The sequence below is a fragment of the Ancylobacter oerskovii genome (genome assembly GCF_018390555.1).
GTDB lineage: Bacteria > Pseudomonadota > Alphaproteobacteria > Rhizobiales > Xanthobacteraceae > Ancylobacter > Ancylobacter oerskovii.
This window is the reverse complement of the sequence record NZ_JAHBGB010000027.1, coordinates 56384-170302: the sequence shown is the minus strand read 5'-3', so window position 1 is coordinate 170302 and position 113919 is coordinate 56384. Positions and strand designations below refer to the sequence as shown.

The following is a 113919-nucleotide window of genomic DNA, read 5'->3' as shown; positions in this document are numbered from 1 at the left end:
GGCGCCGATCGGCGATCCGGCGCTGGTGGAGAACACGGTCGCCTCGGCGATCGGCATGACCTTGGGGGCGGGGGCGATCCAGCTCGCCGAGCGGCTGCCCTTCGAGCGGGGGCTCGTCATCCTCGACAATTGCGAGCAGGTGGTGGTCGCCGTCGCCGTCCTCGCGGAGAGGATGCTCGGCATCAACCCGGAGCTGCGCCTGCTCGTCACCAGCCGCGAGCCGCTGCGGGCCCAGGGCGAGCATGTGTTCCGGCTGCCGGGGCTGGAGGTGCCGCCGCGCGAGGCCGACGGCACCGGCTTCGACGCGCTGGCCTTCCCGGCGGTGCGGCTCTTCGTGGAACGCGCCGCCGCCACGCTGGGAAGCTACGAGCCGACGCCGGAGGAGGTGGCGATCATCGTCGGTATCTGCCGCCGCCTCGACGGCCTGCCGCTGGCGATCGAGCTGGCGGCCGGACGGGTGGACGCCTTCAGCGTCAAGGGACTGGCGCAGCGGCTCGACGACGTGTTCCGCCTCCTGGTCGCCGGCCGGCGCACCGCGCTGCCGCGCCACCAGACATTGCAGGCGACGCTGAACTGGAGCTACGACCATCTGGCCCCGGGCGAGCAGACCACGCTCTGCCGCCTCGCGGTCTTCGCCGGGCATTTCTCGCTGGATGCCGCCAGCAAGGTCGCCGCCATCGAGGAGCCGAGCTGGGAGATCATCGAGAATCTCACCAGCCTGGTGTCGAAATCGCTGATCGCCGCCGATTTCTCGCAGGTGGTGCCGCGCTATCGCCTGCTGGAAGTCACCCGCGCCTATGCGCTGGAGAAGCTTCGGCAGGGTGGCGGCTTCGATCGACTGAGCCGTCGCCATGCCCTCTACATGAAGGAGCTCGTCGCCGCCGCCGAGCAGGAATGGCCACGGGCGCGCCCCGTCGAGTGGCTCACGACCTATGCCGGCCAGCTCGACAATGTGCGTGCCGCCCTCGACTGGAGCTTCGGGCCGAAGGGCGACCGCGAGATCGGCGCGGCGATCACCATTTCCTCGGCGGTGCTGTGGTTCCAGCTGTCGCTGGTGAACGAATGCCGGGCGCATTTCGAACGGGCGGCGATCGGCCTGCGCGAGGGGCTGCCGCTCGATGCCGCCCGCGAAGTCACGCTGCTGACGGCGCTCGGCACGGCGCTGATCTACACCATCGGGCCCGGCCCCGAGGCCGAGGAATCGCTGCGGGCGGCCTGCCGGATCGCGCGCGGGACCGGCAGCGTCGAGCTGCAGCTGCGGGCGAGCTGGGCGCTGTGGCTGGTCGAATTCTGTTCCGGCCGCTACGGCGCCTCGCTCGATATCGCCGCTGATTTCGCCGCGCTCGCCCGTACCGCCGGCGACGGGGTGCGGGCGGCCGATCTCGTCATCGCCCATCGGCTGGCGGGCATCTCCTTCCTGTTCCTCGGTCGCGCCGAGGAGGCGCGGACGGCCCTGGAGGCGGCGATCGAGGGCGGCGGCGCCGCCAATGCCATCGTCCGCATGCAATATGATCAGGAGCTGAACGGGCGCGCCTTCCATTCGGCGAACCTCTACCTCCTCGGGCTGCAGGATCAGGCCTCGGCGCTCGCCACCCGCAACACCGTCGATGCCCGCGTGCATGGCCACGCCACGACGCTGGCGCTCAACCTCGTGGATTCCGGCTGCCCCGTCGCCTTCTATTGCGGCGAGACCGATGCCCTGGCCGAGCGGCTGGAACTGCTGGCCGACGTGTCCGGCCGGCACCCCTTCGGGCCGTGGCGGGCCTGGTGCCGCTGCTATCGCGGCTCGCTGCATCTGCTGCGCGGCGCGTTTTCGCAGGCCGCCGAGGATTTCGCCGCCGGCATCGAGGCGCTGGACCGCACCGGCTGGCCGGTGCGCCGGGCGATGTTCCTCGGCCATCACGCGCAGGCGCTGGGCGGGCTCGGGCTGACGGGCGACGCGCTCGCCAGGGTCGAGGGTGCCATCGCCTTCGGCCGCGCGAGCGGCGAGGGATGGATCCTGCCGGAGCTGCTGCGCATCCGTGCCGGCCTCGTCGCGCCGGAGCGGCCGGAAGCGGCGATGGAAAGTCTCGACGAGGCGTGGCGCCTCGCGCAGCGGACGGGCCTGCGCTCCTGGGCGCTGCGCGTCGCGACGGCGGCGGCGGGGCTGCAGCCGCGGGAGCCCCGCTTTGCGGCGCGGCTGGAGGAAGCCGTCGCGGCGTTCGGGGAAGGGCACGCCAAGCCGGATTATCGCGCCGCGCGCCACGCGCTGGAACGGCTCGGCCCGCCTCGCCGGGCTTAATCCGGCGGATCGGAAGCGCCCGGCGCCTGCCGGTCGTGAGGGTCGCACCACCCATGACCGCGAGAGGCGGCGCAGCGCATGGGCGAGTAAAGATCATCCCCCCGGCAAGCATCTCCGCCGCGTCGCGACCTTCATCGGTATGGACTGGAGCCTGCCGGCTGAAGAGGAGGGATTCGCCATGAGCGATCATCTGGAGGTACTGACGTAAGATATTGGCGGTATCGGTATTTATTCGGCAAGGTTCCGGCGCTAGCGTGCCGCTGGTGACGAAGAATTGCGATGGGGTGCCGTTAGCGCGGGAATATTCACGCGAGGTGTTATGCTGGGTCGCTTGTTGCGCGGGAGCGCTTTGGGGGTGGTCGTCCTGCATCTGGGCGGGTGCGCGGAATATCTCATGATCGAGGCGCAGCGCGGGAGCGACGCCTTGATCGGCATGAGCAAGACCGAAGTCCGCATGTGTGCGGGGTTCCCGACCAAGACCGTCACCGCCGACGGCTCGGAAATCTGGAGCTACGAGGGCGGTTTCGCGGGAGGGAGCGGCTCGGTGAGCTTGCCGGAGATAAACGGCATTTCCGGTCCCCAGATGTCGCGCAACGGCGCCGCCTATTGCCACGCGCAGCTGCGCTTCGAACAGGATCATGTGGTCGAGGTGGCCTTTGCCGGCGGCACCGACATCCTCGGCGCGCGCGACGCCGCCTGCGGGCCGATCGTCAAGGGATGCATCGACTACCGCTCCGCCGCCCGCCAGCGCCCGGACGGGTGAGGCCGTCCGCCCCGCCGTTACGCCTGCACCGGCAGGGGCATCCGGGGCGACGGGGTGGTCCCGGGCCCGTCCGAGGGCTGCCCGGTGCGAAGGGCGTCGACCAGCCGGTCGCGCATCGGCCCGACATGCGGATTTCCGCCGATGATGGCGTCATAGACCTCGGGGCTGTCGCCGCGCACCATGCTGAGCGCGCGCATCAGCAGGTCGAAGCTGGGCGTGCGTATCGTCGGCACCGCCCCGAAGCTCTCGAAGGCGCGGGCGAGCATATGGGTCAGCCCCTGCGACATCGCCGCCTGCCGGTCGTGCTCCTCCGGGGAGGTCACGATGATCTCCAGCCCGAGCTTCCGGCGCAGGAAGGCGGCGACCCGCCGCCATTGCCGGCCGCGCAGGGGGCAGAGCACGATGCGGTGGCCGGCCACGTCGTCCCCGGCGCTTTGCGGGCCGAACATCGGATGCGTGGCGAGGAGGTCGACACCGGGCGGAAGCAGGGCCTGCATGAGGCGCGCGGGCTCCTGCTTCACCGAGCAGACGTCGATGACGATCTGGCCCGGCCGCAGATGGCCGGACAGTTCGGCCAGGCACGTCCCCAGTGCCGATAGCGGCACCGCGAGGATGAGGATGTCGCAGCGCGCGGCTTCCTCCAGGCTGGCGGTGGGAAGGCCCATCTGCCGCGCCGCCGACCGCGCCGGGCCGGACGGATCGTGCACCACCAGGGGCAGGTAGGGCGCGAGGGCTTTCGCCACGAGCCGCGCGAAGGCGCCGAAACCGAAGAGCCCGATGGCGGGAGGAAGGGGGACAGACATGATCCTGATCCGGGAAAGGCCAGGGTCGTCACGCCGATGTCCGAGGTGCAGCCGCTGGCAGGAAGACACAGCGGGTACAAGGGAGCCGTCCGCTGTCTAGGGCAGCGGGTAATACCAGGTCGCGAAGGGGGCGGTGGTGCGGCTCATGGGGCGTTCTCTAGTCCGCTGCGCCGTTCCCGTCAATGTCGCGCGCCGGCACCGGATGCGCGCGCGGGGCGCGGTCAGACGGGGCAGCCGGCGGCCGGGCATCAGCCGGTGGCGGGAAAGCCCACGCGCTCGAACCGCTGGGCGTCGAGGTCCTGGTGGCAGATGCAGTGATATTGGCGCGCAATGTCCTCAACGAGGCGGGCGCGGGCGACGCGCGAGCCGCCAATGGTGCGCTCGATCCACGCATCCGGCACGCTCAGCACCATTCCCGCTTCCAGACGGCACAGGATCTTCTTGAGTTCTTCGCCGTTCATGCGGGCCTCCATCGTCTCGCGCAGCCAGATGCTGGGTCATGCTATAAGGCCCAGCGGGCCGCCGGTTCAAGCGGTGGATCGCCGCGCCCTCCCGGCGGGGGCCGGGGCGCGTGGCGATCAAAAGCGCCGTTCGTCCCGGCGGAAACCGGCGCGGCGACAAAGTCCACCACGCCGGTTTCCCCGGGCGGCGCGATCAGCCGCCGACATGCCGCTCCCGGTAGGCGGGCAGGACCCGCAGGGCGAATTCGACCAGTTCTCCCTCGTCCCGCGCGCCGCGGCCGGTCGCCTCGATGAGCGCGAGCGCCAGCCGGGCGCGGATGTCCGCGCGATCCGCGCTGTCCTCCGGCATCGCCGCGGTTTGCTGGGCCCTGTGCAGGCATATGTCGAGCATGCGGGCGATGGCGGGGTCGAGGAGGCCGGTAAGGCGAGGCGGCATGTCCAAACCTGTGTCGTGTCTCATGGCGTCGTGTCCAAGGGCGTCGTGTCCAAGGGCATCGTGTCTCAGGGCTGGGCGAAGCTAGGGCAATGCCGAGCGAGGCGAGGGCCGGCTCGCACGGTGGGTTGCCAATACGCATCGCCGGAATGTTCATGTTATGTTCTCATATCGACGAAGGCAAGTCGCGCCGGCGGCCGAGCGATGAAAGTGCGCGCGAGGGTTCGATCTCTGCCTTGTCTGAAATGAATAATGAATGCAGAATTCATTTGCGGTGTCGGACGCCGCTCATCCGTTCGCCGCCGCAACGGCCGCGAACGCCATGGAGGCAGGCTGGCAGGCACCCGGCACCCAATGCATAAGCAGCCAAGCCGGGGCGGTCGGCATGTCCTCCTTATCGGAGGAAACGCCGTGACCAGGATTTTCGTCGCAGGGACTTCCGTGCTTGCCGCCCTCGCGGCATCGCAGACGCCGCTGGCCGCCAAGGACTACATTCTGGCGACCGGGCGGTGGGACAACACCGCCATCGTGATCGACGTCGACAAGGCGATCGATCCCGCCAATGACGGCACGCCCAATGCGGTGATCAACCGGCTGCGCGTCACCCCGGACATCGACGGCAAGGGCACCGGCAAGCTCGATACGGTGGCGAGCGGGCAGCCGATCATCATCGCGATCTCGCCGGACCAGAAGCGCGCCTATGTGGTCAATCACTCCGGGAAGTCGAAGCCGGAGGATGCGGCGGCCTTCCAGCACGGGCATCCGGGTTCGGTCACGGTGGTCGATCTGGTGAAGGCGCTGGACCCGGCCAACAACGGCACGCTCGGGGCCGTCGAGGCCTTCATCGATTCCGAAGGCGCCGGCGCCACCGGCTTCGCCGTCACGCCCGATCAGAAATACGGCATCCTCGCCCATGCCGAAGGGCCCGGAAACGAGGATGGCGGCCGCCATATCAACATCGTCGATCTCGCGACCAACAAGGTGATCCACAAGGTCGAGCAGGCCTATGGCAAGCCCGGCCATGATTGCCCGCCGGCGGCGATCCCCCACCGGGCGCCCGATCCGGCCTTCGGCTGCTTTCCCGATACCAACGGCGTGACGGTGAGCCCGATCGGCGGCGGCACGGTCTTCACCGCGAATGGCGGCACCGACGACGTGTCGGTGATCAGCCTGCCCAAGGCGCTGAAGGGCGACGCCGATGCCGAGGTGGCGCGCATCCCGGTGCAGGCCGGAGGGTTCGGCATCACCACCAGCCCGGACGGCAAGCTGGTCGCCATCGCCTCCCGCGAAAGCGCGCGTGACGGCAAGGAGGCCAACACCATCTCCATCATCGACGTGGAGCAGGCGCTGCGCGAGCCCGGCAAGGGCGAGGCGGCGCGGATCCTGGTCGGCACCAGCAATCCCGAGGTGCAGACGCGGCCCTTCGTGGCCGCCTTCACGCCCGACGGGAAGCGCATCGTGGTGACGAATTTCCGCACCAACAACCTGTCGATCATCGATGTCGCCAAGGCGCTGTCCGGGCAGCCGGCGGAGCTGGCGCGCATCGCCCTCGAGACCCCCAATGGCGAGCCGTCGCGCCCGCGCGGCGTCGCCTTCGCCAAGGACGGCAAATATGCCGCCATCAGCGGCGCACCGAAGGGCAAGCCGGGAAGCAGCGTCGTCTGGCTGGTCGACCTCGACAGCTACAAGGTCGCGGGACGGGTGACGCAGATCGGCAACGAATCCTACATGCTCGGCGGCTTCTCCGGGAAATAGGCCGGCTGGCCATGACCCGCGGCGGGGCCTCGCCAGGGCCCCGCCGGCATCCCGCCGGGTGCGGCAGGTGAGGCGGCGGCTCCCATGCATGCGCGGCACCACCATCAGTAACGGTCCGGTTCGCCGCGGGCGCTTTCCCATGGCGGATTACCATAGGTCAACATTACGAATATTTCAGAAAGATATTCATATGTCATTCATGTGATCGGCGGCATTGTCTTCGCACAAGAGGCGCGCTGCGATTGCAGTATGAATGGAGTATCTGTCATGAAGCGTATGGTTATTCTTGCTTCGATATTGTCTATGCTTGGCGATTCTGCCTCGATGGCCCAGGGGGCGCCGCCGCTCTATCCGCATGGGCAGCAGAATGCGCAGAAGCCGCACCAGGCCCGGCCGCACGACAATCACCGTCCCCAGACGGCCAGGCCGGCGCCGCATCGCTCGCAATGGTCCAAGGGCAAGCGCCTGCCCCCGAACTATCGGCACGATGTCGTGCGGGACTACGGGCGCCACCGCCTCGCACCGCCGCCGCGCGGCTATAATTGGGTGCGCGTGAACAACGAGTACATGCTGATCGGCATGGCGAGCGGCATCATCTCGTCCATCGTCCGGGCGCAGTGAAGGACGGGGCCGGGGAGGGGAGCGACGCTTTCCTCCCGGGCCCGTGTCGCCCCGGGCGAACCGGGCCGGTTCGTCCCGCGGTCGGTGACCAGAGCGTTTTCGAGCGGAGTGGAATCCGGTTCGCGTGAAGAAAACGCGTTCAAGGCTCTAGGCTTGCGGATCGAGCAGGGCCTGCCGGTCGGGCCGGCGCTCCCGATAGGCCGGCAGGATCCTGAGCGCGAACGCCACCAGCACTTCCTCGTCCTTCTCGCCGAGGCGGGCGGCTTCGATCAGCGCGGAGGCCAGGCGGGTGCGGAGATCGGAGCCGGCGGTTTCCGTCTCCAGCGTGGCGGCGACGGCTTCCGCCCGCGCCAGGCATGTGTCGAGCAACTGGATGGTGTCGGGATCGAAGCGGATGAAATGCGACGGCATGTCCGGTACCTCTGGCGGCCATTCTCGGCCCGGACGCTGATGTAGGAGCGGCCCGCCGACGGACAAGCCCGATCCGGCTACCGTGGGGGGCCCACCGCCCCGCGCCGCCCGCCGCCCGGCGGCGATGCGGTCCCGATCCGCTTCACACGGCGCCTTCACATGGTCGAGAGGGACGAGGACCGGTCGTGCCGCGCCCGGTCTCGCGCTAGCTGCAGCGGCCGAGGCCGGCCGGCGCCCGCGTCCATTCCATCGTCTCGCCCAGCGCCTCCACGCCGACGAAGCCGATGACCGCCAGCCGGCCATTCCGGCGCATCTCGGCCGAGAGCTGGTAGCGGCTGCCGGTCTCGGGATCGTAGATCCATCCGCCCTCGAAGCGATTGCCCTTCGGCTTGAGATCGCCGAGCACGCGCAGGCCGCAGATCGGCCGGCTGCGCGCCGAGCTGTCGGGGTTGCGCGCGTCGCGCAGCGGCTGGCCGTCCATGGTCGGCGTCTTCAGCCAGACGATGCGCCCGCAGACCGCGCCGCCGCACGGGGCGATCTCCACCGCGCCTTGCCCGTCATCGGTCACCCACACGCCGTTGATGTCCTCCGGCGCGGCCTTGGCGCCGGCGACGGCGCCGAGCAGCGCGAGCGCCGCCAGAGTGGTGAGGATCACAGATCGGCGCATGATTTCACTCCCGTGGACGTTGCCGGCTTCTGGGCCGCCGGCTCGGCCTCCTGTTCTTCCTGGGGGCCGATCAGCCAGACGCCGGCGAGAATGAGGGCGATGCCGATGGCCGGCACCAGCCCCACCCCTTCGCCGAAGATCAGCCAGCTGGCCAGCGGCACCGTAACATAGCTGAGCGTCGTCAGCGGGAAGGCCCTGCCGAGCGAGCAGTATTTGAGGATCAGGATCCAGGACGCATAGGTGGCGAAATAGAGCAGCGCCGCCACCCAGCTCGCCGGCGATTGCGCCACCGCCTGCAGGAAGGCCGGGCTGATCGGCATGTCGCCGATGGCGCGGGACGTCGCCTCGAAGGCGATCTGCGTGCCGGTGTCGACCAGAAGGTAAATCCCGACCAGCACCGGGAAGCGGAGCGAGGCGGCGATCATCGCGCGTTCTCCCGCTTGCGGTGGGCGACGAGATCGGGGTCCCAGCGCGGAAAGCCCAGCCACGGCACGGCAAGGCGCACCAGCGCGTGCAGGACGGGGTTGAGATGCTTCACCATGATCGTCGAGGGCCGCAGGCCGCTGCCATAGCGCAGCTTCGAGGCGAAGGCGGTCTGCCCCGTCTGAAGGAAGCGCTTGCCGAGGCGCTGGCACAAACGCACATTCTCCGCCCAGCTCACCGCGTAGAGGTCATGATCGCGGGCGAGCGGATACGACATGCCGAGGAACTTGTCGATGACGCGGTCCGCCTCGACGAGCAGGAAGTTGAAGGCCGCCAGCCGGTCGCCGACCCGGTAGAAGGCGAACAGCACCTGGTCCGGCTGGGCGGCGGCGACGCGCTCGAAATATCCGTCCGGCAGGTCCTCGAAATCGCCGTAGCGGACATGGCTCTGCGCGCGGGTGGCGTCGTAGAGGGCGCGCACCTCCTCCTCAAGCCCCACGATGGACTGGCGCCATTCCACGCTGACGCGGTCGGCGCGCTTCAGCTTGCGGCGCAGGTCCTTGCGGGTGGCGGAGGACAGCCGCGCCAGCCAGTCGTCGACGGTGGAGGTGCCGGCGAGGTCCAGCACCGCATGCGGCAGGCTCTCCAGCGGCACATAGCCGGCGGCCTTCAGCGCGGGGCCGATGCGCTGCATGTCCTGCGGATCGATGTCCTTCACGGCGACGAGGCCGGCCTTCTGGCGCCGGGCCTCGGCCTCGACCCCGCCCAGCAGTTCGGCCAGCACGGCGTCGCGTTCCTCAGGGGGGAGGGAGGGCAGAAGCGCCACCGGGCAGTTCTCGGTGAAGGGGGAGCCGATCGCCAGCAGGCGCCATTCCAGCCCCCGCAGCAGGGCGCGGGCGCCGGAGCGGGCCAGCCGTCCGGCGCGCTCCGCCAGCGTGCCGCCGGGAGGCGCCTCGTCCTCCTCCTGGAAGGGGGTGTCGAGGCGATAGCCGACGGTGAACAGGGGAAAGCCGCCGAGAAAGCCGCGCCCGTCGGCGAGGCTGATGGCCGACAGGGAGAAGGCCGCCGGCGTGCCGGTCTCGCAGGTGACGAGATAGTCCCAGCCTTCGGCGTCGCCCGGGCGGCCGCGTTGCCAGTCCTCGCGGGCGATGCCGGAAATGCCGGCATGGAGCCGGGTCTGCCGGGCGGAGCCCTGGGCCTGCCTTGCCGAACGGTTCGTCCTTGCGGCGTCGCCGGAAGCCGCGGGGCGACCGGATGAGCGACCTTCGCCGGGCTGCGCCCCCGACGAGGGAAGCTCAAGAGCCATGACCGGCTCCCGCCGAGGCGAGCGCCGCCGATCCGAGGCCGGCGACCAGATCCGCCGGCTCCCGCACGCCCGGCGCCGCATCGGCTTCCGTCGCGGCATTGGCGGTGGCCGGCTTCGTCCAAGTGGCGGCCTCGGCCTGCTCGGTCTCGACGTCGCGGGCGATGCGGCCGACGAATTCCACCACCCGCTCGCCGACGAGGTGGCGCTGCCGGTCGACGGTGATGAGGTGGTAGCTGTCCTCCAGCACCATGGTGTCGACGACGCCGCCGAGGCGGCGCTGCAGGGTGATGGCGTTGTCGAGGCTCGCCACGTCGTCGTGGCGGGCATGCACCACCAGGGTGCGCTGGCGGATGAGCGGCAGCAGCGGCTTGATGGTGGTGGTCAGCCGCCAGAGCTCGCGCAGCGCGAGGGCCGGCGTGGCGAACAGGCCGGCCTCCGAGCTGTTGCCGCTGCGCATGGCGTAGGAGACCATGGCGCGCGCGCGCTCGTCCTTGAGGCCGTAGGGCTCGCGCTCCTCGAAGCGATAATAGCGCACCAGCGGCGTGTTCATCACCCAGCGCAGCAGGAAGCTGTATTTGGGGATCGACCAGCCGTCATAGGTGAGGGTCGGCGCCAGCATGACGATGCCGCGCACGCGCTGGGGCTGGCGCGCCGCGACCAGCGCCGCCAGCACCGCGCCCATCGACAGGCCGCCGACCAGGATGGTCGAACAGCGCTTCTCCAGCTCGTGAAGGGCGGCGAGGGCGCTGCCATACCAATCCTCGAACGAGGTGGCGGTGAGATCGTCCTCGGTGCCGCAATGGCCGGCGAGCTGGCAGCACATGGCGGTGTAGCCGGCGGCGGCGAGGCGGCGGGCGATGTCGCGCATCTCCACCGGCGTGCCGCCGAGCCCGTGGATGAGCAGCACGCCGACCGGACCGCGTTCGTAGAGGATGGAATGATCGGTCACGGCTTTGGCCACGGGACTTCCTCACAACTCGCTGGCAACGAGGACGATGCCGGCCATGATCAGCAGGGCGCCGGCCCAGTGGTTCCGGCCCAGCCGCTCGCCGAGCAGCAGGTGGCTGGCAGCCAGGACGCCGAGAATGTTCAGGCTGGCGAGCGGAAAGGCGATGGAGAGCGGCACCAGCGCCAGGATACGGATCCAGATGACGAATTCGGCCACATATATGCCGATTCCGGCCAGCAGCCAGGGCGTGGCGACCAGGGAGCGGACGAACGCTCCCCAGCGGCCCTTTTCCGGCGCCGGGATGTTGTCGGCGCCCAGCTTGAAGGCGATCTGGCCGAACACGTCGCAGGCGACGGACAGGGCGAACAGGACGACGAGTTCGACGGTCATTGCAGCACCGCCTCCATCGCCGAGAGGATGCGCAGATTGGTCGCCTCGTTGACGGCGATGCCGTCGTCCGGCGGCACGGGGCGCTGGTCGCGGTCCAGCCGGGCGAGCAGCGAGCGCACGGTGCCGAGCGAGCCCTCCGGCGAGTAGTCGCCGCAGACATCCATGCCGATCACCGGGCACCGGGCGGCGATCGTCTCGATCGCCTCCAGCACAGCGTCGAGCCGCAGCCGGCCCTGGTCCCAGTTGGTGACGGCTTCGTCGGCGGTCAGCGCGTCCTTGTCGAGGCTGATCCACACCGGCGCCTCGGGCAGCCGGCGGGCGATGTCGGCGATGCGCGCGCTCCAATCGGCGCCGGCCAGCCCGTGCCAGCGCAGCCCGTCGCGGGACAGGCCGCCGGTGCCGTGCGCGCCGGCATTCTCGAAGGAGGGGCCGGCATAGAAGGTGGCGCCGTCGAACCAGGGATGCAGCTCCAGCCGCCCGGAGCGCAGCGCCCCCACCGCGCCGCCCTTCAGCTGGGGGGACTGGATGTCGGCGCTGGTCGGCCCGAGGGTGACGACGCGCAGCACCTGCGGCAGCTCCAGCGCCCGCGCGACCCAGGAGCCGCAATTGAGGCTGGAGGGAAAGCGCACCCAGTCCGGGTGGTTGTCGAAATGCACGATGCTCACCGGCTGCCGCAGCCGCTTCACCAGCAGCAGCGCCAGATGGTGGAAGTCGCCCGAGCCGATGAAGTGGATGTCGCCCGGCGCCGGCGGGCCGAGGCGCGCATCGAGGGCGGCGAGCGCCTCCTCCGAGGCGAGCAGCCGCAGGCGCGGGGCGAGGTCGCGGGCGGCGACGACATCGCCGCCCGATTGCGCGCATACGGCGACCAGGCCGGGCTGGGCCGCGAGCGACCCGTCCGTATCGAGGAGGCGTATGCGCATGGGCGTCACCGGGGCGTTACCCGCTCGAACAGCTGGTCGAGCAGGGCGAGGGCGAGATCGATTTCCTCATAGGAAATCGTGAGCGCCGGCGCCACCGTGATCACGTTCTTATGGTAACCGCCGATGTCCAGCACCAGCCCGTAGCGCTCGCCGCCATGGACGAGGTCGCCCTTCAGCGCCTCGTCGACCATCAGGTCGACCAGCTTCTTGGAGGGGGTGTAGCTGTCGTGCGGCTCGCAGATCTCGATGCGCAGCGCGAGGCCGAGGCCGTCGACGTCGCCGACGATCCTGTGCTTCTCCTTGAGCGCCTTCAGCCCGTCGAGGAAATAGGCGCCCTTGGCCGGCACGGTGGTCTCGTAATCGTCCTCGCGCATCATGCGCATGGCTTCGAGCGCCACGGCGGTGCCGAGCGGGTTGGCGTTGAAGGTGGAGTGGGTCGAGCCGGCCGGGAACACCGTCGGGTTGATCAGCTCCTCGCGCGCCCAGATGCCGGACAGCGGGTTGAGGCCGTTGGTCAGCGCCTTGCCGAACACCAGCACGTCCGGCGTGACGCCGAAATGCTCGATCGACCACAATTTGCCGGTGCGGTAGAAGCCCATCTGGATCTCGTCGACGACGAGCAGGATGCCGTGCTTGTCGAGCACGCGCTTCAGTTCCGGGAAGAAGTTCGGCGGCGGGATGACGTAGCCGCCGGTGCCCTGGATCGGCTCGACATAGAAGGCGGCATATTCCGCCTGGCCGACCTTGGGGTCCCACACACCGTTATATTCGCTCTCGAACAGGCGCTCGAACTTCTTCACGCAAAGCTCGCCATATTCCTCCTTCGACATGCCGCGCGGGCCGCGGAAATGGTAGGGGAACTCGATGAACTGGGCGCGCTCGCCGAAATGGCCGTAGCGGCGGCGGTAGCGGTAGGACGAGGTGATTGCCGAAGCGCCGAGCGTACGGCCGTGATAGCCGCCCTCGAAGGCGAACATCAGGCTCTTCCCGTTGGAGGCGTTGCGCACGATCTTCAGCGAGTCTTCCACCGCCTGCGCGCCGCCGACATTGAAGTGCACGCGGCCCTTCCGGCCGAAGCGTTGCTGGGCGCCGATGCCGATCTCGGCGGCGAGCTCGATCTTCTCGCGGTGGAGATACTGGCTGGCGACCTGCGGCAGGCGGTCGATCTGGCGCTTCAGCGCCTCGTTCAGGCGCGGATTGGCATAGCCGAAGTTGACGGCCGAGTACCACATCTGCAGATCGAGGAACTGCTGGCCCTCGTCGTCATAGATGAAGGAACCCTCGCAGCGCTCGAAGATCTTCGGCACTTCCGTGTAGTGCACGGTATCGCCATAGGAACAGTATTCGGCTTCAAGCGCGTAGAGACGCTCGCGATCGCTCTCGCTCGACAGTGGATTGGAGGTCGGATTACGGTCAAGCATTGAGGTCCTCGAACGAAGTTTCGGCAGATGCCGGCAGAGTGGGGCTCATCTCCGAGATGAGTGCGGGCAGGAAGGCGAGCGCGTCGGCGAAGCTGGAAATTGCCAGATGCGGCAACGACTCTTCGGCGCAGTAGGCGGCAAGACTTCCTTTGGCGAATACGAAATCAGCACGCCGTGCAAGGCAAAAATCGGACCGTCCGTCGCCGATCAGCACCAGCGGCTGCTTGTCGGCGGTGGAGGCGCATTTGCAGGTACCGCTGCCGCAGCCTTCATTGCCGTTGCTGAAGCTTGCCGTCCAGCGGTTTCCCCCGATGGGGAGCATGCGGTTGCAGGTGACCGGCAGGTCGAGCCCGGCGGCCGCCAGCAGGGGAAGGATGGAGACGTCGAAGCCGTCGGAGACCACCGAGACCTCGGCGCCGAGCCGCCGGGCGGCGGCGACGAAGTGCGGCACGTCGGGGTCGAGCGAGATGGTGGAGAGCGCGCGGCGGACGTCCTCCTCGCTGGCATGGATCAGCGCCACCTGGGCGGCAAGACATTCGCGCGACGAAATCTCCCCCGCCTGCCAGCGCTCCTCGATATCGCGCCATTCCGGCTCGGCGAAGCTTTCCAGAAGGAAGTCGGTGGTGTCGATGGGGCAGATGGTTCCGTCGAAATCCAGTGCGAAGTGAAGACGGGAAATCACGTGCATGAGGTTACCGATGGTCATGAATACGTTCCGGCGAGTCTCATGCCCGCTTTGCGAACGACTTTCTTTCACATAGCTAGCAAAATTTCATTTCAATTTCGCCTGCTTCTAAGGACGGAGAAGTCAGGTGCCCGCCGGACTGTCACCAAACGGCCACGGTACCCGTGATACCGTTGCACGCGCTGCGTCAACTTGCGCGGGTATGCATTCGCCGCATGGCCGCCTTGCCCGGCGTGCCGGCATCCGGCGAACTCCCATGACGCACCCCATGGTCACGGATATTTGCACGGGCCGGCGCCCTTTCGTCTGGATTCCGGCCGGGCTTTGCTTCGCGGTTGCTTCGAAGCGCCGCCCGGCGGGCGCTCCCGGCGCGCGCTTGTCCCCGGTGCCGGCCGGGACCGGCGGCGAGGTCGCGGCCCCATCTGATCGAAGGTAGGTTGCACGGGCCTGCCTTTGATTCCGGGACCCGGTCGATGCGACTGCTGCTGGTGGAAGACGAGATCGAGCTTGCCGAGTCGCTGGCGGCGGCGTTGAAACCGGCCGGCTTCGTCGTCGATCACGTCGCGACCATCGCCGATGCCGAGGCGGCTCTCGGGGCCGGGCTCTACGACATCGCCGTCCTCGATCTCATGCTGCCGGACGGCGACGGGCTGGAACTGCTGAAGCGCTACCGGGCGAAGGGGCTCGCCATTCCCGTCCTCATCCTCAGCGCCCGCGACAATCCCGCCGACCGGGTGCGCGGATTGGAGGAGGGCGGCGACGACTATGTGGTCAAGCCGTTCCATCTCGGGGAAGTGGTGGCGCGGCTGCGCGCGCTGCTGCGCCGGCCGGGCCGGACGCACGGCATCCATCTCTCCGTCGGCAATGTCGATTTCAACACCACCGACCTCAGGGTCATGGTGGCGGACATCCCGCTCCCGCTTTCGCGCCGGGAGCTCGGCCTGCTGGAGCTGTTCATGCGCCGCAACGGCCGCGTGCTGACCAAGGAGGTGATCGAGCACGCCATCTATAGTTTCAACGACGACATCGACTCCAATGCCCTCGAAGTGCTCATCCATCGGTTACGCCGCAAGCTGGCCGGGGCGGGGGCCAATGTCGGCATCCACACCTTGCGCGGCATCGGCTATCTGATGGACGACGTGCGGTGAAGAGCCTGCGAGATTTCCGCGCCGGGACGGCTCCTCGCGCCCCCTTCGCCGCCGGCCTCGACCGCGTGCCGGGGAGGGCGGATCATGGGTTGCTTAATTTCCAGATAAAAAATTTTCAAATTCGTACTAATTTATTTCAAATTGTAAGATTGACGTAAGGTTGGCTCGCCAGACTGTCCTCGGGGCGGACGTTGAGACGCACTCAACAGGCACTTGGAGTATCAGGCCGAACCAGGACGCGATCCCCGTCGAGCTGTCTCCCTGAGCGGTGCGGTCGGGCTTTCCCCGATCCGGGCAGAGGCGCGACGCGAGCCGCGATCCCGGACCGCTGACCGGTCGACATCGCTCCGTCTTTTCCGCCGACGACCCATCCTCACTGCCAGATCGAAGGTTCTGCTTCCATGCAAAGAGCGATGACGCATGTCCGTATGGCCCGCGACGCCGCGTCCCGGCGGCGCCCGCGCATCCTGGTGACCGGCGGCGCCGGCTTCCTCGGTTCGCATCTGTGCGACCGGCTGATCGGGCGGGGCGCCCAGGTCGTTTGCCTCGACAATTTCTCGACGGGCAGGCGGCAAAACATCGAGCCTCTCATCGGGCATCCCCGTTTCTCGCTGCTGGTGCACGACGTGGTGGATCCCCTCCCGGCGTCGCTCGATGTCGACGAGATCTACAACCTCGCCTGTCCCGCCTCGCCGCCGGCCTATGCCGCCGCGCCGATCCGCACCACCCTTACCAGCGTGCTGGGCGCGCTCAATCTCCTCGCCCTGGCCACCGCGCGGAACGCCCGGATCCTGCAGGCCTCGACGTCCGAGGTCTATGGCGATCCCGAAGTCAGCCCGCAGCCGGAAAGCTATCGCGGGCATGTCGATCCGACCGGCCCGCGCGCCTGCTACGACGAGGGCAAGCGCTGCGCGGAAAGCCTCTTCTTCGATCATGCGCGCATGCTGGGGACGCGGATCAGGATCGCCCGGATCTTCAACACCTATGGCCCGCGCATGAGCATCGACGACGGGCGCGTCACCTCCAATTTGATCGTGCAGGCCCTCTCCGGCGCCGACATGACCGTGTATGGCGACGGCACGCAGACCCGCTCCTTCTGCTATGTCGACGAGACGGTGGAGGCGCTCATCCGCCTGATGGCGGCGCCCGGCGATGTCGAGGGGCCGGTCAATATCGGCAATCCCGACGAGCGCACCATCAACGACTTCGCCGCCATCGTGCGCCGCATGGCCGGCTCGCGGTCGCGGATCGTCTACCGCCCGCTGCCGGTGCACGACCCGCGCCGGCGCTGCCCCGACATTGCCGCCGCCGTGCGCCTGCTCGACTGGATACCGAATGTGGGCCTGGAAGCCGGGCTCGCGCGCACCATCGCCCATTTCAGGACTGAGCTCGGGCGCGTGCCGGCCGAGCGGGAGGCCGTGGCATGAGGGCGAGCGCGATCCCGGCCATCATGCCCGCCGCCGGTCCCGCGCGGGCGATGTCCGCGGCGGGCCGGCGCCCCGCCATGACGGGGAGGGCGCGATGACCGGCGACCCGCGCCTCCTCGCCGCCTCGGCGCAGGACAGCCCCGGCGCGTTCACCGATCGCCGCGTCTACGCTCTGCCGCGCGCCTTGCTCGCCCCGTTCCTCGCTCCCCGGCAGCGCCTCGAGTTCCTGCTCGCGGTCGGCGTCTGGGCGGCGGCCTTCCTGTTCTTCTGGACGTGGTGGCTGGATCCCGCGCATGTCGACGGCCTCGGGCGCTTCGCCTTTGCGAGCCTGCCCTTCGCCTGGCTCACCCTGATGCCGGTGTACTTCTTCTCCATCTTCATCGGCAGCCGCAAGCCGGCGGGCCTGACGCGGCTTCCCCCCGGCAGCCGGGTGGCGATGGTGGTGACGAAGGCCCCGTCCGAGCCGTTCGAGGTGGTGGCGCAAACCCTCGGGGCCATGCTGGCGCAGCCTTACCCGCACGATACCTGGCTGGCCGACGAGGACCCCTCCGACGAGACCCTCGCCTGGTGCGCGCGGCGAGGCGTGCGCGTCTCCACCCGCAGGGGCGTCGCGGCGTATCAGCGGCAGGAATGGCCCCGCCGCACGCGCTGCAAGGAAGGCAACCTCGCCTATTTCTACGACCATTACGGCTACGAGCTGTACGATTTCGTCGTGCAGATGGACGCCGACCATGTGCCGACGCGGGACTATCTGGAGCGCATGCTGGCGCCGTTCGGCGATCCGGCCGTCGGCTACGTTTCCGCGCCCAGCATCTGCGACCGTAATGCCGGCCACAGCTGGTCGGCGCGCGCCCGCCTCTATGCCGAGGCCTCGATGCACGGCCCGCTTCAGGCCGGCTACACCGGCGGATGGGCGCCGCTGTGCATCGGCTCCCACTATGGGGTGCGCACCGCGGCGCTGAAGGAGATCGGTGGCCTCGGCCCCGAGCTCGCCGAGGACCACTCGACCACGCTGATGATGAACGCGCAGGGCTGGCGCGGCGTCCATGCCATCGAGGCCTTCGCCCATGGCGACGGGCCGTGCACCTTCGCCGATCTGGCGACGCAGGAATTCCAGTGGTCGCGCAGCCTCGTCACCATCCTGCTGCGCTACTCGCCGCAGCTGCTGCCGCGGCTGCCGGGTCGGCTGCGCTTCCAGTTTCTGTTCTGCCAGTTCTGGTACCCGCTCTATTCCGGCATCTGGGCGCTGCTGTTCCTGATGCCGGCAGTGGCCCTCGCGACCGGCGAGCCTTTCGCCAACGTCACCTATATCGACTTCGTCGTGCACTACGCGCCGATGTCGGTGGTGCTGCTGCTCATGGTCTGGCGCTGGCGGGCCAATGGCTGGCTGCGCCCGGTCGATTCCCGCCTGATGAGCTGGGAGGAGATCCTGTTCGTGCTGGCGAAGTGGCCGTGGTCGCTGCTCGGCACGCTCTACGCCCTGCGCGACTGGATGACCGGCTCGTTCGTCGATTTCCGCGTGACCCCCAAGGGCAAGGGCGGCGTGGCCCCGGTGCCGCTGCGCGTGCTGGCGCCCTATGCGGCGATCTCGGCCCTGTCCGCCGCCGCGGCGCTCGTCTTCGGCGATGCCGGCTCGGCGAGCGGCTTCTATGTCTTCGCCATCGTCAATGCGCTGCTCTACGCCCTGCTGGTCGCGGTCATCCTGGTGCGCCATCGCCTCGAGAACCCGCCGCGCGACCGCGCCTGCCGGCGTGGCGCGGGGCTGGCGGGCCTCAATGCCGGCCTTGCCGTCGGGCTGTTCGCCCTGCCGCTGGCCGCCGCCGTGCAGCGCGGGCCGGAAGGGCTCGGCGCGCTCGCCTGGGGGGCGATGCCGCTGGCCTATACCGAGACGGTCTTCTCCGTCACCGGCGCCGGCATGGGGCGCGGCGTCTACAGGCTCGTCTTCGTTCCGCCCTGGATCGACCGGCAGGAACCGCCCGCAAAGCCGCCGCTCGAAAGGCTGTCGCCCGCAGGGCCGCCGGCCGGCGCGCCCCGCCCGGGGAGGCCGGAATGAGACGCACCATCACCGGAAGCCGCCGCCTCGTCGGCCGCGAACGATCCGGGGCCGGCCGGTCGCCGGATGCTGCCGGTCGGCGTGGCGTCCGGTCCGGTGACGGTCGCGCGGGGGAAGGGCGGGTGCCGCTCTGCGCCGGCGCGAAACAGGAGGAGGCAGGAAGATGATGACAGGATCCAGGACGACGTATCTTGCCAGGACGATGTATCTTGCCGCATTGGCCGGAGGGGCGGGGCTCGCGCTGACCGCCATCCTGGTCATTCCCGGCGTGACGCAGTCGACGCCCCGTCCCGCCTTGCCGGCCGGACAGGTCGCGTTCGGCGTCTACGATCCCGACGGCGTGTTCGCCGGGGATACGGGCGTGCGCATCGAGCATGTGTTCATGCCCTGGCGCCATTCCGATCTCGGCTCGCTGGCGAAGGCCGATCATTATGCCCGCCAATATGGCCGCGACCTGCTCGTCACCGTCGAGCCATGGTCGTGGGCGCCGGCGGCGAACCCCCCGGCCGACCGGCTGCTCGCCGACATACTCGCCGGTGCCGAGGACGGCACGGTCAAGGCGGTCTGCGTCGCCGTCGGAGGGCTCCAGAGCCCGGTGACGATCCGCTGGGCGCACGAGATGGATCTGCGGAACGGCCGGTTCCCCTGGGCGGCGTGGTCGCCGCAGGACTATGCGGCGGCCTATCGGCACGTCGTCACCGAGTGCCGCAAATATGCGCCGCAGGCCCGCTTCATGTGGTCGCCGCGAGGCGAGGCGGGGCTGGAGGCCTATTATCCGGGCGACGCCTATGTCGATACGATCGGGCTGACCGTGCTCGACCTTCAGCAATACGACATCGACCGCTACGGGCATGCGCGCAGCTTCGAGGAGGCGCTGCGGCCGGCCTATGAGCGCGTGGCGCCGTATGGCAGGCCGATCGTGGTGGCCGAACTCGGCTTTCGCGGCGACGAAGCCTTCACCGCGCAATGGGAGCGCGACATGCGCACCATCGGCGAGGCATTCCCCGGGCTCGCCGCCGTCATCTACTTCAACGAGGTGGAAACCTATGCCTGGCCCGCGCCCTATGGCCGCCCCGACTGGCGGCTGCAGCGCGGCCTCGTGAACTGACGCCGCCGCGCCGCGCGGCTCGTCGCGGCCGGCATCTTTCAGCATTCGGGAGGTTTGTCATGATGAAGTCCGTTCTCGCCGCGGCGGTGGCCGCGATGCTCGCCGCCGCGGCGCCGCCGGCGCAGGCGCAGGGCCCGGCGCCGCAGGCCGCCAGGAAGCCGGCCCCGGCCGGCCTGCCGGGCGTCGCGGCGATCGATGCGCTCTATTCCGGCAAGAGCTGGATCTGGTCGGACGGCGCGGCCTATTTCTCGCCCAACAGGAAGTTCGTCGCCTGGGCCGGCTCCGGCAACGAGGTGAGCTATGTGCAGGGCACCTGGTGGGTATCGCCCACCGGCTGGGTCTGCTTCCAGGGCCTGTGGCACGCCAACGGCCCGTCGGGACGCAACTCGACCTGCTTCTCCCATCGCCTGGGCCCGGACAAGGTGCTGTATCAGCGCCGGGAGCCGGGCGGCGACTGGTACGTGTTCAAGCACGCGCAGCCGGTCGCCGGTGACGAATATGCCAAGTTCAAGGACGGCGACGTCGCGAGCGCGGGCGTCGCCAGGGCGAAGCAGGAACTGAAGAGGCTGAGGGCGGCCAGCGCGCGAAACTGACCTCGCGGCCGCCGGTCGCCGCCGCGACGGCGCGGCCACGCCCTCCGCAGCGGCAAAGGCGCGCCGGCCGCGCGGCACGGCCCGTTTACTCTGTGCCCGATTATTCGGTCGGGAGAGCCCGCGCCCCGTCGCGGGTACGCCCGACGCCGGCGGCGATGGCGGCATAGTCGAGCGCCGAGCCGTCCCGCTCCATCGCCCGGCGCAGGAAGCGGATGGGGAAGCGGATCGCTTCGCGGTTGGCCTCGCTCATGCCGGGGGCTCGCGAGGAGATTCCCGCCTCGGCGCAGGCAAGCGCCCCGGCGATCTCCTCGCCGGTGAGCACGCCCTTCTGCTTCAGCGCCTCGCACAGGGCGGCGAGGGCGAGCAGCGTGCCTTCCATCTGCAGATTGGCGGTGTTCATGAGGCGATCTCCCGGTTGTCTGGAGCGCATTCCGCCGGCAGCCGGCCAGGGGGCGCGCCAACCGGAGTATAAGCTAGGGTGAGGCGTCGCGCAGAGCCAATCCTTCTTGCGGCCGGGTGGGCGTTCCCGCCCGGGAGCCGCGTGGAGGAAAGGCGGTCGCTCACTCTTCCAGCCGGGTACCCGCCAGCCCGCTCAGGGCGCCGTCCTCATCCGCGAGCGGCGCGTGCGCCCGGCGGCGTGCGGGAGGCACTTCGAGGGTGCGGTGGATGGTGTCGATCTCGCTGACCGGCTCGTGTTCCTCCGGCGCCATCAGGACATTGGGATCGATCGCCAGACGCGCGACCTCCTCGGCCTCCGCTGTCCCGCCTGCGGCGGGGGCGGTCTCCTCGTGCCCGCCCTGTTCGATGGCGACGAGCCGCTCGGCATCGGACCAGTGACGGTCCGCGCGGCCGTCGGGCCTTCCTTCCTCTTCCCACAGCCGGTAGGCCTGCTCCCGGATGCGGTCCTCGCGCTGGCTCATCGTCTCCTCCCTTCACGCTGGTCCCTGACAACGTCGAGGGGAGAGGGCGCGTTCCGTCCGGGCCGGCCGATCATGCCGGCCGGCCCGGGAGGCTCACGTCCTGCCGGCCGTGAAGGCGTCGAAGGCTTCGAGCGCCTGTCCGGCATAGACCGCGGCCGGCCCGCCACCCATCTCGATGGCGACGGCCAGCACCTCGACCAGTTCCTCGCGCTCGGCGCCGTGGCTGCGGGCATTGGCGACATGGAACAGGATGCAGTCCCCGCAGCCCTGGTGCACGGCGATGGCGACGGCGATCAGCTCCTTCACCTTCGCCGGCAGGGCGCCGGCTTTCGAGGCTTCGCCCATCAGCGTGCGGAAAGCGCCCATCGTCTGCGGGGCCGCCTTGGCGAGCGCGCCGAAGCGCAGGTTCATGTCCTTCAATTGCTGCGGCAGGTTCTCGCTGGATGCCATCGGCGCCTCCTCAGACGAAGACCATGCCGCCGTCCACCATCAGGGACTGGCCGGTCATGAAATCGGAATCTGCCGAGGCGAGGTAGCGCGCCACGCCGACGAGGTCGTCCGGCCGCGAGGCCCGCCCCAGCACCGCCCCGGCGGCGAAGGTGTCGAACGCCTCGTTCTGCTTCTGCGTCAGCCCACTGTCGCGGAAGCCCTTGTCGATGGTGTCCCACATCGGGGTCGCCACCACGCCGGGGCAGAAGCAATTGGCGGTGATGCCCTCCTTGCCGAAGGCGCGGGCGGCGGCCTGGGTCATCGCCACCACCCCGAATTTCGAGGCGCAGTAATGGGCGAGCGGCTCATAGCCCTGCTTGCCGGCGATGGAGGCGGTGTTGACGATCTTGCCGCCGCCGCCCTGGCTGCGGAAGGTCTTGATCGCCTCCTGCATGCCGATCAGCACGCCGAGCGCGTTGACATCGGTGATGAAGCGCCAGTCCTCCTCGGTGATGTCGAGGAAGGGCCTCGTCTGGGCGACGCCGGCATTGTTGAACAGTACGTCGAGCCGGCCGAAGGCCTCGACGGCGCGGTCGAGCATGGCGCGCACCTGCGCCCGCTCGCGTACGTCCACCGCCACGGCGATGGCCTTGCCGCCGGCGGCGGTGATCCGACTGGTCACCTGATCGGCCGCCGCTTGCGAGAGATCCGCGACGGTGATGCGGGCACCGTCGGCGGCCAGCGCCAGCGCGATGGCGGCACCGATGCCGCCGGCGGCGCCGGTGATGACGATGCTCTTGTCCTTGAGATCGGGCATGTTTCCTCCTTCGCCGTCCGCCCGTGCGGCGGCGTTCGTGTCGTTGGAGAGCCTGGTTCAGCCTCTGATATGAGCCAATGCCAACTCGTTGACCCGGTTGGCCTTTTCCATCTGCACCATGTGGCCGGCCTCGCCGATGACTTCCGCCTTGGCCCGCGCGCCGAGCGCGCCGGCATGGGCGGCGGGGATCACCTGGTCGCTTTCCCCCCAGACCACCAGCACCGGCACCTTCGCCGCCTTCAGCGCCTCGGCGAGCACCGCGCTCTGCCGCCCGCCGGGGAACAGCGCGCCGGAGAGCGCCCGCAAGGCCTCGTCGACGCCGTCGAGACGCTTGTACTTGAGCAGGTCGTCAACCAGCTGGCGGGTGACGGTGGCCGGGTCGTGGAACAGCTGCTCCAGCACCGGCTTGAGGTCGCGGCGGGACGTCGCCGCGACGAAGCCGTCGGTGTAGCCGCTGTTGATCTCCGCCCCGAGCCCGGCCGAGCCGATCAGCGTGAGGGAATTGACGCGGTCCGGGTGGTCGAGCGCGGTCTGCGCGGCGACGGCCCCGCCCATGGAATGGCCGACCAGATGCGCCGAGGCGATGCCGAGCGCATCCATGAAGCCGGTGACGGCGCCGGAGAGCCCGGCCAGCGAGGCCTCCTTCACCTGCTTGTCCGATTGGCCGTGCCCGGGCAGGTCGAGCGCGTAGACGGTGCCGGCCTCGGCCAGCGCATCGATATTGAATAGCCAGTTGTCGAGGTCGCCGCCGAAGCCGTGGATGAGGATGACGTTCGGCTCGCCGTCTCCCCGCTTGGCGTAGCGCAGCCGCCCCGCAGGGGTCTCGACGAACTCGTAGCGCGGGCCGGCTTCCGCCTCCTCGCCTTCTTCCGCCGCATGGGTGGCGTATTCGGCGACATAGGCGTCGATGTCGGCCTCCGGCACGTCGTCATCGGCGATGACGCCGATCAGCGCCTTCACCGGATAGATTGTGTCGGGCGCGCCGATCACCCGGCGCAGCGTGCCGGCCTCGTTGGCCTCGACGACGCCGGCGATCTTGTCGGTCTCCACCTCGACGATCTCGTCGCCGACGCCGACCCTGGTGCCGGCGGGCTTGAGCCAGCCGGTCACCTTGCCCTCCGACATCGACAGACCCCATTTGGGCATGACGATCGGCTTGATGCGTTCGTTCATCGGGTGCTCCTTCACGCCGCGAGCGCGCGGGCGGTGGTCTTGGTCACGGCGGCGGCGATGGCGTCGGCGGAGGGGATGTAGAGATCCTCCAGCACTGGCGAGAACGGCACCGGCGTGTGCGGCGCCGTGACCATCTGCGGCGCCGCCTTCAGCGCCCCGAAGGCGTTCTGCGCCACATGGGCGGCGACGTCGCCGGCGATGGAGCAGCGCGGATTGGCCTCGTCGACCACCACCAGCCGGCCGGTGTTCTCCACGCTCTCGATCACCGTGTCCCAGTCGATCGGCGAGAGCGTGCGCAGGTCGATCACCTCGGCCTGCACGCCGGTCTTGGCGAGCTTCTCGGCGGCGTCGAGCGCGCGGTGCACGGTGAGGCCGTAGCTGACGATGGTGACGTCCTTGCCCTCGCGCACGATGTTGGCCTCGCCGAAGGGGATGGCGTAGCTCTCCTCCGGCACGTCGGCCTCCGAGCCGTAGAGCGCCTTGTGCTCGCAGAAAATCACCGGGTCGTCGTCGCGGATCGACTGGATGAGCAGGCCCTTGGCGTCATAGGCGTTGGAAGGGCACACCACCTTCAGGCCCGGCACGTGGGTGAAGAGCGGGGTGAGCATCTGCGAGTGCTGGGCGGCGGCGCGGAAGCCGGCCCCCACCATGGCGCGGATCACCACCGGGGTCTTGGCCTTGCCGCCGAACATGTATTTGAACTTGGCGGCCTGGTTGAGGATCTGGTCGAAGCACACGCCCATGAAGTCGAGGAACATCAGCTCGGCCACCGGGCGCATGCCGCAGGCGGCGGCGCCGATGGCGGCGCCGATATAGGCGCTCTCCGACAGCGGGGTGTCCATCAGCCGGTTGCCGTGCTTGGCGTGCAGCCCCTTGGTGACGCCGAGCACGCCGCCCCAGGCGTCGAGCTCGCCCGGCGCGCCGGCGCCGCCGACGATATCCTCGCCGAGCACGATGACGGTGGGGTCACGGCGCATCTCGAGATCGAGCGCCTCGTTGATCGCCTGCTTGTAGCTGATCTTGCGGGCCATTCTGGTTTCCTCCGGTTCTGTTTTCTTGAGCTCAGTAGGCGACGTAGACGTCGGTCAGCAGCTCGCGCGGCGAGGGCAGGGGCGCGCCCTTGGCGCTCTCCACCGCGGCATCGATGAGCGCGGCCACCTCGCGGTCGACGAGGGAGATCTCCGCCTCGCTCACCGCGCCGGCGGAGGTGACGCGGTTGGCGAAGATCCTGAGACAGTCGCGGTTCTCGCGGTTGTAGTCGTTCTCGCCCTTGGCCTTGTAGGTCTGGGCGTCGCCCTCGAAATGGCCGAAGAAGCGGATGGTCTTGCACTCCAGCAGTGCCGGCCCTCCGCCCTCGCGGGCGCGGCGGATCACCTCGCCCGCCGCCTCGTGGACGGCGAAGAAGTCGGTGCCGTCGACGGTGACGCCGGGCAGGCCGAAGCCGGCGGCGCGGTCGACATAGGAATCCACCGCGGTGGCGTATTCGACCGAGGTCGATTCCGCGTAGCCGTTGTTCTCCACCACGAAGATCACCGGCAGGTTCCAGATGGCGGCGAGGTTCATGCTCTCCAGCACGGTGCCCTGGTTGGAGGCGCCGTCGCCGAAGAAGGTGATGCCCACCCCACCGTCGCCGCGGAACTTCGCCGCGAGGCCGGCGCCGCAGATCAGCGGCGCGCCGGCGCCGAGGATGCCGTTGGCGCCCATCATGCCCTTGGAAAGGTCGGCGATGTGCATGGAGCCGCCCTTGCCGCGGCAGGCGCCGGTCGACTTGCCGTAGATCTCCGCCATCATCTCGTGCACGTCGACGCCCTTGGCGATGCAATGGCCGTGGCCGCGATGGGTGGAGGCGATGCGGTCGATGTCGGTGAGGTGCATCATGATGCCGGCGGCGCAGGCTTCCTCGCCGGCATAAAGATGGACGAAGCCGGGAATGTCGCCCTTGGCGAACTCCACATGCAGCCGCTCCTCGAAATCGCGGATGGTGCGCATGGTGCGGTAGGCGGCGAGCAGTTCGTCCTTCGAGAGGGGGAAGGGATTGTTGGTCATCGGCGTAGGTTCCTCCTTGGTTTTCCGGGTTTCTTGTGGGCTGGCGTCTTCCCGGCGGGCGTTCAGGCGTCGACCAGGGGGCGGTCGACCAGCAAGTGCTCCCTGGCCGCGAAGCGCATCACCGCGGCGACGTCGACGGTGTGGAAGGCGCGGTCGACGAGGCGGATCTCGACCTGCTGGTGCGGGTCGAAGAACAGCTCGCGCTCGCCGTCGAGCGCGATGGCGCCGGCGGCCAGCGCGGGGGTGAGCACGGCGCCGGCCGGCAGGCGCCGCCAGCTCTCGATGCCGATCTCCTCGACGAGGCCGGGGGCGATGGGCGCGCGCACCCGCGTCGCGGCGGTGGGGGCGAGCGTCACCGCGAGCCCTCCGGCTTCCGTCCGGCTCACCGGCTCGATCAGGCCGGCAATGGCGGCCATGCCGATTACTTCCGGGTCGGCGAAGGTGACGTAGAGCTCGCGGAAGGTCTCGGTGCGCCACAGCGCCCGGGCGCCGACGAAGCGGTCGGTGACGATGGCGACGTCGACCAGCGCGATCTCCGGCGGGGCGCCGTCGAGGCTGACCTCGATCTTCTTGTTGTCGGCGAAGGCGATGCGGGCCGGCACCAGCCCCATCGCCGCCAGCCCGGTGGCGAGGCCGGTGATGGTCGGCTCGCGATGCTCGGGAAAGGCGTTGTTGGTGCCGGTGGAGATGCCGGCGACCGGCACGCTGCCGCAGCCGCCGACCACCGCGCGGTGGGTGCCGTCGCCGCCGAGCACGATGATCGCGGCGATGTCGCCGGCCGCCGCCATCAGCCGGGCGGCGCGGCGCGTATCCTCCACCGTGCCGGTGACGGGCATGGGAAGGAAGGACAGGCGAGGGAAGCGATCCTCACCGTGGGCCCGCGCGCGCTCGATGCCGCGCAGCACATGGCCGGCGATGCCGGCGCGCTCCGGCATCATCACCGCTTCCTCGACGCCGCAGGCCCGGAGCGCCGCGAGCGCGCGCAGCACGATGTTGGCGCGGTCGGCGATCTGCACGCTGTTGGCGCTGGCGACGACGCGACGTATGTCGCGCGCCGAAATCGGATTGGCGATAATGCCGACCTTCGGCGTCATCCGGCTTCCTTCCCTTGGCGCATTTTGTTTTGCCAAGGCTTCCGCAAGCCGCGGGCCAATTCGCGTTTTTCACATAACTAATTGATTTTAAAAGATATTGCTGATCGGTGGGTTCCCGTTCCACCTGAGGCGGCGGCGCCACAGCTGTTGCACGCGGCGCCACAGCTGTGGCGCCGGCCCCGCAATCCGGGGCCGGCCGCTTGTGCGCTGCCGCAAGGCATTTGCTTGCCGGGTCCACCGTTCGGGGCAACACTCGCCGAAAAGCATAAAATCCTGGAGGACGCCGATGAGACGGGAACAGGCCGCGCACATCGACGAGCTCGTGCGCGTGGCGAACGGTCAGGCCGAGCCGAGCGCGCTGGGGCGCGATGCGGTCATCCAGCAGTCCTGGCGCCGCTGCGTCAGCGAGCACAAGCTCGATCCCGAGGTGCTGCGCGATCCCTGCATCCTGACCCAGTCGCGGCTACGCGAGCATCAGGACGCGATGGAGGAGTTCACCCACACCGCGCGGTTCGGGGTGGAGACGCTGTACCGTCAGGTGGCCGGGCTCGGCTATGTGCTGCTGCTCACCGACGCCAAGGGTGTGACGGTGGATTTCATCGGCGACCCCACCTTCGACAACAACCTGATGCGCGCCGGCCTGTATCTCGGTGCGGACTGGCACGAGCAGCATGCCGGCACCTGCGCCGTCGGCACCTGCATCGCCACCGGAGATGCACTGATCGTCCACCAGACCGATCATTTCGACGCCACCCACATCCCGCTCACCTGCACCGCCGCGCCGGTGTTCGATCCCGCCGGCAATCTCGCCGCGGTGCTCGACATTTCGGCGCTGCGCTCGCCGGTGCCGAAGGAAAGCCAGTTCCTGGCGCTGCAATTCGTGCGCTCCATCGCCAACAAGATCGAGACCGCCAATCTGGTGAACCGCTTCCGGCGCGAATGGATCATCAAGCTGGCCGCCTCGCCGGAATTCGTCGATGTCGAGCCCAGCTACGTGCTGGCGGTGGACGGCTCGGAGCGCATCCTCGGCTTCAACAACCAGGCGCGCCAATTGATGCTGCGCGAAAGCGAGCGGCGCATCGGCCGGCCGGACCGGCGGATGCTGGTGGGGCGCCGGCTCTCCGAATTCTTCGACCTCTCCATCGACGACCTGCCGCGCTTCTCCCATTCGCGGCCGGCCAGCCAGCGCATGGTGCGGCTCGCGGCCTCCGGCACGCCGCTCTTCGCCCAGAGCCTCGCCCCGCCGAGCCGCCCGGGCACGCCGATGGCGGAGCCGGCGACGCCCGCCGTGCCGGAACCCTTGCAGGCGCTGTTCCGCGACGACCCGGCGATGCGGCAGGTCGCGACCCGCGCCGCCAAGCTGGTCAACACCCAGATGAGCCTGCTGATCTGCGGCGAGACCGGTTCCGGCAAGGAGCATCTCGCCAAGGCCATCCACGCCGCCAGCGCGCGGTCGGGGCGGGCCTTCGTGCCGGTGAACTGCGCGGCGCTGCCGGAGACCCTCATCGAGGGCGAGTTGTTCGGCTACGAGCCGGGCGCCTTCACCGGCGCGGCGGCGCGGGGCAAGAAGGGGTTGGTGATCGAGGCCGATGGCGGCACGCTGTTCCTCGACGAGATCGGCGACATGCCGCTCGCCCTGCAGACGCGGCTGCTGCGCGTGCTCGCCGAACGCGAGGTGACGCCGCTCGGCCGTTCCAAGCCGATGCCGGTCAATATCCGCGTCATCGCCGCCACTCATCGCGACCTCGTCGCCGAGGTGAAGGCCGGCCGTTTCCGCGAGGACCTGTATTTCCGCCTGTCCGGCGCGGTGCTTACCCTGCCGCCGCTGCGCGAGCGGCGCGACCTCGGCTGGCTGATCGAGCGGCTGCTGGCGGACCGGGTGGCGGCCGGCCGGACGCTACGCCTGTCGGAGGAGGCGCTGCAGGCGCTGCTCGGCTATGGCTGGCCGGGCAATATTCGCGAGCTGATCAACGCGCTCGACTATGCCTGCGCGGTGGCCGGCGAAGGACGCATCGAGCGCGGGGACCTGCCCGACAGGTTGTCGGCCGGCGTCGACGGGCCCGGCGCCATCCTGGCGCGTATCCCCTCGGCTCCGGTCGACGAGATGGAGCAAGCGGGACGGCGGACGGGGCGGGAGGAACTGGTCGGCGCCTTGCGGGCGCGGCGCTGGAACGTCTCCGCCGTGGCGCGCGATCTCGGCCTGGACCGCACCACGGTGCATCGTCGCATGCGCCGCTTCGGCATCCTGTCGCCTCGCCAGGAAGACACGGCGGAGCCGTGACGGCCGCTGCCGCCGCGCCTCAGGCCGGCGCGGCGCTGTCGGCGAGCCGGTTCAGCGTCCGGTGCAGGGTCGCGATGGCGGGGTTGGCATTCGCCGGCCGCCAGACCGCATGCAATTCGACGATGGAACCCACATCGAGGTCGAGGGGACGCAGCACCACCCCGTCGAAGCCGAGATTTCGGGCCGCGCGCGGCACCAGGGCGAGGCCGATGCCGGCCTTCACCAAGCCCAGGATCGAATGCACCTGGCTGATGTGCTGGGTGTAGTGCGGGGTGATCGCCGCCGAGGCGAACAGCGTCGCGACGAGATCGTAGAAATAGCGCGCCTCGTAGGGGGAGTACGTCACCAGCGCGTGGCGTTCCAGGTCGGCCAGCCGGACTTCCGGCGTCGTGGCGAGGGGATGCTCCTCGGGAGCCGCCAGCATGAGGGGCTCGCGCACCACGCAGAGCGATTGCAGCTCCCGCCGGTTGAATGTCGGGCGGACCAGCCCGACATCGATGCGGCCGGCCGCGAGCGACTCGAACTGGTCGGTGGAGACCATCTCCTTCAGGACGAGGTCGATGTCCGGTGCCTCGGCGCGGAAGGCCTTGATGAGGCGCGGCAGGAATTCGTAGCCGGACGCGGCGGTGAAACCGAGGGTGAGGGCGCCGGCCTCGCCGCTGGCGGTGCGCCGGGCGGCGAGCGCCGCTCCCTCGGCGAGGCGCAGCAGCCGGCGGGCTTCCGGCAGGAAATTGTGCCCCGCCCGCGTCAGCGCCACCGAGCGGCTGGTGCGATCGAGCAGGCGCACGTCGAGCGCATGTTCCAGCAGCTGGATCTGCCGGCTGAGCGGCGGCTGGGTGAGGTTGAGCCGCGCGGCGGCACGGCCGAAGTGCAGTTCCTCGGCGACGGCGACGAAGCAGCGGAGATGGCTGAGTTCGAACATCGATCCAAAAATGGCATCAATCAATGCCGAAAACAACTCATTGTAGCATCGAACATAACCTAGATTGTTCCATGGAAGCCTGCATCGGCCTCCCAATGATCCAAGAGGCGCATCGACGCCCCTTCGCCCTTTTTGGAGGACACGCCAATGAGCCTTCGCCTGCTGAAGGCGGCCGCTGCCGCCCTTGCCTTTACCGCGCTCGTCCCGGCCCTTGCCGGCGCCCAGCAATTCGAGCGTCCCGTCCGCATCGTGGTGCCCTTCGCGCCCGGCGGCACCTCGGACATCCTCGCCCGCCTGATCGCGCCGAAGCTCTCGGAAGCCGTCGGCCAGCCGGTGGTGGTCGAGAACAAGCCCGGCGCGGCCGGCAATATCGGCGCCGACAGCGTTGCCAAGGCGAAGCCGGACGGCCACACCTTGCTGCTGATGGATATCGGCTCGCTCGCCGTGGCGCCGAGCCTGTTTCCCGACCTCTCCTACAATGTCGAGAACGACCTCGCCCCGGTCGGCATGGTGATGTTCGGCCCCTATGTGCTGGCGGTGAACCCCTCGGTGCCGGCCAAGAACGTTCCTGAGCTGGTCGCCTATGCCAAGGCCAACCCCGGCAAGCTGGCCGTGGCCAATTCCGGCGTCGGCGCGCTCAACCACATCACCGCGGTCGCGCTCGCCCGCCATCTCGGCATCGACTGGAAGAACGTCCCCTATAAGGGGGGCGCCGCCGCCTCGCGCGCCGTGGTCTCCGGCGAGAGCAACGTCATCATCAACGGCGCCACCGCGACGCTGCCCTTCGTGACCAACAAGCAGCTCACCGGCATCGCAGTCACCGGCGACGAACGGCTCGCCGCGCTGCCGGATGTCGAGACCTTCAAGCAGGCCAAGCTGCCGCTCGACGACGCCGGCACCTGGCAGGGCCTGCTCACCACCGGCAAGACTCCGCCGGAAGTGGTCGCCAAGCTCAATGCCGAGCTCAACAAGATCCTCGCCATGCCGGAGATCCAGGCCAAGGTCGCCGAGCAGGGCGGCTCGGTGCGCCCCGGCACGCCGGAGGCGGTGAAAAGCTGGCTCGCCACCAATATCAAGAGCTGGGGCGACATCGTCCGCGCCGCCGACATCAAGACCAACTGATCGCGGAGCGGTATCGTGACCGGACGTCGGTTCGACTGGCCGGACCTGCTGTTCGGCGTCTTCCTCATCGCGGTGGCGGCGGGCACCTTCGCCGCCACCTGGCGGCTCGCCGGCGGCACCGCGGCCGATATGGGGCCGGGCTACATGCCGCGTGCCATCGCGCTGGTGCTGCTCGGCTTCGGCCTGTTCTTTGCCGGGCGGGGGCTGGTGCGTGCCCATGCCGGCATAGAGCGGGTGCAACTGCGCCCGATCCTCGGCATCGGAGTCTCGGTCGGGGTGTTCGCGCTGCTGATCGAGAGCGCCGGCCTGGCGGCGGCATCTTTTGCCGCCATCGTCATCGCGGCGGTTGCCAGCCGCGAGAGCCGCTTCTTCGAAGTCATCCTGTTCGGCCTGTTCGTCACCGCCGGCGCGGTCCTTCTCTTCGTGAAGGCGCTCGCTTTGCCGGTGGCGATCTGGCCCTGGTGAGCAGCGCAGGCACGCCATGGAACTGTTCGACAACCTGCTGCTCGGCCTCTCCACCGCCCTGCAGTGGAACAACCTGATCTATTGCCTGATCGGCGTCGTCATCGGCACCGCCATCGGCGTGCTGCCGGGCATCGGGCCGATCCCCACCGTGGCGCTGCTGCTGCCCTTCACCTTCGGGCTGGAACCGGCCTCGGCGCTGATCATGCTCGCCGGCATCTTCTACGGCGCGCAATATGGCGGCTCGACCACGGCGATCCTGGTCAACGTGCCGGGCGAGACGTCCTCGGTCGTCACCTGCCTCGACGGCCATGAGATGGCCAAGCAGGGCAGGGCCGGCCCGGCGCTCGCCATCGCCGCCATCTCCTCCTTCTTCGCCGGCACGGTGGCGACCATCGTCATCGCGGTGCTGAGCCTGCCGCTGGCGGCGCTCGCCCTGAAATTCACCGCGGTGGAATATTTCAGCCTCTTGGTGCTCGGCCTGTTCGCGGCGGTGATCCTGGCGCACGGTTCGGTGGCGAAGTCGCTGGCCATGGTGTTCCTCGGCCTCCTGATCGGCACGGTGGGCATCGATGTGAACTCGGGCATCGCCCGCATGACCTTCGGCGTGCCGGCGCTGGCGGATGGCCTCGACTTCGTGCCGGTGGCGATGGGCATGTTCGGCCTCGCCGAGATCATCGCCAATCTCGAGCGCCCGGAAGTGCGGCAGGTGGTGAGCCAGAAGCTGCGCGACCTCATTCCCTCGCGCGCCGACCTCAAGGCGGCGTTCCCCGCCATGTTGCGCGGCACCTTTATCGGCTCGGCGCTCGGCGTGCTGCCGGGCGGCGGCGCGGCGCTGCCGCCCTTCACCGCCTATGCGCTGGAAAAAAAGGTGGCGAAGGATCCCTCGCGCTTCGGCAAGGGCGCCATCGAGGGCGTCGCCGGCCCGGAGGCTGCCAACAATGCCGGCGCGCAGACCTCGTTCATCCCGCTGCTGACGCTGGGCATTCCCGCCAATGCGTTGATGGCGCTGATGATCGGTGCCCTGATGATGCAGGGCATCCAGCCCGGCCCGCAGGTGATGACCGAGCAGCCGCAGCTGGTCTGGGGCGTCATCGCCTCGATGTGGACCGGTAACCTGATGCTGCTGATCATCAACCTGCCGCTGGTCGGGCTGTGGGTGTCGATGCTGAAGATCCCCTACCGGCTGCTGTTCCCCGCCATCGTTCTGTTCTGCTGCATCGGCACCTACGGCATCTCCAACAGCGCCTTCAATGTCTGGTTGATGCTGGGCTGCGCGGTGGTCGGCTACTTCTTCATCAAGGTCGGCGTCGAGCCGGCGCCGCTGCTGCTCGGTCTCGTGCTCGGCCCGCAGTTGGAGGAGAATTTTCGCCGCGCCATGCAGCTCTCCGATGGCGATCCGTCGGTGTTCCTCACCCGGCCGATCAGCGCCGTGCTGCTCGGCGTGGTCGCGGTGATGCTGCTCGCCATGCTTTCCCCGGCGGTGCTGAAGACCCGCAAGCAGGCGCTCGCCGAATAGCGGGCGCGCCGACCTCATCCCCTTCTGCGACTACCCGAAAGGACGTCCCGTGGACCTGCCCGTCAATACCTTCAAGCGCGCCATCCTGGCCGGCCAGCAGCAGATCGGCTTCTGGAACTCCATGGCGAGCCCCACCGCCACCGAGATCCTTGCCGGCTCCGGCTTCGACTGGCTGCTGCTCGACGCCGAGCACGCGCCCAACGACGTGCCGGGCATCATGGCGCAGCTGCAGGCGATGGCGGGCGAGACCACGCATCCGGTCGTGCGCATCCCGGTGAACGATCCCATCGTCATGAAGCGCTATCTCGACATCGGCACCCTCAGCTTCCTCGTGCCGATGGTCGAGACCGTGGAGCAGGCGCAGGCGGTGGTGGCGGCCACCCGCTTCGCGCCGGACGGGGTGCGCGGCTTTGCCGGCGCCTCGCGAGCGACCCGCTTCGGCCGGGTGAAGAACTATCACCACCGCGCGCATGAGGAACTGTGCCTCATGGTGCAGATCGAGACGCAGCAGAGCCTTGACAATCTGGAGGCCATCGCCGCGGTGCCGGGCATTGACGGCCTGTTCATCGGGCCGGGCGACCTGTCGGCCGATCTCGGCTATCTCGGCGATCAGGGCAACCCGGTCATCGTCGAGCTGATCGAGAAGACCATCCGCCGCATCGTCGCCGCCGGCAAGCCGGCCGGCATCCTCACCGGGGACGAGGGGCTGGCGCGCCGCTACATGGCGGCCGGCTGCACCTTCACGGCAGTGGGCATCGACACTGGCCTGCTCGCGCGCTCGACCGAGGCGATTGCCAAGAAATTCAAGGCGTAACCGTCGCTGGTTTCAGAACGATGTGAGGATTTGACGATGGCTAAGGTAGGATTTGTCGGTCTGGGTATCATGGGCGCGCCGATGGCGGGGCACCTGATCGATGCCGGCCACACGCTGTATCTCTACGACATCAAGCCGGTGCCGGCCGAGCTCACCGGCAAGGGCGGCGTCGCCTGCGCCAACGCCACCGAGGTGGCCAGGCAGGCCGACATCGTCATCACCATGGTGCCCGATACCCCGCATGTCGGCGCGGCGCTGTTCGGCGAGGGCGGCATCGCCGCCGGCCTGACCCCGGGCAAGATCGTCGTCGACATGTCCTCCATCGCCCCGGTGGAGACCAAGGAATACGCCAAGAAGATCAACGCTCTCGGCTGCGACTATCTCGACGCCCCGGTGTCGGGCGGCGAGGTCGGCGCCAAGGCGGCCTCGCTCACCATCATGGTCGGCGGCCCGGAGAAGGCCTTCGAGACGGTGAAGCCGCTGTTCGAGAAGATGGGCAAGAACATCACTTTGGTCGGCGGCAATGGCGACGGCCAGACCACCAAGGTGGCGAACCAGATCATCGTGGCCTTGAACATCCTCGCGGTGTCGGAAGCGCTGCTGTTCGCCTCCAAGGCCGGCGCCGATCCGGCCAAGGTGCGCCAGGCGCTGATGGGCGGCTTCGCCAATTCGCGCATTCTGGAAGTGCATGGCGAGCGGATCGTCAAGCGGACCTTCGCGCCCGGCTTCCGCATCGAGCTGCACCAGAAGGACCTGAACCTGGCTCTGACCGGGGCGCGCCAGCTCGAAATGTCGCTGCCGGCGACGGCGGTGGCGCAGCAGCTGTTCAGCGCGGTGGCGGCGCAGGGCGGCGCGGCGCTGGATCACTCGGCGCTGGTCAAGGCGCTCGAGCTGCTCGCCGGCCACACCGTCGCCCCCGACGCGTGAGGCGCGTCGCCGGCAACGGGCCAACCCGCTGCCGGCGATCTCATCGCGGGTCTACAGACCCAGCCGCTTGGCGTGCCAGGCGATATGGTCGTCCATGAAGGTCGAGATGAAGTAGTAGGAGTGGTCGTAGCCCTCGCGCAGGTTCAGCACCAGCGGGATGCCGGCCGCCTTGCAGGCATCCTCCAGCAGTTCCGGCCGCAGGCCGGTCTTGAGGAACGGGTCGGCCGCCCCCTGGTCGACCAGCAGTTCGGGGAAGCGCTTGCCGTCCTCGATCAGCGCCACCGCGTCATAGCTGCGCCAGGCCAGCTCGTCCCTGCCGAGATATTTCTCCAGCGCCGGCCGCGACCAGTCCGCCGTCGAAGGCTGCACGATCGGCGCGAAGGCCGAGCAGCTCTTGAAGCGGTCCGGGTGCTTGAGCGCGATGGTGAGCGCGCCATGCCCGCCCATGGAATGGCCGAAAATGCCCTGCCGGGCCATGTCGGCGGGGAATTCCGCCGCGATCAGCGCGGTGAGTTCCTCGACGATGTAGGAATACATCCTGTAGTTGGCGGCATAGGGCTCCTGCGTCGCGTCGACATAGAAGCCGGCGCCGGAGCCGAACTGCCAGTTGTCCGGCTCGTCCGGCACAGCCTCGCCGCGCGGGCTGGTATCGGGCGCGACGATGATGACGCCGTGCCGGGCGGCGGCGGCGCGGTACTCGCCCTTCTCCATGACATTGGCATGGGTGCAGGTGAGGCCGGACAGATACCACAGCACCGGCACAGGTCCGCTCGACGCCTGCGGCGGCACGAACACCGCGAAGGTCATCGGCGTGCCGGTGACCTTGGAGTCATGCCGGTAGACGCCCTGCACGCCGCCATGCGACTTCGCCTTGGAGACGGTCTCCATCGCCCCGGCCATCAGTAGATCACCACCGAGCGGATCGACTTGCCTTCGTGCATCAGGTCGAAGGCGGTGTTGATCTCGTCGAGCGGCATGGTGTGGGTGATCAGGTCGTCGATGTTGATCTTGCCCTCCATGTACCAGTCGACGATCTTCGGCACGTCGGTGCGCCCGCGCGCGCCGCCGAAGGCCGAGCCGCGCCAGTTGCGGCCGGTGACCAGCTGGAACGGGCGGGTGGAGATTTCCGCTCCGGCCGGCGCCACGCCGATGACGATCGAGGTGCCCCAGCCGCGATGGCAGGCTTCCAGCGCCTGGCGCATCACGTTGACGTTGCCAGTGCAGTCGAAGGTGAAGTCGGCGCCGCCGTCGGTGAGGTCCTGGATCGCCTGCACCACCTTGTCGTTGCCGACATCCTTGGGGTTGATGAAGTCGGTCATGCCGAACTTCCTGGCCATTTCGACCTTGGCCGGGTTGATGTCGACGCCGATGATCTTGTCGGCGCCGACCATGCGGGCGCCCTGGATCACGTTGAGGCCGATGCCCCCCAAGCCGAACACCACGACATTGGCGCCCGGCCACACCTTGCCGGTGTAAACCACCGCGCCGATGCCGGTGGTGACGCCGCAGCCGATGTAGCAGATCTTGTCGAAGGGGGCGTCCTCGCGCACCTTGGCGAGCGCGATCTCCGGCAGCACGGTGAAGTTCGAGAAGGTCGAGCAGCCCATATAGTGGAAGATTTCGCCGCCCTGGCCGCCCGTCCGCTCGCAGGAGAAGCGGGTGGTGCGGTCGGGCATCAGGCCCTGGCCCTGGGTGGCGCGGATCGAGGTGCACAGGTTGGAGCGCTGCGACAGGCAGGTTTTGCACTGCCGGCATTCCGGCGTGTAGAGCGGGATCACATGGTCGCCGACCTTCAGCGAGGTGACGCCGGCGCCGACCTCGCGCACGATGCCCGCTCCCTCATGGCCAAGGATGGCGGGGAATTTTCCTTCGGAATCAAGGCCATCCAACGTATAGGCGTCGGTGTGGCACACGCCGGTCGCCATGATCTCCACCAGCACTTCGCCGGGCTTCGGCCCACCGATCTCGATGGTCTCGATGGTCAGCGGCTTCTTGGCTTCCCAGGCGACGGCGGCGCGCGATTTCATAAGCAGATGGCTTTCTTTTTGATGTCCCGAAGGCCTCCTTGATAGGTGATGTCGCCGCCATCATCCACCCCTCGCATGGGGGCCGTCGCATGGCCGAGCTGCGCCATCTGATCGCGGGGTGGCCTATCCGCCGGTGCCGGACGGGGGCTTCCCGGTCAGCTCCTTTCCGCGATGAAAAACGGCCAGGACACCGGTAGAACAAGGCGGCCCGGGGCCGTTTCCAGGGGAGGTTGCCCGATCGAGGTCCAGCCATCGGCGAAGGGTTCGCCCGGTTCGAGGATGGCGGTCGCGGGTAGAGCCGGAGGACGGGGAAGACGGGTCGGCACGGCGACACGCAGCGTGTGACCGCCGGATCGCCGCTCGAAGCCGAACCAGCGCCACGGCGATTTCCCGAAATGCAGCGGCCGATAATCGCCGTGGAGCAGGGCGCGGTTGCGGGCGCGCAGCATGAGCAATCGGTGGATGAGGCCGAAATGCTCGATATCGGCGGGGGCGGCAGTCTCCTTGCCGTCGAGGACGTTCAGGCGCGCGGACCAGTCCACCGGCCGGCGATTATCGGGATCGACCAGCGAGAGGTCGCGAAACTCGGTGCCCTGGTACAGGTCCGGCGTGCCCGGCAGGGTGTGCTGGAGTATCAGCTGGGCAAGGCCGACGACCCGGGTAGCCGGTTCCAGATCGGCAACAAGCCCTTCGAGATGCTCGCGAAATTCCGTGGCTTCCGGCGCCGCGATCAAGCGGGAGGCGAAGGCCTGGCTGACGGCTTCATAGTGTTCGTCGGGGCGCTCCCAGCTGGTGTGGCGCCGGGCTTCGCGCAGGGCCTTGGAGAGATAGGCCTGCATTCTTTCCGTCGTTATCGGCCAGCAGGAGACAAGGGTTTGCAGGATGAAATGGCGGTCCAGCGCGTCGGGAGGGGCCTCTCCACCCGGAGAGGCGCATAGCGGTTGCGTGCGGTGGAGGAAATCGAGCCAGCGATCCGGCGCGAGGCCCAAGGCGGCGAGCCGGGCGCGGGTCCAGGGCCCGCGCTTGGTGTCATGGGTGGCGAGGGGGATGAGGTCGCGGGCTTGTGCCGTTGCGCGTTTCTCATAAATTTCATGGAGTTCACGACGTTTTCTCGATGGATGCTCCAGGCTGCCGCCGACCTCGTTGACCCCTATCAGGACAGGGGTCCGGTACAGCTCGGTGTCTTCGAAGCCCTTCGCCATGGCAGGGCCGCTAAGTTGCTGGAAACGCAAGCGGAAAAGGCGATCGCTTTCCAATTGCGGTGTCTTCAGCCTCTCGAGGAGCAGCCGGCCGGCGGCGGCGGTCAGCGGGTCCTCGGCCCTGTCCATGCGGGCGCCGATACCATCCCAGACGGCTTCGTCGGTGGTGTCGTGAGTATCGGCGGTCGCGTAAGAACGATAGACAGGGCAATGGGTTAGGAGTGCAATGGTTGCCTGCCGGATCGCCGCTTCGGTGAGGTCTCCCGCTTTCACATCGGCATCCAGCCCGTCGCGGGCGAGGCTGGCGAGCTGGTCGACTTCCGCGGCGAGGCTGGTCTCCAATACGTGCCGCTTGGCGGCGGCGAGGCGGTGAGCCGGGGTGCCGACGAGCAGGTGCCGGGAACGGAGATCGTTTTCGAGTTCAGAATATGACTGAGGATCTATAAATAATCCATTGATATCGTTAAGTCTCTCATACCCAGTCGTGCCGTCGACAGGCCAGGGGCGCAGCGTTTCCCCGGGCTCGAGGATCTTCTCCAGGAATATCGGGATACCGAGGCCGACGGCTTCCCGGAGCCGCTGGCAGTAGCCGGCCGGGTCGAGGAGCCCGTCTATATGATCGATCCGCAGGCCATGGACGAGGCCGCGGCGGATGAGGTCGAGCGGCAGGCGGTGGACGAGCGCGAACACCTCCGGGTCCTCGACGCGCACGCCGGCGAGATCGGAAATATTGAAGAAACGCCGATAGTTAAGCTCATGCGCGGCGGTGCGCCACCAGGCGAGGTGCCAATGCTGGGCTTCCAGCAGGGACGGCAGATCGGCCTCGGCGAGCGCTGTCGCCAGCGCTGCGCGTTCGGAGGTATCGAGGGACCGTAGGACGCCGCGCAGCCGGTCCGGTGAGGTGTACGATGCGTGCAATTTGGCCGATGCGGCCGATCGGGCGGGAGCGCCCGACGCCATGTCGGGGCCGCTAGCCTGCCGACCGATGGTGCTGAGCAGTACCGCGACGCTTTCCGGCCGCAGCGGGAAGACATGCTCGGCATAGGTGACGACGATGCGTCCGGTATCATGATCCGCACGAAGGGCGATGGCACCGGCGGCAAGGAGATCACGCAGCGGCTCGCCGAGTACCGGCAGCAGCAGCCGGCCGGCGGCCCAGTTCACGTCGAACAGCCGGGCCGCCGGCGCCTGCGGGCCGTGTTCCAGCATCTCCATCCAGAACGGGTTGTGGCTGGAGGCGGCCATGTGATTGGGCACGATGTCGAGCAGGATGCCCATGCCCTGCGCGGCGAGGGCACGGGCGAGCCGCTCGAAGCCCTCTTCGCCGCCGAGCTCGGGATTGATGCGGGTCGGATCGGCGACGTCGTAGCCGTGGGTGGAGCCGGGGACCGCCAGCGTGATGGGCGAAGCATAGAGATGGCTGATGCCGAGGCGGGCGAGATAGGGCACCAGCGCCTCGGCATCCGCGAAGGTGAAGCCGCGATGGAATTGCAGCCGGTAGGTGGCGCGGAGCTCCGGTGTCGCGGCGGGGGACGGATTCATGCGCTCCCTCCCGCCGGCAGATGCCACAAGGCGGCGGCGAAGGGCGACAGGGATAGGCGGCCATCGGCGATGACGACCTCGCCGACGCTCGCCGCCGGGGCGTCGAGGGCGGGAGCGAGCGTCGCCGCCGCCTCCCCGGAGGGATTCAGCGCCATGACGAGGGTTCCCGCTTCGTAGCACCAGCTGGTGACGAGGACGGAGCCGTCGCGCACGCTGCTGGCGCGGAGGAAGCGGCCGGCGGCGAGCGGCCAGACGATCCCGGCCCGTTGCCCGGCGAGGGTGCGGAAGGCGGCCAGCGCCGCCCGGGCCTCGGGGGCGGCGTAAAGCTCTTCCGTCAGCCGGGCGGAGCGGAAGGTGGCCTCGTCCAGCGGATCGGGGAAGGAGCCTTCATCGTGGTGGCGGAAGAAATCGGCGAACTCGGCGCGCCGGCCCTTGCGTACCGCCTCGGCAAGCGCGCCCTCGAAGTCGCAGAAGAACGGGAAGGGCGTCGGCAGCAGCGCCTCCTCGCCCTGGAACAGCAAGGGGATCTGCGGCGAAAGCATCAGCACGAAACGCAGCAGGGCGAGCCGCTCCGGCGTCACGGTGCCGGCGAGGCGATCGCCGAGCGGGCGGTTGCCGATGTGGTCGTGGTTCTGCGCGAAGCTGACGAAAGCATCCGGCGGCAGGCCGGCGCTGGGGGTGCCGCGCGGGTGGCCGCCGGCATCGGGATAGGGCTCGCCCTGGAAGACGAAGCCTTCCGCCAAGGCGCGGGCCGCCGCCGCCGCGGCATCGTCCGCATAGGGTGCGTAATAGCCGCCGCTCTCGCCGGTCGCCAGCACATGGAAGGCATGGTGCCAGTCGTCATTCCATTGGGCGGTGTAGAGCTTCTGGTCGCGGAGCAGCCATTCGGCGATGTTGTCGTGGTTTTCCAGCACCAGCCAGGCATCCGGGCGCACCGCCCGGCAGGCATGGGCGATCTCGGCGAGGAAGGTTTCGGCGCCCTTGGTCGCCAGCGCGTGCACGGCATCGAAGCGCAGGCCGTCAAAGCCGAAATCGCCGAGCCAATAGGCGGCGTTCTCGGTGAAGAAGCCGCGCACCGTCTCGTTTTCGAGATCGATGGCCGGGCCCCACGGGGTGGGCACGTCCTCGCGGAAGAAGGATGTCGCATAGGCCGGCAGGTAGTTCCCGCTCGGGCCGAAATGATTGTAGACGACGTCCAACAGGACGCCGAGGCCGCGCGCATGGGCGGCATCGACGAGGGCGCGCAGCTCGTCCGCCGTGCCATAGGCGCGGTCGGGCGCGTAGAGCAGCACGCCGTCATAGCCCCAGTTGCGCTGGCCCTGGAAATCGGCGACCGGCATCAGCTCGATCGCGGTGAAGCCGGCGCCGGCATAGTGATCGAGCCGGTCGATGAGGGCGGCGAAGGTACCCTCCGGGGTGGCGGTGCCGACATGGACTTCCGCGATGATCGCCTCGTGCCAGGGGCGGATGGCGTTGCCGAGGCGAGGCGGCGGGTCGGCGATGAGCACGCTCCAGCCGTCCGGGTCGTGCTCCTGCATCCGCGAGGCGGGATCCGGCACCGCAAGGCCGTCGGCGCGGAAGCGGTAGCGCCGGCCGGGAGCGAGGCCGGCGACCTCGACGGCGAAGAAGCCCTCCGCGTCGCGGGTCATCGGCAGCGGGATCATGCCCTCGACCAGCAGCTCGACCCGGCGGGCATCGGGGGCGTAGAGGCGGAAGGCGGCGTCGCGCCCGTCGAGGCGCGGGCCGAAGCGGCGGGCGGGGCGGGCCGGTGCGCCGTTCATGCCCGCCATTCCCACACGACGAGGGTGCGCGCGGGCAGGGCGAAGGAGGCCCCGCCACCCACCTTGGCGCCTTCGAGATCGTCGCCGGTGGCGAGGATCGCCTCCCAGCTGCCGGACGCCACCTGAGGGGCGACGACCTCGACATCGACATGCGAGGCGTTGAGCATGATCAGCAGCGAGGCTTCGTCCGGCAGCGCCGGGGCGAGGCGCACGGTGAGGCATTTCGAATTGGGGTCGGCCCAGTTCTCCTCGCTCATGCGCTCGCCGGAGGTGTTGAACCAGGCGACGTCCGGCTGGCCCATCTCGTTGCGCGCGCCGGTGAGGAATTCCGGGCGCGACAGCGAGGAATGCCGCTTCCTCAGCTCGGCGAGGCGGGCGACGAATTCCGGCAGCTCGGCGTCCTCGTCCGACCAGTCGACCCAGCCGATCTCGTTGTCCTGGCAATAGGCGTTGTTGTTGCCGGCCTGCGAATTGGAGCGCTCGTCGCCGGCGAGCAGCATCGGCACGCCCTGCGAGAGGAACAGCGTGGCGATGAGGTTGCGCTTCTGCCGGCGGCGCAGCGCGTTGATGCCCTCATCCTCGGTCTCGCCCTCGGCGCCGCAGTTCCAGCTCTTGTTGTCGTCGTGGCCGTCGCGATTGTCCTCGCCATTCGCCTCGTTGTGCTTGTCGTTGTAGGTGACGAGATCGTGCAGGGTGAAGCCGTCATGGGCGGTGAGGAAGTTCACGCTCGACCATGGCCGGCGGCGGCCTTCCGAGAAGATGTCCTGCGAGGCGGCGAAGCGGGTGGCGAAGCTCGGCAGCAGGCCCTCCGAGCCGCACCAGAACTCGCGGACCTTGTCGCGGTAGTCGCCGTTCCATTCCGAGAAGCCGGGCGGGAACGCACCGAGCTGGTAGCCGCCGGGGCCGATGTCCCACGGCTCGGCGATCAGTTTCAGCCCGCCGAGCGTCGGGTCCTGGAGGATGGCGTGGAAGAAGGCGTGGCCGGGATCGAAGCCGGTGGGGCGGCGCCCCAGCGTGGTGGCGAGATCGAAGCGGAAGCCGTCCATGCCGTAGACCGAGGCCCACATGCGCAGGGAATCCAGCACCATCTGCAGCACGCGCGGATGATCGGTGTTCACCGCGTTGCCGCAGCCGGTCATGTCGTCATAGTAGCGGGGATTGCCGGGCAGCAGCCGGTAGTAGGAGGCGTTGTCGATGCCCTTGAAGGACAGCGTCGGGCCGAGATGGTTGCCCTCGCAGGTGTGGTTGTAGACCACGTCGAGGATGATCTCGATGCCGGCCTGGTGCAGGTGGTCCACCGCCTCGCCGATGGCGTCGAGCCCGTCCTCGCCGAGATAGCGCGGCTCGGGGGCGAAGAAGGCGAGGGTGTTGTAGCCCCAGTAATTGCTGAGGTTGCGGTCGACGAGGTGGCGGTCCTGCGCGAAGGCGTGGACGGGCAGCAGCTCCAGCGCGGTGACGCCGAGCTTCACCAGATGGTCGATGAATTCCGGCTGGCCGAGCGCGGTGAAGGTGCCGCGGATCGCCTCCGGCACCAGCGGGTGGCGCATGGTGAGGCCGCGCACATGGCCCTCATAGATCACCGTCTTCGCCCAGGAGATGCGCGGATGCTGGGTGGCGGCGAGCGGCGTGCCCGCGACGACGCGGGCCTTCGGCATGAAGGCGGCGCTGTCGCGCGCGTCCATGATCAGGTCGGCGTCGTCGCCGGCGCCGATGGTGTAGCCGTAGAGGGCGTCGTCCCATTTTATGCCGCCGACCAGCATGCGGGCATAGGGATCGAGCAGCAGCTTGTTGGGGTTGAAGCGGTGGCCGGCCTCGGGCGCCCAGGGGCCATGCACGCGCCAGCCATAGACCTGGCCGCGCCCGACGCCGGGCAGGTAGCAATGCCAGACGCCGTTGGTGCATTCGTGCAGGTCGATGCGCTCCTGCTCGGTCTCGCCGAAGCGGTCGAACAGGCAGAGGGTGACGCCGGTGGCATTGTCGGAGAACAGGGCGAAGTTGGTCCCCTGGCCGTCGACCGTCACACCGAGGGGGAAGGCCGAGCCGGGAAGGATTTTCCGCATGAAGGGGATCACCGTCGCTGGGAAGGATGCGGGGACAACGGCGGTGCCCCCTTGCCTGTTCCGGCCGCGGGCGCGGATTTTCGGGCGGGAATCCGCCGCGCGCTCAGCCGGCGGGCGGCGGGCGCACGGCGAGGGCGATGAGACGCTCCAGCGCCTCGTGATCGCCGAGGGCGGCGGCCTTCTCGCGCGGGGTGAGCAGGCCGAGCGCGGCGACGAGATCGGGGGCGTCGTGCAGCTTGGCGCGGGCGACCAGGCGCTCGGGTGCGTAGTCGCCCGGCGCGCGCTGGCCGTCATCGGGCAGCATGGCGCGGTGGGCGGCCAGCAGGGCGGGATCGGCGGCGAGCCGGGAGGTCGCCTCGCCGGGCGGGCCGGCCGCGCCGGTTTCGCGGGCCAGCGCCTTGGCGCGGGCGAGGACGGCGGGCGGGGCGATCTCCTCCGGGGTCTTCAGCACGCCGGCGAGCAGCGGGCGGGCGGCGCCGGTCCACAGCACCAGCGGCACCGCGAGGACGAGGCCGAGCACCACCGGGCTCATCCAGAAGAACAGCGGCAGCGAGATGGCGATCGCCGCGCCGGCGAGCAGAAGGCCGAACAGCGTGTGCGGCAGGAAGTGCACGAAGGTCTGCCGCGCGCTCACGCTGCCGTCGTCGCGGCGCTGCGGCTGCCAGCCGCCGTCCCGCCCGGCGAGGATGGAAGCGACCGCCGCCGATTGCGCCAGCATGGTGACGGGGGCGATGAGGCCGGCGATCAGCGTCTCCGCCAGCAGGCTGAGAAAGGCGCGGACGCCGCCGCCGAAGCCGCGCCGCAGCGGGCCCTGGAACAGCATCAGCGCATAGGCGATGAGCTTCGGCACCAGCAGCACCCCCATGGTGCCGACGAACACCCAGGCGGCGCGGACCGGGTCCTGCGCCGGCCAGTTGGGGAACAGCGAGAACTCGGCGGGGAAATAGTCCGGCGGCACGAAGCGGGCCTGCAAGGCGGTGAGCAGGCCGGCGAGCAGCATGATCAGCCAGAGCGGCGCGGTGGCATAGGAGCCGATGCCGACCAGCATGTGCAGCCGGCTGAGCGGATTGAGGCCGCGCGTCGGCAGCACGGCGGCGTGCTGGAGGTTGCCCTGGCACCAGCGGCGGTCGCGTACCGCCAGATCGGTGAGCGAGGGCGGGCCTTCCTCATAGGAGCCTTCCAGCCACGGCACCATGTTCACGCCCCAGCCGCCGCGGCGGATCAGCGCCGCCTCGACGAAATCATGGCTGAGGATGTGGCCGCCGAACGGCTTGCGGCCGGTCAGATGCGGCAGGCCGGCGCAACCGGCGAAGGCGCGGGTGCGGATGATGGCGTTGTGGCCCCAGTAATTGCTGTCCGGCCCGTGCCAGCCGGCGAGGCCATAGGCGATGAGCGGCCCATAGAGCCGGCCGGCGAATTGCTGCATGCGGGCGAACAGGGTGCGCCCGCCGACGATGACCGGCAATGTCTGGATGAGCCCGGAACGTGGGCTCGCCTCCATGGCGCCGGCGAGACGGACGATGCAGGCGCCGGTCATCACGCTGTCGGCGTCGAGCACCAGCATGTGGTCATAGGCGCCGCCGAAGCGCGTCACCCACTCGGCGATGTTGCCGGCCTTGCGGTCGATGTTGCGCGGGCGGCGGCGATAGAACAGGCGCGCTTCGCCGCCGGTGCGTGCGCGCAGCGCGAGGAAGGCGGCTTCCTCGGCGATCCAGACGTCGGCGTCGGTGGTATCGCTGAGGATGAAGAAGTCGAAGGCGTCGAGGGCGCCGGTCGCTTCCAGCGATTCATAGGTCGCCTGCAGGCCGGCGAAGATGCGCGAGGGGTCCTCGTTATAGGTCGGCATGAGGATGGCGGTGCGCGTCGACAGCGCCGGCAGCGGCGCCGAGGCATCGATGCCGAGGCCGTCATCGGGGCGGGCGAGCATGGTCAGCGCGCCGCTCAGCGCGTTGGTGAAGGAGAAGCCGATCCAGGCGAACAGCACCACGAACAGGCCGAGCACCAGGCTTTCCAGCAGCGTCAGCCCGCCGACCTCCAGCACCCGGTACATTTCGCGGGCGGCGAAGACGGTGAGCACCGCCGCGCCGCCGATGACGAACAGCCGGCGGACGAACAGCGACGCCCGGCGCGGCAGCTGCTCGGCGGGCGGCGCCCGGCGCAGCGACTGCACGGGCATGGCGAGCGGCGCCTCCGGCGGCAAGGCGGGGGCGGGAGGAGGCCGCATGCCGGGCTCCTGCCGGAGCGGCGTCACGCCGTCCATCGATAGATCCAGCTCTCGGCGAGGCGCTCATCGCCGCGCAGGAATTCCGCGCGGAGCTCCACCGCCTCGTTGCCGCCCGGCGCCAGGGCGAAGGAGATGCGCCAGCCCTCGATCTCGGGATTCTTCTGCACCACGATGTCGCCGATCTCGCCCTTGTCGGCGGTGACGCGGGCGGACAGGCCTTCCGGCGGCAGGTCCTTCAGCTTGCCGCCGACCACGTCGAGCACGAACAGCCGGCGCTCGGCGGTGCCGCCGACGCGGGTGGCGCCGAAGCGGCCGAGCTCGGGCCGGTCCGGCCCGTCCCAGCCCCAATGGAGGCGATAGGTGGAGGTGTATTCGCGTCCCTTGCGCAGCGGCTCGCGCGGACGCCAGAAGGCGACGATGTTGTCGTGTACCTCCTCCGGCGTCGGGATCTCGACCAGCACCACCGCGCCGTCGCCCCAATCGCCGATCGGCTCCACCCAGACGCTGGGGCGGCGCTCATAGCGCGCCTCGAGGTCCTGATAGTCGAAGAAGGAGCGCAGGCGCTGCATCAGCCCGAAGCCGCGCAGATCCGAGACGGCGAAGGAGGAGATCTCCAACCGCCGGGGATTGCTGAGCGGGCGCCACAGCCGCTCGCCATTGCCGGTGGCGATGGACAGCCCGTTGGCGTCGCCGACCATCGGCCGGAAATCGTCGATGCCGTCGCGGTCGTTGGGGCCGAACATGAACATGCTGGTGAGCGAGGCGATGCCGACCTGATCGATATCGGCGCGCGGATACACGCTCATCTCCACCGTCATCAGCGTGGTCTCGCCGGGACGGATGGTGAAGCGGTGGGCGGCCGCGCCGCTGGGGCTGTCCAGCAGCGCGTGCAGGACGATGGAATCCGAGCCCGGACGCGGCTGTTCCAGCCAGAATTCGCGAAATGCCGGGAATTCCTCGCCGCCGGAATCGCCGGTCTTGATGGAGAGCCCGCGCGCGGAGGAGCCGTAGGTCTGGCCCTTGCCGATGGCGCGGAAATAGCTGGCGCCCTGGAAGACCGCGACCTCGTCGAAATAATCCGGCCGGTTGATCGGGCTGTGGAGGCGGAAGCCGGAATAGCCGAGGTCGATCTTCGGATCGGGCGGCTTCAGCCCGTGATCGAAGCGGAACATGGTCGGGTCATAGGCGAGCTTCTGCGCCTTGCCGTCGGCGACGACGGAGATGTCGACGCGGTCGCGGAACAGGAAGCCGCGATGGAACAGCTGTGCCTCGAAGGCCGTGCCCTGGCCGCGCCACAGCGCACGGTCGGGATTGAAGCGGATGTTGCGGTAATCGTCGTAGCTGAGCTGGTCGATCTCCTTCGGCAGGTCGCGATTGGCCGCCGCGAAAGGCTTGGCGGCCAAATCGCGCGCCAGCCGGCGTACCGTCTCGGCATCGAAGGGCGTGGGCTTGCCGCCGGCCTCCTGCGCGCGGGCCTCGCTGGTCAGCAGTCCCAGGATGGGAGACTGCGCCATGGCCGCGAGGCCCATTCCAAGCAGGATGTCCCGACGGTGCATTCCGATACCTCGCTGTGCTTCGACGGCACTGCCGCCCACCCCCCAGACAAGCATCGAGGGCGCCGAGGGTTCCCCGAAAAATGCCGGCGCGAAGGCGGCGGGAGGAAGAAGGCGAGGGATATCAGCCTGTTGACGTCGATCTATTGCCGCCAGGGCAGGATCCGCTCCGGCAGCCAGCGGGCGGCGGCATTGGCGAGCGCGCACAGGGCCAGCACCAGCAGGGTGGACAGCACCGCCACCGCGGCGGCGGCGGTCGAGTTGCCCTCATATTGCAGGGCGAACACCATGACGCCGATGGTCTCGTGCCCCGACGACCACAGCAGCGCCGAGAGCGTGAGCTCGTTGAGCGCGGTCATGACGACGAGGAGGGCGCCGGCGACGGCCGCCGGCAGCACGCCGGGCAGGAAAATCCGGGTGAGCCGCCGGGCGAGGCCGGCGCCGACGATGCGCCCGGCCTCGTCGAGCGCGGGATCGGCGGTCTGCGCCGCCGCCGTCACCGGCCGCAGCACCAGCGGCAGGAAGCGGGCGAGATAGGCGACGAGCAGGATCGCCATGCTGCCATAGAGCGACACGCCGAGCAGCGGCAGCGGCGGCAGGAAGGCGAGGATCATGCCGAGCGCCACCACCGTGCCGGGTATCACCCAGGGCACCTCGACGACGAGGTCGAGCCCGCGCACCAGCCGGCCGGGCCGGCGGGTGACGAGATAGGCGAAGGGCACGGAGACGGCGACCGCGACGACGGCGCAGGCCAGCGAGAGCAGCAGCGAGTTGGCGAAGGCGCGGCGCACCGCCTCGTTGCCGAGCACGGCGGCGAACTGCGCCAGGCTGGCGGTGCCGGCGCCGAAGCGCACGCCGACCGCCGGCAGCAGCGCGGTCATCACCAGCGCGGCGAGCGGCACCACCGCGATCACCAGGACCACCAGCCAGATCGCGCCCTCGCCGAGCGGGGAGCGGCGCGCGGGCTCGAAGGGCCGGCCGGCCGGCAGCGGCACGGCGAGCCGGCGCAAGGCGAGGCCGCGCAGAGCGAGGGCGGCGGCGGCCAGCGCCGCCATGACCAGCGCCAGCACCGCCACCTGCCCGGCGGCGGACGGGCCGAAACCGTTGAGCCGCTGGTAGATCAGCGTCGTCAGCACCGAGACCCGGCCGGGAATGCCGAGCAGCGCCGGCACGCCGAAATTGCCGATGGCGGCGGTGAAGGCCAGCAGCGCGCCGGCGAGGATGGAGGGCGCGACCAGCGGCAGCACGATGCCGGCGGCGATGCGGCGGCGGGGCGTGCCGATCACCCGCGCCGCCTCGATCAGATCGGCCGGCACGGCGCGCAGCGCGGCGCGGGTGGCGAGGAAGACCAGCGGCATGTGCTCGACGCCCATCACCAGCGCGATGCCGGCAACGGAATAGAGCGGGTTGGTGGTGCCGGGCGGCGGCGCCAGGCCGAGGGCGCCGAGGATCGGCGAATTGGCGCCGGCGAGCTCGATCCACGCCAGAGCCATGGTCTGGGAGGGAATGACCAGCGGCATCAGGATGAGGAAGGTGAGCGCCGCCCGGCTGCGCAGCCGGAGAAGGCCGACCGCGAAGGCGAGGCCGACGCCGAGCGTCGTCGAGACGATCACCGACAGGCCGGAGGTGACGAGGGTGCCCGACAGCGCGCGGGCGGTGGCGCGGCTCGCCAGCACCTCCGCCATCAGGCCGAGCGGGCTGCCGTCCTCGCCCGGCCGCAAAGCCGCCGCGAACAGCTGCGCCAGCGGCCAGAGCGTGGTGAAGGCCACATAGGCGAGGACGAGGAGGAGCAGCGCCGGCTCGCCGCCACCGGAGCGGCCCGCGCGCCGCAGGCGTGGGCGCGCGGGGTGTGGGGGCGCGGGGCGGCAAGGCTCTGGGCGTGAAGGCCCTGGGCGTGAAGGCCCTGGGCGGGAAGGCTCGGGGCGAGGGGGCGCGGTGTCAGCCGCCATAGAGGTCGGCGAAGCCTTCCTTGTTCTTCTTGTCGTCCTTCAGCATCACCGCCGCATCGGCGGGGAGCACTTTCAGCGTCGCCGGGTCGGGATAGCCCTTGGGCGGGGCGACGCCCTCCAACACCGGGAAATAGCCCTGCTCGGCGGCCTGTTGCTGCGCCGGCTTCGACAGCTGCCATTTCACGAAGGTCTTCGCCGCCTCCAGCGCGTCGCTGTCCTTGAGGATGCCGACCGGCTGGGTGATGACGCTGACGCCTTCCTGCGGGAACACGAAGTCCACCGGCGAGCCCTTGGCCCGGGCGTTGAGCGCCATGTACTCGATGATGACGCCATAGGCCTTCTCGCCGCGCGCCACCGCCTCGATGACGGTGCCGTTGCCCTGGCCGGCCACGGCGCCCTTGTCGGCGAGGGCCTTGTAATAGTCCCAGCCGAAGGCCGGCTGCTGCAGCATGGTGCCGAGATGGATCACCGCCGCGCCGGAGTAGAGCGGGCTCGGCATGATCGTCGCCCTGGCGGCCTCGGCGGCCTCGAGGTCCTTCCACGAGGTCGGCGGCGTCTTCACCAGATTGGTGTTGTAGACGATGCCGGTGGTGATCAGCTTGGTGCCGAAATAGGTGCGGTCCCTGTCGATCACCGCCGGGTTGATGCCCTGGACCGGCGCGTCGGCAAAGGCGTAGAGGCGGCCGTCATTCTTCAGCTGCGTCATGGCGACGGTGTCGGCGATCAGCACCACGTCGGCCGGGCTCTTGCCGGCGGCCTGCTCGGCCCGCAGCTTGGCCATCACCTCGGTGGTGCCGGAGCGGAACAGCTCGACCTTGATGTCGGGGTGCTCGGCGTTGAACGCCTTGATCACCGCCGCCATCTGGTCCTGCGGCTGCGAGGTGTAGACGGTGATCGTCTCCGCCGAGGCGGCGAGAGCGGTGCCGGCCAGGAGGGCGGCGGCGAGAAGGGCGCGAAGGGACATCCCGATCACCTCTCATGCGTTGCGCGGAAGCGCGCTTGATATCGGCGCGTTACGACGGATCGACTGCGGTTTTGCTACGGTTCCATGACGTTCGCGCCGGCCTGCCGGCCACCGGCCGCGGCGCCGGCGAGGGCGGGAGTGGCGGAGGGCATGCGGGGGATGACCCAGCCGCCGGACAATTGCACCTCCACCCGCGTACCCGGCGCGAGGCGCTCGGGCAGGGCGAGGCTGAGGGTCTCGACATCGATGCCGAGCGGCACCAGCTCGGTGGTGTAGATGCCGTTCTGGAAGATCTGGTTGACCACCTCGCCGGCGAGGTGGCCGCGCTGCGGCACGCGGGCGAGGTCGGAGGCGTGGAAGCACAGCCAGCCGGGGCCGGCGGGAGCGCGGCCGGCGACCTTCAGCACGGTGCCGGCGAGATCGACGGTGCAGAGGCCGTCCCGCTCGGCGAGAACCTCCACCGGCAGCGTGCGGCCGCGGCCGATGAAGCGGGCGACGCTCTCGGTCTGCGGCCGGCGGTAGAGGTCCTCCGGCGTGCCGAGCTGTTCCAGCCGGCCGCTCTTCATCACCGCCACACGGGTGGCGACCGCCATCGCCTCCTCCTGGTCGTGGGTGACGAAGACGAAGGTGGCGCCGGTCATGGAATGGATGCGGCGGAACTCGGCCAGCATCGCCTCGCGCAGATGCGCGTCGAGATTGGCGAGCGGCTCGTCAAGCAGGATCAGGCGCGGGCGCAGCGCCAGCGACCGGGCGAGCGCCACGCGCTGGCGCTGGCCGCCGGACAGCTCGTGCGGGCGGCGCTCGGCATGGCCGACGAGCCCGACCACCTCCAGCACCTCCTCGATGCGGCGGCGCCGCTCGGCGGCGGGGAGCTTCTGCACCTTGAGGCCGAACTCGATATTGCCGCGCACGCTCATATGCGGCCACAGCGCATAGGACTGGAACACCATGCCGAGCCGCCGCGCCTCCGGGGGCAGCACGCCATGGGGGCCGGCGACGGCCAGATCGTCGAAATGCAGCTCGCCGCCATCGGGCGCCTCGAGGCCGGCGATGATGCGCAGCAGCGTGGTCTTGCCGCAGCCGGACGGGCCGAGCAAAGCGAGGAAGGCGCCGTCGGGGATGACGAAGCTCACCGCATCGACGGCGCGGACGCCGTCGAAGGTCTTGCTGAGGTTGCGGGCGGTCAGTTGCGGCAAGGTGGGCTCCCGCTCACGGGCGACACCGGTCCGTTACGACGGATCGATGTCGCGGCGATGACGCTTGCGCGTCGCGGCACCTTGGGCGGCGCCTCAGGCGGCGGCCATGCGGGCGGCATCGCCCTTGAGGACGCCCTTCAGCAGCGGCACGAGATAGCCGAGGTCGGGCGACCGGGTTCGCGCCGTCTCGACATGCGCCTGCAACGGAGCGGGCAGGGTGGCGCCGCGTTCGGCCAGCAGGCCGAGCACGTAGTCGCTGCCGAATTCGGGATGCGGCTGCAGGGTGAGGATCGGGCCGGGATAGCTCAGCCCGGCAAAGATGCAGCCCTCGCCGCTGGCGAAGACCTCCGCTTGCGGCGGCAGCTCCACCACCTGGTCGCGGTGCCAGGCATTGACGGCGAATGCATTGCCGTCGCGGTCCCTGTAGAGCTGCGGGCCGGCGATCCAGCCGGCGGCGCGCTCCACCCGGCCGCCCAGCGCCTGGGCGACGATCTGGTGCCCGAAGCAGATGCCGACCAGCGGCCGGCCGGCGGCCTGGATGTCGCGGATCAGCTGTTCCAGCGGCGCGATCCAGGCATGATCCTCATAGACGCCGTGGCGCGAGCCGGTGATGATCCAGGCATCGGCCGCCGCCGGGCCCTCGGGGAAGAGGCCGTGCTCGATGTCGTAGGTGGCGAAGGCGAAGGCCTCGTCGGCCAGCAGGCGGCGGAAGCAGGCGTCGTAGTCGCCCTGCGCCGCGAGAAGACCCTCGGGGGCGCTGCCGGTCTTGAGAATGCCGATCCTGATCTGCTCGCTCATGGCGAAATGTCCCTGCTGCCCGTCCCGCCGGCACGCGCCGCCGGCGGATCGCCTGCCGTTGCCATAGCGCGCCCGGTGGCGGTTCGGCGAGAAAATTCGTCGAGACGGCGGCGAGCCGGCGTCCGCGCCGCCCGCCTCAGAGCCGGGCGGCGAGGGCGGCGCCGATATCCGGGACGTTCTCGATATGATCGAGAAGCGCCAGCAGCCCGGCGGCCCCCTCATCGCCCAAGGCGACGGCGGCATTGGCCGCGAACTTCGCTTCCACCGCGCCCTCGGGCAGCGGCCGTGCCACCCCGCCGGGCGCCTCGACCGAGAGCGGGGAATGATGGTGCGTGCCGTCCTTCAGCCTGATGGCGACGCGGCCGGCGGGGCGGCGCTGGCCGCTCATCAGGGCGCTGGCCTGCGCGTCGACGGCGCCGGTGACGCGGTCGGCGAGGCTCAGAAGCTCCGGCGAGGCCATGTTCGCCGCCTCGTACCAGCGCGGGCGGTCGAGGCGCAGGGCGAGCGCCGCGATGGCATAGGGGAAGGAGAATTGCGCGTCGTTGATGCTGAGCGGGCGCGCATCCATGAAGTCGCGCAGCAGCGCGGCGTCGGTGTGCACGGTGACGGCCTCGATCGCCTCGGCGGGAATGGCGTGATCGGCCAGCAGCGCCTCGCAGGCGCCGAGCGTCGCATGCATCCAGCGGCAGGCGGGGTAGGGCTTGATGGTGTTGAAGCCGAGCGTCCAGCGCGCCCCGAGGCCATCGGTGAGGCGTTGCGGCTCGAACTGGTCGGAACCCAGCATGCGCCACAGGCCGGAGGGACCGTCCAGCACCGCCCTGGCGCCGACCAGCCCGGCGCGGTGCAGGGCGACGCCGCGCACCCCGGCTTCCGCCGCCGGGGCGAGGAAATCCTTGAAGGTGACGAGCGGCCGGCGTTCCCAATTATATTTCCGCAGGCTCGGCACATTGGCGAAGCTGCCGGCGAAGCCGAGCGCGTTCTCCATGCCGCCGGCGTCGAGGCCCATCAGCCGGCCATAGGCGATGGCGGCGCCGATCGCCTGGTGCTGGCACACGCCATAGACGAGGCGGAACCGCTCCAGGCTCGGCTGCATGGCGCGGATCAGCCGGTTGTTCACCTCATAGGCGAGGGCAACGGCGGTGACGAAGGCGGCGCCGGACACCGGCCGCTCGAAGGCGGCGCTGAGCGCGGCGGCGACCAGGCTCGCCCCGGGATGGCCCATGCCGCGGCCGTTCTCGTCCTCCAGCCCGTCGTCGAAATCGAGCGCGTTCATCGCCGCGGCATTGACGAAGGCCGCCGCCACCGGGCCGAAGCCTTCCGCCTCGCCCAGCACCCGGCAGGGGCCGGGACGCGCCTCGGCCCGCGTCGCGGCGAGGATGCGCTTCTGCATGTCGGTCGGCGCGCCGGCGAGGCCGCAGCCGAGGCTGTCCATGATGTGCAGGCGCGCCTTCGCCCGCACCGCCGCCGGGATGCCGGCGCCGTCGAAGCCGGCGGCGAAGCGGCTGACGGCGGCGGTGACGCCGGCCTCCGCGGGGAGGGGATCAGCTGAGGAAGGCGCGGTCATAGAGGTCCGACAGGCGGGCGGTGACGGGGCAGGGCAGCGCGCTGCCGAGGGCGCGGCCGTCGAGGCTCCGCACCGGGGTGAGGCCGCCGAAGGTGCCGGTGACGAAGGCGCCGTCGGCGTTGTAGGCGTCGGCGAGGGTGAAGTCGGTCTCGCGGCAGGTGAGGCCTTCCCCGGCGCAGAGCTCGATGACCTTGCGCCGGGTGATGCCCTTGAAGCAGGTGCGGCCGGTGGAGGTGAGCACCTCGCCGCGCTTCACGATGAAGAAATTGGTCGAGTTGCAGCTCGCCACGAAGCCGGCGGGATCGAGCATCAGCGCCTCATGCGCGCCGGCGGCGATGGCCTGCAGCAGCGGGCGGATGAAGTTGAGCCGGCTGTGCGAATTGAGGTGCAGGTCGAAGCTGTCCGGGCCGGAGGTGCGGAAGCTGGAGGTGAACAGCTTGATGCCGGCCTTCTTGATCTCCGGGTCCGGCACCTTGAACTCGGCGGTGATGGCGATGGTGGGCCGGCCGAGCGCGTTGCGCGGGTCCTGATGCACGGTGTGCTTCTCGCCGCGCGTGACCATCAGCCGGAGATGGCCGCCATCGTCGATGCCGTTGGCGGCGCAGAGTTCCTCCAGCGCCGCCTTCATCTGCGGCTTGGTCAGGCCGATGTCGAGGGCGATGGTGTTGGCGCCCTCATAGAGCCGGTCGAGATGGTCATCGACCAGCACCAGCCGGCCCTTCGCCATGCGGATGCCTTCCCACACGCCGTCGCCGAGGCCGAAGCCGGCGTCGAAGATCGACACCAGCGCCTCGGCGCGCTTCACCAGCCGGCCGTTGAGCCAGATCCACAGATCGTGGTTGCGCGGGTCCTCGACCGGCGTCTGCGCGCCCTTTTCCTCGGCCATTGTCACTCTCACTCAGAAATGGAAGGCGGAGAAGCGGCGCAGGAAGGCCTGCGTGCGTTCTTGCCCGGGGTTCTTCAGCACCTCGTCCGGCGTGCCCTGCTCGTGGATGCGCCCCTCGTGCAGGAACAGCACCCGCGTGGCGAAGTGATAGGCGAAGCCGAGCTCGTGGGTGACGAGCAGCATGGTGCGCCCCTCCTGCGACAGGCCGAGGATGACGTCCAGCACCTCGCCGACCAGCTCGGGGTCGAGCGAGGAGGTCGGCTCGTCGAACAGCAGGATCTCCGGCTCCATGGCCAGCGCGCGGGCGATCGCGACGCGCTGCTGCTGGCCGCCGGACAGGCGCTGGGGATACTGGTCGGCCTTCTCGGCGAGGCCGACGCGCTTCAGATAGTCCTGCGCCTTGGCGCGGGCCTCCTCGCGCTTCAGGCCCTTCACCGTCACCGGGCCTTCCATCACGTTCTCCAGCACCGTCATGTGCGGGAACAGGTTGAACTGCTGGAAGATCATGCCGACGCGGGTGCGCAGCCGGCGCAGCTCGGCGGATTTCGCGGCGAGGACGCCGCCCCGGCCCTGCGTGCCGATCGGCGCGCCATCGAGCACGATGCGGCCGGCGCTCGGCGTCTCCATGAAGTTGATGCAGCGCAGGAAGGTGCTCTTGCCGGAGCCGGAGGAGCCGAGGATGGCGATGCGCTCGCCGGCGCCGACCTTGAGATCGATGCCCTTCAGCACCTCGTTGGGGCCGAAGCTCTTGCGCAGCCCCTCGACGGCGAGGACGGGTGTCGCGTCAGCCATGCTCAGGCTCCCTTCGAGTTGAGGCGGCGCTCGAGCGCATAGGCGGCCAGCGTTCCCGGATAGATGAGGACGAAATAGATCACCGCCACCACGGTGAAGGTCTCCAGCGGCAGGAAGGTCTGCGTGCTCAGCATCTTCGCCTCGTACATCAGCTCCTGCACGGTGATGGTGGAGGCGATGGAGGTCATCTTGGCCAGCTCGACGCCGCGATTGGTGAAGGCCGGCACCATGCGGGCGATGGCCTGCGGCACGACGATCCGGCGCAGCAATTGCCACTCGCTCATGCCGATGGCGCGGCCGGCTTCCCACTGGCCGGCGGGCAGCGATTGCAGCCCGGCCCGCCAGATCTCCGCGCAATAGGCGGAGGTGTTGAGGAACAGGCCGAGCGCGGCGGCGGTGAAGGCGGTGGGCTGCCAGCCCGTCAGCGCCGGCATGGCGTAGTAGAACCAGATCAGCTGCACCAGCACCGGGGTGTTGCGGAACAGCTCGATATAGGCGGTGGCGATGAGGTTCGGCAGGCGCCGGGCGGAGCCGCGCGCAAGCCCGATGAACAGGCCGCAGACCAGCGCGCCGGAAAAGGCGAGGGCGAAGAGCAGCACCGTCAGCTTCAGGCCGCGCAGCAGCAGGTCGCCATTGGCCAGGATCTCGCCGAACTGGAAGGAATAGCTCATGGCGCCCTCCTTCAGCGGGCCGCGCGGCGGGCGAGCCGGTGCTCGACCGCCCGCATGCCGAGGCTGGCGAGGAACAGCACGGTGAAGAACATCACCGCGATGGTGGAGTAGATCTCCATCGGCCTGTAGGTCTGGGTGGCCAGCACCATCGCCTTGTAGACCAGCTCGCCATAGGTGAGGGTGGCGGCGAGCGAGGTGGTCTTCACCAGCTCGAAGGAGCGTTCCATCAGCGGCGGGATCATGCGGCGGAACGCCTGGGGCAGGATGATGCGGCGCATCAGCTGCGCGTGGCCCATGCCGATGGCGCGCCCGGCCTCCCACTGGCCGCGCTCCACCGAGACGATGCCGCCGCGGAACACCTCGGCGAAGAAGGCGCCGGACTGTACCGACAGCGCCGCCGCCGCCGCCGCGAAGGGCGTGAGGCTGATGCCGGTGAGGATGGGCAGGCCGTAGAAATACCAGAAGAAATGCACCAGCGGCGGGGTGTTGCGGTAGAACTCGATGATCGCGGTGGCGGGAATGGAGAGGAACCGCGTCGGCGCCAGCCGGCCGAGCGCCAGCACGAGGCCGATGACGAGGCCGAGGCCGATCGAGAAGCCGGACAGCTTCAGCGTGTTGACCAGCCCTTCCAGCAGCACGCCGAAATTCAGCCAGACCGGCCGGAAGTCCCACACATATTGCATTCGGATCGGCCTTGCGGCTGCGGGAGACGGGAGGGCGCAAAAGCAATTCGGCGCGCCGGGGTCGCGGCGCGCCGAACGGGTGGAGAGGGATCAGGACTTCCAGCGCTCGCGCATGATCGCCGGCGTCGCGGCCGGATCGATGCCGCGGAAGGCGAGATAGTCCTCGAAGATCTTCTGCGTCTGGCCGGTGGCGTAGAAATAGGCCATGCAGATGCCCAGCCAGTCGCGCCAGCTCTTGTCGGGGACGTTCGGCACCGCGGCGGAGGAGGGGGATTCGCGCAGCGGCTGCGGCAGGATGATCTTGCCGCGCTTGATGCGCGACTGCAGCATCACCAGCGCCGGGTGGAACAGCGAGATGCCGTCCATGCGGCCGGCGATGAAGGCGGCGCCGGTCTCGTCGGCGCTGGGGAAACGCTCGATGGTGGCCTTGGGCAGGCGCACGGTGATGTCGCGGTCGGGCGAGGTGCCGAGCACCACGCCGATGCGGAACTCCGGCTTGTTCATCTCCTCCCACGAGGTGACGTTCACGCCATCGGCCAGCAGCACGCCCTGCGCGTACCAGAACATCGGCTGCACCGGGAAATCCACCGCCAGCGCCCGCTGCGGCGTGGCGTCCATGGTGAACATGACGTCGAACTGGCCGGCCTGGAGGGCGGCGACCGCATTGCCCCAGGTGGTTTCCACCGGCACCGGCTTCACGCCGAGCTCCTTGGCGACCGCGACGCCGAGACCCCAGCCGAGGCCGTACCACTCGCCGGTGCGCTGGTCCTTGTAGAACCAGGGCTCGCCCGGGGCGACGCCGATGCGCAGCTCGCCGCGATCGCGGATCGCCTTCAGCGAGCTGCCGGCGGCGGCATCCTGGGCGAGGACCGGGCCGGCGGTGGCGGCGAGCGCGGCGGCCCCGACCAGCGATCCGGCGGTGAGAAAGGTGCGGCGGCTGCCGACCGTTTCAGTCATGTGAGCATCCTCTGGACATGGATGGCAGATGTATATTTGTTTTGTAGATAATTGGTAGCGCGTTTCTTATAGGAATGTTTTATTCCTATTATGAAACTGTCAAGGGGAGTCCGGCGGGGCTTCCTCGAAAGTAAGGCTCTGGTCGGCGGCGCAGACCCAGAAGATCTCCGCATCTTCGCTGCCGGCGCTCAGCAGCGCGTGGCCCATGGTGCTGTCGAAATACACGCTGTCACCCTCCTCGAGCGTGACCGGCGCATAGAATTCGGTGAGCAGCGTCACCTGCCCCCTGAGCACCAGCACCACCTCCTCGCCGGCATGGGCGACCAGCGTGCCGAATTCGCGCGCCTCATGCGCGCGCAGCCGCGCCTTCATCGGCTGCATGCGCTTGGCGGTCAGGTCGGAGCAGAGCATTTCCAGCGTGTAGGCGCGGGTGCGGATGTAATCGCCCTGGCCGGCGCGGGTGAGCGAGCGGCGGCCGTGCGGCGCCTGCTTGCGGGTGGAGGAGAACAGCTCGGAAATATCCACCCCCAGCCCCTGCGCCAGCCGGATGATGTTGTCATAGGTGGGGGAGAGCAGGTTGTTCTCGATCTTCGAGATGGCGGAGGGCGAGATGCCGGAGCGGGCGGCCACCTCCTTGATGGTGAAGCCGGCGCGGCCGCGCAGCCCCTTCACCCGGCCGCCCAGGTCGATCCCCTGGTCTTCGGCGATCTTCATGTCCATCGCGGCGCCTCCGACAGCAGCACGGCCCTTGTGAGCCGCATCAAAGCATTACGGCCGGAAGCGAACAATATGTTCCTTTAGGAAACTTGATGCGAAAGCCTGAGGAATGCCGGGCGGACCGACGAAAACGCCCGCGGGGAGGGCCGCGGGCGTGGTCATGCGTCGGATCGTGAAGCCGCGAAGGCGGGGAGGGCTATTCGCCGCGCCAGTTCGGCGGGCGCTTGCCGAGAAAGGCCTCGACGCCCTCGCGGAAATCGGCCGAGCCATAGGTCTCGCGCACCAGATCAGCGTCGGCGGCGTCGGGATCATGGGCGAGGCGGCGCAGCATCTCCTTGGTGACGCGCAGCGTGATCGGCGCGTGCGACACCAGGCGGGCGCAGATCTCCTCGACGCGGGCGTCGATCTCCTCCGGCGCCACCACCGTCACATAGCCCGGCGGCAGCTCCTCGGCCTTCGGCGTCTCGGCGAGCAGCAGCATGCGCTTGACGGTGCTGACGCCGAGCGTGGCGACGAGGCGCTGCACGTTCGAGGCGGAGAGGCAGTTGCCCAGCGTGCGGGCGATCGGCACGCCGAAGCGCGCGCCCGGCGTCGCCAGCCGGAAGTCGCAGGCATTGGCGAGCGCCATGCCGCCGCCGACCGCCCAGCCTTCCACCACCGCGACGGTGGGCACGGCGAGCGCCTCCAGCGCGCCGACATAATGCTCGACCTTCTCCTCATAGGCGATGCCGTCGGCACCCGAAGAGAAGGCGCGGAACTGCTCGATATCGGTGCCGGCGATGAACGCCTTGCCGCCGGCGCCGCGCAGCACCGCCACCCGCACCTCGCGCGTGGCCGCGATGACGCGGCAGGCCTCGGCCAGCTGCTCATACATGCGCCAGGTCATGGCGTTGCGGGCGGAAGGACGGTCGAAGACGAGGCGGGCGACCGCTCCCTCGATGGAGAGGCGGACGGCGCCCTGGCCGTCCTCGGCGGCGGGGTTCACCTTCTGGCCGGCTTCGAGTTTGGCGACGGCGTTCATGACGCGAAGGCTCCACGGGCGGTGAGGTCCTCGATGGCGGCGCGGTCGAGGCCGATCTCCTTCAGCACCTCGTCGGTGTGCTGGCCGAGCAGCGGCGGATGCAGGCGCACCTGCTGCGGCGTGCCGGTGAGCTTCACCGCGAAGCCGATATTCGACACCTTGCCCTCGTTCGGGTGATCGATCTCGATGCGCATCTGCCGATGGCGCCCGTGCTCGCTCTCGAACGCCTCGGGATAAGTGTACATGGTGCCGGCGGGAATGCCGACGTCGAGCAGCGCCTCCACCCATTCGTCGGAGGTGCGGGTGACGAAGGTCTTCTCTAGCTCCTCGATCAGCTCCTCGCGATGGGCGAGGCGGTCGGGATTGGTCCTGAAGCGCGGATCCTCGACGAGCTCGGGGCGCCCCAGCGTGTCGCAGAGCTGCAGCCAGAGCTTCTGGTTGGTGGCGCCCATGACAAAATAGCCGTCCTTGGACTTCACCGCCTGATAGGGCGCGCTCATGCGGTTGGCGGTGCCGAGCGGAATCGGCTGGGTGCCGCGGCCCCAATATTCCGAGATGTCCCACACCGAGAAGGCCAGCGCCGCCTCGAACAGCGAGGCGTCGATATACTGGCCCTCGCCGGTGGCCTTGGCGCCGATATAGGCGGCCAGCACGGCATAGGTGGCGAACAGGCCGCAGCCGATATCGGCGACCGGCACGCCGGCCTTGACCGGCGGCCCGCCGGGATGGCCGGTGACGCTCATCACGCCGGACATGGCCTGCGCCATCAGGTCGAAGCCGGGCCGTCCGGCCCAGGGCCCGGACTGGCCGAAGCCGGAGATCGACGCGTAGACGAGGCGGGGATTGTACTTCTTCACCGTCTCGTAGTCGCATTTCAGCTTCTTCATCACGCCGGGCCGGTAGTTCTCGACCAGGATGTCGGCGCTCTTGACCAGCTCGTAGAACAATTCGCGGCCGGCATCGGTCTTGAGGTTCACCGCCACCGAGCGCTTGTTGCGGTTCATGTTGAGGAAGCCCATGCTGTCGGGCCCCTTCATCTTGAACCCCATGGCGCCGCGCGTCTGGTCGCCGGTGCCCGGCGGCTCGATCTTGATGACGTCGGCGCCGAGATCGCCCAGCAGCATGCAGCTATAGGGGCCGGCCATCACCTGGCTGACGTCCAGCACCCGCACGCCGGCGAGGGGGAGCGGGCGCGGCGGCGCGGCGGTGTCGCCCCGGCGCTGGGTGGCCGGCTTTTCCCGCGAATGGTCCAGAACATCGGTCATCGGTTTCGAGCCTTTCCGCGGGAATAGCCCGCATATAAAATCAATAATTACGAACTGGGCGTGCCGGCCCTCGCGGGCCGGGGCCTTCAGCCGGTGGCGGCGCCCGACAGCCGGCGCCCGCGGCCGCGCGGTTTCGCCGGTGCCGGCTCCTGCGCGGCGCCCTCTTCCTGCATGCGGCTGACGAAGGCGCGGGCGATGCCGACCGTGGTGCCGGTGACATGGGTCTCCAGCAGGGCGGCGAGGCGGACGGCATTGCGGGCCTCGAAGGCCTCGATCATCTGGGTGTGCTCGTCCACCGCCGCCTGCCAGTGCGCCCGGCTCTTGCGCACCACGAAGCGGCAGGCATGGATGCGGGTGAGGATCTGCTGGTAGAAGGCCGAGAGGGTGGCGTTGCCGGCGATGGCGAAGAAGGCCTCGTGGATCAGGCGGTTGTGCCGGAGGTACTCGACCTCGTCGCCGCTCTGGTAGCACTCGACCATGCGCTCGTGCAGCGCCCGCACCCGCGCCACGTCGGCATCGGTGGCCTGCTGGCAGGCCAGCAGGCCGGCGAGCCGCTCCAGCGAGGCCATGATCGGGAACAGCTCCTCGATCTGCTCCTCGGTGATGCGGGCGACGATGGCGCCGCGATGCGGCAGGATCTGCAGCACGCCTTCCGCCGCCAGCACTTTCAGCGCCTCGCGGATGGGCGTGCGCGAGACCCCGAAGCGCTCGCTCAGCTCCTCCTCCGGCACCTTCTCGCCCGGGCGCAGCTCGCCTTGCAGGATCATCTCGCGCAGCGGGGCGACGAGCGATTCGTGGAGGGAATGGCGGACGATAGGGGCGGAGGACATGCGGTCTGTTCCTGGCGGCTTCTGCGAGCCTGAGCGTTTCCCGGCCGTAGGATAGGCGGGAACCGCCGGTATCGGAAAGTCGATCACGCCGACCTCCCTTCCGGCGTCGCGGCCGCGTCGTTCTTCGGCGCCGCCCGGCCGCCCTTGAGCAGCAGGGAGAGTACCGGCAGGGACAGCAGCAGCAGGCCGAGGCCCATCATGGTGGCGACGAGGCCGTTGGAGAAGAAGATCGCCGGCGAGCCGTCCGAGGTCAGCATGGCCTGGCGGAAGGCGTCCTCCGCCTTGTCGCCCAGCACCATGGCGAGCACGAAGGGGGCGAGCGGGTAATCGAGCTTCTTGAACACATAGCCGACGATGCCGAAGCCCAGCGCCAGCCAGACGTCGAACATGTGGTTGGCGACGGTATAGGCGCCGATGACGCAGACGACGGTGATCAGCGGCCCGACCACGGTGAACGGTGCCCGCAGGATGAAGGCGAACAGCGGCACGGTGGCCAGCACCAGCACCACGGCGATGACGTTGCCCATATACATGGAGGCGATGAGGCCCCAGACGAAATCCGGGCGGGTGGAGAACAGCATCGGCCCCGGCGACAGGCCCCAGATCATCAGCCCGCCCATCATCACCGCCGCGGTGGCGGAGCCGGGAATGCCCAGCGCCAGCATGGGCAGCAGCGCGCAGGAGCCGGCGGAATGGTCGGCGGTCTCCGGGGCGACGATGCCTTCCGGCTCGCCCTTGCCGAAGAAGCGGCCCCGGCGCGAGAAGCGGCGCCCCAGCGCGTAGCTCATGAAGGAGGCGGCGGTCGGCCCGCCGGGGGTGATGCCCATCCAGCAGCCGATCAGCGCGCTGCGGATCAGCGTCGCCCAGTAGCGCGGCACCTCGGCGACGGCGCGCGCGATGACGCGGATGTCGAGCCTGGCCTTCACCCCCTCGAACTTCAGCCCCTCTTCCATGGTGAGCAGCAATTCGCCGAGGCCGAACAGGCCGATCACCGCGATGAGGAAGGAGATGCCGCCGATCAGTTCGTCGAGCTCGAAGGTGAGGCGCGACTCGCCGGAGATGGTGTCGATGCCCACCGTGGCGGCGGCGAAGCCGAGCATCATCGACACCAGCGTCTTGAACGGCGAGCCGCCGGACATGCCGATGAAGCTGGCGAAGGCCATGAAATAGACGGCGAAATATTCCGCCGCGCCGAAGCGCAGCGCGAAATTCGCCACCCAGCTGGACAAGAGGGTGATGACCAGCACGCCGGTGAGCGCGCCGATGCCGGCCGAGGTGAAGGCGAGGGTGAGCGCGCGCGCCGCCTGCCCCTGTTTCGCCAGCGGGTAGCCGTCGAAGGTGGTGGCGACGGAAGAGGGTTCGCCGGGAATGTTGAACAAGATGGAGGTGGTCGATCCGCCGAACAGCGCGCCCCAATACATGGAGGTGAGCAGGATGATGGCGGAGATCGGATCCATGGTGAAGGTAAGCGGGAGGAGCAGCGACACGCCGTTCGGCGCGCCGAGGCCCGGCAGCACGCCGACCACCAGCCCGAGAAGCACGCCCATCACCATGATCATCAGGTGATGGGTGGTGAGCGCGACGGCGAAGCCGTCCATCAATTGCCCGAAATTGCCCATGGCGCGTCCCTCGATGCTTTTTTGTTCGTCAGTAGATGCCGAAGGCTTCGAGGACCGGACCCTTGAGCAGCGGGACCATGAACAGTTTCTCGAAGATGACGAAGTTCACCGCCACCACCGCCAGCGCCGAGACGAGCGAGGGGAGGGTGCGGAAGCCGGCCGCGACGCGCAGCGCGTAGAAGATGTAGAGCCCCATGCCGATATAGAGGCCGAGCCAGGCCGAGATGGCGGCCATGGCGACGATCGGCAGGAAGAAGGCGACGACGGTGCGCAGCCGCTCGCCATCGAGGAAGGCTTCGCCCTCGGCGCCGTGCTCCTGCCGCCCGCCCGCGCGGCGCAGCAAGGTCTGCACCACGGTGCCGGCGCTGCCGAGGATGATGAGGCAGCCGACATAGAAGGGGAAATAGCCGGGTTCCGGCCCGGAAGATCCCCAGGCGGTGCCGTTCAGCGTGGCGCCGTAGCACACGACCGCGCCGACGGCGGCGGTGGCGCAGGCGGCGGCGATGTCCATGGTGCTGCGCGAGATGTCCATATGCCTCACTCCGACGCGGCGGGAAGGAAGGGCGGACGGCGGCGAGTCGCCGTCCGCAAGGGGATCGTCCGCGGGGGGAACAGGCGCGGACGACCTCGAAGCGGTTTACTGCTCGGCGCGCAGCCAGCCGTTGCGCTTGTAGATCTCGGCGTAGCTCGCCTCGTGCTTCTTGATGAAGTCCTTGAAGGCGTCGCCGGTCAGCAGGCGCGGGATCTGCGCGCCGCGCTCCTGATAGGACTTGAATTCCGGCGCCGCGGCCGCCTTGGTGAAGAGGTCGGTGTAGTAGGCGAGGGCCTCCGGCGGCAGGTCCGCCGCCCCCCAGATGGTGCGGGGCTGGGCGAAGCTGTCGACGTCGATGCCGGCCTCCTTGCAGGTCGGGATATCGTGCCAGGACTGGCCATCGGCGATCACCGTGGTGTCGGCGAGGCGCTCGCTCTCGAACACGCAGAGCGGCTTCTGCACGCCGGCCTTCCACTGCTCGACGCTCTCGCTGGGATTGTTGACGTTGGCGGTGATGTGGCCGCCGGCGACCTGGATCGCCGCCTCGCTGCCGCTCTTGTAGGGGATGTAGGTGAGGTCGGTGCCGGTGGCGTGCTCGATGAGCGTCATCAGCGTCTCGTCGGCTTCCTTCGCCTTGGCGCCGCCGAGCTTCAGCTGGCCGGGAGCCTCCTTCGCCTTGGCGATGAAGCCCTTCACGTCCTCGATGCCGGATGTCTTCGGGTTCACCCACAGGATGAAGGGATCGAACACCATCGCGGCGATGGGGGTGAGGTCCTTCAGGCCATAGGACAGCTTGTTGGCCAGCGGCAGCACATAGGCGTCCTGGGTGCCGAAATAGAGCTTGTAGGGATCGCCCTTGTTCGACTTCGCGTAGATGAAGGTCTCGGCGCCGGAGCCGCCGGCCTTGTTGCTGACGATGATCGGGGTGGTCAGCAGCTCGTTCTTGCTCAGCGCCGACTGCACCACGCGGGCGAAGGTGTCGGTGCCGCCGCCGGGGCCGGCCGCCGCCACGAACTCTACCGGACGGTTCGGCTTCCACTCGGCGAACGCGACGCCCGGCGCCGCAAGGCCGAGGCAGAGAGCAAGCGCAGTGAGGGCGTGTTTCGGCATCGTGTCTCTCCCATTGGGTTTTTGCGCGGCTCGTGAGGTCCGCCATTGTTGAGGGGAGGTTATCGTATCAATCATCTCATATCAATAATTACAGATTACGTTTTTTGCGGCATGCGCGGACGCCCGGGGGGCGTGCCGAATTGCCGGGGAGGCGAGGGGAGGTTCGCCTGCGGGGACTGACGGGATCGGCAGGGTCCGCGGCGATCAGGACACCTTGAGCAGGTGGCGGAAGTCGCCGCGCTTGGCGAGGACATCGGCCAGCGAATAGCGATCGAGGGTGGCCATAAAGGCCTGCAGCGCCTCGTCCAGCACGCAGGTGAGGCCGCAGGCCGGGGCGATGATGCAGCTGCCGCAGCCGACAAGGTCGAAATCGTCCTCGGTGTGGCGGACCAGCGCCCCGACATTGATCTCCGGGGCCGGGCGGGCCAGCCGGATGCCGCCCGAGCGGCCGCGGACGCTCTGCAGATAGCCGGCGTTCACGAGGTCGTTGACCACCTTCATCAGGTGATTCTGCGAAATGGCATAGGCGCGGGCGATCTCGGCGATCGAGCACAGCCGGTCCGGGCGGGAGCCCAGATAGAGCAGCACGCGCATCGCATAGTCGGTGTAGCGCGTCAGGCGCATTTCGGCTCCACGGTGGAAAAGATGCGTAATCATTGCATGTTTTGTGGCGATCAGATACATGCATATCAGATGCATATATTGGAACGGCGATGACCCTCCTCAAGCTGGATGAAGCCGGACTGGCGGCGTTGGTTCGTGCCTTCTATGCGCGTGTCCGCCGCGATGCCGAGCTGGGCCCCGTCTTCAACGAGGCGGTGTCGGACTGGCCGGCGCATCTCGACACGCTGACGGCGTTCTGGTCCTCGGTGATGCTGGCCAGCGGCCGTTATGGCGGCCGGCCGGTCCCCGCGCATTTCCGGCATCGCGACCGCATCTCGCCCGCCTTGTTCAGCCGCTGGCTCGCCTTGTGGGGGCAGACCGCCGACGAGCTCATGGAACCGCAGGTGGCACAGGCCCTGAAGCTGCGGGCGGCCCGCATCGGCCAGAGCCTCCAATTCGCGCTCTTCGCACGCATGGAGGAGGGCGGGGCGCCGCCTTCTTCCGGCCTCGCGGACCGAGGGCCGCCCTGACGGCACGACCCTGGGCCGCGGCGACACACCGATCTTCCCCCCGACAGGAGACATCCATGTCCCAGACGCTCAGCGAGCGCAGCATCGCGCTCGTCAAACTGACCGTGCCGGCCCTCGAGGCGCATGGGCTCGCCATCGTCCACGAGATGTATGCGCGCCTGTTCCGCAATCCCGAGATCCGCGACCTGTTCAACCAGTCGCATCACGGCGACAGCGGATCGCAGCCGCGGGCGCTGGCCCAGGCCATCCTGGCCTATGCCGGCAACATCGAGAACCTGGCGGCGCTGGCGCCCGCCGTCGAGCGCATCGCCCAGAAGCATGTCGGGCTGCAGATCAAGCCCGAGCACTATCCCCATGTCGCGGAGGCGCTCATCGGCGCGATCCGCTCGGTGCTGGGAGAGGCGTCGACGCCGCAGGTGCTGGAAGCCTGGGGCGAGGCCTACTGGTTCCTCGCCAACATCCTCATCGCCCGCGAGGAGCGGATCTATGGCGAGCAGAAGCATGCCGCCGGCGGCTGGAACGGCTGGCGCGACTTCCGCGTCGAGGACGTCGTGCGCGAGAGCCGCGTCATCACCTCCTTCGTGCTGCGGCCGGTGGACGGCAAGCCGGTGCTGCGCCACAAGCCGGGACAGTATCTCACCTTCTGGCTGGAGATACCGGGCCACGCGCCGGTGAAGCGGAACTACTCGATCTCCAGCGCCGCCAATGGCGAGAGCTACCGCATCTCGGTCAAGCGCGAGGCTTTCGGGCTGGCGTCGGGCTGGCTGCACGACCATGCCGCGCCCGGCACCGTGCTCAAGGTGTCGGCGCCGGCCGGCGAGTTCCATCTGCCCGATCATCCCGAACGTCCGGTGGTGCTGCTGTCGGGAGGCGTCGGCCTCACCCCGATGATCGCGATGCTGGAGACGCTGGCCGCCCGCTCGTCCGGCCTGCCCGTCCACTATGTGCACGGCACCCATGACCGCCACACGCACGCCATGCGCGAGCATGTCCGCGCCCTGGCGGCGAAGGACGCGGCGCTGCGGGTGGTGGATTTCCACCAGACGCCGCTGGCCGACGAAGTGGCCGGCCGCGACTATGACGAGGCCGGGCTGATCACGCCGGAGTGGCTGACCGCCAACACGCCGACCGGCGAGGCGGACTACTATATTTGCGGGCCGCGGCCGTTCCTGCGGGCGATGATCGCGGCGCTGTCGCTTTCGGGCGTGCCGTCCGACCGGCTGCACTACGAGTTCTTCGGCCCTGCCGACGAGGCGCTCGCGGCCTGACGGCCGGTCCTCCTCCGACGCATCCGCTGCGAGACATGCAAACGGGGCGGCACCCGGCGGTGCCGCCCCGTTGTTGCGAGTCGCGGGCGGGCGTCTAGCCGAGGCCGCGTGTCAGCACATGCAGCCAGTCCGCCTCGGTGACGACGCCCACCGGGCGGCGGGCCTCGTCGATGATGAAGACGGAATGCACGCGATCGCGGGCATAGAGCTCCAGCAAGTCGATGGCCGGTGTGGTCGGGGTGGCGGTCGCGGCCGGCGTCATCAGGTCCAAGACGATGCCGGTGGGCCTCAGCAGCTCGCGCAGGCTGATGGCGCCGACGAGACGCCCGGCGGCGTCCACCACCGCCAGGCGGCGGATGTCGCGCTTGACCAGCAGCGCGCGGGCCTGCTCGGCGGGCGCGTCCTCCGGCACGCCGATGACGTTCTCCACCATGAGGTCGGCGCAGGTGAGCGCGTGGTAGGAGCGCGCGACCGCGCGCCGCTCGATGTGCCGCACCAGCCCTTCGAGATCGGCGGCGCCGATGTCGAAGGCCTCGCCGACTTCGTCGAGCGTGGCGGCGATGTCCGCCTTGCTGATGGTCCAGGGCAGATCCCGGGCCGGCTTCGGCGGGGCGGGAACGTGCGGATAGGTATGGCCGGACAGGCGATGGTAGAGCCAGGCGCTGGATACCAACACGACGGCGTTCAACCCCACCGGCACGAAGGGGAAAAGCAGGCTCGACGAGCCGCCGATGAACAGGCCGACCAGCGCCGCCGCGCCGCCGGGCGGATGCAGGCATCGCAGCAGCGACATGGCGCCGATGGCCAGCGCCACGGCGATACCCGCCGAAAGCGCGGTGACCGGCATGAGATGGGCGATCGAGACGCCGATGGCGGCCGACACCATATTGCCGCCGATGGTAGGCCAGGGCTGCGCCATCGGACTGGCCGGCACGGCGAACACCAGCACGGCGGAGGCCCCCATCGGCGGCACGATCCATATGAGGTGATTGAAATCGGCCGCGGCGAGGCCGCCGATCACCGCCGACAGGCCGATGCCCATCAGGGCGCCGAAACAGGCGAACGCACGATCGCGAAGCGTCGCGCCGGCCAGGATCGGCCGGAAGAGTCTTAAGCGTGCAAAGGCTGACAAGGCCCACTCCAAATGCATCGCGCCGAAAGGGAGGATTGGCGACCCGGTGTAAGCGGGAAAGGGAGGGATTGGAAGGAAAGTTGCGTCGTCACCGAGGGACAGCCTTGGCATCCGTCCGGCGGGAGCGCCTTCCGTTAAACATGCAAAATCTATACATGAATAAGGGAGGTGTCCAGCGAGGGGCGGCGGGATGCGACGCCGAGAGGCGCGGCCATGCGCGGCGGGGTGGCCGTTCGAGGGTCGTTCGTCTTTTCCGACGCCGGCGGCATGGGAGGGCAGGGCGAGGGACGCCGCGCTGCGAGGAAGCGCGGTCGTTCCACGCCATGGCTTGTTGCCGGGCGCGGATGAGGCCGGGCCGATGACGGGATGGCCTCGGGCGGCGCGGATCCCCGGCATTCGCCACGGTGCGGCGCATCGCGCGGGGAACTGTCGGCGCGCGGATCTGCGGCGATGAGCGCGGGTGCCTTTATCGGCCGGGAGACGGCTTCCGGTCGGCCGCGATGTCGTCGGCGGCAGGCAGCCCGCAGCCGCCTATCCGGCCTCGTGGACGATCCGCCCGTCGACGACGGTCAGGCGCACGGAAATGTCGCGCAGATCCTGCGGCGGCACGCGGGTCGGATCGTCCGACAGGACGGCGAGGTCCGCGGCGAAGCCGGGCTTCAGCGGACCCTTCCAGCTCTCGTCGAAGGTGAGCCGCGCGCCGGCGACGGTGAACAGCCGGAGCGCGGTTTCGGCATCGAGCCGCTGGCCGGGGCCGATCACGCGCTTGCTCAGGCGCTCCTGCCGGTTGGCCACCACCCACAGGGTGAAGAACGGATCATAGGGAATGTTGTCGGTGGCGATGGAAAGCGGGATGCCGGCATCGAGCATATGCCGGTGCGGGACGACCCAGTCGCCGCCGTCCGGCTCGCTGGGATAGCGCCAGCCGCCCTTCCAGAGGAAATAGGTGGGAATGGTCGTGACCAGCACGCCGAGACGCGCCAGCGCGGCAAGTTCCCCGGCATTGGTGCGCCCGACATGCTCGATCACCCAGCGCCGGCCGTCGAGCGGATACTTCTCGTTGATCGCCTCCAGCACCGGGAGGATCTCGTGGAGCTTGTCGTTCACGATGGTGTGCAGGCGCAGATCGTGCTCGGCGGCGAGGAAGGCGGCCTCGCGGAAGTCCGACGGCGTGACCGCCTGCTCGACGAAGCCGGACCATCCGGTATCGGGTAGGTGCGCGCGGGCGCAGCAGGCGGTCGTCTCGTCGCCGCCATAGGCGATGTGGAGGCCCGAGACGCGCAGCCATCCGTCCCCCAGCCCGGCGCCGCGCGCGGAGGCCAGCCAGTCGCGCATGATCTTCTTCGCCTCGGCGAGATCCGACCAGCTGGGCGAGACGACGAGGCCGACGCGCACGGTGAGCTCGCCCAGCTCCCAGAGCCGGCGGTAGACCGAGATGGTCTCGGCGGCGGAGCCGTGGCCTTCATAGATGCTGGTGGTGCCCCGGGCGTTGTAGAGCTTCTGCGACAGGCGCACGCCTTCGAGCCGGTCGTGGAAGCCGAAGCGCGGCACGGCGGGAAGGAGGTCGAACTCCACCGTCGGCCGGTTGTTGCGCTCGACGATGACGCCGGTGGGCTCGCCGCCGGCGTCCTTCAGGATCTCGACGCCGGCGATGCGCGGCACCGTGTCCCGGGTGATGCCGTTGAGCGCCAGCGCTCGGCTGTTCAGCGCGGTGTAGCCCGGCGGCGTGCCCCAATTGCCGAACACGCCCTGTATGTAGACGGGATGGTCGGGCGCGGCGGCGTCGAGCTCATGGCGATCGGGGACGCGTTTCTCCTCCAGCGCCTCCGGGCCGTCGAAGAAGAAGGGCGGCGTGCCGACCGGCATGGTGACGATCCATTGCCCGGCCGGCGTGGTGCGCGCCGCCGCGCGTATGCGATCGAGAATGTCGGCCACGTTCCGCACGCCGGCGAGCGAGGGACGCTGCCGCTTCAGCCCCTCGCGCTCCATATGCGCGTGGGTGTCGTTGATGCCGGGAATGACGGTGGCGCCGCCGAGGTCGCGGATCTCGGCCTGCGGGCCGGCGCGTTGCAGCACCTCGTCGTCCCCGACCGCGATCAGGCGCCCCGCGCGAAAGGCCAGCGCCGTGGCGCGCGGGCGCGCCGGGTCGAAGGTGATGATGTGCGCGTTGTGCAGCACGGTGACGGGCAGGGGCGGGGTCATGTCAGGACGTGATCTGGTACCAGGGGAAAAGCCGGCGGGCGACGGCGACGAAGGTGCGATCGACCAGGAAGCCGAAGGCGCCGAGCACGGCGAGGCCGATGAACATGATGTCGACACGGAACAGCTGGTGGCCTTCCGACATCATGTGCGCGATGCCCGAGGAGGCGCCGGACATTTCCGCCGCCACCAGCACGACGAGCGACACCGAGAGCGCCTGCCGGATGCCGGCGAGGATGAAGGGCAGCGCCGCGGGCAGCACCACGAGGAACAGCGTGGTGAGGCGGCCCGCCCCGAGGCAGGCGGCCGAGCGCAGATAGATCGGGTTGACGTCGCGCACGCCGATGAAGGTGGTGATCCACAGCGGGAAGAAGGCGCCCCAGGCGATGAGCGCGGTCTTCGAGGTCTCGCCGATGCCGAACCACAGGATGCACAGCGGGATCAGCGCGATGGCGGGAATCGAGCGGAAGCCGTGCAGCAGCGGCTCGAACAGATATTGCAGCCAGGAAAGCCGGGCGGTCATTACCCCGGCGCCGATGCCCAGCACCAGCGCCACGCCGAAGCCGGAGGCGGCGCGCAGCAGGCTGACCCGGATGTTCTTCACGATCTCGCCGGAGAGAAGCAGCGGCACGAAGGCCTCGAACACCTGCGAGGGCGGAGGAAACAGCACCTCGTTGATCCAGCTCGAATAGCGCGGGATCAATTCCCAGGCGATCACGAACAGGGCGATGCCGGCGGCGTTCAGCACGAGCCGCCACATGGCGGCATGGCGCCGGCGCCGGCGATGCTCCGCCCGGAAGGCTTCCTCGAAGCTGCCGGCGGGCGGGCGGGTGTCGGTGCCCGGCTCGATGCGGGCGTCGGACGAGGCGAGGCTCATGCCGCCTTCCTTCCGTGATGGGCGGCGAGTGCGTCCGCCACGTCGGAATAGAGCGCCGCGAAGCGGGGCGATCCCCGGTCGCGGGGATGCGGCGCCTCGATGGCGAGATCGGCGCGGATGCTGCCGGGATTGGCGCCCATCACCACGACGCGCTGGGCGAGGAAGGCGGCCTCGTCGACATTGTGGGTGACGAAGACCACGGAGACGCCGGTCTCCCGCCACAGCCGCAGCAGGTCCTCCTGCAGGCTCTGCCGGGTCATGGCGTCGACGGCGGCGAAGGGCTCGTCCATCAGCAGCACTTCCGGCTCGACGACGAGCGCCCGCGCCACTGCCACGCGCTGGCGCATGCCGCCGGAAAGCTCGTGCGGATAGCGGTCGGCGGCATGGCGCAGGCTGACCCGCTCCAGCGCCCGCAATGCCAGGGCGCGCCGCTCGGCACGCGGCACGCCGCGGGTGCGCAGGCCGAATTCGACATTCTGCCGCGCCGTCATCCAGGCGAACAGCGCGTATTCCTGGAACACCACGACGCGCTCGGGACCCGGGCCGGCGACCGGCGTGCCGGCGAACGACACCGTGCCGCTCGTCGGCTTCACGAAGCCGGCGACGAGATGCAGCAAGGTGGTCTTGCCGCAGCCCGACGGGCCGATCAGGCAGACGAACTCCCCTCGTCCGATGCGGAGGGAGACGTCGCGCAGCGCCCAGTTGGGGGCGCCGTCGCGCCCCGCATAGACCTGGGAGACGTGCTCCACGGCGATCAGCGCGCCGGCCGCGCTCACGACAGGGTGACCCGTTCGGGCAGCAGCGCCTTCGTCGGGCCGTCGGCGATCAGCCCGCGCAGCAGGCTGCGCAGATCGCCCTGCGGCGGCTTGCCGAGATTGGCGGCGATGGCCCAGTTCGCCTCGCTCACCAGATCGTCGAGGAAGCGCTGGTCGAAGCCGAGCTTGAAGACGAAGGTCGAGGTCGCCTGGCGGATCTGCTCCGGCGGGGTCTTGATGCGCTCGGCGATGAGGTTCGGCCAGTTCGGATCCGAATTGATGCGGTTCTCGGCGGCGTAAAGCGCCTTGATGGCGGCCGTCACGACCTCCGGCTTTTCCTTCAGCACCTTGTCGGTGGTCAGGAAGAGCTGGTGGCTCTGGAAATAGGGTTCGATGCCGTCGAGCGTCATCTCGACCACCTTGCCGCCGGTCTGCTTGTCGGCGACCGCGACCGCCTGGCTGCTCCAGGCGAAACCGTCGATGTCGCCACGCGCCAGCGTGGTGGCGAGGTTGCCGGGCGCGACGTTGACGACGGTCACGTCCTGCGGCTTCAGGCCGGCGAGCTCGAGATACTTCGCCAGCAGATACTGGCCGGAGGTGCCGACCGGCGTGCCGATCCGGCGGCCCTTCAGGCTCGCGGGGTTCTTGGGGTCGATGCCGGCATCGCTGCGCACGGCGATGCGCATGTCGCGCGAGTAGCGCGAATAATTGACCACGGCGAGGGGCTTGAGACCGTTGAGCGCGGCGAAGACCAGCGGCGTGTCGGTGGAGGCGGAGAAGTCCGCGGCGCCGGTGAGCAGCGCCTGCATGGCGTCGCGGCCGGAATCGAAGGAGGCGGTGGTCAGGTCGACATTTTGGTCCTTCCAGTAGCCGCCGGCCTCGGCGACATAGGGCACCGCCCAGGTGTAGCCGACGCTGCCATAGGCCACCTTCACGGGCACCGGTGCCTGCGCCCGCAGGATGGAGGGCGCGAAGAGCGCCGCGCCGCCGGCGGCAAGCCCGGCGAGCAGCTGGCGCCTGTCGAAAGCCAGGACACCGAGAGGGGTGGTCATGATGTCTGTCCTTGTCGTGGAGCGGGCGATGGCCGTGCTCGCCGCGCGGCTAGAAGCCCTTGATGAGGCGGAAGGTGGAATCGATCCGGCGCCGGGCGGCGGTGTCGCGCGTCCAGCCGATGGCGGCGCGGTAGCCGCCCATCAGGCCGGCCCTGACGAGGGTGGGCTCGTCGACGAGGACCGGCTGATCGGCCTCCGGCGCGACGTAGAGCGCATCCTCGGGACAATAGAGCTCGCACATGAAGCAGGTCTGGCAATCTTGCCCGCGGGCGATGGCGGGCAGGCCGCCGGCCACCCCCTTCGGCGCCGCGTCGAACACATTGGTGGGGCAGACGCTGACGCAGATGTTGCAGCCGGTGCAGCGTTCGGCACTGACGAGCTCGATCATGCCGCCAGCTCCGCCTGCGGGCGCGTCAGCGGCGAGGACGGGGTGGTCCAGACCTCGTCGAGACCGCCACTGAGAACATGATGCAGCTGGGCGGGATCGGCCTGCGGGTGATCCTCGCGTCGATGCATGCCGCGCGTCTCGGTCCGGGCGAGCGCGCTGCGATACATCCAGCGCGCGACCGCCGTCATCGCGGCCGCCTCCCGCGCCCGTACCGCCTCGTCGCGGGAGGCGGCATCCGCCGTCCGCAGCGAGGCCCACAGGCCGTCGAGCCGGCCGAGGGAGTCGCCCAGCTTGTCGCCGGACCGGAAATAGTTGGTCTCGAAGGGGAAGACCTCGTCCTGCACCTGGCGGATGACGGCTTCGGGGCTGAAGGCCGCCGCGCGGCCTTCGCGCAGCGCGACGGTTCCGGCCGCCGCCGCGACACGCGTCGTTCCCGCGCCTGCGCGCACCCGCCGGCCATGATCGGCGGCGCCCGCTCCGGCCCATTGGCCCGAGCTGATGGCCCAGGCGGCGTTGTGGCTGCCGCCGCCGGTGAACCCGCCGCAGATCAGCTCGCGCGTTGCGGCATCGCCCGCCGCGAAAAGCCCGGGAACCGTGGTCGCGCAGTCGTCGCCGACAATGCGCAGGCCGCCGGTGCCGCGTACCGTGCCTTCCAGGCGCAGCGTGACCGGGAAGCGCTGCGTGAAGGGATCGATGCCCACGCGGTCGAACGGCACGAAGAAATTCGGCTGCGCCTCGCGCATCGATTCCCTCAGCGAGGGTTCCGCCTTGTCGAGCTGGGCGTAGACCGGGCCCTTGGCAAGCCATCTGGCGATGACCGACCGGCCGCCCTGCGAGGCGGCGCCGGGGATCGGCTCGCCGCCGGGCTCGGTGAAGGTGGCCCATTTGTAGAGCAGGGTCTTGGTGACGGAGGCGAAGGCGGGCGAGATGGCATAGGCATTGGAGAATTCCATGCCGGAGAACGCCGCGCCGAGCTCGGCCGCCATCAGCAGCCCGTCGCCGGTGAGCACGTTGCAGCCGAGCGCCCGGCTGAGGAAGGCGCAGCCGCCGGTGGCGATCACCACCGCCCCGGCGCGCACCACCCAATCGTCCCCGCGCTGCCGCCTGACGCCGCGCGCCCCGGCCGCCGCGCCGTCGCCATCGACGAGAAGCTCCAGCGCCGGGCTGTGGTCGAGGACGCGTACGCCGGCGCCCTTCACGAGCTTGCGCATCAGCCGCATATATTCCGGCCCCTGCAGCGAGCCGTGCGCCGGCGCGCCGCGGTCGTCGTGCGGGAAGGGGTAGCCACGCTCGGCGAGGAGTTCGATGCTGGCATGCGTCAGCTCGAGCACCCGCATCGACCAGCGCCGGTCGGCGAGATGCCCGCCCAGCGCGTCACGCGAGAGATAGGCCGCCTGGCGTCGCTCCGCGTCCGGCGGGACATACCAGACGCCGGTGCCGGACGGCGCCGTTGCGCCGGAGGTGCCGCAAAATCCCTTGTCGGCCAGTACCACGCGGGCGCCGGCACGGGCGGCGGACAGGGCCGCCCAGGTTCCCGCGGGGCCGCCGCCGAGAACGAGTACATCGGTATCGAGATCGAGTGCTGCCGTCGGGTAGGTCGCCGTTACGCTCATCTGCACGCGCTCCGATCGGAGGCCAGCTGGCCGGGAGGAACCCCGCCCGGCGATGCCGGGCGGGACGCGGATCACGGGGTCAGAAGTCCACGCCGCCGGGCGCGGGGGCGGCCGGCTTGTCGCGGGGCAGCTCGGCGATCAGCGCCTCGGTGGTGACGAGGAGGCCGGCGACCGACGCGGCGTCCTGCAGCGCGGTGCGCACCACCTTGGCCGGATCGACGATGCCGGCCACCAGCAGGTCGACATAGGTTTCGTTCTGGGCGTCGAAACCGAAGGTCGCCGACTTGTTGTCGAGGATCTTGCCGACCACGATCGAGCCTTCCACGCCGGCATTCTCGGCGATCTGGCGGAGCGGGGCCTCGAGCACGCGGGAGACGATCTGGATGCCGGCCTGGATGTCCGGGTTGTCGGACTTCAGGGCCTGCACCGCCGCCTTGGCGCGCAGAAGCGCGACGCCGCCGCCGGGGACGATGCCTTCCTGCACCGCGGCGCGGGTGGCGTTCAGCGCGTCGTCGACGCGGTCCTTCTTCTCCTTCACCTCGACTTCCGTGGCACCGCCGACGCGGATCACCGCCACGCCGCCGGCGATCTTCGCCAGCCGCTCCTGCAGCTTCTCGCGGTCATAGTCCGAGGTGGTCTCCTCGATCTGCTGCTTGATCTGGGCGACGCGGCCCTCGATGTCCTTCTTCTTGCCGATGCCGTCGACGACGGTGGTGTTCTCCTTGTCGATGCGCACGCGCTTGGCGCGGCCGAGCTGGGCGAGGGTGACGTTCTCCAGCTTGATGCCCAGCTCTTCGGAGATCACCTCGCCCGCCGTCAGGATGGCGATGTCCTCGAGGATCGCCTTGCGGCGGTCGCCGAAGCCCGGCGCCTTCACGGCCGCGACCTTCAGGCCGCCGCGCAGCTTGTTGACGACGAGCGTCGCCAGGGCCTCGCCCTCGACGTCCTCGGCGATGATGAGGAGCGGCTTGCCGGACTGCACCACCGCTTCCAGCACCGGCAGCAGCGGCTGCAGCGAGGAGAGCTTCTTCTCGTGGATCAGGATGTAGGGATCGTCGAACTCGACGGTCAGCTTCTCGGCATTGGTGACGAAATAGGGCGAGAGATAGCCGCGGTCGAACTGGAGACCCTCGACGACGTCGAGTTCGGTCTCCGCGGTCCTGGCTTCCTCGACGGTGACGACGCCCTCATTGCCCACGCGCTGGAAGGCGTTGGCGATGATCTCGCCGATGGTGCGGTCGCCATTGGCGGAGATGGTGCCGACCTGGGCGACTTCGTCCGACGACTTCACCTTCTTGGCGCGCTTGCCGATATCCTTCACCGCCTCGGCGGCGGCGAGGTCGATGCCGCGCTTGAGATCCTGCGGGTTGAGGCCGGCGGCGACCGATTTGGCGCCCTCGCGGACGATCGCCTGGGCGAGCACGGTGGCGGTGGTGGTGCCGTCGCCGGCGAGGTCGTTGGTCTTGGAGGCGACCTCGCGCAACAGCTGGGCGCCGAGATTCTCGAACTTGTCCTCGAGCTCGATCTCCTTGGCCACCGAGACACCATCCTTGGTGATGCGCGGGGCGCCGAAGCTCTTTTCGATCACGACGTTGCGGCCCTTCGGGCCCAGCGTCACCTTCACCGCGTTGGCGAGGATGTCGACGCCGCGCAGCAGGCGCTCGCGGGCATCGGTGGAAAAACGTACGTCCTTGGCGGCCATGTCTCGGCGCTCCTTACTTCTGAATTCGGTGTCAGGCGATCACGCCGAGGATGTCGGCTTCCTTGAGGATCAGGACGTCGCGCCCGTCGAGCTTCACCTCGGTGCCGGACCACTTGCCGAATAGCATCTTGTCGCCGGCCTTCACGTCGAGGGGGATGAGCTTGCCGTTCTCGTCGCGGGCGCCGGGGCCGACGGCGACGACTTCGCCCTCGGAGGGCTTCTCCTTGGCGGTATCGGGAATGATGATGCCGCCCTTGGTCTTTTCCTCGGCATCGAGGCGGCGGACAACGACACGGTCATGCAGCGGGCGAAAAGCCATAGAGTCATTCCTTGAAGCGAAAGATGATCATGCCGAGCCGCCGGCGGTCCGCTCAGGACGCGCGGAAGCCGAGCCGCAGGGTCGCCAAGGCACCCTGCGCGGCGGCGCGTATGTCCTCCAGCGTCGCGAATTTCCGGCCGTCCAGCACATCGAACTGGTGGTTCGACGCGTGAAAGCGGAAGCCGCTGTCGAGGCGCGAGGCCAGGCCGGCGCGGCGGCCCGCCACGGCGACGACGAAAATATCGGAACCCGTCTGCTCGGTCATGATCAGAAGAATATAAAATCTGTAGATTAAATCAATATAATGAATCGAGGGATCGACCCCGTCATCGATCCGTTTCCCGCCGACCCGGTTCGCGGCAGGCGGGCGTTCCGGCTCAGAGCGGCGGCGCACCGCTGGTGCGCGCCACCAATGTGCCGTGGCGCCTGGTCATGATGAGCAGGAACGCGGCGACGCACAGGCCGGCGGCGGTGCCGAGCAGCAGCTGCAGTCCGAGCCATTCCGCCGCCGCCCCGATCACGGCGGCGCTGGCCGCCGGGCCGGTTCGGAAGATCAGGCCGTAAAGGGCCATGGTCCGGCCGCGAAACGAGATGTCGGAGGAAAGCTGCGCCAGGGATTGCATGCCGATATTGCACATCACATGGCAAAGGCCGGCGGCGGCGATGAGCGCCAGCGCCAGATTCGCGCCGCCGACCAGCGAGAAGGCGATGATGATGCCGGCCATGCCGAGGCCGGTAAGGCAGGTGAGGCGCACCAGCGCGGGGAGCGACCTGCGGCGCAGCATCCAGGCGCCGCCGAGCAGGGCGCCGACCCCCTGGGCGCTCATCAGCATCGAGAGGATGGTCGGCCCGCCGCCGAACATCTCGCCCGCTATGGCGGGGAAGAGTTCGGTGAACGGCCGCCCGAAGACCGAGAAGGCCAGTGCCAGCAGGAAGATCGTCGCCACGGCCGGCGTGCGGGCGATGTACCGGTACCCGCCGACGATATCCTGCAGGATGTCGGCGCCGGTCGCCGCCCCGGGGCGGTCCAGATAGGTGCGCAGATGCAGGAGCGCGGCGATCATCGCCATGAAGGTGCCGGCGGCGCAGAGGAACGCCAGCGCCGGACCGCCATTGACGATGATGAGGCCCGCCAGGGCCGGTCCCGCGGCGCGTGCCACGTTGAAGCCGATGGAGCTGGCGGCGATGGCGCGTGCCATGTTCTTCCGCCCGGCGAGAAGCCCGACCGAGACCATGCGCGCCGGCTGGCTCAGCCCCTGCCAGGTGGTGTCCGCAAGGGCGAGCAGCCAGAGCAGCCAGATCGTCATGTTGCCCGTCGCCGTCACGGCGTACAGGAGGAGCGACACGGCGATCCCGCAGCACTGGAACAGCAGATTGACGCGAAAGGCGTTGCTGCGGTCGGTGATGACCCCGGCGAGCGGCGCGACCCAGAGCGCCGCGACGATCTCGGTGAGCGCCATGGCACCGACCCAGCTCGTCGACTGCGTGAGATCCCAGGCCAGCCAGCCTATCCCCAGGCGCTGCATCCAGGTGCCGGTCGACGAGACCGATTGCGCGACGGCGTAGAGCGTGAAGGGGCGGCTGGTCCGGTCTCCCGGCTCCGGTTCATCGGCCATGGACGCGGGCTCCGGCGCGGGCTCCACCACGGCGCCCGTTGCGCGCGAAGGGCGCCGCGGCGCGTCGTCTGCCGGCGCGCGGCGGTCTGTTTGCAGGCATCATGCAGGTTCGCGCCGCTTCGATGTCACGCGAGGCGCCGTCGCGCCTGTCCGGCGATCTCGCCGCCGGGCAGGCCGGGCGCAGGGAGGGCGGGTCGGGACGGCCGCCGCCTCAGTTGTTCGCCAGCTTTTTCTGGGCAGCCTCGTAATAGGAGCGGTCGATCCACTTGTCGTAATCGACCTTGCCCTTCAGCAGGCCCGCATCGGCCATGAACGCCTCTTCGCCCTGAAGCGAGCGGATGGCCTCATCGGTGAGCTTCGGGTCCTGCCAGAACTTGCCGTCGCTATAGGTGGAGCGCACGGCCTTCTCGCTGCTGCCGGTCTCCTTGACGAAGATCTGGATCGTCTCCTCGGGATTGGCGTCGGCCCAGCGCGCCGTCGCTATGTCCAGCGCCAGGAGCCGCGCGACGATATCGGGGTATTTGCGGGCGAAGGCGCCGTTCACGCTGAGGACGTGCGGAACCGCCCATTCCTTCTTGCCCGACACGCCGGCATCGAAGAGCACGCGCGCGCCGCCGGCATCGACCAGCTTCTGGGCCGGGCCGGTGCTTTCCACGATCGCGTCCACATCGCCGCGCGCCAGGGCCGGGCCGGAACTCTCTATGCCGATGTTGAGCAGTTCGACGTCCTTGATCGACACGCCGGTATCCTTCAGCGCCTTCGCGAAGGTGGAGTGCCGGACGGTGCCGGTCAGCACGGCGACCTTCTTGCCCTTCAGCTCCTCGAGCTTCTGGATCGGCGAATCCGGCCGCACCACGATCAGCGTCTCGTTGGAGGGAACCCAGCTGGAGAGGCCGATCGCCTTCACGTCGGCGCCGGTGGCGCCCAGACGCAGCGAGGGATTGTTGCCGATATAGGTGAACTCGATGGCGCCGGAGCCGATCGCGACGGAAGCGGGGCCACCGCCGTCGAAGGTCGCGAGCTCGACGCGAATGCCGTCCTTGGCGAATTCCTGCTCCAGCAGCTTCTTGTTCCGGTACAGGATGAATTTGAGGTGGCCGGGCGCCGTCGATCCGATGCGGATCACCTCGGGCTTGTCGGCGGCGCGGGCGGGCACGATGCCGGCAAGGGGGACGATCGCGGCGATGCCGAGCGCCTTCACGACGCTCCGGCGTGTGGGGGACACGATAAGTCGGGACATGGGAAAACCTTTCGGGTGACGGGCGGAGCGTGAGCGGTGGGGAAGATCAGGCGAGGCCCTTGTCCTCGGAGGCGCGCCAGCGCGTCGCCTGCGCCTCGAACGCGACGAGGGCGTAGTTCAGGAGGAAGCCGATCACGGTGAGCGTCAGGATGCCCGCATACATGCGGTCGGTTTCCAGCATCAGCGACGCGTTCTGGATCAGGTAGCCGATGCCCGATTGCGCGGCGAGCATCTCGGCGGCGATCACCGAGAACAGGGAGCTTTTCACGCCGAGGCGGGCGCCGGCGACGATGGAGGGCACTGCCGACGGCAGGATGACCTTGCGAAACAGGTCCCAGTCCGACGTTCCCATGGAGCGCGCGGCCTTGATGTGGAGCGGATCGACCGACTTCACGCCGACGATGGTGTTGATCAGCAGGAAGAAGACGGCCGCATAGAAGGTGATGGCGATCTTCGAGGCCTCGCCGATGCCCAGAACCAGGATGAAGACCGGCAGCAGCGCGAATTGCGAGGTGTTGCGCAGCGTCTGGACGAGAAAATCGCTCAGCTTCTCGAAGAGGGAATAACGTCCCATCAGCAGGCCGAGCGGGATGGCCACGACGACCGCGAGGAGGAAGCCGACCGCCGCCCGCTCGAGGCTGATGCCGATATGCCGGGCGAGCAGCCCGCTGGCGATCATGTCGCCGAGGGCCGCCAGCACCTGGCTGAGCGGCGGGAAGAAGATGGCGTTGATCCAGCCGAGCCGCGGCGCCACTTCCCATAGCAGCGCCAGGACGAGCAGGGCCGGCAGGCCGAGCCCTATCGTGTGGATCGCTTGGCGCAGGGTGGAGGGGGACGGCAGGAAGGCCGGCCGGTTCCACCATAGCCGCGGCGGAACATCCGTCGACTTGTCGGTCGCGAGCGTCATCGTCCGGTCTCCTCAGGCGTTATAGGCGGAGGCGAGGGCCCAATCCTGCTGGGCCTTGCGCACCTCCTCCCGCAGGGCATCCCATACGCGGGCCCGATAGGCGTTGAAGGCCGCGCTGTTGCGGATCTCGATGTCGCGCGGGCGAGGCAGATCGACGTCGATGCTCTCCTTCACCCGCGCCGGACGTGCCGTCATGACGACGATCCGGTCGGCCAGGAAAATGGCTTCGTCGATCGAGTGGGTGACGAAGACGACGGTGGTCTTGATCTGCTCCCAGATGCGCAGCAGCTCGCTCTGCAGGATGTCTCGCGTCTGGGCGTCGAGCGCGGCGAAGGGCTCGTCCATCAACAGCACTTCCGGGTCGGTGGACAGCGCCCGCGCGATCGCCACGCGCTGCTGCATGCCGCCGGAGAGCTGCGAGGGATACCGGTCCTCGAAGCCGGTCAGGCCGAACAGGCTGAGGAAATGCTGCGCCTTCACGCGACGCGCGGCCCGGCCGACGCCTCTCACCTCGAGCGGGTATTCGACGTTCTGGAGCGCGGTGCGCCAGGGAAACAGCGCATATTGCTGGAAGACATAGGCCGTCTCCTGGTGAGGGCGCGTCACCTTGTGGCCGTCGATGGCGGCGAAGCCCGAGCTCGGCTCGGTCAGCCCGGCGATGATGTCCAGCAGCACCGACTTGCCGCTTCCCGACGGGCCGACGAGCGTGATGAACTCGCCCTTGCGAATATCGAGATCGACGCCGGACAGCACCGGGATGCGGTCGCTGGCGTGCCCGTCGATGACCACGCTCTGGCCGGGCTTGAGCTGGAAGGTCTTGCGCACGTCGCTGATGGCGATGCGGTTCATGGCTTGCTGCTCCTGCTTTCCGCCGGTCGCGCCGTGCTCAGCGAGACCTGCCGAAGCCGATGGGTGGGGTCCTGATCCGCGCCTCCCTCTCGCCCTTTCCTCCAGCCGAGCGCGCGCGCGTAGCTTCCGAACAGCCCGGCCTCGTCGGCGGCGCCTTCGGTGATGCCGGTGACGTGTTCGGGATCGGTGGCGACGTAGAGCGCGTCGACCGGGCAATAGAGCTCGCAGAGGAAGCAGGTCTGGCAGTCCTGCTGGCGCGCGATGACCGGCACGCTGCCGGGGACGGTGTCGAACACATTGGCCGGACACGCCTTGACGCAGACGTTGCAGGCCGTGCAGCGGTTCTCCGAGAGAAGCTCGATCATGAGGCGGCGACCTCCGTCGTGTGAGGCTCGAAGGCGAGCCTCGGCCGGTCGACGCCGATCACCGACAGGCGGCGGGACTGGGCGGGATCGCTCGCGGGTGCGTCGAGCCGCCGGTGCATGCCGCGCGTCTCGGCGCGCATCTCGGCGGCGCGATAGGCCCATCGGCTCGAGGCGAGCAGGCCCGCCGCCTCGCGCAGGCGGAACGCCGCCGCCCCGGTGCCGTGGGCATGGTCGCGCAGCTCGGCCCAGGCGGCGTCGAGGAGGGCGAGAGAGGCGGCCAGCTTCGGCGCGCTGCGAAAGAAATTGCGGTCGACCGGCAGCAACTCCTCGCGCACCAGCGCGACGGCGCGTGCCGGATCGATGTCGCGAACGGTGGCCGCGGGCCGCAGGCCCGCCTGTCCGGTGGGGCGTACAGTCCGGTCGTTCGCCCGGCTGCCGAGGCGCGCGGCGAAAGCGGCCGCTCCCTTGCCGGCCCAGACGCCGGTGGCGATGGCCCAGGAAGCGTTCGGCCCGCCGCCGCCGGTCGCGGCGCCGGCGATGTCCTGCCGTTCGAGCGCGTCGCCGGCCACGTAGAGCCCGGCTATGCCGACGCTGCCATCGTCATCCGTGCGTTTCAGGCCGCCGGTGCCGCGGACCGTTCCTTCGGAGCGTAGCGCGATGGGAAAGATGTCGTTGAAGGGATCGATCTTCGCCCGGTCGAAAGGCAGGAAGCAATTGGGCTGGCCGCGCCGCAGCGCATCGGGCAGCGCCCCCGTGGCCTGGTCGAGCCGCGCATAGATGGGGCCTTCCAGCGATTCGCGGGCCAGCACGGGGAAACGCTGCCCCGGCGGGATGTCGATCGGCGATCCGTCGGTGCGGTAGAAGCTCGCCCAGAAATAGGGCAGTCCCTTGTTCACCGAGCTGTGCAGGGGGACGATGCCGTACTGGTTCGAGAACTCCATTCCCGACAGCGAGGCTCCGAGCTCGGCCGCCATCAGCTGGCCATCGCCGGTCAGGCCCGTCGCGCCGAGGATCCGGGAGCCAAAGGCGCAGCCGCCGGTGGCGATGACCACGGCGCCCGCCCGGGCCTCCCAGTTCTGGCCGAGCTGTCGCGCAAAGCCGGCGGCCCCGGCGACGATGTCGCCCGCCACCAGCAGTTCGAGCGCGGGGTGGTGATCGCGGACCGTCACGCCGGCGCGCACGACCTGCATGCGCATGAAGCGCATATAGTCGGGGCCTCGCAGATTGGCGATGTAGAGGTCGCCATCGTCATCCCGCGGGAAGCGATAGCCACGCTCGGCGAGGACATGCAGATGCTGCGTCGCCGTATCGATGACGCGCGGCATCCGGCGGATGTCGGCGAGGCCCTCGGCCTGCTTCAGGCGTTCCTCGACGAGACGCGCCCGCCGCTCGGGCGTGGTGGCGAACCAGGTCCCGGTGTTCGAGGGAGCCGTCGCGCCGCTCGTGCCGACATAGCCCTTGTCGACCATGACGACGCTGCGTCCCGCCTCGCGGGCCGCGAGCGCGGCCCAGCAGGCCGCCGGCCCGCCGCCGATGACGAGGACGTCGGAATTGAGCTGGATGAGTTCAGCCATGGACCCCGCCAAGGCGTGCGGGACTGCACCGCTGCCGGGCCGCGCCGAGAAAGCGCTCATCGGGCCGCGCCTGCGCGGAGCCACGCCGGTGCCTCGGCATGCCGCAGCCGGAAATCCGGCGCTCCGGTGCCGGCGGCAATCCTGTTGGAGGCGATGAGGGGCATGGTTCGCTCGTCGACATGTTATCTATTAAATTTATAGATAATATGAACTGTATCGCGAACGCAAGTGCATCCCGCTCGACGCCGGGGCGAGCGGCCGGGAGGGAAGAGGGGATCCTTCGCGCTGCGGCCTCGCGGGGCACCGTCCTCGATGGTGCGCGACGTCGCGTCTCCATCGACCTGGGCCGGCTCCAGGAAGAGCGGGGGACGTGGGCGTTCGGGTGCGGCTGGATCTGTCGCGGGGAGGGGCCTCGACGCGCGCATGGCGCCGCCGGAGAACGGCCGCGCGGCCTTCTCCCAGGCCGGGCGCGATACGGTCAGGCGAAAATGTCGAGCGAACGGCTAGGCGTCGAGAAGCGCGACCACGTCGTCGGTCGAGATCACGTCGGCGAAGGTGAGCATCATGTTGTTCAACGTAATGTTGTGCTCGAAATCCGTGTGGGTCGCCGTCCCGTCGGATACGAACAGGACCTTGTAGTTCAGCATCATCGCATCGCGGGCCGTCGATTCGCAGCAGATGTTGGTCGCACAGCCGGTGATGATCACCGTATCCACGCCCCGCGCGCGCAGGCGTTCGTGAAGATCGGACGATCCATCGACAAAGGCCCCGAACCTGAACTTGTCGATGCGCATGTCGCCGGGCTCGACATCGATATCGGGATGCAGCGCGTGGCCGGGCTGCCCGACCATGAAGGTGGCGTACATCCCCTCCCGCTTCTCGGGCGTCCAGAACGAACCGAACCAGTTCGACCAGCTGTGCTTGCTCTCCTCGCTGATGGAGTTCTGGATGAACACGTTGAGGGCGCCGGCTTTTCGGCACGCCGCGCTTATCCTGTTCACATTGGGGATGATCGTCGCGGCCGGGGCGATCTCGGCCGGGGCCCCGGGGGTCATGAAGCCGGTCTGCATGTCGATCACCAGATGGGCGGTGCGCCTGGGATCGATCGCCTCGAACAGGCGGAGCCGGCCGCGCCTCTGAAGGGCGATCCGAACGATGTCGTCTTCGAGCTTCACCTTGTGCATCTGGGCTCCCGCCGGGTTCGCTTGCTGATCGGCATGTGAAAAGGGGGGCGGCGGCGCCATGGCCGCCGCCCGACCCTGCTGTACGGCGCGCCGCTACCGCTCGCTGGCGGGCGGGAACACCCATTTGCCGTCCTTGAACGGCAGGAAGCTGCCGTCGTCCACGCCGACTTCGGTGGCGAGCAGACCGTTCAGCTTGGCGTTCAGGGACATTATGAGATCGCCCGACGCCCGCCCCTTCATGGCGAGATTGTTCACCTCGTCCGGGTCGTTCTGCAGGTCGTAGACCTCGAGATCGTTCTGCGCCGTCAGGTCCTCCCATGTGTCGGGCGTGTTGAAGCCCTGCGGCGAGAAATAGCGCGAGAAGCGGTAGCGGCCGTCGAACACGCTGCGGATGGAGCAGCGCAGCTGGAAGTCCGGCGGCTGCTTCTCCATGGCGGCGATGCGCTGGGCGAGCGGGATCGAATTATCGGCCTTCACGTCGAAATGCGCGGCCCAGCGGGCGTCCTGATAGCTCAGCATGTTGTAGCAGAACAGCGCGCCCGGCCGCAGCGTATCCGCCTTGGCGGCGTCGGGGGTGGTGAGCAGCGGCGAGAAGTCATGCCCGGGCAGGCCTTCCGACGCCTGCTTCAGCTTGTCGGGCGCCGCCCCGGTGAGCGCGAGGATGGTCGGGGTGAGATCCACCTGCGAGGTCACGGCATTGCAGGTGAGCCCGCCGGGATAGGCTGGGTGGACGATCATCAGCGGCAGGTGGTTCTGCTGGCGATAGGTGGAGTTGCCCTTGCCGCGCATCTGGTGATGCCCGCCCAACTCGCCATGATCGGCGGTGAACACGATGATGGTGTCGTCCGACATGCCGTTGGCCTTGACGGCTTCCAGCACGCGATGGACCTGCAGGTCGCAATCGCGGATGCAGTTGAAATAGTAGTTCTGCAGCACGCGCCAGCGGCGATCCTCGTCCGGCCACGCGCCGACGAGATAATCCATCACCTCCTGGTAGATGTGCTGCGCCTTGGGGCGGCCGGGCGCGTTGAAGGCCTGGGTGCGGGTGGAGGGCAGCGGCACGTCCCAGGTCGCGGCGTAGAGGTCGTTCCCCGGCGGGCGGGCGATCGGCATGGACGAGCGCTTGCCCTGCACCGTCTGCCCCGGCAGGTCGGAGTTGACGTACATGACGTCGTGCGGATTGACGAAGTTGACGGCGAGGTACCAGGGCTTTCCGGCCGCCTTCAGCTCCTGCCCCTTGGTACGCATCCAGCGGGTGACGAAGGCCGTGGTCGTGTCGTCGTAATTGTAGCCGCCGAGCGTGGTGTCGTTGATGTCGCCGACACCGAAGAAATCGTCGAAGCCGTAGCTCTCGATGATCTCGCGATACTGCGCGAACGGCGCGTCGATCGCCTTGTCGACCTGATCGAGATTGGCGGAGAGGTGCCACTTGCCCTGATAGGCGGCGTGGTAGCCGAGCTGGGCGAGGCGGTGGCCGACCGTCTTCACATCCGTCGACATGTCCGGCTGCCAGAGCGCGTTGGCGTTGTCGAAGATGCCGGTATGGGGGATGTGCTGGCCGGTATAGAGCGTCGAGCGGGCCGGCGAGCAGACGCAGGATGCCGCCTGATGATTGGTGAAGGTAATGCCGTTGGCCTTGATCCATTCGCGGCCCGGCACCGGAAACGGCCAGGCATCGAAGAAATGCTCCTGGTCCACCAGGATGAACAGGATGTTGTAGCCGCCGGGCGGCGCGTCGGGCGCCTTGATGGGGGAGGGCGAGCGGGAGGGCATGTCGCCGGCCTGTGCCGTCTTCGGCAGGAGGCTCGCGCCCACCAGGGCGGCGCCGGAGGTGAAGAGATCCCTGCGGGAGGCAACAACCTTGTTCTCAGGCTTCTTTTCCACTCTGTTTCCTCCCGTTTTATGCTTGAGAATTATCAGCTTCGCCTAGCTTCTTCCAGAAGGGAGGCCGCCGCCTCAAGGTCGCGCGCGGAGAAAAGTTCCGCTGGTAAATTATTAGAATCCAGGCGTGAAGGATTTGTCCCCGCCGTCATGTCGGCGTGCTACCGACATAAGTTTCCCCAGTGTCGTGGAGGAGGGCTGCCGGAAGAAATCAATCGGAGCGGATCATGTGCGGCCAGCCCTCTTCTCACCGATATTCGGCCGCTGTAGGTTGAAACATCATCAGACCAGCAGAACGCAGCCCGTTGGAGCTCCCGTGAAAAAGATCGCCCTTGAAGAACACTTCATCACGCCGGCGCTCGAGCCTTACATGCGGGCCGTCATGCCGAACCTGCCGTCGGAACGCGCCGACCATCTTAGCCAGCTCATGTTGGATTTCGGCGAGCGCAGGCTGGCCGCGATGGATTCCGCCGGCGTCGATATCGCGGTCCTGTCCATCTCCGGTCCCGGCGCGCAGGGCGAACCCGACGCGGCCATGGCCGTGAAGCTGGCCCGGGACGCCAATGACAGGCTGGCCGCGGAGGTGGCGAAGCGGCCGACGCGCTATCGGGGCTTCGCCCACCTGCCCATGCAGGATGTCCCGGCGGCGATCGCCGAGCTGGAGCGCTGCGTCAGCGAGCTCGGTTTCGTCGGCTCCATGGTCAACGGGCATACCCATGGCGTCTATCTCGACCATCCGAAATACGATCCCTTCTGGGAGCGGATGCAGGCCCTCGATGTGCCGCTCTACCTACACCCGGCCGATTCCTTCGTGCTGCCCTATGTGCTCGAAGGTGCCCCGGAACTGCTGAAGCCCACCTGGGAGTGGAACTTCGAGACCTCCTCCCATTTCCTGCGGCTGGTTTTCTCCGGCGTGTTCGATCGCTTCCCCCGGCTGAAGATCATCCTCGGCCACATGGGCGAGACCATGCCCTATCATTTGTGGCGCTTCGACAGCCGCACGGCGCTCATCGTCGGCAAGCGTCCCCTGAAGGAGGCGCCGTCCTTCTATCTGAAGCGGAACATGTTCGTGACCACTTCCGGGCAGTTCGACAATGTGCCGCTGATCGCCGCGCTCTCCGCGCTGGGAGCCGACAAGGTGCTGTTCTCGGTCGATTATCCCTATGAGGATTCGGTCGTCGCCGGGCGCTTCCTCGACGCCGCCCCCCTCGACGAGGAGACGCGCGGGAAGGTCGCTCGCGGCAATGCCATTTCCGTCATGAACATCAAGGCCTGACAGGCCGGGCGCCGCCGCGCCGTGACCGGTGCGGCGGCGCATGGCCGCATCGGCGCTTCCCGCATTGGCGCTTGCCGGAGCGGCGATCGTTCGACGGCTTCGTTGTCCCGGCGCCGGATGGAAGCGGCCTCGCATGCGACGGTCGGCGGCGCCACCGCGATGACCCTCCCCGTGTGCGGGGGAGGGTCAATGGAGCCGCGTGACATCAGATCTCGATCTCGCCGGCCAAGCCCTTCTGCTTGGCCAGTTCCACCACGGCTGCCGCGACCGCGAGGTCCTGCAGGCCGACTCCGGTGCCGTCGAAGATCGTGACTTCCGCCTCGCCGCGGCCGGGGTCCTCGCCGGTCACCACCGCGCCGAGTTCACCGATCGCGGCTTGCGTGATGAGGCCCTGCGCGATGGCGTGCTGGCATTCGCCGATGCTGACCGATTGCGCGATCTCGTCGGTGAAGACCCGTGCCCGCGCCACCAGCGCCGGATCCAGTTCCTGCTTGCCCTTGGTATCGGTGCCCATGGCCGCGATATGGGTCGGGCCCTTCACATGCCGGTCCATGAGCAGCGGACCGAAGGACGAGGTGATCGAGATGATCACATCGGCCTCGGCGCCCAGACGGTCCAGATCGACCGCCTCGAATGGCAGCCCCAGTTCGGCGGCGGTGTCGGAAAGCCGCCCCAGCATCTCGGGATGCGGGTTCCACCCGATCACCTTCTCGAACGGATGCACCTTCGCCGCCGCCCGCATCTGGAATGCCGACTGGTGGCCGGCCCCGATCATGCCCAGCACCCGGGCACCCTTCGGCGCCAGATACTTGATCGAAACCGAGCTCGCGGCCGCCGTCCGCAGGGCGGTGAGCAGGTTGCCGCCCACCGCCGCGCTGACCCGGCCCGTGTCGGGGTCGAACAGGAACACCGTCGACTGGTGATTGATCAGGCCGTGCTCCTGGTTGTGCGGCCAGTAGCCGCCAGCCTTCAGGCCGAGCGCCAGCCCTTCGCCGTCGAACCCGCCCTTGAAGCCGTAGAGCGCGTCCGCATGGCCGATGGCTTCGCGCACGACCGGGAAGTTATAGGCCTTGCGGCGGGCCATCGAGGCAAACACGGCCTCGATGGCGTCGAAGGCCGCCTCGGGGGTCATCAGACCGGCGATGGCCTTTTCGGCGACGACATACATCAGTAGCCCTTTCCGCGCGCCGAGACCGGCCACACCACCTCGACCTTGCCGCCGCGCACGCCGACATACCAGTCATGGACGTTGCAGGTCGGGTCGCAATGGCCGGGCACCAGCCGCAGCTTCTCGTTGACCTTGAGGACGTGGTCCTTGTCCTCGATCACGCCGTGCTCGTCGGAACACTTGATGTATTTCACGTCGTCGCGGCCGAAGACGAAGGGCAGGCCGGAATCCACCGACTGGGCCTTGAGGCCGGCATCGCACACCGCCAGATGCGGCTTGGCGTGGCTCATGACCGAGGTGAGGATGAACAGGGCGTTCTCCCATTCGCCCTTGTCGATGCGCTTGCCGTCCTTGTCGTGAATGCGCCCGTAATCGGCGTCCATGAAGGCGTAGGAGCCGCACTGGAGCTCGTTGTAGACGTCCGAATTGGACTCGAAATAATACGAGCCGGTGCCGCCGCCGGAGACGAATTCCGGGTCGAGGCCCTCGGCCTTGAGCGCGGCGACCGCCTCCTTCACCTGCGAGATGGCCGCGTCGAGCTTCTCCTTGCGCGCCTCGTAGCTGTCGATGTGCTGCATCGCGCCCTGATAGGCCTGGATACCCTTGAAGGTGAGGTTCGGCGCCGCCGCGGCGGCCTTGGCGATCTCCACCACCGCTTCCTTGGTGGTGACGCCGCAGCGCCCGGCGCCGCAATCGATCTCCACGAAGATGCCGAGCTCGGTGCCGTGCTTCTGCGCCGCGGCCGAGAGATCCGCGACATTCTTCACGTCGTCCACGCAGACGGTCACGGTCGCGCCGAACTTCGGCAGGCGCGCGAGGCGGTCGATCTTGGCGGTGTCGCGGACCTCGTTGGTGACGAGGATGTCCTTGATGCCGCCGCGGGCGAACACCTCGGCCTCGGCGACCTTCTGACAGCACACGCCGACCGAGCCGCCGAGCTGCTCCTGCAGCTTCTGCACGTCCACCGACTTGTGCATCTTGCCGTGGCTGCGATGGCGCATGCCGTGGGATTTGGCGTAGTCCCCCATCTTCCTGACATTGCGCTCCAGCGCATCCAGATCGAGGATCAGGCAGGGGGTCTGGATGTCGGCCTCGGCCATGCCGGGCACGGCGGGAATGTCGTAGCCGACTTCGTAGCCGGAAAAGTCCGTCTTGGCGTTCATGGGATTTCCTCAGTTCCAGGGCAGCTTGTCGAGGTCGACGTTTCCGCCGGTGATGATGACGCCGACGCGCTTGCCGGCAAATATCTCGGGATTGCGAATGATGGTGGCCAGCGGCACGGCGCTGGACGGTTCCATCACGATCTTCATGCGCTTCCAGATCAGCTTCATCGCATCGACGATCTCGTCTTCCGTCGCGGTGAGGATATCGGCGACGTGGTTGCGTACGAAGTGCCAGGTGAGCTCCTTCAGCGGCACCTTGAGACCATCGGCCACGGTGTCGGGCGCGTCGTCGGCGATGATGTGGCCGGCGCGGAAGCTGCGGGCCGCGTCATCCGCGTTCAGCGGCTCGGCGGCGTAGATCTTGATGCCGGGGGCAAGGTTGGAAAGGGTGAGGCAGGTGCCGGACACCATGCCGCCGCCGCCGATGGGGGCGATCACCGCATCCAGCCCGTCGACCTGCTCGATCAGTTCGGCCGAGCAGGTGGCCTGGCCGGCGATCACCCGCGGATCGTTGTAGGGGTGGACGAATTCGGCGCCGGTCTCGGCCACCACTTCCGCGAAAACCGCTTCGCGCGAGGAGGTGGAGGGCTCACATTCCACCACCCGGCCGCCATAGCCGCGCACGGCGTCCTTCTTCGCCTGCGGCGCGGTGCGGGGCATCACCACCGTGCAGGGAATGCCGCGACGGCCCGCGGCATAGCTGAGGCAGGTGCCGTGATTGCCGCTGGAATGGGTCGCCACGCCCCTGGCGGCTTGCGCATCGGAGAGGCCGAACACCGCGTTCGAGGCGCCGCGGGCCTTGAATGCGCCGGCCTTCTGGAAGTTCTCGCACTTGAAGAACAGCTCGGCGCCGGTCAGCTCGTTCAGCATCCGCGACGTCAGGACCGGCGTGCGATGAATATGCGGCACGATGCGCTGCCGCGCTGAAATCATGTCGTCCAGTGTCGGGATGGTCATTACAACGTCCTTCAAGTTGCGCTGTCAGGCGTGGTGCGGTGAGGAGCACCTCAATCGGCCGGCAGATGCCGCTGCGCATCGACCGACCCGGCGCATCATACAGCGACAGGAGGCGAGTGGCAGCTTACCTCCGGTCGCAACCGTGCCGCTTTCCCGGCCGGGAGTCAGGGCCGCTGCGCGCCGCTCGTGTTCAGGAAGATGCTGTAGAGGGAGGTGTGCCCGCAGATGAAGAGCCGGTTCCTGTCGCCGCCGCCGAATGTCAGATTGCCGACCCGCTCGGGCACGCGGATCTTGCCGATCAGCTCGCCTTCGCGCGTGTAGCAATGGACGCCGTCGCCGGCGCTCGACCAGATATTGCCGTCGACATCGACGCGGATGCCGTCGGGGGCGTGGGGCGCGACCTCGGTGAGGACGCCGCCGCCGGCGAGCCGGCCCTCCGCGCCGACGTCGAAGGAACGGATATGGCGGGGCCAGGCCGGATTTCCGATGAAGCCGGAATCCGCGACATGGAGCTTGCTCTCGTCGGGCGAGAAAGCGAGGCCGTTCGGCTGCCGGAAGTCGTCGGCGACGATGGCGAGGCTGCCGTCGCGCGGGTCGAGGCGGAAGACGTGATTGCCGCCGAGCTCGCTCTCCGCCTTGCCGCCCTCATAGGCGGCGCTGATGCCGTAGGTCGGATCGGTGAACCAGATCGTGCCGTCCGACTTCACCACCACGTCGTTCGGCGAATTGAGGCGTTTGCCCTGATAGCGATCCGCCAGCACGGTGACGTTGCCGTCCGGCTCGGTGCGGGTGACGCGGCGCGTGCGATGCTCGCAGCTGATGAGCCGGCCCTGCCGGTCCCGGGTGTTGCCATTGGCGAAGTTCGAATCGGCGCGGAACACGTCGACGGCGCCGGAGGCCTCGCTCCACCGCATCAGCCGGTTGTTGGGGATATCGCTCCAGATCAGGCAGCGCATGTCGGCGAACCACACCGGCCCTTCGGTCCAGCGCATGCCGGTGTGCAGCGTCTCCAGCCAGGCGATGGGAATGACATAGGCGCGGAACCGGGGATCGATGATCTCGAACGGATCGATAAGGCTCATATGGCATCCTCCCATGGCGACGCCTTCTGCGAGGTGCGCGCCCTATCCGAGCCCCGTTCCAAGGGCCCACCTTGTCCCGCTGCCTCGGGGGGATCGCCTCCGGCGCTGGCTATATCGGCGCGCAGGAAGCCCCGTTGAGAGGGACCCAGGCCGGGGCCGACCATGCCGGCCAGAAGAGGCTTGCGCAACTGGTATGATGAGATAATGTTATCGTCATCGTGCAGAGGCCGCGGATGCCGACTGCCGGAACAAAATAGACAGAGCCTGCTCGAGCGGGCCGCTATGGGAGGAATTTTCGATGCCTGTGAAGACCCTTGCGCTCGCCTGTACCGCCGCCGTGCTCCTGGCCGCTGCCGGCGCCATGCCGGCGGCTGCGACGCCCGACAAGCCGGTCATCGCGCTCGCCAATGCCTATTTCGGCAATAGCTGGCGCCACCAGATGGTGGATGCCTTCGAAGCCGCGGCCAAGAAGGCCAAGGAAGAGGGCAAGATCGCCGATTACATCATCCTCAACGGTGATGGCACGGTCGCCCAGCAGAACAGCCAGATCGCCGAGCTGATCCTCAAGAAGGTCGACGCCATCGCCGTCGACGCGGCTTCCGAGACCGCCGTGAACGGCATCATCGAGAAGGCGTGCAAGGCCGGCATCAAGGTCGTCTCCTTCGATTCCATCGCGTCGGCTCCCTGCAACTACCAGCTCAATTTCGACTTCAAGGGCTACAAGAAGGCGCAGGCCGAATGGGTGCTGAAGAAGCTCGGCGGCAAGGGCAACATCATCGTCGTGCGCGGCGTGAAGGGCTCGGCGCCTGACGCCGACATGTTCGCGGCGCAGGAAGCCGTGCTGAAGAACTACCCGGACGTGAAGGTGGTGGCGACCGTCTACGGCCAGGCGACCGCCTCGGTGGCGCAGTCGGCGGTGGCCAACGCGCTGCCGAGCCTGCCGCATGTGGATGCCGTGCTCGGCCAGGGCGGCAGCGACGACACCGGCATCGCCCAGGCCTTCGACCAGTATGGCGGCGACTACGCCAAGAAGATGCCGGTCATCGAGGGCGGCGGTTCGTCGAACTTCATCCAGTGGTGGACGAAGCAGCGCGAGGCGAACAACTATTCCACCATCTCGATGAACACCACGCCCGGCATCGGCGGCGCCGCCTTCTGGCTGGCCTATGGCCTGGTGAAGGGCGCCACGCCGCCGAAGCTGATGATCATGCCGGTGGCGACGGTGACCGACGAGAACCTCAAGGACTATGCCGATCTGCCGGCGGGTGTCATCGTCAGCCCGTCCTATTCGCAGCAATGGGTCGAGGACAATCTCATCAAGGCCAAGGCCGGCAACTGACGGCCGGCGGTGGACGCCATGACGGCGGCTTTCCGTACGACGCAACGCGCACCGGAGCGGATGTCCGGTGCGACGGCAGCTTTCGCAGGGTTGGCTGGAGAGGCCATGGACGCGGTTTCCCCGGAACGCGGGTGTGGCATCGGCGAGGCCGGGGGGCATGCCCCGGTTGCGCGGCTCTCGGGCATCTGCAAGGCATTCGGCCCGACCCGGGCCAATGACCGGATCGACCTCGTCGTCGAGCGTGGCGAGGTGCTCGGCCTCGTCGGCGGCAATGGCGCCGGCAAGTCGACGCTGATGCGCATCCTGTGCGGCGTGACCCGTGCCGATGCCGGCGCCATCGAGATCGGCGGCGTCGACGTCGATCCCGGCATCTACGATACCGCTCTGGCGCAAATCGGCGGCATCCGCATCGTCCACCAGGAATTGTCGCTCTGCGACAATCTCTCGGTGGCGGAGAATTTCTTCCTCGAGGCCCCGGAGGCCGCCCGCGCGGTGCCGGGCTGGCGAAGCGCCTATCGCGCCGGCGCCCGCACCGCGCTGGACGAGGTGTTTCCCGGTCATGGCATCAATGTCGACGTCCCCGTCGGGCATCTGCAGATCGGTCAGCGGCAGATGGTGGAGATCGCTCGCGCGGTGACGGCGCCCAGGGTCCGGCTCATCATTCTCGACGAGCCGACCTCCTCGCTCGGGCTGGAACGCAGCCGGCAGCTGCGTGCCTTCATCCGCAGCCGTGCGGCGGCCGGTCTCGCCTTCATCTTCATCAGCCACAAGCTGCAGGAAGTGGTCGAGATCGCGACCCGCGTGCTGGTGCTGCGCAATGGCCGCATGGCCTGGTCCGGAGCGAGCGCGGAGGCCACCGTCGCGGCGCTGGTCGGCGCCATGGGCGGGCCGAGCGAGGGCGCGCTGCGCAAGCGGCGCGCCGCGCGGCCGGCGCTGTCCCCGGACGCGCCGGTGCAGGTGCGCATCGGCGGCGACGTCGTCGCCCCGCTCGGCCGCGACGTGGTGCTGAGGGCGGGGGAGGTGGTCGGCCTCGCCGGGCTCGAAGGCTCCGGCCAGCGCGACCTGCTGCACCGCCTGTTCGCCGGCCCCGGGCGCGATCTCGCGCGGGGCGGCATCGAGAGGCGGGGGTCGGCCAGCTTCGTCTCCGGCGACCGGCAGAAGGAAGGCGTGTTCCCGCTCTGGAGCGTGCTCTCCAACATTGCGCTCGGCCGGCTGAACGGGCGGGCGCCGCTCGGTCTCGTCTCCGAGCCCGCCGAACGCGAGGTGGCGCGCGGCGCGGCCGAACGCCTGAAGCTCGATCCGGCGCGCTTCGATTCCCCGATCCTGGACCTGTCCGGCGGCAACCAGCAGAAGGCCTTGGTGGCACGCGCCCTGGTCGGCGACGCCTCGACCATCCTGTTCGACGATCCCACCCGGGGCGTCGATGTCGCCGCCAAGGAAGATTTCTACGCGCTGATCGGCGATGTCGCCCGCGCCGGGCGACTGGTGGTCTGGCACTCGACCGAGGATATCGAGTTCGTCGAATGCGACCGCGTGCTGGTGTTCAGCGGCGGGCGCATCGTGCGCGAACTGGTGGGCGCGGAGATCACCGAGCAGGCCATCGTCGATGCCTCCTTCGCCGGCGCCGCCGCCATCGAGCGCGACGGCACGGCCGGCCGGCGCGGCCTCGCCGAGTGGCTGGTCGATCTCGCGCCCTTCGCCAGCCTCGCCGCGGTTTTCGGCCTGATGGCCTATGTGAACCCGCTTGCCGTCTCGCTGTTCGGCCTCGACCTGCTGCTCGGGCCGGCCATCGCGCTGGTGCTGGTGGCGCTGGCGCAGATGTTCGTCGTCGGCGGCAGCGAGATCGATCTCGGCGTCGGCGCCTTTGCCGGCCTCGTCAATGTGGTGAGCGCGACCCTGCTGGTCGGCCAGCCCTGGCTCGGCGTCGCCTGCCTCCTGCTTGGGCTGCTCGCCTATGGGCTGATCGGCGCCACCATCCAGCTCCGGCGCATCCCGGCCATCGTGGTGACGCTCGGCGCCTCCTTCATCTGGATCGGCATCGGCTACACGCTGCAGCCGACCCCGGGCGGCTCCAGCCCGGAATGGCTGACGGCGATCTTCGCCTGGCAGATCGCCGGCGTGCCGGCGGCCCTCGTGATGATCGCCCTTGCCGGCGTGGTGGCGCTGGCCATCGACCGCTCGCCGCTCGGGGTGGTGCTGCGCGGCTTCGGCAACAATGCCGCAGCGATGAAGCTCGGCGGCTGGTCGCCGCTGCGCTACGCGGTCCTGCGCTATGTCATCGCCGGCCTGTTCGCCACCGCCGCCGGCCTGTCGCTCACCGCCATCAACACGGCGAGCGACATCAATGCCGGCGGCCCGTTCACCCTCATCAGCGTCGCCGCCGTGGTGATGGGCGGCTGCGCGCTGATCGGCGGGCTGATCTCGCCGCTCGGCGTCGTCGCCGGGGCGCTGACCCTGGCGCTGATCGGCGCGCTGCTCGGCGCGCTCGACGTTTCCACCGACTACAACGCCGCCGTGCAGGGCTGCCTGCTGCTGGCCATGCTGATGCTGCGCGCGCTCGCCGGGCGCCGGGGGGAGGAGCGCCGATGAACCTCACCGAATGGCTGGAACGCAATCGCTGGGTCTGGTCGCTCCTCGGCGTCGTGGTGCTGTGGGCGATCCTCTCCGTGGCCACCAGCCGCTTCAGCCTGCATTCGCTCTCCGGCGTCGCGGCCTCGGCGAGCTTCCTCGTCCTCGTCGCGCTCGGCCAGATGCTGGTGGTGACGACCGGCCGCGGCAATATCGACCTCTCCATCGCCAGCGTGCTGACGCTGAGCGCCTATGCCAGCATCGTCGTCACCCAGGGGCTCGACGCACGCCTGCCGCTCGCCTTCGGCGCGGTGGTGCTGATCGGGCTCGTCACCGGGGCGGTGAATGCGCTGCTCGTGGTGGCCGTCCGCATCCCGGCCATCATCGCGACGCTCGCCACCGGCTACATCCTCGCCACCGGTACGCTGATCGCCAATCGCTGGGCGGCCGGCTTCGGGATGAGCCCGCTGCTGAAGACGCTCGCCGCCGGCCGCATCGGCGGCTTTCCGGTGATGCTGCTGGTGGCGCTGCTCGCGGTGGTGCTGGTCGGCCTGCTGCTCCGGCGCACCGTCTATGGCCGCGCGATCTCCGCGGTCGGGCAGAATGAGCGGGCGGCGGCGCTTGCCGGCATCCGCACCGGGCGTGTCGTCGCCAGCGCCTTCATCGCCTCGGCGGTGATGGCCGCGCTCACCGGCATGCTGCTCGGCGCCTATGTCGGCGGCGCCTTCCTCGAAATGGGCGCCCCCTATCTGCTGCAGTCGCTCGGCGCCGTGGTGCTGGGAGGCTCGCTGATCTTCGGCGGGTCCTCCACCGCGCTCGGCACGCTGTTCGGCAGCCTGCTGCTGGTGCTGATCGTCACCACCATGCAGATCGTCGGCCTGCCGCCGGGCACGCAGGACATCGTCCAGGGCCTCGTCGTCATCGCGGTGCTGGCGCTCGCCGGCGGCCAGGCGGTGCGGCGTCGACGCAGCCGTGCCTCTCCCGCCTGAGGGCGGAGTTTCCACCCGCCGGGAAGCGGCCGATCGCAAAAGCGCCGCCCTGCACCGCACACGCCAATGGAGGAAGACCCCATGTCTTTTCGGACGCCTTTTCGGACGCCTTTTCGGAAGTTGCTGCTTACCGCCGGGCTGGCCGGCATGCTGGCTGCCGGTGCGGGCTCGCTCGCCCAGGCGGCGGACCTGATCGCCATCATCACCCCTTCGCACGACAATCCGTTCTTCAAGGCGGAGGCGGAGGGGGCCTCGAAGCGGGCCAAGGCGCTCGGCTACGAGACCCTGGTTCTCGTGCACAATGACGATGCCAACAAGCAGTCGCAGCTGATCGACACCGCCATCGCGCGCGGCGCCAAGGCCATCATCCTCGACAATGCCGGCGCCGACGCCACCGTCGCCGCGGTGCAGAAGGCGAAGGACGCCAAGATCCCGTCCTTCCTGATCGACCGCGAGATCAACGCCGCCGGCGTCGCCGTCTCGCAGATCGTCTCGAACAACTACCAGGGAGCTCAGCTCGGCGCGCAGGAATTCGTCAAGCTGATGGGCGAGAAGGGCAATTATGTCGAGCTGGTCGGCAAGGAATCCGACACCAATGCCGGCATCCGCTCCAAGGGCTATCACGACGTCATCGACGATTACCCGGACCTGAAGATGGTGGCCCGCCAGTCGGCCAACTGGAGCCAGACCGAAGCCTTCTCCAAGATGGAATCGATCCTCCAGGCCAATCCGAACATCAAGGGCGTGATCTCCGGCAACGACACCATGGCGATGGGCGCCTTCGCGGCGCTGAAGGCAGCGGGCCGCACCGACGTCATCGTGGTCGGCTTCGACGGCTCCAACGAGGTGCGCGACTCGATCCTCTCGGGCGGCATCAAGGCGACCGTGCTGCAGCCGGCCTATCGCCAGGCCGAGATCGCGGTCGAGCAGGCCGACAAATACATCAAGACCGGCTCGACGGGGCAGAGCGAGAAGCAGCTCATGGATTGCGTGTTGATCAACGCCGACACCGCCAAGAAGCTCGAGACCTTCGCGCTGGCCGACTGAGACCCTCCCAGCTGGACCCGGCGGCACGAGGCGGCCGCCGGGTTCCTTTTCGCTCTTCGGCCGGACCGGCGAGAGGCTGCCCGCATGCGCCACCCCACCTTCCTCATCACCGTCGTGCTCGCGGGGCTGCTCGCGCTGCCGGGCTGCAAGCTCGTGAAGAACGAGGAGCTTGCCAAGGCGAAGGCCGAGGGCGGCACGCAGGCCGGTGCCGGCGCGAGCGCCTTCGATCCCGACAGGATGGCGCGCGACATGTGGGGACCCAGGATCGTCCCCTATCTGGAAGCGAAGGCCGGCCCCTTCACCGAGGTGCAGGCGCTGATCGCCCGGAACCCGGACGAGGCCGGCACGCGCTTCGGCTATCGCGAGAAGCCGGAAGGCATGCCCTGGACTATCGCCAGCCGCTTCGAGGGCCGTATCGTCGCCGCCAATACCGCCTCGCGCGCCGCGACCGTCGACGTGGATGTCGACGGCGACGGCACGGCGGATGCGGTGGTGCAGATCGGGCCGGTGATCCGAGGCACGGCGCTGCGCGACCGGCTCGACTTCATCTCCTTCAACGCCTTCACCAACCAGATCGACTATGCGCAATTCGCCAAGTCGCTCAACACGCTGATGGCCGAGACCGCGCTGGCGAAACTGCCGCGCGAGGATCTCGTCGGCCGGAAGCTCTCGGTGATCGGGGTCTTTCCGCTCGACAAGCCGGGCGGCAAGCCGCTCGTCACGCCGGCCGTCGTGACGCTCGGGGACAAGTCATGAGCGCGGGTACCGAGCCGAGTTCCGTCGTGCTCGCCATCGAGGGCGTCACCAAGGTCTATCCCGGCACCATGGCGCTGAAGGGCGTCGACTTCCTCGTGCACCGCGGCGCGGTGAATGTGCTGGTCGGCGAGAACGGCGCCGGCAAGTCGACGCTGATGAAGATCATCGCCGGCGTGGAGCGCCCGACCGAGGGGCGCATCGTGATCGAGGGCGAGCCGGTGCAGTTCGCCGGCACCGACGATGCGGTGCGCAACGGCATCGGCATGGTGTTCCAGGAGCTGAACCTGTTCCCCAATCTTTCGGTGGCGGAGAATGTGTTCGCCTCGCGCGAGATCACCCGCGGGCTGCGTGGCATCGACCATGCCGAGCAGGAGCGGCAGACCGCGATCCTGCTGCGCCGGCTGGAGCACGACATCGATCCGAAGACGCTGGTGGCGGACCTTGCCATCGGCCAGCAGCAGATCGTCGAGATCGCCAAGGCGCTGGCGCAGGACGCCCGCATCCTCATCATGGACGAGCCGACCTCGGCGCTCTCCGCCGTCGAGGTGGAGATCCTGTTCCGCGTCATCGCCGAGCTGAAGGCGCAGGGCGTCGCCATCATCTACATCTCGCACCGGCTGGAGGAGCTGGTGCGGATCGGCGACTACATCACCGTGCTGCGCGACGGCCGCATCACCGGCCACGAGAAGATGGGCACGATCGACGTGCGCTGGATCGTGCGGCAGATGATCGGTTCCGACGCCAAGGACTTCGCCCGTGCCGAATCCGCCGTCGAGGAGCGCGAGGTGTTCCGTGCCGAGGCGATCAGCCTGCCGCGCAGGAGCGGCGGCTATCTGGTCGATCACGTCTCGCTCGACGTGCGGGCCGGCGAAATCCTCGGCATCTACGGGCTCATGGGCGCCGGGCGCTCCGAACTGCTCGACTGCCTGATGGGTCGTCACACGCATGCGCGCGGCGAGATCTTCATCGAGGGCGTCCGCGTCGCCGAGCGCGACGTCACCGGCCGCATCGAACGCGGGCTCGCGCTCATCCCCGAGGATCGACAGCGCGAGGGGCTGGTGCAGGTGCTCTCCATCGCCGCCAACATGACGCTGGCGAGCCTGAAGTCCTTCACCCGCCATATCCACATCGATGCGCGGCGCGAGCGCGAAGCGGTCCGGCATTTCATCCGCGACCTCGCCATGAAGGCGCCGGACCCCGACCGCGAGGTTTCCTCCATGTCGGGCGGCAACCAGCAGAAGGTGGTGATCGCCAAGGCGCTGATGACCGGGCCGAAGGTGCTGCTGATGGACGAGCCCAGCCGCGGCATCGATGTCGGTGCCAAGGCCGACGTGTTCCGCACCATGCGCCGGCTCGCCGCCGAGGGGCTCGGCATCATCTTCGTCACCTCGGACCTCGACGAGGTGATGGCGTTGTCCGATCGCATCGCGGTGATGAGCAATGGCCGCCTCACCGGCCTGTTCGCCCGCGCCGACGCCACCGAGGACAAGGTGGTCGCCGCTTCCGCGGCCGGCCACGGCATAGACCGCCCGCAATCGTCCCTGGAGAGCACGCAATGACAGAGGCTGCCGGAAGGCTCAATGGCAAGGGGATGAGCGGCGCGGCGCTCGCCCTCCATCTCATGAAGCTGCGCACCTTCATCGCGCTGTTCGCGGTGCTGGTGTTCTTCTCGCTGGCGGCACCGAACTTCCTCTCCACCGCCAACCTCATCCTGATGTCGAAGCACGTCGCGCTCAATGCGCTGCTCGCCATCGGCATGACCTTCGTCATCATCACCGGCGGCATCGACCTCTCGGTCGGCTCCATCGTCGGGTTGTGCGGCATGGTGGCCGGCGGGCTCATCCTCAACGGCATCGATCTCGGCTTCGGCTACACCGTGTTCTTCAACGTGCCGGAGATCATCCTCATCACGCTCGCGGTCGGCGTCGGCATCGGCATCATCAACGGGCTGCTGATCACAAGACTGAATGTGGCGCCGTTCATCGCCACGCTCGGCTCGCTCTATGTGATGCGCGGCCTCGCCTTGCTCTCTTCCGACGGGGCGACCTTCGCCAATCTGGTCGGCCGCCCGGAATACGGCACAACGGGCTTCGCCACGCTCGGCGCCGGCAGCATCCTCGGCCTGCCGCTCACCATCTGGATCCTGATCGCGGTCGCGCTCGCCGCCGCCTACATCGCCGGCAGGACGCCGCTCGGCCGGCACATCTTCGCGGTCGGCGGCAATGAACGGGCGGCCGGGCTGTCCGGCATCCGGGTCAACCGGGTGAAGATGTTCGTCTACATGTTCTCCGGCTTCTGCGCCGCCCTCGTCGGGCTCATCATCTCCTCCCAGCTGATGGCCTCGCACCCGGCCACCGGCGAGACCTTCGAGCTGAACGCCATCGCCGCCGCCGTGCTCGGCGGCACCTCGATGTCGGGAGGGCGCGGCACGATCGGCGGCACCATCATCGGCGCCTTCGTCATCGGCATCCTCTCCGACGGCCTGGTGATGATGGGGGTGAGCTCCTTCTGGCAGACCGTCATCAAGGGTATCGTCATCATCGCCGCGGTCGTCGTCGACCAGGCGCAGCGCAAGCTCCAGCAGCGCGTCGTGCTGCGCCAGATGGCCGGGGAGGGCTGAAGCGGTGAGCTTGAACGGGGCCCTGATCGGCTGCGGCTTCTTCGCCGTCAACCAGCTGCATGCGTGGCAGGAGATGCGCGGCGCGCGCATCGTCGCTTTGTGCGACCGCGATCCCGGGAGGCTCGCCGCGGTGGGGCGGGATTTCGGCATCGAGCGGCGCTATGCCGATGCCGAGGCCTTGTTCGCGGGAGAGGCGCTCGACTTCGTCGACATCGCGACCACGCTGCCGAGCCATCGCGCCCTCGTCGAGCTTGCCGCGCGCCATCGCGTGCCGGTCATCTGCCAGAAGCCCTTCGCGGCCTCCATGGAGGAGGGGCGGGCCATGGTCGCCGCCTGCGAAGCCGCAGGCGTGCCGCTGATGGTGCACGAGAACTTCCGCTGGCAAGCGCCCATCCGGGCGGTGCGCGCGGCGATCGATAGCGGGCGGATCGGCGAGGTGTTCTGGGGGCGGGTCTCGTTCCGATCGGCCTATGACGTGTTTTCCGGCCAGCCCTATCTCGCCACCGGCGAGCGTTTCATCATCGAGGATCTCGGCATTCACAGCCTGGACATCGCCCGCTTCCTGTTCGGCGACGCCGAGCGGATGACGGCCCGCACGAGGCGCGTCAATCCGGCGATCCGCGGCGAGGACGTGGCGACCATGCTGCTCGACCACGAGAGCGGCGTCGCCTCCATCGTCGACTGCTCCTATGCGACCCGCCTCGCCGAGGAGCCTTTCCCGCAGACCCTCGTCGAGATCGACGGCAGCCGCGGCACGATCCGCCTCGGCCGCGATTTCCGCATGGTCGTCACCGACGCCGCCGGGAGCGAGACGCTCGAGGTCGCGCCGCCGCTGCACTCATGGATGGAGCGACCCTGGCACCTGATCCAGGAAAGCGTCGTCGCCATCCAGCGGCACTTCGTCGATTGCCTCGCCGAAGCGCGCGAGCCGGCGACCTCGGGCCGGGACAACCTCAAGACGCTCGCGCTGGTCGAGGCGGCCTATCTGAGCGCCGCGACCGGCGACACCATCGCACTGGCCGGGATCTGACACGCATGACCGCCGCATTGCTGCGCGCCTATTACGGCACCGAAGAACCTCTTCCCGAGATCCGGCGACTGCGGGCCGGGGACCTCACGGCCGAACTGGTGGACGGCAATCTCCGCGCCATCGCCTTTCGCGGGCGCGAGGTGCTGCGCGCCGTGTCCTTCCTGGTGCGGGACACCTCCTGGGGCACCTATATCCCGGCCATAGACGATCTCGTGATCGAGGAGGGGCGCGAAGCCTTCGAGGTGCGCTACCGTGCGCGCTGCACGGCGGAGGACGGCTCCGAGCTGACCTATGAAGCTACCATCCTCGGCCGAGCCGACGGCTCGGTGAGCTTCGGCGCCGAGGCAACGCCGACCGGCGATTTCGTCACCAATCGCTGCGGCTTCACCGTGCTGCACCCGATCCTCGGGCTCGCCGGCCGGCCGGTCGAGGTCGAGCATGTCGACGGATCGGTCGAGCACGCGGTGTTGCCCGACCTCATCGAGCCGGCGCAGCCGTTCAAGGACATGCGGGCGATCACTCATGAGGTCGGGCCCGGCATCCGCGCCACCTGCCGCATGGAGGGCGACGCCTTCGAGATGGAGGACCAGCGCAACTGGTCCGACGCGTCCTACAAGACCTATGTGCGGCCGCTGGCCTTGCCCTGGCCCTATACGCTGCCGGCCGGCGTGCCGCTGCGCCAATCGGTGGCGCTGCGCATCGAGGCGCGCGAGCCGAAAGTGCGGGACGGGGCGTCGAAGGTGCCGGAGCCGGTCCGCGTGACCTGCGACGGCGCGGCGGGACGCTTCGCCGATTTCGGCCTGGTGCTGGCCCCGGAGCAGGCGCAGGCCACGCTCGCGCATGCCGGGCGCCTGCAGGAGCTCGCGCCGCAGACGCTGCTCTGCCATTTCGATCCGACCGCCGGCCACGGCGTCGAGGCACTCCGCGATTTCGAGCGGATTGCGCGCCTCATCGACGCCGAAACCGTCCTCGAATGCGTGCTGCCATGCGTCGAGCCGCCGGCCGAGGAGTTGCGCCGGATCGCCCGCCTCGTCGCCGAGGCCGGGCTACGGCTGGATGCCGTCGCGGTCAGTCCGGCGGTCGATCGCCGCTCGACGCCGCCGGGCAGCATCTGGCCGGCCTGCCCGCCGCTCGAGGAGGTCTATGACGCGGCCCGCGCAGCCTTTCCCGGGCTGATAGTGGGCGGAGGCATGTTCAGCTATTTCACCGAGCTGAACCGCAAGCACCCGCCGGTCGCGCGGCTCGACTTCGTCACCCATTGCACCTGCCCGATCGTGCACGACGCGGATGATCGCAGCGTGATGCAATCGCTCGAGGCGCTCCCCTTCATCCTGCGCTCGGCGCGGGCGATCATCGGCAGGGACCGGCCCTACCGGATCGGTCCCTCGACCATCGGCATGCGCCACAATCCCTATGGCGCGCGCACCACCCCGAACCCGGCAGGCGGGCGCGTCACCATGGCGGAGCGCGATCCGCGCCAGCACGGCCTGTTCGCGGCCGCCTGGATGATCGGCTATGCGGCACGCCTCGGCGAGGCTGGTGTCGCAGCCTTCGTCGGTGGCGCGCTGACCGGGGATTTCGGTCTCATCGACGGGGACGGCACGCCGCGGCCGGTCTTCCATGCCGCACGCATGTTGTCCTCGATCGCCGGATGGCAGCGCCGATCCTGCCGCTCCAGCGCCGAGGAGAGGGTGCTGGCCCTCGCCGCCGTCGGCCCCGAAGGCGGCTCGACGCTGCTGCTCGCCAATCTCACGCCGGAGCCGCAGGCGGTGGAACTGCCGTTCGGCGGCTGGTGCACGCTATTGGACGAGACCAGCCTCCTGCCTGAGCGCCGCGCTACCCTGCCGGCGGCGATGACCGGACGGCTGCTGCGGCTATTGCCCTATGCGGTGGCGCGGATCGATCAGCCGGAATGAGCGTAGAGAACGCTGGAGCGGTCGAGGTGCTTCACCATCGCCGCTTCCGCCTCTTCGGGCTGGTGTTCGCCGATGCAGCGCAGGATCAGCGCATGCTCGGTCAGGGTGAGCGCTTCGCGGCCGGTCCAGAGCAGCATCTCGGTGTGATACTGCCGTAGCCAGCCCAGCATGGCCTCGCTCACCGCCTCGAAGATGGGATTGCCGGAGATGGCGGCGATCTGGGTGTGGAAGCGCATGTCGTTGGAGATGAAGGCATCGGGATCGCCGACGCTGCGCGCCTGCTGGTCCAGCGTTTCCTGGAGCCGCGCCACGTCCTCCGGGCTCGCGCGCAGCGCCGCTTCCCGCACCATGCCCCGCTCGAAAAAGCGGCGGGCCTGCTTCAGGTGCTCGAGGCTGTCGGGCGAGGCGGACAAAAGGATGTTGGCGGTGAGGTCGACCTGCTGGAAGATCGATTTGGCGGTGAGGCGCTGCACGCGGGCGCGTTCGCCATGGGTGATGGTGATCAGCCCGATATTGGCAAGTGCCTGCATCGCCTCGCGAATTGCCGGGCGGCCCACGCCGAAGCGGTCCATCAGGTCGCGCTCGGAGGGCATGGCGTCGCCGGGCGCCAGTTCGCCGCCGGTGATCATCGCCTTCAGGCGATCGAACACCTCATGCGAGAGTTTCCTTCGAACGATGGTCTCGGAGACGTTCGCCATCCTCGCGCTCCTGCTGCGTCGCTGCCGCTGGAAAACGGCGCGGCGAGCCGGTATCGAAGCGGTGGTACGTTGAGTATACCACGGCCTGTTCATGCCTCGCTAGTCAATGGCCGATAAGGCGTGCCGGCCACATGACGAGCTCCGGGAACAGCACCATCAGCAGCAGCGCGACGAATTGCACCAGCATGAAGGGCCATACCGCCTTGATCAGATCCTCCATGCCGATGCGGGCGACGCCGGAGACCACATTGAGCACCGTGCCGACCGGTGGGGTGATCAGTCCGATCGAATTGTTCACGATGAACAGCACGCCGAAATAGACCGGGTCGATGCCCGCGCTCTTGATGATCGGCATCAGCACAGGGGTCAGCACCAGGATCGTCGGGGTCATGTCCATCGCGGTGCCGACGATGATCACCACCGCCATGATGGCGAGCAGCAGCAGCGTCTGGTTGTCCATCAGGGGCTGCAGCAGGGCGACGAGATCGCTCGCTATGTCGGAGACGGTGATCAGCCAGGACGACACCAGCGCCGCCGCCACCAGGAACATCACCACCGCTGTGGTCTTGGCGGCGGTGACGAACACGCCGTAGAGCTCGCCGATCTTCAGCTCGCGATACACGCAGGTGGCGACGAACAGCGAATAGACCGCGGCGACCACGGCGGATTCGGTCGGCGTGAATACGCCGAGCTTGAGGCCGACGATGATGATCACCGGCAGCATCAGCGCCCAGGCTCCGTCGATCAGTGCGCGGCCGAGCTCGCGCGGGCTCTGCCGGGGAGGCGGGACGAGGTCTTCCTTGCGCACCTCCCACCACCACGCCAGGGCCAGGGCGACGCCGATGATCAGGCCGGGCACCAGGCCGGCGAGGAACAGCTTGGTGATGGAGACGCCGCCGATCACGCCGAAGATCACGAAGCCGATGCTCGGCGGGATGATCGGCCCGATGACGCTGGACGCGGCGATGAGGCCGGCCGAGCGCGGCTTGCTGTGCCCGGCTTTCACCATCATCGGCACCAGCAGGGCGGAGAGCGCGGCGGCATCCGCCACAGCCGAGCCGGACAGCGCCGAGATCACGCAGGCGGCGAGGATGGCGACATAGCCGAGCCCGCCCTTCACATGGCCGACCGCGGCGAGCGCGACATTGACGATGCGCTTCGACAGGCCACCGGTGTTCATCAATTCGCCGGCGAGCATGAAGAACGGCACCGCCATCAGCGGGAAGGAGTCGGCGCCGTTGATGATGTTCTGGGCAATGATCTGCGGATCGAAGATGTCGAGATAATGCATCAGCGCCACGCCGGCGAGCAGCAGCGCGAAGGCGATCGGCATGCCGATCGCCATGGTGCCGAGCAGGGAGCTGGCGAAGACGAGGATGGTCATGAGACGCCTCCCGCGCGGCGGCCGAGGGCCACGCCGTCGAAGCCTTCGCGCTCGGCGAGGTGGCGGCGCTGGATCTCGTCGACGTCCTCCTCCTCCGACTCGCGGATGGCGACCAGCTCGGCCTCGCTCGCCCGGCCGCTGAGGACGCGGTAGAGGCCGCCGAGCAGGATCGGGATGGTCGAGATCGCGAACACCAGCCCGACGCCGTAGAACAGCGCGACCGAGAGGCCGGAGGCGGGGGCGACGACGTCCCAGTTGATGAGGCTCTGCTGCCAGCTGCCGACCAGCAGCAGGATGATGGCGTAGAGCATCAGCGCGTAGCTCACCACGAAGCAGAGCTTCTTGCCCCACAGCGGCAGGCGGCGCACCAGCGAATCGACGCCGAGATGGCCGTGCTCGCGCAGCGCGACGATGGCGCCGAGGAAGGTGAGCCAGACGAACATCCAGCGCGAGACCTCCTCCGACAGCGTGATGCCGGAATTGAAGCCGTAGCGCAGCACGACATTGCCGAACACCAGCACCACCATTGCCGCCAAAAGCAGCGCGATGAGCGCCTTCAGCAGCGCGAAATAGGCATCGACCAGTCGCGACACGGCCCTTCCTCCCGAGAATCTGCGCGATGGCAGAGCGCCCTCATCCTGAGGTGCCCGGCTTCGGCCCGGCCTCGAAGGATGCGCCTCCGAGGGCGGCGCTCTGCTTCAACCTCCTTCGAGGCCCGCCTGCGGCGAGACCTCGGGACGAGGTTGCTTTCCAGAATGCGGCCGGTCCTCCCGGAGGCGGCCTCGCGGCCGTTCCGGGGGGACGACGAAGCCTCGAGGCTCAGTGCGTGCCGGCGATCGAGGTCTGGGCCTGACGCACCAGCTCCTCGCCGACGCTCGGGGCGTATTTGTCGATCACCGGCTGAAGCTTCGCCTTGATCTTGGCGGTCTCCTCGGGAGACAGCTCGTTGATCGCCATGCCCTTCGCCTTCAGCTCCGAGATGATCTTGGCGTCCTCGGCGCGGCTCACCTGGCGCTGGTAGGTCTTCGCCTCGTTGCAGGAATCGACGAAGATCTTCTGCTCCTCGGGGGAGAGCTTGTCCCAGAGCTTCTTGCTCATGATCATCGCCCAGGGCGAATAGGCGTGCTTGGTTACGCTCACATATTTCTGAACTTCGTTCAGCTTGTTGACGTAGATGATGCCGTAGGGGTTTTCCTGGGCGTCGATCGCGCCGGATTCCAGCGCGGTATAGACCTCCGGCCACGGCATCGGCACGGCGTTGGCGCCGAGCGTCTTGAAGGCGTCGATATAGACCGGGTTCTGCATGGTGCGGATCTTCAGCCCCTCGACATCGGCGGCGGTGGTGATCGGCCGCTTCGAATTGGTCACATGGCGGAAGCCGTTCTCGAAGAAGCAGAGCCCGACGAGATTCTTGTCCGACAGCTTGGCGAGCAGGGTCTGGCCGACCGGGCCGTCGACCACCGCATCGGCCTCCTTCTCGTTGCTGAACAGGAAGGGGAAGTCGAAGATGGCGTATTCCTTGACGAGGCCGACCAAGGGCGCCGTCGAGGTGCCGACGATGTCCTGCACGCCGCCCTGCGTGGCGGAGATGGTCTGCGTCTCCGAGCCGAGCTGCGTCGCCGGATAGACCTTCATCTTGATCTTGCCGCCGCTCTTCTGGCCGACCAGCTCGACGAACTTGTTGGCCCCCTGGCCGAGCGGATGCGCCTCGAAGGTCGAGTAGCCGAATTTCAGCGTGCGGTCCTGTACCTGCGCCGAGGCGGCGGTGGAGACGAAGAGCGAGGCGACGAGCGCGGCGCAGAGGCGTCCGCTGACGAGTATGGGCATGGCTTCCTCCGGGAATGGTTGCTGGCCGCCGTGCCCGTTCGGATCTTCGGCGGGGGAGGGAGGCGGCAGGCCGCCTCCCGGGTCGTCACGCCGGCCGACTACGCGGCCTTGGGCGGGTTGCAGATTTCCTCGACCGAGCGCTGCACCGCCTTGGGATCGAAGATCCGCTCCAGCCAGCCTTCCTTGAAGATCTGCGGGCGCGCCTGGTCGATGGCATAGAGCGCGCCGTCGGAGAACTTGCCTTCCGGGAAGATCTCGAAGGCGATGGCGAGCTCGATGGTGAGGTGGCCGAGCAGGAAGTCGGTCGCCGCCTGGCGCGGCACGCCGCGACGCACGGCCTCGTCGGTCGCTTCGCGCAGCGCAAGGCAGAGCGTGGCGCCGATGGTCTCGGCGAGCGCCGGCTCCATGATGGCGATCTGCTCGACCGTGCAGCGATGCGCGCGCATCACCGGCTTGTAGATGTTGCGGGCGATCTGCTCGCACTGGGCATAGTGCTCCTCCGGCCCCTGCATCAGCGCGCAGACGATGTGCTGCTTGGCGTGCACGCCGCCGAAGAAGTCCTTCTTGGCGGCTTCCGTGACCTCGTCGTTGAAGATCGGCGGGTGGCAGGGATGGGTGACGAAATAGGTCACGTCGTCCCGCTTCGGCAGCTCGCCGGCATGGGGGGCGGCGGCGTCGAGCATGATGATGGCGGTGTTCGGCTTCACCTTCTCGATGAAGGTATGGGCGATCTTGCCGATCATGCGGTCCGGCACCGCCATCAGCACCGCGTCGGATTCGGCGATGGCGTTGTCGCCATCGACGCAATCGATGCCGGTGGCGGCCTTGAGGCGCTTGCGGCCCTCCTCGGAGGGCTCGACATGGAGCACCTCATAGGCCGAGTCCTTGAGGTTGGTGGCAAGGCGCACGCCCATCTTGCCGCCGGCGCCCAGCAAAGCGATCTTCTTCATGTCCCGTACTCTCTCCTGGTCCGATGATTGGTGGCGTTGGCGCCCAAACCCTTGGCCGCCGGGAAGAAATCGGGCGTCCCCATCTGGCCGCCCTTGAAGCTGATCTCGAGCCCGTCATGGGCATCGTCCGCATAGGCGCGGCAGAGGGGGGAGCCCGGCGCCAGCGGCGCCAGCGCGGTGACCGCATAGATGCCGAGCGCCATGCCCGCGTGACCCGACGTGTCGCCGCCGGAGATGACGGCGCGCGCCAGCCCGCCCTCGCGCACCACGCGATCGAGCGCCCTGCCGAGACCGTCGCCGATGCGGGCATTGACATCGCCGGTCGAGGCGCCGCTCGCCGCGATAGCGGCGTTGAGCGCCGGCACGGCCGGATCGTCCGGCCCGCTGGCGGTGAAGATCAGCGGGTCCCGGCCTTCGCCGAGCGTCCGCAGCGCTTCCTGTACGCCGCGCCCGATCTCCCTGGCCCAGCTTTCGGCATCGACCGCGCGCGTGGCGTCGAGCCGGATGCCCGCGAAGCCGTTGTCGAGCGCGACGGCGATCTGCCCGGCGGTGATCGGCGAGCAGGAGCCGGAGACGACGGCGATGCGCTCGCGCGGCGTGATCTCGTTCGCAACCGTCTCGCGCGGCAGCAGGCCGGCGGCGCGCCAATACGCCACCAGTGCGTATTCCAGCCCCTGCGAGCCGACGGTGAACAGCCGGTCGCCGCGATGCGTCCAGACGAGGCGGCCGGCGGCGATCAGCGTCTCCTCGTCGAGCACGTCGAGAGCGACGATGCGCGCGTGGTTCGCCAGCTCGCGGGCGAGCCGGGCGTCGCCTTGCCCGGCCTTCAGCGCGACGAAGTCGACGAGGCCGATGGGGAGGGCGGTCTGGCGGGCGAGGTGCGCCCGCACATCCGCCTCGTGCATCGGCGTCACCGGATGGCGCGCCATCACCGGATGGCGGTCGAGCCGGTAGCCGGTGCCGTCAATGGCGGCGAACAGGTGGCCGAACGCCTGGTAGCGGGCAAGGGCCGGCGCGCCGACGACGAGCGGGTGCCAAGCGCCGCCGAGGATCGGCTCGGCGAGCTCGATCGCCTTGCCGATGGAGCCGACATGCGGCGCGGAATCGAAGGTCGAACAGATCTTGTAGTGAGAGATGGGCGCGCCCAGCGCGGCGAGCTGCCGGAACACCGGCGGCAGATGCTCCGCCATCCAGTCCGGCGACTGCGAGCGCGCCACGCCGGCGACGCCGAGCGCCCGGAAGTCCTTGAAACGGGCGATGCGCTCCGGGGTCGGTGCGCCGAGGAACAGCACGGTCGGCACGCCGGCGAAGCTCAGCACCTCCATCACCGCGGAGGAGCCGGTGTAGTCGTCGCCATAGAAGGTGAGCAGCCGCCCCGCGGGCAGCGCCTCCTCCCGCGCGCTGTGGATCGCCGCGCTCATGCCGCGTAGGTCTCGAGCGCGCGGGCGAGCGCGCGGTGGTCGCGGGCATAATCGGCGAGCGGCACGCGCGCCATCGCCGCCTCCCAGCCCTCGCGCAGGCTGGCGACGCCGGCGGCCGGGCCGTCGGGATGCGCCATGATGCCGCCGCCGGCGGCGAAGATCAGGTCGGCCGAGCCGAGCGCCTCATAGGTGCCCGGCGCCTGCTTCGCCGACTGGCCGGACGAGAACACCGGCATGGCGATGCAGGGCTTCTCCTCGAACATCGGGGTGAGGCATTCGCGCGCCGAGGCGATGACGCTGTCGTCCGCCTCCGAGAACTTGTTGGAGAGCCCGTTGACGTGCATGTGGTCGGCGCCGGCGAGGCGCCAGATCTTCTGCCACGCCACATAGGACCAGCCGAGCATCGGTGCGCGGGACAGATACCCCCAGCCATTGCGATGGGCATGGATCGGCAGCTCGGTGAAGCGGCCCAGCTCCACCATGCCGACGAGCCCGACCGAATTCAGGCTCGCCATGATGCAGGTGCCGCCCTCCTTGAGCACGAGATCATGCCGGCGGCGCATCTGGTCCAGCTCGCCGGTCAGGTTGAAGGCGAACATCACCTTCCGGCCGGTACGGTCCGCATGGTCGTTGATCACGCGCATGACCGCGCGCACCCGCTCGTCGAACGGACAGGCCGGCCCGTCGGACTGCAGCTCGTCGTCCTTGATGAAGTCGATACCGGCCTCGCACAGCAGCTTCACGAGATCGGCCGTCTCCTGCGGGCCGAAGCCGACGCTCGGCTTGACGATGGTGCCGATGATCGGGCGCCCCTCGATGCCGGCAAGGCGGCGCGTGCCCGGCACGCCGAATTTCGGCCCGCCATAGGCCTCGGCGAAGACCGCCGGCAGGCGGATATCGAGGAGGCGCAAGCCGGAGAACTGCTTCAGTTCGAACAGGTTGCCGGCGACGGTGGCCGTGAGGTTGGGCAGGGACGGGCCGATATTGTCGATCGGCCAGGACAGCGTCACCCGCGCGCGGCGGATCGGCGCGTCCCCGTTCTTCGGCCGTCCGGCGCCCGGCAGCGAGGGAGCCTCGGCGTTCTCGGTGATCTCCAGCGCCTCGATGCGGGCGGCGGAGCGTTCCTTCAGCTCCGGCGTCTCGCCCGGCACCGGCACGAAGGTGCCGCTCGACTGCTCGCCCGCCATGGCCTCGGCGGCGGCGCGCGGATCATAGGCGGTCTCGATCAGATAGTCGGCTTCGATGCGGGTGGGAGAGGCCATGCGCGCGTCCTGTGCAGGGAGCGGGGCGTGCGGACCGGGCGTCGGATCGCATTGCCGCGCGGCGCGCACGAGCGCGACGGCGGGCGCTGCGACAATCCTTGGCGTTTCCAATCCCGCGAGCCCCTGTGGCTCACTTATCTATTGAGATAGTGATTATACCAGATGATGATCAGTAGCAAGCTTGCATCCGGCCGTTGGCGGCGGAGGGCGCCCGACATCAGGGTAGGGCTGCGGCAAGCTGGCGGGAAAATGGGCGAAAGACTTTACGCGCTGTGAAGTCGTTTCATTCGAATCTGCATCGATCAGCTTGATATTGCAGCTTATTTTGCGATGCAGCGGACGCAGGTCCAGATAAGTAAGTATTGTTACTTTACATGCTGTGAAGTGCTTGTTAGCGTCGCGTTCATGATGGATGCGGGTGCAGCGAAAGAAGCGGGCGAGGCCGCTATCGAGGGGCGCGATGCCGGCGTTCTGGCGGCGCGGCTGAAGCGTTTCCGGCTGGCGCGCCGCTTGTCGCTCCGCCAATTGGGCGAGATGACCGGAACCAGCGCGAGCTTCCTCAGCCAGCTCGAGCGCGGGCGTTCCGGGGCGAGCCCGTCGACCCTCATCCAGATCGCGGGGGCACTCGGCATTCGCGTCGCCGATCTGTTCGGCGACCAGCCGGCGCCGGTCAATGCCGTGCTGAAGCGCGGCCAGCGTCCGGCGCTTCCCGAGAATGGCGGCTGCCGCAAGACGCTGGTGTCACAGCGCCCGCTGCACGAGTTCGAGGTCTATATCGGCGAGTTCGACATCGGCGGCACGACGGGAGAGGCGCTGTACACCCATGGCGGCCATCACGAACTGCTCGTGGTGCTGCGCGGCATCGTCGGGGTTCATCTCGCAGACGAGACCCATGTGCTGGAGGAGGGCGACAGCATCGAATACGCGCCCTCGACGCCGCACAAGACGGTCAATCTCGGCAATGGACGGGCGGAGGTGATGTGGATCATCGCACCGGCCACGTCCTCCGCCGAAGAGCTCGATCTTTATGTGACGTGGAAGCCGCCGGTGGCGGACAAGAAACGATAACACGCCGCAGAAAGACATAACGCGCCGCGACAGTTTCCAGATGAAGCGGCCACTCTGCTGACAGAGGAGAGGGGAATAATGATGAAGACGCATGACGGAGTTTCCAGCCGCGCCCGCGGAACCTGGTCGGGCGTGATGGCGGCGGGCCTTGCCGTCGCCCTCTCGGCGGCGCCGGCGCTCGCGCAGGACAAGCCGGTGGCGGGCGAGGTCAAGGAAGGCGCGCTGAAGGGCAAGACGCTGACCTTCGTGTCCTATGGCGG

The 113919-nt window shown here is 68.8% G+C and carries 104 protein-coding genes (2 of these 104 only partly in view); 29 read left to right on the top strand and 75 right to left on the bottom strand.

Annotated elements, in window-relative coordinates:
* On the top strand, positions 1 to 2281 hold the 3' portion of the coding sequence (locus KHC19_RS12650) for an ATP-binding protein (protein WP_213352715.1). It extends 569 nt beyond the left edge of the window; the window shows 2281 of its 2850 coding nt (coding positions 570–2850); its start codon lies beyond the left edge, outside the window; the stop codon is at positions 2279 to 2281.
* Positions 2282 to 2636: 355 nt separating this feature from the next.
* On the top strand, positions 2637 to 3044 hold the full coding sequence (locus KHC19_RS12645) for a hypothetical protein (protein ID WP_213352714.1): 408 nt from the start codon (positions 2637 to 2639) through the stop codon (positions 3042 to 3044).
* 17 nt (positions 3045 to 3061) lie between these two features.
* Here KHC19_RS12645 and KHC19_RS12640 read toward each other — a convergent pair whose 3' ends face one another.
* From KHC19_RS12640 to KHC19_RS12630, 3 genes are all read right to left on the bottom strand, one after another.
* Positions 3062 to 3847, bottom strand: coding sequence for a prephenate dehydrogenase (locus KHC19_RS12640; RefSeq protein ID WP_213352713.1), 786 nt, complete (start codon positions 3845 to 3847; stop codon positions 3062 to 3064).
* A gap of 248 nt (positions 3848 to 4095) precedes the next feature.
* Positions 4096 to 4308, bottom strand: a complete 213-nt coding sequence (locus tag KHC19_RS12635; protein ID WP_213352712.1) for a hypothetical protein — start codon at positions 4306 to 4308, stop codon at positions 4096 to 4098.
* A gap of 193 nt (positions 4309 to 4501) precedes the next feature.
* Positions 4502 to 4744 carry a hypothetical protein gene (locus tag KHC19_RS12630; RefSeq protein WP_213352711.1) on the bottom strand — a complete coding sequence of 81 codons (243 nt, stop codon included), beginning with the start codon at positions 4742 to 4744 and terminating at the stop codon, positions 4502 to 4504.
* Positions 4745 to 5152: 408 nt separating this feature from the next.
* On the opposite strand from KHC19_RS12630, the gene KHC19_RS12620 reads away from it, so the two are divergent.
* The gene (locus KHC19_RS12620; protein WP_213352709.1) at positions 5153 to 6496 is read left to right on the top strand and encodes a YncE family protein; all 1344 of its coding nucleotides are present in this window, start codon (positions 5153 to 5155) and stop codon (positions 6494 to 6496) included.
* Positions 6497 to 6799: 303 nt separating this feature from the next.
* Positions 6800 to 7117 (top strand): RcnB family protein, encoded by a 318-nt coding sequence (locus KHC19_RS12615; protein ID WP_246548788.1) that lies wholly within the window; start codon positions 6800 to 6802, stop codon positions 7115 to 7117.
* A gap of 147 nt (positions 7118 to 7264) precedes the next feature.
* Here the strand turns inward: KHC19_RS12615 and KHC19_RS12610 are convergent, their stop codons facing one another.
* The 9 genes from KHC19_RS12610 to KHC19_RS12570 form a co-directional block, all read right to left on the bottom strand.
* Positions 7265 to 7528, bottom strand: coding sequence for a hypothetical protein (locus KHC19_RS12610; RefSeq protein ID WP_213352707.1), 264 nt, complete (start codon positions 7526 to 7528; stop codon positions 7265 to 7267).
* Between the two features lie 205 nt (positions 7529 to 7733).
* A complete protein-coding gene (locus tag KHC19_RS12605; protein ID WP_213352706.1) occupies positions 7734 to 8195 on the bottom strand; it encodes a DUF2147 domain-containing protein in 462 nt (153 codons plus the stop codon).
* Positions 8180 to 8620, bottom strand: coding sequence for an EamA family transporter (locus tag KHC19_RS12600; protein ID WP_213352705.1), 441 nt, complete (start codon positions 8618 to 8620; stop codon positions 8180 to 8182). The genes KHC19_RS12605 and KHC19_RS12600 overlap by 16 nt, the downstream gene beginning before the upstream one ends.
* Positions 8617 to 9924, bottom strand: coding sequence for a GNAT family N-acetyltransferase (locus KHC19_RS12595; RefSeq protein WP_213352704.1), 1308 nt, complete (start codon positions 9922 to 9924; stop codon positions 8617 to 8619). Before KHC19_RS12595 ends, KHC19_RS12600 begins: the two co-directional genes overlap by 4 nt.
* Positions 9914 to 10885: an alpha/beta hydrolase gene (locus KHC19_RS12590; protein ID WP_343207709.1), complete on the bottom strand. Its 972-nt coding sequence runs from the start codon at positions 10883 to 10885 to the stop codon at positions 9914 to 9916. Before KHC19_RS12590 ends, KHC19_RS12595 begins: the two co-directional genes overlap by 11 nt.
* A gap of 9 nt (positions 10886 to 10894) precedes the next feature.
* The gene (locus tag KHC19_RS12585; protein WP_213352703.1) at positions 10895 to 11263 is read right to left on the bottom strand and encodes an EamA family transporter; all 369 of its coding nucleotides are present in this window, start codon (positions 11261 to 11263) and stop codon (positions 10895 to 10897) included.
* Positions 11260 to 12183 carry an arginase family protein gene (locus KHC19_RS12580; RefSeq protein ID WP_213352702.1) on the bottom strand — a complete coding sequence of 308 codons (924 nt, stop codon included), beginning with the start codon at positions 12181 to 12183 and terminating at the stop codon, positions 11260 to 11262. The genes KHC19_RS12585 and KHC19_RS12580 overlap by 4 nt, the downstream gene beginning before the upstream one ends.
* A gap of 5 nt (positions 12184 to 12188) precedes the next feature.
* On the bottom strand, positions 12189 to 13604 hold the full coding sequence (locus KHC19_RS12575) for an aspartate aminotransferase family protein (RefSeq protein WP_213352701.1): 1416 nt from the start codon (positions 13602 to 13604) through the stop codon (positions 12189 to 12191).
* The gene (locus KHC19_RS12570) at positions 13597 to 14361 is read right to left on the bottom strand and encodes an HAD-IB family phosphatase (protein ID WP_213352700.1); all 765 of its coding nucleotides are present in this window, start codon (positions 14359 to 14361) and stop codon (positions 13597 to 13599) included. Before KHC19_RS12570 ends, KHC19_RS12575 begins: the two co-directional genes overlap by 8 nt.
* Positions 14362 to 14762: 401 nt before the next feature.
* Between KHC19_RS12570 and KHC19_RS12565 the strand changes: the two genes are divergently transcribed.
* From KHC19_RS12565 to KHC19_RS12545, 5 genes are all read left to right on the top strand, one after another.
* Positions 14763 to 15437, top strand: a complete 675-nt coding sequence (locus tag KHC19_RS12565; protein ID WP_213352699.1) for a response regulator — start codon at positions 14763 to 14765, stop codon at positions 15435 to 15437.
* Between the two features lie 413 nt (positions 15438 to 15850).
* Positions 15851 to 16864 (top strand): NAD-dependent epimerase/dehydratase family protein, encoded by a 1014-nt coding sequence (locus KHC19_RS12560; protein WP_246548787.1) that lies wholly within the window; start codon positions 15851 to 15853, stop codon positions 16862 to 16864.
* Between the two features lie 94 nt (positions 16865 to 16958).
* Positions 16959 to 18917 carry a glycosyltransferase gene (locus tag KHC19_RS12555; RefSeq protein WP_213352697.1) on the top strand — a complete coding sequence of 653 codons (1959 nt, stop codon included), beginning with the start codon at positions 16959 to 16961 and terminating at the stop codon, positions 18915 to 18917.
* 163 nt (positions 18918 to 19080) lie between these two features.
* Entirely contained in the window at positions 19081 to 20025 is a 945-nt protein-coding gene (locus tag KHC19_RS12550) for a glycoside hydrolase family 26 protein (RefSeq protein WP_246548786.1), read from the top strand.
* A 59-nt stretch (positions 20026 to 20084) separates the two neighbouring features.
* Positions 20085 to 20618, top strand: a complete 534-nt coding sequence (locus KHC19_RS12545; RefSeq protein WP_213352696.1) for a DUF995 domain-containing protein — start codon at positions 20085 to 20087, stop codon at positions 20616 to 20618.
* A 100-nt stretch (positions 20619 to 20718) separates the two neighbouring features.
* Here KHC19_RS12545 and KHC19_RS12540 read toward each other — a convergent pair whose 3' ends face one another.
* The 8 genes from KHC19_RS12540 to KHC19_RS12505 all read right to left on the bottom strand — a co-directional run bounded on the left by KHC19_RS12540 (position 20719) and on the right by KHC19_RS12505 (position 27097).
* Positions 20719 to 21018: a hypothetical protein gene (locus KHC19_RS12540; protein ID WP_213352695.1), complete on the bottom strand. Its 300-nt coding sequence runs from the start codon at positions 21016 to 21018 to the stop codon at positions 20719 to 20721.
* A 160-nt stretch (positions 21019 to 21178) separates the two neighbouring features.
* Positions 21179 to 21538 carry a DUF2934 domain-containing protein gene (locus tag KHC19_RS12535; protein ID WP_213352694.1) on the bottom strand — a complete coding sequence of 120 codons (360 nt, stop codon included), beginning with the start codon at positions 21536 to 21538 and terminating at the stop codon, positions 21179 to 21181.
* 93 nt (positions 21539 to 21631) lie between these two features.
* A complete protein-coding gene (locus KHC19_RS12530) occupies positions 21632 to 21988 on the bottom strand; it encodes a carboxymuconolactone decarboxylase family protein (protein ID WP_213352693.1) in 357 nt (118 codons plus the stop codon).
* 10 nt (positions 21989 to 21998) lie between these two features.
* On the bottom strand, positions 21999 to 22784 hold the full coding sequence (locus KHC19_RS12525; RefSeq protein WP_213352692.1) for a glucose 1-dehydrogenase: 786 nt from the start codon (positions 22782 to 22784) through the stop codon (positions 21999 to 22001).
* A 57-nt stretch (positions 22785 to 22841) separates the two neighbouring features.
* Positions 22842 to 23957, bottom strand: coding sequence for an acetoin dehydrogenase dihydrolipoyllysine-residue acetyltransferase subunit (locus KHC19_RS12520; protein ID WP_213352691.1), 1116 nt, complete (start codon positions 23955 to 23957; stop codon positions 22842 to 22844).
* Positions 23958 to 23968: 11 nt separating this feature from the next.
* A complete protein-coding gene (locus KHC19_RS12515; RefSeq protein WP_213352690.1) occupies positions 23969 to 24988 on the bottom strand; it encodes an alpha-ketoacid dehydrogenase subunit beta in 1020 nt (339 codons plus the stop codon).
* Positions 24989 to 25019: 31 nt separating this feature from the next.
* Positions 25020 to 26003, bottom strand: a complete 984-nt coding sequence (locus KHC19_RS12510; RefSeq protein WP_213352689.1) for a thiamine pyrophosphate-dependent dehydrogenase E1 component subunit alpha — start codon at positions 26001 to 26003, stop codon at positions 25020 to 25022.
* A gap of 62 nt (positions 26004 to 26065) precedes the next feature.
* Complete coding sequence (locus KHC19_RS12505) at positions 26066 to 27097, bottom strand: NAD(+)/NADH kinase (RefSeq protein ID WP_213352688.1); 1032 nt, start codon at positions 27095 to 27097, stop codon at positions 26066 to 26068.
* Positions 27098 to 27383: 286 nt separating this feature from the next.
* Here KHC19_RS12505 and KHC19_RS12500 point away from each other — a divergent pair, with 286 nt between their 5' ends.
* Entirely contained in the window at positions 27384 to 29378 is a 1995-nt protein-coding gene (locus KHC19_RS12500) for a sigma-54-dependent Fis family transcriptional regulator (RefSeq protein ID WP_213352687.1), read from the top strand.
* 19 nt (positions 29379 to 29397) lie between these two features.
* On the opposite strand, the gene KHC19_RS12495 is transcribed toward KHC19_RS12500, so the two are convergent.
* Positions 29398 to 30300, bottom strand: coding sequence for a LysR family transcriptional regulator (locus KHC19_RS12495; protein WP_213352686.1), 903 nt, complete (start codon positions 30298 to 30300; stop codon positions 29398 to 29400).
* Between the two features lie 147 nt (positions 30301 to 30447).
* On the opposite strand from KHC19_RS12495, the gene KHC19_RS12490 reads away from it, so the two are divergent.
* The 5 genes from KHC19_RS12490 to KHC19_RS12470 are packed head-to-tail and all read left to right on the top strand — an operon-like array spanning position 30448 to position 35144.
* A complete protein-coding gene (locus KHC19_RS12490; RefSeq protein WP_213352685.1) occupies positions 30448 to 31422 on the top strand; it encodes a Bug family tripartite tricarboxylate transporter substrate binding protein in 975 nt (324 codons plus the stop codon).
* A gap of 15 nt (positions 31423 to 31437) precedes the next feature.
* A complete protein-coding gene (locus KHC19_RS12485; RefSeq protein WP_343207708.1) occupies positions 31438 to 31887 on the top strand; it encodes a tripartite tricarboxylate transporter TctB family protein in 450 nt (149 codons plus the stop codon).
* A gap of 16 nt (positions 31888 to 31903) precedes the next feature.
* A complete protein-coding gene (locus tag KHC19_RS12480; RefSeq protein WP_213352684.1) occupies positions 31904 to 33403 on the top strand; it encodes a tripartite tricarboxylate transporter permease in 1500 nt (499 codons plus the stop codon).
* A gap of 49 nt (positions 33404 to 33452) precedes the next feature.
* Positions 33453 to 34217, top strand: coding sequence for an HpcH/HpaI aldolase family protein (locus KHC19_RS12475; RefSeq protein ID WP_213352683.1), 765 nt, complete (start codon positions 33453 to 33455; stop codon positions 34215 to 34217).
* Positions 34218 to 34247: 30 nt separating this feature from the next.
* Entirely contained in the window at positions 34248 to 35144 is an 897-nt protein-coding gene (locus tag KHC19_RS12470) for a 2-hydroxy-3-oxopropionate reductase (RefSeq protein WP_343207707.1), read from the top strand.
* Positions 35145 to 35195: 51 nt separating this feature from the next.
* On the opposite strand, the gene fghA is transcribed toward KHC19_RS12470, so the two are convergent.
* The 25 genes from fghA to KHC19_RS12345 form a co-directional block, all read right to left on the bottom strand.
* Positions 35196 to 36032, bottom strand: coding sequence for an S-formylglutathione hydrolase (gene fghA, locus KHC19_RS12465; RefSeq protein ID WP_213352794.1), 837 nt, complete (start codon positions 36030 to 36032; stop codon positions 35196 to 35198).
* Positions 36033 to 36043: 11 nt separating this feature from the next.
* The gene (locus tag KHC19_RS12460) at positions 36044 to 37171 is read right to left on the bottom strand and encodes an S-(hydroxymethyl)glutathione dehydrogenase/class III alcohol dehydrogenase (RefSeq protein WP_213352681.1); all 1128 of its coding nucleotides are present in this window, start codon (positions 37169 to 37171) and stop codon (positions 36044 to 36046) included.
* 155 nt (positions 37172 to 37326) lie between these two features.
* Positions 37327 to 39912 (bottom strand): malto-oligosyltrehalose synthase, encoded by a 2586-nt coding sequence (treY, locus tag KHC19_RS12455; RefSeq protein WP_213352680.1) that lies wholly within the window; start codon positions 39910 to 39912, stop codon positions 37327 to 37329.
* The gene (gene treZ, locus KHC19_RS12450; RefSeq protein WP_213352679.1) at positions 39909 to 41693 is read right to left on the bottom strand and encodes a malto-oligosyltrehalose trehalohydrolase; all 1785 of its coding nucleotides are present in this window, start codon (positions 41691 to 41693) and stop codon (positions 39909 to 39911) included. Before treZ ends, treY begins: the two co-directional genes overlap by 4 nt.
* On the bottom strand, positions 41690 to 43753 hold the full coding sequence (gene glgX / locus KHC19_RS12445; protein WP_213352678.1) for a glycogen debranching protein GlgX: 2064 nt from the start codon (positions 43751 to 43753) through the stop codon (positions 41690 to 41692). Before glgX ends, treZ begins: the two co-directional genes overlap by 4 nt.
* A gap of 103 nt (positions 43754 to 43856) precedes the next feature.
* The gene (mdoH, locus tag KHC19_RS12440; protein ID WP_246548785.1) at positions 43857 to 45977 is read right to left on the bottom strand and encodes a glucans biosynthesis glucosyltransferase MdoH; all 2121 of its coding nucleotides are present in this window, start codon (positions 45975 to 45977) and stop codon (positions 43857 to 43859) included.
* A gap of 23 nt (positions 45978 to 46000) precedes the next feature.
* A complete protein-coding gene (locus KHC19_RS12435) occupies positions 46001 to 47533 on the bottom strand; it encodes an OpgD/OpgG family glucan biosynthesis protein (protein WP_213352676.1) in 1533 nt (510 codons plus the stop codon).
* A 140-nt stretch (positions 47534 to 47673) separates the two neighbouring features.
* A complete protein-coding gene (locus KHC19_RS12430; RefSeq protein ID WP_213352675.1) occupies positions 47674 to 49299 on the bottom strand; it encodes an ABC transporter permease in 1626 nt (541 codons plus the stop codon).
* Positions 49300 to 49468: 169 nt separating this feature from the next.
* Positions 49469 to 50443: an ABC transporter substrate-binding protein gene (locus KHC19_RS12425; protein WP_213352674.1), complete on the bottom strand. Its 975-nt coding sequence runs from the start codon at positions 50441 to 50443 to the stop codon at positions 49469 to 49471.
* A 74-nt stretch (positions 50444 to 50517) separates the two neighbouring features.
* Positions 50518 to 51639, bottom strand: coding sequence for an ABC transporter ATP-binding protein (locus KHC19_RS12420; RefSeq protein WP_213352673.1), 1122 nt, complete (start codon positions 51637 to 51639; stop codon positions 50518 to 50520).
* 93 nt (positions 51640 to 51732) lie between these two features.
* Positions 51733 to 52437: a type 1 glutamine amidotransferase gene (locus tag KHC19_RS12415; RefSeq protein ID WP_213352672.1), complete on the bottom strand. Its 705-nt coding sequence runs from the start codon at positions 52435 to 52437 to the stop codon at positions 51733 to 51735.
* 136 nt (positions 52438 to 52573) lie between these two features.
* Entirely contained in the window at positions 52574 to 54001 is a 1428-nt protein-coding gene (locus KHC19_RS12410; RefSeq protein WP_213352671.1) for an MmgE/PrpD family protein, read from the bottom strand.
* The gene (locus KHC19_RS12405; RefSeq protein ID WP_213352670.1) at positions 53979 to 54887 is read right to left on the bottom strand and encodes an aminotransferase class IV; all 909 of its coding nucleotides are present in this window, start codon (positions 54885 to 54887) and stop codon (positions 53979 to 53981) included. Before KHC19_RS12405 ends, KHC19_RS12410 begins: the two co-directional genes overlap by 23 nt.
* A gap of 12 nt (positions 54888 to 54899) precedes the next feature.
* On the bottom strand, positions 54900 to 55679 hold the full coding sequence (locus KHC19_RS12400) for an amino acid ABC transporter ATP-binding protein (RefSeq protein ID WP_213352669.1): 780 nt from the start codon (positions 55677 to 55679) through the stop codon (positions 54900 to 54902).
* 2 nt (positions 55680 to 55681) lie between these two features.
* On the bottom strand, positions 55682 to 56350 hold the full coding sequence (locus KHC19_RS12395; RefSeq protein WP_213352668.1) for an amino acid ABC transporter permease: 669 nt from the start codon (positions 56348 to 56350) through the stop codon (positions 55682 to 55684).
* Between the two features lie 11 nt (positions 56351 to 56361).
* Entirely contained in the window at positions 56362 to 57033 is a 672-nt protein-coding gene (locus KHC19_RS12390; RefSeq protein ID WP_213352667.1) for an amino acid ABC transporter permease, read from the bottom strand.
* Positions 57034 to 57123: 90 nt separating this feature from the next.
* Positions 57124 to 57990: a transporter substrate-binding domain-containing protein gene (locus KHC19_RS12385; protein ID WP_213352666.1), complete on the bottom strand. Its 867-nt coding sequence runs from the start codon at positions 57988 to 57990 to the stop codon at positions 57124 to 57126.
* Between the two features lie 99 nt (positions 57991 to 58089).
* On the bottom strand, positions 58090 to 58710 hold the full coding sequence (locus KHC19_RS12380) for a helix-turn-helix domain-containing protein (protein WP_213352665.1): 621 nt from the start codon (positions 58708 to 58710) through the stop codon (positions 58090 to 58092).
* 193 nt (positions 58711 to 58903) lie between these two features.
* The gene (locus KHC19_RS12375; RefSeq protein ID WP_213352664.1) at positions 58904 to 59728 is read right to left on the bottom strand and encodes an enoyl-CoA hydratase/isomerase family protein; all 825 of its coding nucleotides are present in this window, start codon (positions 59726 to 59728) and stop codon (positions 58904 to 58906) included.
* Positions 59725 to 60993 (bottom strand): CaiB/BaiF CoA transferase family protein, encoded by a 1269-nt coding sequence (locus tag KHC19_RS12370; protein WP_213352663.1) that lies wholly within the window; start codon positions 60991 to 60993, stop codon positions 59725 to 59727. Before KHC19_RS12370 ends, KHC19_RS12375 begins: the two co-directional genes overlap by 4 nt.
* An 86-nt stretch (positions 60994 to 61079) precedes the next feature.
* Positions 61080 to 61823 (bottom strand): GntR family transcriptional regulator, encoded by a 744-nt coding sequence (locus tag KHC19_RS12365; RefSeq protein ID WP_213352662.1) that lies wholly within the window; start codon positions 61821 to 61823, stop codon positions 61080 to 61082.
* Positions 61824 to 61906: 83 nt separating this feature from the next.
* On the bottom strand, positions 61907 to 63442 hold the full coding sequence (locus KHC19_RS12360) for a tripartite tricarboxylate transporter permease (RefSeq protein WP_213352661.1): 1536 nt from the start codon (positions 63440 to 63442) through the stop codon (positions 61907 to 61909).
* Between the two features lie 28 nt (positions 63443 to 63470).
* Complete coding sequence (locus KHC19_RS12355) at positions 63471 to 63974, bottom strand: tripartite tricarboxylate transporter TctB family protein (RefSeq protein ID WP_213352660.1); 504 nt, start codon at positions 63972 to 63974, stop codon at positions 63471 to 63473.
* Positions 63975 to 64079: 105 nt separating this feature from the next.
* The gene (locus KHC19_RS12350) at positions 64080 to 65084 is read right to left on the bottom strand and encodes a Bug family tripartite tricarboxylate transporter substrate binding protein (protein WP_213352659.1); all 1005 of its coding nucleotides are present in this window, start codon (positions 65082 to 65084) and stop codon (positions 64080 to 64082) included.
* Positions 65085 to 65288: 204 nt separating this feature from the next.
* Positions 65289 to 65708, bottom strand: a complete 420-nt coding sequence (locus KHC19_RS12345; protein ID WP_213352658.1) for an RrF2 family transcriptional regulator — start codon at positions 65706 to 65708, stop codon at positions 65289 to 65291.
* 89 nt (positions 65709 to 65797) lie between these two features.
* Between KHC19_RS12345 and KHC19_RS12340 the strand changes: the two genes are divergently transcribed.
* Positions 65798 to 66217, top strand: a complete 420-nt coding sequence (locus KHC19_RS12340) for a group III truncated hemoglobin (protein WP_213352657.1) — start codon at positions 65798 to 65800, stop codon at positions 66215 to 66217.
* Between the two features lie 56 nt (positions 66218 to 66273).
* Entirely contained in the window at positions 66274 to 67485 is a 1212-nt protein-coding gene (hmpA, locus tag KHC19_RS12335) for an NO-inducible flavohemoprotein (RefSeq protein WP_213352656.1), read from the top strand.
* Between the two features lie 94 nt (positions 67486 to 67579).
* On the opposite strand, the gene KHC19_RS12330 is transcribed toward hmpA, so the two are convergent.
* From KHC19_RS12330 to KHC19_RS12245, 18 genes are all read right to left on the bottom strand, one after another.
* Positions 67580 to 68617: an HPP family protein gene (locus KHC19_RS12330; protein WP_246548783.1), complete on the bottom strand. Its 1038-nt coding sequence runs from the start codon at positions 68615 to 68617 to the stop codon at positions 67580 to 67582.
* Positions 68618 to 69148: 531 nt separating this feature from the next.
* Positions 69149 to 70819, bottom strand: coding sequence for an amidohydrolase (locus KHC19_RS12325; protein WP_246548781.1), 1671 nt, complete (start codon positions 70817 to 70819; stop codon positions 69149 to 69151).
* A gap of 1 nt (position 70820) precedes the next feature.
* Entirely contained in the window at positions 70821 to 71693 is an 873-nt protein-coding gene (locus KHC19_RS12320; protein ID WP_213352654.1) for an ABC transporter permease, read from the bottom strand.
* Entirely contained in the window at positions 71690 to 72469 is a 780-nt protein-coding gene (locus KHC19_RS12315; RefSeq protein WP_213352653.1) for an ABC transporter ATP-binding protein, read from the bottom strand. Before KHC19_RS12315 ends, KHC19_RS12320 begins: the two co-directional genes overlap by 4 nt.
* Positions 72466 to 73500 carry an ABC transporter substrate-binding protein gene (locus tag KHC19_RS12310; RefSeq protein WP_213352652.1) on the bottom strand — a complete coding sequence of 345 codons (1035 nt, stop codon included), beginning with the start codon at positions 73498 to 73500 and terminating at the stop codon, positions 72466 to 72468. The genes KHC19_RS12315 and KHC19_RS12310 overlap by 4 nt, the downstream gene beginning before the upstream one ends.
* A gap of 49 nt (positions 73501 to 73549) precedes the next feature.
* Positions 73550 to 73888 carry a 4Fe-4S binding protein gene (locus KHC19_RS12305; RefSeq protein ID WP_213352651.1) on the bottom strand — a complete coding sequence of 113 codons (339 nt, stop codon included), beginning with the start codon at positions 73886 to 73888 and terminating at the stop codon, positions 73550 to 73552.
* Positions 73885 to 75501, bottom strand: coding sequence for an FAD-dependent oxidoreductase (locus tag KHC19_RS12300; RefSeq protein ID WP_213352650.1), 1617 nt, complete (start codon positions 75499 to 75501; stop codon positions 73885 to 73887). The genes KHC19_RS12305 and KHC19_RS12300 overlap by 4 nt, the downstream gene beginning before the upstream one ends.
* Positions 75502 to 75580: 79 nt before the next feature.
* Positions 75581 to 77203, bottom strand: coding sequence for a chaperonin GroEL (gene groL / locus KHC19_RS12295; RefSeq protein WP_213352649.1), 1623 nt, complete (start codon positions 77201 to 77203; stop codon positions 75581 to 75583).
* 31 nt (positions 77204 to 77234) lie between these two features.
* Positions 77235 to 77522 (bottom strand): co-chaperone GroES, encoded by a 288-nt coding sequence (groES, locus tag KHC19_RS12290; protein WP_213352648.1) that lies wholly within the window; start codon positions 77520 to 77522, stop codon positions 77235 to 77237.
* Between the two features lie 52 nt (positions 77523 to 77574).
* Positions 77575 to 77916: a hypothetical protein gene (locus KHC19_RS12285; RefSeq protein WP_213352647.1), complete on the bottom strand. Its 342-nt coding sequence runs from the start codon at positions 77914 to 77916 to the stop codon at positions 77575 to 77577.
* Positions 77900 to 79138: an MFS transporter gene (locus KHC19_RS12280; RefSeq protein WP_213352646.1), complete on the bottom strand. Its 1239-nt coding sequence runs from the start codon at positions 79136 to 79138 to the stop codon at positions 77900 to 77902. Before KHC19_RS12280 ends, KHC19_RS12285 begins: the two co-directional genes overlap by 17 nt.
* Positions 79139 to 79349: 211 nt before the next feature.
* Entirely contained in the window at positions 79350 to 80378 is a 1029-nt protein-coding gene (locus KHC19_RS12275; RefSeq protein ID WP_213352645.1) for an aliphatic sulfonate ABC transporter substrate-binding protein, read from the bottom strand.
* A gap of 46 nt (positions 80379 to 80424) precedes the next feature.
* Positions 80425 to 81285, bottom strand: coding sequence for an ABC transporter permease (locus KHC19_RS12270; protein ID WP_213352644.1), 861 nt, complete (start codon positions 81283 to 81285; stop codon positions 80425 to 80427).
* A 12-nt stretch (positions 81286 to 81297) separates the two neighbouring features.
* Positions 81298 to 82134 (bottom strand): ABC transporter ATP-binding protein, encoded by an 837-nt coding sequence (locus KHC19_RS12265; protein WP_213352643.1) that lies wholly within the window; start codon positions 82132 to 82134, stop codon positions 81298 to 81300.
* Positions 82131 to 82499, bottom strand: coding sequence for a 4Fe-4S dicluster domain-containing protein (locus tag KHC19_RS12260; RefSeq protein ID WP_213352642.1), 369 nt, complete (start codon positions 82497 to 82499; stop codon positions 82131 to 82133). Before KHC19_RS12260 ends, KHC19_RS12265 begins: the two co-directional genes overlap by 4 nt.
* Positions 82496 to 84073: an FAD-dependent oxidoreductase gene (locus KHC19_RS12255; protein ID WP_246548780.1), complete on the bottom strand. Its 1578-nt coding sequence runs from the start codon at positions 84071 to 84073 to the stop codon at positions 82496 to 82498. The genes KHC19_RS12260 and KHC19_RS12255 overlap by 4 nt, the downstream gene beginning before the upstream one ends.
* 503 nt (positions 84074 to 84576) lie before the next feature.
* Complete coding sequence (locus KHC19_RS12250; protein WP_213352640.1) at positions 84577 to 85257, bottom strand: isochorismatase family protein; 681 nt, start codon at positions 85255 to 85257, stop codon at positions 84577 to 84579.
* Between the two features lie 93 nt (positions 85258 to 85350).
* Entirely contained in the window at positions 85351 to 87141 is a 1791-nt protein-coding gene (locus tag KHC19_RS12245) for a sulfatase family protein (RefSeq protein WP_343207705.1), read from the bottom strand.
* A gap of 313 nt (positions 87142 to 87454) precedes the next feature.
* Here KHC19_RS12245 and KHC19_RS12240 point away from each other — a divergent pair, with 313 nt between their 5' ends.
* The gene (locus KHC19_RS12240; protein ID WP_213352639.1) at positions 87455 to 88414 is read left to right on the top strand and encodes an amidohydrolase family protein; all 960 of its coding nucleotides are present in this window, start codon (positions 87455 to 87457) and stop codon (positions 88412 to 88414) included.
* A gap of 205 nt (positions 88415 to 88619) precedes the next feature.
* Here KHC19_RS12240 and bhcD read toward each other — a convergent pair whose 3' ends face one another.
* The 4 genes from bhcD to KHC19_RS12220 all read right to left on the bottom strand — a co-directional run bounded on the left by bhcD (position 88620) and on the right by KHC19_RS12220 (position 92784).
* Positions 88620 to 89582 carry an iminosuccinate reductase BhcD gene (gene bhcD / locus KHC19_RS12235; RefSeq protein WP_213352638.1) on the bottom strand — a complete coding sequence of 321 codons (963 nt, stop codon included), beginning with the start codon at positions 89580 to 89582 and terminating at the stop codon, positions 88620 to 88622.
* Positions 89582 to 90745, bottom strand: coding sequence for a 3-hydroxy-D-aspartate aldolase BhcC (gene bhcC, locus KHC19_RS12230; RefSeq protein WP_213352637.1), 1164 nt, complete (start codon positions 90743 to 90745; stop codon positions 89582 to 89584). The genes bhcD and bhcC overlap by 1 nt, the downstream gene beginning before the upstream one ends.
* Positions 90746 to 90754: 9 nt before the next feature.
* Positions 90755 to 91702: a beta-hydroxyaspartate dehydratase BhcB gene (bhcB, locus tag KHC19_RS12225; protein WP_213352636.1), complete on the bottom strand. Its 948-nt coding sequence runs from the start codon at positions 91700 to 91702 to the stop codon at positions 90755 to 90757.
* Positions 91703 to 91866: 164 nt separating this feature from the next.
* Positions 91867 to 92784, bottom strand: coding sequence for an SMP-30/gluconolactonase/LRE family protein (locus KHC19_RS12220; RefSeq protein ID WP_213352635.1), 918 nt, complete (start codon positions 92782 to 92784; stop codon positions 91867 to 91869).
* A 298-nt stretch (positions 92785 to 93082) separates the two neighbouring features.
* Here KHC19_RS12220 and KHC19_RS12215 point away from each other — a divergent pair, with 298 nt between their 5' ends.
* The 9 genes from KHC19_RS12215 to apnL all read left to right on the top strand — a co-directional run bounded on the left by KHC19_RS12215 (position 93083) and on the right by apnL (position 105049).
* On the top strand, positions 93083 to 94123 hold the full coding sequence (locus KHC19_RS12215; protein WP_213352634.1) for an ABC transporter substrate-binding protein: 1041 nt from the start codon (positions 93083 to 93085) through the stop codon (positions 94121 to 94123).
* An 18-nt stretch (positions 94124 to 94141) separates the two neighbouring features.
* Positions 94142 to 96712 (top strand): ATP-binding cassette domain-containing protein, encoded by a 2571-nt coding sequence (locus tag KHC19_RS12210; protein ID WP_378296454.1) that lies wholly within the window; start codon positions 94142 to 94144, stop codon positions 96710 to 96712.
* Positions 96709 to 97680, top strand: a complete 972-nt coding sequence (locus KHC19_RS12205; RefSeq protein ID WP_213352632.1) for an ABC transporter permease — start codon at positions 96709 to 96711, stop codon at positions 97678 to 97680. The genes KHC19_RS12210 and KHC19_RS12205 overlap by 4 nt, the downstream gene beginning before the upstream one ends.
* Before the next feature lie 81 nt (positions 97681 to 97761).
* The gene (locus KHC19_RS12200) at positions 97762 to 98727 is read left to right on the top strand and encodes a D-ribose ABC transporter substrate-binding protein (RefSeq protein WP_378296457.1); all 966 of its coding nucleotides are present in this window, start codon (positions 97762 to 97764) and stop codon (positions 98725 to 98727) included.
* 84 nt (positions 98728 to 98811) lie between these two features.
* Positions 98812 to 99483: a DUF2291 family protein gene (locus KHC19_RS12195; RefSeq protein WP_213352631.1), complete on the top strand. Its 672-nt coding sequence runs from the start codon at positions 98812 to 98814 to the stop codon at positions 99481 to 99483.
* Entirely contained in the window at positions 99480 to 101042 is a 1563-nt protein-coding gene (locus tag KHC19_RS12190) for a sugar ABC transporter ATP-binding protein (protein WP_213352630.1), read from the top strand. The genes KHC19_RS12195 and KHC19_RS12190 overlap by 4 nt, the downstream gene beginning before the upstream one ends.
* Positions 101039 to 102103 (top strand): ABC transporter permease, encoded by a 1065-nt coding sequence (locus tag KHC19_RS12185; RefSeq protein WP_213352629.1) that lies wholly within the window; start codon positions 101039 to 101041, stop codon positions 102101 to 102103. The genes KHC19_RS12190 and KHC19_RS12185 overlap by 4 nt, the downstream gene beginning before the upstream one ends.
* Before the next feature lie 4 nt (positions 102104 to 102107).
* The gene (locus tag KHC19_RS12180) at positions 102108 to 103133 is read left to right on the top strand and encodes a Gfo/Idh/MocA family protein (RefSeq protein WP_213352628.1); all 1026 of its coding nucleotides are present in this window, start codon (positions 102108 to 102110) and stop codon (positions 103131 to 103133) included.
* A gap of 5 nt (positions 103134 to 103138) precedes the next feature.
* The gene (gene apnL, locus KHC19_RS12175; protein WP_213352627.1) at positions 103139 to 105049 is read left to right on the top strand and encodes a D-apionate lactonase; all 1911 of its coding nucleotides are present in this window, start codon (positions 103139 to 103141) and stop codon (positions 105047 to 105049) included.
* On the opposite strand, the gene KHC19_RS12170 is transcribed toward apnL, so the two are convergent.
* From KHC19_RS12170 to KHC19_RS12140, 7 genes are all read right to left on the bottom strand, one after another.
* Positions 105037 to 105747 carry a transcriptional regulator NanR gene (locus KHC19_RS12170; RefSeq protein WP_213352626.1) on the bottom strand — a complete coding sequence of 237 codons (711 nt, stop codon included), beginning with the start codon at positions 105745 to 105747 and terminating at the stop codon, positions 105037 to 105039. The two genes, apnL and KHC19_RS12170, sit on opposite strands and share 13 nt — an antisense overlap.
* Positions 105748 to 105850: 103 nt before the next feature.
* Positions 105851 to 107131, bottom strand: a complete 1281-nt coding sequence (locus tag KHC19_RS12165) for a TRAP transporter large permease (RefSeq protein ID WP_213352625.1) — start codon at positions 107129 to 107131, stop codon at positions 105851 to 105853.
* Entirely contained in the window at positions 107128 to 107724 is a 597-nt protein-coding gene (locus KHC19_RS12160) for a TRAP transporter small permease (RefSeq protein ID WP_213352624.1), read from the bottom strand. The genes KHC19_RS12165 and KHC19_RS12160 overlap by 4 nt, the downstream gene beginning before the upstream one ends.
* 226 nt (positions 107725 to 107950) lie before the next feature.
* Positions 107951 to 108958 carry a TRAP transporter substrate-binding protein gene (locus tag KHC19_RS12155; protein ID WP_213352623.1) on the bottom strand — a complete coding sequence of 336 codons (1008 nt, stop codon included), beginning with the start codon at positions 108956 to 108958 and terminating at the stop codon, positions 107951 to 107953.
* A 98-nt stretch (positions 108959 to 109056) separates the two neighbouring features.
* Entirely contained in the window at positions 109057 to 109908 is an 852-nt protein-coding gene (locus KHC19_RS12150; RefSeq protein WP_213352622.1) for a phosphogluconate dehydrogenase C-terminal domain-containing protein, read from the bottom strand.
* A complete protein-coding gene (locus KHC19_RS12145; RefSeq protein ID WP_213352621.1) occupies positions 109905 to 111329 on the bottom strand; it encodes a four-carbon acid sugar kinase family protein in 1425 nt (474 codons plus the stop codon). The genes KHC19_RS12150 and KHC19_RS12145 overlap by 4 nt, the downstream gene beginning before the upstream one ends.
* Positions 111326 to 112591 carry a ribulose-bisphosphate carboxylase large subunit family protein gene (locus KHC19_RS12140; protein WP_213352620.1) on the bottom strand — a complete coding sequence of 422 codons (1266 nt, stop codon included), beginning with the start codon at positions 112589 to 112591 and terminating at the stop codon, positions 111326 to 111328. Before KHC19_RS12140 ends, KHC19_RS12145 begins: the two co-directional genes overlap by 4 nt.
* Positions 112592 to 112996: 405 nt before the next feature.
* Between KHC19_RS12140 and KHC19_RS12135 the strand changes: the two genes are divergently transcribed.
* Positions 112997 to 113659, top strand: a complete 663-nt coding sequence (locus KHC19_RS12135) for a helix-turn-helix domain-containing protein (RefSeq protein WP_213352619.1) — start codon at positions 112997 to 112999, stop codon at positions 113657 to 113659.
* Between the two features lie 135 nt (positions 113660 to 113794).
* Positions 113795 to 113919, top strand: the start of a protein-coding gene (locus KHC19_RS12130) for an extracellular solute-binding protein (RefSeq protein WP_378297110.1). It continues 928 nt past the right edge of the window; the window shows 125 of its 1053 coding nt (coding positions 1–125); the start codon lies at positions 113795 to 113797; the stop codon falls past the right edge of the window.

Excerpts from the sequence above, each read along its gene's own strand:
- bhcD (WP_213352638.1), bottom strand. The coding sequence starts at position 89,582 with ATGTATGTCGTCGCCGAAAAGGCCATCGCCGGTCTGATGACCCCCGAG.
- KHC19_RS12265 (WP_213352643.1), bottom strand. The coding sequence starts at position 82,134 with ATGAACCGCATCGCCATCAGCGACGTGCGCAAGACCTTCCAGCTCAAG.
- KHC19_RS12435 (WP_213352676.1), bottom strand. The coding sequence starts at position 47,533 with ATGCACCGTCGGGACATCCTGCTTGGAATGGGCCTCGCGGCCATGGCG.
- KHC19_RS12480 (WP_213352684.1), top strand. The coding sequence starts at position 31,904 with ATGGAACTGTTCGACAACCTGCTGCTCGGCCTCTCCACCGCCCTGCAG.
- KHC19_RS12155 (WP_213352623.1), bottom strand. The coding sequence starts at position 108,958 with ATGCCCATACTCGTCAGCGGACGCCTCTGCGCCGCGCTCGTCGCCTCG.
- KHC19_RS12325 (WP_246548781.1), bottom strand. The coding sequence starts at position 70,819 with ATGACCCCGCCCCTGCCCGTCACCGTGCTGCACAACGCGCACATCATC.
- KHC19_RS12530 (WP_213352693.1), bottom strand. The coding sequence starts at position 21,988 with ATGGCATCCAGCGAGAACCTGCCGCAGCAATTGAAGGACATGAACCTG.
- KHC19_RS12525 (WP_213352692.1), bottom strand. The coding sequence starts at position 22,784 with ATGCCCGATCTCAAGGACAAGAGCATCGTCATCACCGGCGCCGCCGGC.
- KHC19_RS12220 (WP_213352635.1), bottom strand. The coding sequence starts at position 92,784 with ATGAGCCTTATCGATCCGTTCGAGATCATCGATCCCCGGTTCCGCGCC.
- KHC19_RS12550 (WP_246548786.1), top strand. The coding sequence starts at position 19,081 with ATGATGACAGGATCCAGGACGACGTATCTTGCCAGGACGATGTATCTT.
- KHC19_RS12275 (WP_213352645.1), bottom strand. The coding sequence starts at position 80,378 with ATGTCCCGACTTATCGTGTCCCCCACACGCCGGAGCGTCGTGAAGGCG.
- KHC19_RS12375 (WP_213352664.1), bottom strand. The coding sequence starts at position 59,728 with ATGAACGCCGTCGCCAAACTCGAAGCCGGCCAGAAGGTGAACCCCGCC.
- KHC19_RS12495 (WP_213352686.1), bottom strand. The coding sequence starts at position 30,300 with ATGTTCGAACTCAGCCATCTCCGCTGCTTCGTCGCCGTCGCCGAGGAA.
- KHC19_RS12195 (WP_213352631.1), top strand. The coding sequence starts at position 98,812 with ATGCGCCACCCCACCTTCCTCATCACCGTCGTGCTCGCGGGGCTGCTC.
- KHC19_RS12270 (WP_213352644.1), bottom strand. The coding sequence starts at position 81,285 with ATGACGCTCGCGACCGACAAGTCGACGGATGTTCCGCCGCGGCTATGG.
- KHC19_RS12255 (WP_246548780.1), bottom strand. The coding sequence starts at position 84,073 with ATGGCTGAACTCATCCAGCTCAATTCCGACGTCCTCGTCATCGGCGGC.
- KHC19_RS12635 (WP_213352712.1), bottom strand. The coding sequence starts at position 4,308 with ATGAACGGCGAAGAACTCAAGAAGATCCTGTGCCGTCTGGAAGCGGGA.
- KHC19_RS12395 (WP_213352668.1), bottom strand. The coding sequence starts at position 56,350 with ATGAGCTATTCCTTCCAGTTCGGCGAGATCCTGGCCAATGGCGACCTG.
- KHC19_RS12390 (WP_213352667.1), bottom strand. The coding sequence starts at position 57,033 with ATGCAATATGTGTGGGACTTCCGGCCGGTCTGGCTGAATTTCGGCGTG.
- KHC19_RS12320 (WP_213352654.1), bottom strand. The coding sequence starts at position 71,693 with ATGAGCCTCGCCTCGTCCGACGCCCGCATCGAGCCGGGCACCGACACC.
- KHC19_RS12595 (WP_213352704.1), bottom strand. The coding sequence starts at position 9,924 with ATGGCTCTTGAGCTTCCCTCGTCGGGGGCGCAGCCCGGCGAAGGTCGC.
- KHC19_RS12190 (WP_213352630.1), top strand. The coding sequence starts at position 99,480 with ATGAGCGCGGGTACCGAGCCGAGTTCCGTCGTGCTCGCCATCGAGGGC.
- KHC19_RS12365 (WP_213352662.1), bottom strand. The coding sequence starts at position 61,823 with ATGTCCTCCGCCCCTATCGTCCGCCATTCCCTCCACGAATCGCTCGTC.
- KHC19_RS12500 (WP_213352687.1), top strand. The coding sequence starts at position 27,384 with ATGAGACGGGAACAGGCCGCGCACATCGACGAGCTCGTGCGCGTGGCG.
- KHC19_RS12145 (WP_213352621.1), bottom strand. The coding sequence starts at position 111,329 with ATGAGCGCGGCGATCCACAGCGCGCGGGAGGAGGCGCTGCCCGCGGGG.
- KHC19_RS12505 (WP_213352688.1), bottom strand. The coding sequence starts at position 27,097 with ATGACGCCGAAGGTCGGCATTATCGCCAATCCGATTTCGGCGCGCGAC.
- KHC19_RS12135 (WP_213352619.1), top strand. The coding sequence starts at position 112,997 with ATGATGGATGCGGGTGCAGCGAAAGAAGCGGGCGAGGCCGCTATCGAG.
- KHC19_RS12515 (WP_213352690.1), bottom strand. The coding sequence starts at position 24,988 with ATGGCCCGCAAGATCAGCTACAAGCAGGCGATCAACGAGGCGCTCGAT.
- treY (WP_213352680.1), bottom strand. The coding sequence starts at position 39,912 with ATGAATCCGTCCCCCGCCGCGACACCGGAGCTCCGCGCCACCTACCGG.
- KHC19_RS12415 (WP_213352672.1), bottom strand. The coding sequence starts at position 52,437 with ATGAGCGAGCAGATCAGGATCGGCATTCTCAAGACCGGCAGCGCCCCC.
- KHC19_RS12345 (WP_213352658.1), bottom strand. The coding sequence starts at position 65,708 with ATGCGCCTGACGCGCTACACCGACTATGCGATGCGCGTGCTGCTCTAT.
- KHC19_RS12280 (WP_213352646.1), bottom strand. The coding sequence starts at position 79,138 with ATGGCCGATGAACCGGAGCCGGGAGACCGGACCAGCCGCCCCTTCACG.
- KHC19_RS12540 (WP_213352695.1), bottom strand. The coding sequence starts at position 21,018 with ATGAACACCGCCAATCTGCAGATGGAAGGCACGCTGCTCGCCCTCGCC.
- KHC19_RS12460 (WP_213352681.1), bottom strand. The coding sequence starts at position 37,171 with ATGAAATCGCGCGCCGCCGTCGCCTGGGAAGCCAAGAAGCCGCTGACC.
- KHC19_RS12370 (WP_213352663.1), bottom strand. The coding sequence starts at position 60,993 with ATGACCGATGTTCTGGACCATTCGCGGGAAAAGCCGGCCACCCAGCGC.
- KHC19_RS12555 (WP_213352697.1), top strand. The coding sequence starts at position 16,959 with ATGACCGGCGACCCGCGCCTCCTCGCCGCCTCGGCGCAGGACAGCCCC.
- KHC19_RS12150 (WP_213352622.1), bottom strand. The coding sequence starts at position 109,908 with ATGAAGAAGATCGCTTTGCTGGGCGCCGGCGGCAAGATGGGCGTGCGC.
- glgX (WP_213352678.1), bottom strand. The coding sequence starts at position 43,753 with ATGCGGAAAATCCTTCCCGGCTCGGCCTTCCCCCTCGGTGTGACGGTC.
- groL (WP_213352649.1), bottom strand. The coding sequence starts at position 77,203 with ATGGCCGCCAAGGACGTACGTTTTTCCACCGATGCCCGCGAGCGCCTG.
- KHC19_RS12355 (WP_213352660.1), bottom strand. The coding sequence starts at position 63,974 with ATGGACATCTCGCGCAGCACCATGGACATCGCCGCCGCCTGCGCCACC.
- KHC19_RS12580 (WP_213352702.1), bottom strand. The coding sequence starts at position 12,183 with ATGCGCATACGCCTCCTCGATACGGACGGGTCGCTCGCGGCCCAGCCC.
- KHC19_RS12340 (WP_213352657.1), top strand. The coding sequence starts at position 65,798 with ATGACCCTCCTCAAGCTGGATGAAGCCGGACTGGCGGCGTTGGTTCGT.
- KHC19_RS12405 (WP_213352670.1), bottom strand. The coding sequence starts at position 54,887 with ATGGCCGAGGAAAAGGGCGCGCAGACGCCGGTCGAGGACCCGCGCAAC.
- KHC19_RS12575 (WP_213352701.1), bottom strand. The coding sequence starts at position 13,604 with ATGCTTGACCGTAATCCGACCTCCAATCCACTGTCGAGCGAGAGCGAT.
- KHC19_RS12490 (WP_213352685.1), top strand. The coding sequence starts at position 30,448 with ATGAGCCTTCGCCTGCTGAAGGCGGCCGCTGCCGCCCTTGCCTTTACC.
- KHC19_RS12520 (WP_213352691.1), bottom strand. The coding sequence starts at position 23,957 with ATGAACGAACGCATCAAGCCGATCGTCATGCCCAAATGGGGTCTGTCG.
- bhcC (WP_213352637.1), bottom strand. The coding sequence starts at position 90,745 with ATGAACGCCAAGACGGACTTTTCCGGCTACGAAGTCGGCTACGACATT.
- KHC19_RS12310 (WP_213352652.1), bottom strand. The coding sequence starts at position 73,500 with ATGACCACCCCTCTCGGTGTCCTGGCTTTCGACAGGCGCCAGCTGCTC.
- KHC19_RS12185 (WP_213352629.1), top strand. The coding sequence starts at position 101,039 with ATGACAGAGGCTGCCGGAAGGCTCAATGGCAAGGGGATGAGCGGCGCG.
- treZ (WP_213352679.1), bottom strand. The coding sequence starts at position 41,693 with ATGAACGGCGCACCGGCCCGCCCCGCCCGCCGCTTCGGCCCGCGCCTC.
- KHC19_RS12305 (WP_213352651.1), bottom strand. The coding sequence starts at position 73,888 with ATGATCGAGCTCGTCAGTGCCGAACGCTGCACCGGCTGCAACATCTGC.
- KHC19_RS12165 (WP_213352625.1), bottom strand. The coding sequence starts at position 107,131 with ATGACCATCCTCGTCTTCGCCAGCTCCCTGCTCGGCACCATGGCGATC.
- groES (WP_213352648.1), bottom strand. The coding sequence starts at position 77,522 with ATGGCTTTTCGCCCGCTGCATGACCGTGTCGTTGTCCGCCGCCTCGAT.
- KHC19_RS12615 (WP_246548788.1), top strand. The coding sequence starts at position 6,800 with ATGCTTGGCGATTCTGCCTCGATGGCCCAGGGGGCGCCGCCGCTCTAT.
- KHC19_RS12170 (WP_213352626.1), bottom strand. The coding sequence starts at position 105,747 with ATGGCGAACGTCTCCGAGACCATCGTTCGAAGGAAACTCTCGCATGAG.
- KHC19_RS12360 (WP_213352661.1), bottom strand. The coding sequence starts at position 63,442 with ATGGGCAATTTCGGGCAATTGATGGACGGCTTCGCCGTCGCGCTCACC.
- hmpA (WP_213352656.1), top strand. The coding sequence starts at position 66,274 with ATGTCCCAGACGCTCAGCGAGCGCAGCATCGCGCTCGTCAAACTGACC.
- KHC19_RS12380 (WP_213352665.1), bottom strand. The coding sequence starts at position 58,710 with ATGGACATGAAGATCGCCGAAGACCAGGGGATCGACCTGGGCGGCCGG.
- KHC19_RS12630 (WP_213352711.1), bottom strand. The coding sequence starts at position 4,744 with ATGCCGCCTCGCCTTACCGGCCTCCTCGACCCCGCCATCGCCCGCATG.
- KHC19_RS12425 (WP_213352674.1), bottom strand. The coding sequence starts at position 50,443 with ATGTCCCTTCGCGCCCTTCTCGCCGCCGCCCTCCTGGCCGGCACCGCT.
- KHC19_RS12250 (WP_213352640.1), bottom strand. The coding sequence starts at position 85,257 with ATGCACAAGGTGAAGCTCGAAGACGACATCGTTCGGATCGCCCTTCAG.
- KHC19_RS12535 (WP_213352694.1), bottom strand. The coding sequence starts at position 21,538 with ATGAGCCAGCGCGAGGACCGCATCCGGGAGCAGGCCTACCGGCTGTGG.
- KHC19_RS12510 (WP_213352689.1), bottom strand. The coding sequence starts at position 26,003 with ATGACCAACAATCCCTTCCCCCTCTCGAAGGACGAACTGCTCGCCGCC.
- KHC19_RS12140 (WP_213352620.1), bottom strand. The coding sequence starts at position 112,591 with ATGGCCTCTCCCACCCGCATCGAAGCCGACTATCTGATCGAGACCGCC.
- KHC19_RS12200 (WP_378296457.1), top strand. The coding sequence starts at position 97,762 with ATGTCTTTTCGGACGCCTTTTCGGACGCCTTTTCGGAAGTTGCTGCTT.
- KHC19_RS12260 (WP_213352642.1), bottom strand. The coding sequence starts at position 82,499 with ATGATCGAGCTTCTCTCGGAGAACCGCTGCACGGCCTGCAACGTCTGC.
- KHC19_RS12410 (WP_213352671.1), bottom strand. The coding sequence starts at position 54,001 with ATGACCGCGCCTTCCTCAGCTGATCCCCTCCCCGCGGAGGCCGGCGTC.
- KHC19_RS12585 (WP_213352703.1), bottom strand. The coding sequence starts at position 11,263 with ATGACCGTCGAACTCGTCGTCCTGTTCGCCCTGTCCGTCGCCTGCGAC.
- KHC19_RS12210 (WP_378296454.1), top strand. The coding sequence starts at position 94,142 with ATGACGGCGGCTTTCCGTACGACGCAACGCGCACCGGAGCGGATGTCC.
- KHC19_RS12560 (WP_246548787.1), top strand. The coding sequence starts at position 15,851 with ATGACGCATGTCCGTATGGCCCGCGACGCCGCGTCCCGGCGGCGCCCG.
- KHC19_RS12205 (WP_213352632.1), top strand. The coding sequence starts at position 96,709 with ATGAACCTCACCGAATGGCTGGAACGCAATCGCTGGGTCTGGTCGCTC.
- KHC19_RS12385 (WP_213352666.1), bottom strand. The coding sequence starts at position 57,990 with ATGACTGAAACGGTCGGCAGCCGCCGCACCTTTCTCACCGCCGGATCG.
- fghA (WP_213352794.1), bottom strand. The coding sequence starts at position 36,032 with ATGGAGACCGTCTCCAAGGCGAAGTCGCATGGCGGCGTGCAGGGCGTC.
- KHC19_RS12300 (WP_213352650.1), bottom strand. The coding sequence starts at position 75,501 with ATGAGCGTAACGGCGACCTACCCGACGGCAGCACTCGATCTCGATACC.
- KHC19_RS12640 (WP_213352713.1), bottom strand. The coding sequence starts at position 3,847 with ATGTCTGTCCCCCTTCCTCCCGCCATCGGGCTCTTCGGTTTCGGCGCC.
- KHC19_RS12610 (WP_213352707.1), bottom strand. The coding sequence starts at position 7,528 with ATGCCGTCGCATTTCATCCGCTTCGATCCCGACACCATCCAGTTGCTC.
- mdoH (WP_246548785.1), bottom strand. The coding sequence starts at position 45,977 with ATGCGGCCTCCTCCCGCCCCCGCCTTGCCGCCGGAGGCGCCGCTCGCC.
- KHC19_RS12605 (WP_213352706.1), bottom strand. The coding sequence starts at position 8,195 with ATGCGCCGATCTGTGATCCTCACCACTCTGGCGGCGCTCGCGCTGCTC.
- KHC19_RS12350 (WP_213352659.1), bottom strand. The coding sequence starts at position 65,084 with ATGCCGAAACACGCCCTCACTGCGCTTGCTCTCTGCCTCGGCCTTGCG.
- KHC19_RS12400 (WP_213352669.1), bottom strand. The coding sequence starts at position 55,679 with ATGGCTGACGCGACACCCGTCCTCGCCGTCGAGGGGCTGCGCAAGAGC.
- bhcB (WP_213352636.1), bottom strand. The coding sequence starts at position 91,702 with ATGACCATCCCGACACTGGACGACATGATTTCAGCGCGGCAGCGCATC.
- KHC19_RS12215 (WP_213352634.1), top strand. The coding sequence starts at position 93,083 with ATGCCTGTGAAGACCCTTGCGCTCGCCTGTACCGCCGCCGTGCTCCTG.
- KHC19_RS12545 (WP_213352696.1), top strand. The coding sequence starts at position 20,085 with ATGATGAAGTCCGTTCTCGCCGCGGCGGTGGCCGCGATGCTCGCCGCC.
- KHC19_RS12600 (WP_213352705.1), bottom strand. The coding sequence starts at position 8,620 with ATGATCGCCGCCTCGCTCCGCTTCCCGGTGCTGGTCGGGATTTACCTT.
- apnL (WP_213352627.1), top strand. The coding sequence starts at position 103,139 with ATGACCGCCGCATTGCTGCGCGCCTATTACGGCACCGAAGAACCTCTT.
- KHC19_RS12565 (WP_213352699.1), top strand. The coding sequence starts at position 14,763 with ATGCGACTGCTGCTGGTGGAAGACGAGATCGAGCTTGCCGAGTCGCTG.